Annotated in this window: 100 protein-coding genes, 1 tRNA gene and 19 pseudogenes (2 of these 120 cut by a window edge); 56 read left to right on the top strand and 64 right to left on the bottom strand. The window is 37.6% G+C overall.

The genetic code is table 11. The features are described 5' to 3' along the window. From glmS to OWR28_RS08190, 8 genes and pseudogenes are all read left to right on the top strand, one after another. On the top strand, positions 1–1,428 hold the 3' portion of the coding sequence (glmS, locus tag OWR28_RS08225; protein ID WP_332386215.1) for a glutamine--fructose-6-phosphate transaminase (isomerizing). Its footprint begins 426 nt before the window's first position; 1,428 of the gene's 1,854 nt are visible here — the last part of the coding sequence; its start codon lies beyond the left edge, outside the window; the stop codon is at positions 1,426–1,428. A gap of 107 nt (positions 1,429–1,535) precedes the next feature. After that, positions 1,536–2,956 (top strand): annotated as a pseudogene (gene porK / locus OWR28_RS08220) (T9SS ring complex lipoprotein PorK/GldK). A gap of 52 nt (positions 2,957–3,008) precedes the next feature. After that, positions 3,009–3,701 carry a type IX secretion system motor protein PorL/GldL gene (gene porL, locus OWR28_RS08215; RefSeq protein WP_002984713.1) on the top strand — a complete coding sequence of 231 codons (693 nt, stop codon included), beginning with the start codon at positions 3,009–3,011 and terminating at the stop codon, positions 3,699–3,701. Between the two features lie 52 nt (positions 3,702–3,753). Then, positions 3,754–5,346 carry a type IX secretion system motor protein PorM/GldM gene (gene porM, locus OWR28_RS08210; protein WP_332386214.1) on the top strand — a complete coding sequence of 531 codons (1,593 nt, stop codon included), beginning with the start codon at positions 3,754–3,756 and terminating at the stop codon, positions 5,344–5,346. 22 nt (positions 5,347–5,368) lie between these two features. Further along, the gene (locus OWR28_RS08205; RefSeq protein ID WP_332386213.1) at positions 5,369–5,515 is read left to right on the top strand and encodes a hypothetical protein; all 147 of its coding nucleotides are present in this window, start codon (positions 5,369–5,371) and stop codon (positions 5,513–5,515) included. Beyond that, complete coding sequence (gene porN, locus OWR28_RS08200) at positions 5,505–6,308, top strand: type IX secretion system ring subunit PorN/GldN (protein ID WP_332386358.1); 804 nt, start codon at positions 5,505–5,507, stop codon at positions 6,306–6,308. The genes OWR28_RS08205 and porN overlap by 11 nt, the downstream gene beginning before the upstream one ends. Positions 6,309–6,447: 139 nt before the next feature. Further along, positions 6,448–7,481 (top strand): annotated as a pseudogene (locus OWR28_RS08195) (NAD(P)/FAD-dependent oxidoreductase). Between the two features lie 34 nt (positions 7,482–7,515). Further along, on the top strand, positions 7,516–7,779 hold the full coding sequence (locus OWR28_RS08190) for a SemiSWEET transporter (RefSeq protein ID WP_332386212.1): 264 nt from the start codon (positions 7,516–7,518) through the stop codon (positions 7,777–7,779). Positions 7,780–7,835: 56 nt separating this feature from the next. Here OWR28_RS08190 and OWR28_RS08185 read toward each other — a convergent pair whose 3' ends face one another. The 3 genes from OWR28_RS08185 to OWR28_RS08175 are packed head-to-tail and all read right to left on the bottom strand — an operon-like array spanning position 7,836 to position 8,702. After that, positions 7,836–8,084 (bottom strand): META domain-containing protein, encoded by a 249-nt coding sequence (locus OWR28_RS08185; RefSeq protein ID WP_332386211.1) that lies wholly within the window; start codon positions 8,082–8,084, stop codon positions 7,836–7,838. A gap of 1 nt (position 8,085) precedes the next feature. Then, positions 8,086–8,271, bottom strand: coding sequence for a hypothetical protein (locus OWR28_RS08180; protein WP_332386210.1), 186 nt, complete (start codon positions 8,269–8,271; stop codon positions 8,086–8,088). A gap of 38 nt (positions 8,272–8,309) precedes the next feature. Next, positions 8,310–8,702: a multicopper oxidase domain-containing protein gene (locus tag OWR28_RS08175; RefSeq protein ID WP_332386209.1), complete on the bottom strand. Its 393-nt coding sequence runs from the start codon at positions 8,700–8,702 to the stop codon at positions 8,310–8,312. A 657-nt stretch (positions 8,703–9,359) separates the two neighbouring features. On the opposite strand from OWR28_RS08175, the gene OWR28_RS08170 reads away from it, so the two are divergent. The 24 genes and pseudogenes from OWR28_RS08170 to OWR28_RS08055 all read left to right on the top strand — a co-directional run bounded on the left by OWR28_RS08170 (position 9,360) and on the right by OWR28_RS08055 (position 34,188). Further along, positions 9,360–9,746, top strand: a complete 387-nt coding sequence (locus tag OWR28_RS08170) for a hypothetical protein (RefSeq protein ID WP_332386208.1) — start codon at positions 9,360–9,362, stop codon at positions 9,744–9,746. 146 nt (positions 9,747–9,892) lie between these two features. Then, positions 9,893–10,974 (top strand): annotated as a pseudogene (locus tag OWR28_RS08165) (efflux RND transporter periplasmic adaptor subunit). Positions 10,975–10,995: 21 nt separating this feature from the next. Next, positions 10,996–14,187 carry an efflux RND transporter permease subunit gene (locus tag OWR28_RS08160; RefSeq protein ID WP_332386206.1) on the top strand — a complete coding sequence of 1,064 codons (3,192 nt, stop codon included), beginning with the start codon at positions 10,996–10,998 and terminating at the stop codon, positions 14,185–14,187. Beyond that, on the top strand, positions 14,159–15,616 hold the full coding sequence (locus tag OWR28_RS08155; protein WP_332386205.1) for a TolC family protein: 1,458 nt from the start codon (positions 14,159–14,161) through the stop codon (positions 15,614–15,616). The genes OWR28_RS08160 and OWR28_RS08155 overlap by 29 nt, the downstream gene beginning before the upstream one ends. A gap of 666 nt (positions 15,617–16,282) precedes the next feature. Beyond that, positions 16,283–17,869, top strand: coding sequence for a T9SS type A sorting domain-containing protein (locus tag OWR28_RS08150; RefSeq protein ID WP_332386204.1), 1,587 nt, complete (start codon positions 16,283–16,285; stop codon positions 17,867–17,869). A gap of 8 nt (positions 17,870–17,877) precedes the next feature. After that, positions 17,878–20,658 (top strand): hypothetical protein, encoded by a 2,781-nt coding sequence (locus OWR28_RS08145; RefSeq protein WP_332386203.1) that lies wholly within the window; start codon positions 17,878–17,880, stop codon positions 20,656–20,658. Between the two features lie 8 nt (positions 20,659–20,666). Beyond that, positions 20,667–21,743 carry a DUF6443 domain-containing protein gene (locus OWR28_RS08140; protein WP_332386202.1) on the top strand — a complete coding sequence of 359 codons (1,077 nt, stop codon included), beginning with the start codon at positions 20,667–20,669 and terminating at the stop codon, positions 21,741–21,743. Continuing rightward, positions 21,653–24,349, top strand: a complete 2,697-nt coding sequence (locus OWR28_RS08135) for an RHS repeat-associated core domain-containing protein (RefSeq protein ID WP_332386201.1) — start codon at positions 21,653–21,655, stop codon at positions 24,347–24,349. Before OWR28_RS08140 ends, OWR28_RS08135 begins: the two co-directional genes overlap by 91 nt. Before the next feature lie 8 nt (positions 24,350–24,357). Further along, the gene (locus tag OWR28_RS08130) at positions 24,358–24,723 is read left to right on the top strand and encodes a hypothetical protein (protein WP_332386200.1); all 366 of its coding nucleotides are present in this window, start codon (positions 24,358–24,360) and stop codon (positions 24,721–24,723) included. Between the two features lie 80 nt (positions 24,724–24,803). Next, positions 24,804–25,808 carry an RHS repeat-associated core domain-containing protein gene (locus OWR28_RS08125; protein WP_332386357.1) on the top strand — a complete coding sequence of 335 codons (1,005 nt, stop codon included), beginning with the start codon at positions 24,804–24,806 and terminating at the stop codon, positions 25,806–25,808. Between the two features lie 205 nt (positions 25,809–26,013). Continuing rightward, on the top strand, positions 26,014–26,247 hold the full coding sequence (locus OWR28_RS08120; protein ID WP_332386199.1) for a hypothetical protein: 234 nt from the start codon (positions 26,014–26,016) through the stop codon (positions 26,245–26,247). A 108-nt stretch (positions 26,248–26,355) separates the two neighbouring features. Further along, positions 26,356–27,441 carry an RHS repeat-associated core domain-containing protein gene (locus OWR28_RS08115; protein WP_332386356.1) on the top strand — a complete coding sequence of 362 codons (1,086 nt, stop codon included), beginning with the start codon at positions 26,356–26,358 and terminating at the stop codon, positions 27,439–27,441. An 11-nt stretch (positions 27,442–27,452) separates the two neighbouring features. Further along, positions 27,453–27,836, top strand: a complete 384-nt coding sequence (locus tag OWR28_RS08110; RefSeq protein ID WP_332386198.1) for a hypothetical protein — start codon at positions 27,453–27,455, stop codon at positions 27,834–27,836. Between the two features lie 11 nt (positions 27,837–27,847). After that, entirely contained in the window at positions 27,848–27,988 is a 141-nt protein-coding gene (locus tag OWR28_RS08105; protein WP_332386197.1) for a hypothetical protein, read from the top strand. Positions 27,989–28,166: 178 nt separating this feature from the next. After that, positions 28,167–28,517, top strand: a complete 351-nt coding sequence (locus tag OWR28_RS08100) for a hypothetical protein (RefSeq protein WP_332386196.1) — start codon at positions 28,167–28,169, stop codon at positions 28,515–28,517. Between the two features lie 94 nt (positions 28,518–28,611). Next, positions 28,612–28,941: a hypothetical protein gene (locus OWR28_RS08095; protein ID WP_332386195.1), complete on the top strand. Its 330-nt coding sequence runs from the start codon at positions 28,612–28,614 to the stop codon at positions 28,939–28,941. Between the two features lie 92 nt (positions 28,942–29,033). Then, positions 29,034–29,426: a hypothetical protein gene (locus tag OWR28_RS08090; RefSeq protein WP_332386194.1), complete on the top strand. Its 393-nt coding sequence runs from the start codon at positions 29,034–29,036 to the stop codon at positions 29,424–29,426. A gap of 335 nt (positions 29,427–29,761) precedes the next feature. Then, on the top strand, positions 29,762–30,226 hold the full coding sequence (locus tag OWR28_RS08085) for a CPCC family cysteine-rich protein (protein ID WP_332386193.1): 465 nt from the start codon (positions 29,762–29,764) through the stop codon (positions 30,224–30,226). A 319-nt stretch (positions 30,227–30,545) separates the two neighbouring features. Next, positions 30,546–30,965, top strand: a complete 420-nt coding sequence (locus tag OWR28_RS08080) for an RHS repeat-associated core domain-containing protein (RefSeq protein WP_332386192.1) — start codon at positions 30,546–30,548, stop codon at positions 30,963–30,965. A gap of 186 nt (positions 30,966–31,151) precedes the next feature. Next, positions 31,152–31,484 carry a hypothetical protein gene (locus tag OWR28_RS08075; protein ID WP_332386191.1) on the top strand — a complete coding sequence of 111 codons (333 nt, stop codon included), beginning with the start codon at positions 31,152–31,154 and terminating at the stop codon, positions 31,482–31,484. A 782-nt stretch (positions 31,485–32,266) separates the two neighbouring features. Then, positions 32,267–32,635, top strand: a complete 369-nt coding sequence (locus OWR28_RS08070) for an RHS repeat-associated core domain-containing protein (protein WP_332386190.1) — start codon at positions 32,267–32,269, stop codon at positions 32,633–32,635. Between the two features lie 184 nt (positions 32,636–32,819). Next, a complete protein-coding gene (locus OWR28_RS08065; protein ID WP_332386189.1) occupies positions 32,820–33,086 on the top strand; it encodes an enoyl-CoA hydratase in 267 nt (88 codons plus the stop codon). A gap of 180 nt (positions 33,087–33,266) precedes the next feature. Next, a complete protein-coding gene (locus tag OWR28_RS08060; protein WP_332386188.1) occupies positions 33,267–33,617 on the top strand; it encodes a hypothetical protein in 351 nt (116 codons plus the stop codon). A 262-nt stretch (positions 33,618–33,879) separates the two neighbouring features. Next, a complete protein-coding gene (locus OWR28_RS08055) occupies positions 33,880–34,188 on the top strand; it encodes a hypothetical protein (RefSeq protein ID WP_332386187.1) in 309 nt (102 codons plus the stop codon). Positions 34,189–34,408: 220 nt separating this feature from the next. On the opposite strand, the pseudogene OWR28_RS08050 reads toward OWR28_RS08055, so the two are convergent. Beyond that, positions 34,409–34,812, bottom strand: a pseudogene (locus OWR28_RS08050) (helix-turn-helix domain-containing protein). 418 nt (positions 34,813–35,230) lie between these two features. On the opposite strand from OWR28_RS08050, the gene map reads away from it, so the two are divergent. Continuing rightward, positions 35,231–35,995: a type I methionyl aminopeptidase gene (gene map, locus OWR28_RS08045; RefSeq protein ID WP_332386186.1), complete on the top strand. Its 765-nt coding sequence runs from the start codon at positions 35,231–35,233 to the stop codon at positions 35,993–35,995. Between the two features lie 298 nt (positions 35,996–36,293). Here the strand turns inward: map and OWR28_RS08040 are convergent, their stop codons facing one another. Next, a complete protein-coding gene (locus OWR28_RS08040; RefSeq protein WP_332386185.1) occupies positions 36,294–36,806 on the bottom strand; it encodes an NAD(P)H-dependent oxidoreductase in 513 nt (170 codons plus the stop codon). Between the two features lie 172 nt (positions 36,807–36,978). Between OWR28_RS08040 and OWR28_RS08035 the strand changes: the two genes are divergently transcribed. Next, positions 36,979–38,511 carry a M20/M25/M40 family metallo-hydrolase gene (locus OWR28_RS08035; protein ID WP_332386184.1) on the top strand — a complete coding sequence of 511 codons (1,533 nt, stop codon included), beginning with the start codon at positions 36,979–36,981 and terminating at the stop codon, positions 38,509–38,511. A 216-nt stretch (positions 38,512–38,727) separates the two neighbouring features. After that, on the top strand, positions 38,728–39,423 hold the full coding sequence (locus tag OWR28_RS08030) for a hypothetical protein (protein WP_332386183.1): 696 nt from the start codon (positions 38,728–38,730) through the stop codon (positions 39,421–39,423). 110 nt (positions 39,424–39,533) lie between these two features. On the opposite strand, the gene OWR28_RS08025 is transcribed toward OWR28_RS08030, so the two are convergent. Continuing rightward, the gene (locus OWR28_RS08025) at positions 39,534–40,325 is read right to left on the bottom strand and encodes a DUF2490 domain-containing protein (RefSeq protein ID WP_332386182.1); all 792 of its coding nucleotides are present in this window, start codon (positions 40,323–40,325) and stop codon (positions 39,534–39,536) included. 485 nt (positions 40,326–40,810) lie between these two features. Here OWR28_RS08025 and OWR28_RS08020 point away from each other — a divergent pair, with 485 nt between their 5' ends. Both OWR28_RS08020 and OWR28_RS08015 read left to right on the top strand, forming a co-directional pair. Beyond that, positions 40,811–41,290 carry a carboxypeptidase-like regulatory domain-containing protein gene (locus OWR28_RS08020; protein ID WP_332386181.1) on the top strand — a complete coding sequence of 160 codons (480 nt, stop codon included), beginning with the start codon at positions 40,811–40,813 and terminating at the stop codon, positions 41,288–41,290. A gap of 11 nt (positions 41,291–41,301) precedes the next feature. Next, on the top strand, positions 41,302–43,278 hold the full coding sequence (locus OWR28_RS08015; protein WP_332386180.1) for a TonB-dependent receptor: 1,977 nt from the start codon (positions 41,302–41,304) through the stop codon (positions 43,276–43,278). Between the two features lie 132 nt (positions 43,279–43,410). On the opposite strand, the gene OWR28_RS08010 is transcribed toward OWR28_RS08015, so the two are convergent. From OWR28_RS08010 to OWR28_RS08000, 3 genes are all read right to left on the bottom strand, one after another. Continuing rightward, positions 43,411–43,827: a hypothetical protein gene (locus OWR28_RS08010; RefSeq protein ID WP_332386179.1), complete on the bottom strand. Its 417-nt coding sequence runs from the start codon at positions 43,825–43,827 to the stop codon at positions 43,411–43,413. A 188-nt stretch (positions 43,828–44,015) separates the two neighbouring features. Continuing rightward, positions 44,016–44,102 (bottom strand) — tRNA-Ser (locus OWR28_RS08005). A 55-nt stretch (positions 44,103–44,157) separates the two neighbouring features. Continuing rightward, positions 44,158–45,174, bottom strand: a complete 1,017-nt coding sequence (locus OWR28_RS08000) for an asparaginase (protein ID WP_332386178.1) — start codon at positions 45,172–45,174, stop codon at positions 44,158–44,160. Between the two features lie 161 nt (positions 45,175–45,335). Here OWR28_RS08000 and OWR28_RS07995 point away from each other — a divergent pair. After that, a pseudogene (locus OWR28_RS07995) lies at positions 45,336–46,015 on the top strand (TrmH family RNA methyltransferase). 47 nt (positions 46,016–46,062) lie between these two features. Here the strand turns inward: OWR28_RS07995 and OWR28_RS07990 are convergent. The 3 genes from OWR28_RS07990 to tsaD form a co-directional block, all read right to left on the bottom strand. After that, positions 46,063–46,758 carry an RsmE family RNA methyltransferase gene (locus OWR28_RS07990; RefSeq protein WP_332386177.1) on the bottom strand — a complete coding sequence of 232 codons (696 nt, stop codon included), beginning with the start codon at positions 46,756–46,758 and terminating at the stop codon, positions 46,063–46,065. Between the two features lie 102 nt (positions 46,759–46,860). After that, complete coding sequence (gene tnpA / locus OWR28_RS07985) at positions 46,861–47,313, bottom strand: IS200/IS605 family transposase (protein WP_332386176.1); 453 nt, start codon at positions 47,311–47,313, stop codon at positions 46,861–46,863. Between the two features lie 98 nt (positions 47,314–47,411). Next, complete coding sequence (gene tsaD / locus OWR28_RS07980) at positions 47,412–48,428, bottom strand: tRNA (adenosine(37)-N6)-threonylcarbamoyltransferase complex transferase subunit TsaD (protein ID WP_332386175.1); 1,017 nt, start codon at positions 48,426–48,428, stop codon at positions 47,412–47,414. Between the two features lie 4 nt (positions 48,429–48,432). Here tsaD and OWR28_RS07975 point away from each other — a divergent pair, with 4 nt between their 5' ends. The 4 genes from OWR28_RS07975 (at position 48,433) to OWR28_RS07960 (ending at position 54,273) form a co-directional block, all read left to right on the top strand. After that, on the top strand, positions 48,433–48,732 hold the full coding sequence (locus tag OWR28_RS07975) for a hypothetical protein (protein ID WP_332386174.1): 300 nt from the start codon (positions 48,433–48,435) through the stop codon (positions 48,730–48,732). Further along, on the top strand, positions 48,705–53,189 hold the full coding sequence (locus OWR28_RS07970) for a translocation/assembly module TamB (protein ID WP_332386173.1): 4,485 nt from the start codon (positions 48,705–48,707) through the stop codon (positions 53,187–53,189). The genes OWR28_RS07975 and OWR28_RS07970 overlap by 28 nt, the downstream gene beginning before the upstream one ends. 166 nt (positions 53,190–53,355) lie before the next feature. Next, on the top strand, positions 53,356–53,826 hold the full coding sequence (locus OWR28_RS07965) for an Lrp/AsnC family transcriptional regulator (protein ID WP_002984446.1): 471 nt from the start codon (positions 53,356–53,358) through the stop codon (positions 53,824–53,826). Between the two features lie 69 nt (positions 53,827–53,895). Further along, a complete protein-coding gene (locus tag OWR28_RS07960; protein ID WP_332386172.1) occupies positions 53,896–54,273 on the top strand; it encodes a hypothetical protein in 378 nt (125 codons plus the stop codon). An 81-nt stretch (positions 54,274–54,354) separates the two neighbouring features. Here OWR28_RS07960 and gwsS read toward each other — a convergent pair whose 3' ends face one another. The 10 genes and pseudogenes from gwsS to OWR28_RS07910 form a co-directional block, all read right to left on the bottom strand. Continuing rightward, positions 54,355–55,425: a grasp-with-spasm system SPASM domain peptide maturase gene (gene gwsS / locus OWR28_RS07955; protein WP_332386171.1), complete on the bottom strand. Its 1,071-nt coding sequence runs from the start codon at positions 55,423–55,425 to the stop codon at positions 54,355–54,357. A 25-nt stretch (positions 55,426–55,450) separates the two neighbouring features. Beyond that, positions 55,451–55,831: a hypothetical protein gene (locus OWR28_RS07950; RefSeq protein ID WP_332386170.1), complete on the bottom strand. Its 381-nt coding sequence runs from the start codon at positions 55,829–55,831 to the stop codon at positions 55,451–55,453. Between the two features lie 792 nt (positions 55,832–56,623). After that, entirely contained in the window at positions 56,624–56,962 is a 339-nt protein-coding gene (locus OWR28_RS07945; protein ID WP_332386168.1) for a hypothetical protein, read from the bottom strand. Positions 56,963–57,057: 95 nt separating this feature from the next. Next, entirely contained in the window at positions 57,058–57,441 is a 384-nt protein-coding gene (locus tag OWR28_RS07940; protein WP_332386167.1) for an MvdC/MvdD family ATP grasp protein, read from the bottom strand. Between the two features lie 301 nt (positions 57,442–57,742). Next, on the bottom strand, positions 57,743–58,228 hold the full coding sequence (locus tag OWR28_RS07935) for a hypothetical protein (protein ID WP_332386166.1): 486 nt from the start codon (positions 58,226–58,228) through the stop codon (positions 57,743–57,745). Positions 58,229–58,367: 139 nt separating this feature from the next. Beyond that, positions 58,368–58,541: a hypothetical protein gene (locus OWR28_RS07930; protein ID WP_332386165.1), complete on the bottom strand. Its 174-nt coding sequence runs from the start codon at positions 58,539–58,541 to the stop codon at positions 58,368–58,370. Between the two features lie 836 nt (positions 58,542–59,377). Then, positions 59,378–60,325, bottom strand: a complete 948-nt coding sequence (locus OWR28_RS07925) for a transketolase family protein (RefSeq protein ID WP_332386164.1) — start codon at positions 60,323–60,325, stop codon at positions 59,378–59,380. Between the two features lie 30 nt (positions 60,326–60,355). Further along, positions 60,356–61,206: pseudogene (locus OWR28_RS07920) on the bottom strand (transketolase). A 102-nt stretch (positions 61,207–61,308) separates the two neighbouring features. Continuing rightward, entirely contained in the window at positions 61,309–61,560 is a 252-nt protein-coding gene (locus OWR28_RS07915) for a hypothetical protein (RefSeq protein ID WP_332386163.1), read from the bottom strand. A 55-nt stretch (positions 61,561–61,615) separates the two neighbouring features. Then, complete coding sequence (locus OWR28_RS07910; RefSeq protein ID WP_332386162.1) at positions 61,616–61,825, bottom strand: hypothetical protein; 210 nt, start codon at positions 61,823–61,825, stop codon at positions 61,616–61,618. 476 nt (positions 61,826–62,301) lie between these two features. Between OWR28_RS07910 and OWR28_RS07905 the strand changes: the two genes are divergently transcribed. After that, the gene (locus OWR28_RS07905; RefSeq protein WP_332386161.1) at positions 62,302–62,739 is read left to right on the top strand and encodes a hypothetical protein; all 438 of its coding nucleotides are present in this window, start codon (positions 62,302–62,304) and stop codon (positions 62,737–62,739) included. Next, positions 62,735–64,366 (top strand): reprolysin-like metallopeptidase, encoded by a 1,632-nt coding sequence (locus OWR28_RS07900; RefSeq protein ID WP_332386355.1) that lies wholly within the window; start codon positions 62,735–62,737, stop codon positions 64,364–64,366. Before OWR28_RS07905 ends, OWR28_RS07900 begins: the two co-directional genes overlap by 5 nt. 75 nt (positions 64,367–64,441) lie before the next feature. Here OWR28_RS07900 and OWR28_RS07895 read toward each other — a convergent pair whose 3' ends face one another. The 15 genes and pseudogenes from OWR28_RS07895 to OWR28_RS07825 all read right to left on the bottom strand — a co-directional run bounded on the left by OWR28_RS07895 (position 64,442) and on the right by OWR28_RS07825 (position 78,403). Beyond that, positions 64,442–66,001 (bottom strand): sodium:solute symporter, encoded by a 1,560-nt coding sequence (locus OWR28_RS07895; RefSeq protein WP_332386160.1) that lies wholly within the window; start codon positions 65,999–66,001, stop codon positions 64,442–64,444. 170 nt (positions 66,002–66,171) lie between these two features. Next, positions 66,172–66,458: pseudogene (locus OWR28_RS07890) on the bottom strand (GNAT family N-acetyltransferase). Between the two features lies 1 nt (position 66,459). After that, complete coding sequence (locus OWR28_RS07885; protein ID WP_332386159.1) at positions 66,460–66,855, bottom strand: OsmC family protein; 396 nt, start codon at positions 66,853–66,855, stop codon at positions 66,460–66,462. Next, positions 66,855–67,072, bottom strand: a pseudogene (locus tag OWR28_RS07880) ((4Fe-4S)-binding protein). Before OWR28_RS07880 ends, OWR28_RS07885 begins: the two are co-directional and overlap by 1 nt. Before the next feature lies 1 nt (position 67,073). Further along, a pseudogene (locus tag OWR28_RS26910) lies at positions 67,074–67,649 on the bottom strand (TMEM175 family protein). A gap of 3 nt (positions 67,650–67,652) precedes the next feature. Beyond that, positions 67,653–68,180, bottom strand: a pseudogene (locus OWR28_RS07870) (NADPH-dependent FMN reductase); the annotation flags it as partial. A 21-nt stretch (positions 68,181–68,201) separates the two neighbouring features. Beyond that, positions 68,202–69,101, bottom strand: a complete 900-nt coding sequence (locus OWR28_RS07865; protein WP_332386158.1) for a pirin family protein — start codon at positions 69,099–69,101, stop codon at positions 68,202–68,204. A 50-nt stretch (positions 69,102–69,151) separates the two neighbouring features. After that, entirely contained in the window at positions 69,152–69,463 is a 312-nt protein-coding gene (locus tag OWR28_RS07860; RefSeq protein ID WP_332386157.1) for a GNAT family N-acetyltransferase, read from the bottom strand. A 157-nt stretch (positions 69,464–69,620) separates the two neighbouring features. Beyond that, a pseudogene (locus OWR28_RS07855) lies at positions 69,621–70,494 on the bottom strand (pirin family protein). Positions 70,495–70,672: 178 nt separating this feature from the next. Next, entirely contained in the window at positions 70,673–70,948 is a 276-nt protein-coding gene (locus tag OWR28_RS07850) for a hypothetical protein (protein WP_332386156.1), read from the bottom strand. After that, entirely contained in the window at positions 70,945–72,198 is a 1,254-nt protein-coding gene (locus tag OWR28_RS07845) for an MFS transporter (protein ID WP_332386155.1), read from the bottom strand. The genes OWR28_RS07850 and OWR28_RS07845 overlap by 4 nt, the downstream gene beginning before the upstream one ends. Before the next feature lie 13 nt (positions 72,199–72,211). After that, positions 72,212–73,054 (bottom strand): hypothetical protein, encoded by an 843-nt coding sequence (locus OWR28_RS07840; protein WP_332386154.1) that lies wholly within the window; start codon positions 73,052–73,054, stop codon positions 72,212–72,214. Positions 73,055–73,353: 299 nt separating this feature from the next. Continuing rightward, complete coding sequence (gene asnB, locus OWR28_RS07835) at positions 73,354–75,021, bottom strand: asparagine synthase B (RefSeq protein WP_332386153.1); 1,668 nt, start codon at positions 75,019–75,021, stop codon at positions 73,354–73,356. 319 nt (positions 75,022–75,340) lie between these two features. Then, positions 75,341–77,008 carry a GLPGLI family protein gene (locus OWR28_RS07830; RefSeq protein ID WP_332386152.1) on the bottom strand — a complete coding sequence of 556 codons (1,668 nt, stop codon included), beginning with the start codon at positions 77,006–77,008 and terminating at the stop codon, positions 75,341–75,343. A 189-nt stretch (positions 77,009–77,197) separates the two neighbouring features. Further along, positions 77,198–78,403, bottom strand: a complete 1,206-nt coding sequence (locus OWR28_RS07825; protein ID WP_332386151.1) for an RsmB/NOP family class I SAM-dependent RNA methyltransferase — start codon at positions 78,401–78,403, stop codon at positions 77,198–77,200. Positions 78,404–78,833: 430 nt separating this feature from the next. Here OWR28_RS07825 and OWR28_RS07820 point away from each other — a divergent pair, with 430 nt between their 5' ends. Continuing rightward, positions 78,834–79,178, top strand: coding sequence for a zinc ribbon domain-containing protein YjdM (locus tag OWR28_RS07820; RefSeq protein ID WP_027373877.1), 345 nt, complete (start codon positions 78,834–78,836; stop codon positions 79,176–79,178). Between the two features lie 338 nt (positions 79,179–79,516). Here OWR28_RS07820 and OWR28_RS07815 read toward each other — a convergent pair. Beyond that, positions 79,517–80,450: pseudogene (locus OWR28_RS07815) on the bottom strand (ABC transporter ATP-binding protein). Positions 80,451–80,576: 126 nt separating this feature from the next. On the opposite strand from OWR28_RS07815, the gene OWR28_RS07810 reads away from it, so the two are divergent. Both OWR28_RS07810 and pheS read left to right on the top strand, forming a co-directional pair. Continuing rightward, the gene (locus OWR28_RS07810; protein ID WP_332386150.1) at positions 80,577–81,182 is read left to right on the top strand and encodes a YceI family protein; all 606 of its coding nucleotides are present in this window, start codon (positions 80,577–80,579) and stop codon (positions 81,180–81,182) included. Between the two features lie 126 nt (positions 81,183–81,308). After that, the gene (pheS, locus tag OWR28_RS07805) at positions 81,309–82,319 is read left to right on the top strand and encodes a phenylalanine--tRNA ligase subunit alpha (protein ID WP_332386148.1); all 1,011 of its coding nucleotides are present in this window, start codon (positions 81,309–81,311) and stop codon (positions 82,317–82,319) included. 258 nt (positions 82,320–82,577) lie between these two features. Here the strand turns inward: pheS and OWR28_RS07800 are convergent, their stop codons facing one another. After that, a complete protein-coding gene (locus tag OWR28_RS07800; protein WP_332386146.1) occupies positions 82,578–83,348 on the bottom strand; it encodes a DUF3108 domain-containing protein in 771 nt (256 codons plus the stop codon). A 153-nt stretch (positions 83,349–83,501) separates the two neighbouring features. Here OWR28_RS07800 and OWR28_RS07795 point away from each other — a divergent pair, with 153 nt between their 5' ends. Together OWR28_RS07795 and OWR28_RS07790 are read left to right on the top strand one after the other, a co-directional pair. Further along, positions 83,502–84,557 (top strand): NAD(P)/FAD-dependent oxidoreductase, encoded by a 1,056-nt coding sequence (locus OWR28_RS07795; protein ID WP_332386145.1) that lies wholly within the window; start codon positions 83,502–83,504, stop codon positions 84,555–84,557. A 12-nt stretch (positions 84,558–84,569) separates the two neighbouring features. Further along, a complete protein-coding gene (locus OWR28_RS07790) occupies positions 84,570–84,899 on the top strand; it encodes a 2Fe-2S iron-sulfur cluster-binding family protein (protein ID WP_047098450.1) in 330 nt (109 codons plus the stop codon). A 62-nt stretch (positions 84,900–84,961) separates the two neighbouring features. Here OWR28_RS07790 and OWR28_RS07785 read toward each other — a convergent pair whose 3' ends face one another. The 5 genes from OWR28_RS07785 to OWR28_RS07765 form a co-directional block, all read right to left on the bottom strand. Beyond that, the gene (locus tag OWR28_RS07785) at positions 84,962–85,330 is read right to left on the bottom strand and encodes a hypothetical protein (RefSeq protein ID WP_052186912.1); all 369 of its coding nucleotides are present in this window, start codon (positions 85,328–85,330) and stop codon (positions 84,962–84,964) included. An 18-nt stretch (positions 85,331–85,348) separates the two neighbouring features. Beyond that, positions 85,349–85,930, bottom strand: coding sequence for a TIGR00730 family Rossman fold protein (locus tag OWR28_RS07780; protein ID WP_332386144.1), 582 nt, complete (start codon positions 85,928–85,930; stop codon positions 85,349–85,351). A 214-nt stretch (positions 85,931–86,144) separates the two neighbouring features. Next, positions 86,145–87,587, bottom strand: a complete 1,443-nt coding sequence (locus OWR28_RS07775) for an aminoacyl-histidine dipeptidase (protein ID WP_332386143.1) — start codon at positions 87,585–87,587, stop codon at positions 86,145–86,147. 147 nt (positions 87,588–87,734) lie between these two features. Continuing rightward, a complete protein-coding gene (locus OWR28_RS07770) occupies positions 87,735–88,226 on the bottom strand; it encodes a hypothetical protein (RefSeq protein ID WP_332386142.1) in 492 nt (163 codons plus the stop codon). 23 nt (positions 88,227–88,249) lie between these two features. After that, entirely contained in the window at positions 88,250–88,855 is a 606-nt protein-coding gene (locus tag OWR28_RS07765) for an LURP-one-related/scramblase family protein (RefSeq protein ID WP_332386141.1), read from the bottom strand. A 235-nt stretch (positions 88,856–89,090) separates the two neighbouring features. Here OWR28_RS07765 and recR point away from each other — a divergent pair. The 3 genes and pseudogenes from recR to OWR28_RS07750 all read left to right on the top strand — a co-directional run bounded on the left by recR (position 89,091) and on the right by OWR28_RS07750 (position 90,534). After that, positions 89,091–89,700 (top strand): annotated as a pseudogene (gene recR, locus OWR28_RS07760) (recombination mediator RecR). A 1-nt stretch (position 89,701) separates the two neighbouring features. Further along, positions 89,702–90,178 carry a glycosyltransferase gene (locus tag OWR28_RS07755; protein ID WP_332386140.1) on the top strand — a complete coding sequence of 159 codons (477 nt, stop codon included), beginning with the start codon at positions 89,702–89,704 and terminating at the stop codon, positions 90,176–90,178. Next, positions 90,103–90,534 (top strand): hypothetical protein, encoded by a 432-nt coding sequence (locus OWR28_RS07750; protein WP_332386366.1) that lies wholly within the window; start codon positions 90,103–90,105, stop codon positions 90,532–90,534. The genes OWR28_RS07755 and OWR28_RS07750 overlap by 76 nt, the downstream gene beginning before the upstream one ends. A 53-nt stretch (positions 90,535–90,587) precedes the next feature. Here OWR28_RS07750 and secG read toward each other — a convergent pair whose 3' ends face one another. From secG to OWR28_RS07735, 3 genes and pseudogenes are all read right to left on the bottom strand, one after another. Continuing rightward, positions 90,588–90,938: a preprotein translocase subunit SecG gene (gene secG, locus OWR28_RS07745; protein WP_332386139.1), complete on the bottom strand. Its 351-nt coding sequence runs from the start codon at positions 90,936–90,938 to the stop codon at positions 90,588–90,590. Between the two features lie 133 nt (positions 90,939–91,071). Next, a pseudogene (locus OWR28_RS07740) lies at positions 91,072–93,116 on the bottom strand (M16 family metallopeptidase). A 53-nt stretch (positions 93,117–93,169) separates the two neighbouring features. Beyond that, positions 93,170–94,483: a M16 family metallopeptidase gene (locus OWR28_RS07735; RefSeq protein ID WP_332386138.1), complete on the bottom strand. Its 1,314-nt coding sequence runs from the start codon at positions 94,481–94,483 to the stop codon at positions 93,170–93,172. Positions 94,484–94,775: 292 nt separating this feature from the next. Here OWR28_RS07735 and OWR28_RS07720 point away from each other — a divergent pair. Together OWR28_RS07720 and OWR28_RS07710 are read left to right on the top strand one after the other, a co-directional pair. After that, positions 94,776–97,103 (top strand): annotated as a pseudogene (locus OWR28_RS07720) (ATP-dependent helicase). A 402-nt stretch (positions 97,104–97,505) separates the two neighbouring features. Beyond that, positions 97,506–100,283, top strand: a complete 2,778-nt coding sequence (locus OWR28_RS07710; RefSeq protein WP_332386134.1) for a TonB-dependent receptor domain-containing protein — start codon at positions 97,506–97,508, stop codon at positions 100,281–100,283. A gap of 191 nt (positions 100,284–100,474) precedes the next feature. On the opposite strand, the gene OWR28_RS07705 is transcribed toward OWR28_RS07710, so the two are convergent. The 6 genes from OWR28_RS07705 to OWR28_RS07685 all read right to left on the bottom strand — a co-directional run bounded on the left by OWR28_RS07705 (position 100,475) and on the right by OWR28_RS07685 (position 105,981). Then, positions 100,475–102,316 (bottom strand): carbon starvation protein A, encoded by a 1,842-nt coding sequence (locus tag OWR28_RS07705; protein WP_332386133.1) that lies wholly within the window; start codon positions 102,314–102,316, stop codon positions 100,475–100,477. Positions 102,317–102,509: 193 nt separating this feature from the next. Further along, entirely contained in the window at positions 102,510–103,544 is a 1,035-nt protein-coding gene (locus tag OWR28_RS07700; RefSeq protein ID WP_332386132.1) for an alpha/beta hydrolase, read from the bottom strand. Positions 103,545–103,566: 22 nt separating this feature from the next. Further along, positions 103,567–103,950 carry a DUF3037 domain-containing protein gene (locus tag OWR28_RS07695; RefSeq protein ID WP_332386131.1) on the bottom strand — a complete coding sequence of 128 codons (384 nt, stop codon included), beginning with the start codon at positions 103,948–103,950 and terminating at the stop codon, positions 103,567–103,569. Then, positions 103,937–104,710 (bottom strand): HipA family kinase, encoded by a 774-nt coding sequence (locus OWR28_RS07690; RefSeq protein ID WP_332386130.1) that lies wholly within the window; start codon positions 104,708–104,710, stop codon positions 103,937–103,939. Before OWR28_RS07690 ends, OWR28_RS07695 begins: the two co-directional genes overlap by 14 nt. Positions 104,711–104,725: 15 nt before the next feature. Next, a complete protein-coding gene (locus OWR28_RS26905; RefSeq protein ID WP_494168442.1) occupies positions 104,726–104,842 on the bottom strand; it encodes a T9SS type A sorting domain-containing protein in 117 nt (38 codons plus the stop codon). 32 nt (positions 104,843–104,874) lie between these two features. Further along, positions 104,875–105,981, bottom strand: coding sequence for a PKD domain-containing protein (locus OWR28_RS07685; RefSeq protein ID WP_332386129.1), 1,107 nt, complete (start codon positions 105,979–105,981; stop codon positions 104,875–104,877). A gap of 61 nt (positions 105,982–106,042) precedes the next feature. Between OWR28_RS07685 and OWR28_RS07680 the strand changes: the two genes are divergently transcribed. Further along, a complete protein-coding gene (locus tag OWR28_RS07680; protein WP_332386128.1) occupies positions 106,043–106,885 on the top strand; it encodes an alpha/beta fold hydrolase in 843 nt (280 codons plus the stop codon). 357 nt (positions 106,886–107,242) lie between these two features. Then, on the top strand, positions 107,243–107,443 hold the full coding sequence (locus OWR28_RS07675) for an Ivy family c-type lysozyme inhibitor (protein WP_332386127.1): 201 nt from the start codon (positions 107,243–107,245) through the stop codon (positions 107,441–107,443). Positions 107,444–107,503: 60 nt separating this feature from the next. On the opposite strand, the gene OWR28_RS07670 is transcribed toward OWR28_RS07675, so the two are convergent. The 11 genes and pseudogenes from OWR28_RS07670 to scpC form a co-directional block, all read right to left on the bottom strand. Then, on the bottom strand, positions 107,504–108,073 hold the full coding sequence (locus OWR28_RS07670; RefSeq protein ID WP_332386126.1) for a hypothetical protein: 570 nt from the start codon (positions 108,071–108,073) through the stop codon (positions 107,504–107,506). 34 nt (positions 108,074–108,107) lie between these two features. Beyond that, the gene (locus OWR28_RS07665; RefSeq protein ID WP_332386125.1) at positions 108,108–108,929 is read right to left on the bottom strand and encodes a flavin reductase family protein; all 822 of its coding nucleotides are present in this window, start codon (positions 108,927–108,929) and stop codon (positions 108,108–108,110) included. 60 nt (positions 108,930–108,989) lie between these two features. Then, positions 108,990–109,396 (bottom strand): annotated as a pseudogene (locus tag OWR28_RS07660) (GxxExxY protein). A 32-nt stretch (positions 109,397–109,428) separates the two neighbouring features. Next, a pseudogene (gene fahA, locus OWR28_RS07655) lies at positions 109,429–110,675 on the bottom strand (fumarylacetoacetase). A 52-nt stretch (positions 110,676–110,727) separates the two neighbouring features. Then, positions 110,728–110,868 carry a hypothetical protein gene (locus OWR28_RS07650; RefSeq protein WP_332386124.1) on the bottom strand — a complete coding sequence of 47 codons (141 nt, stop codon included), beginning with the start codon at positions 110,866–110,868 and terminating at the stop codon, positions 110,728–110,730. Positions 110,869–110,876: 8 nt separating this feature from the next. Beyond that, positions 110,877–111,188, bottom strand: coding sequence for a hypothetical protein (locus OWR28_RS07645; RefSeq protein WP_332386123.1), 312 nt, complete (start codon positions 111,186–111,188; stop codon positions 110,877–110,879). Positions 111,189–111,259: 71 nt separating this feature from the next. Beyond that, a pseudogene (gene hppD / locus OWR28_RS07640) lies at positions 111,260–112,389 on the bottom strand (4-hydroxyphenylpyruvate dioxygenase). Positions 112,390–112,624: 235 nt separating this feature from the next. Beyond that, positions 112,625–113,035 carry a hypothetical protein gene (locus OWR28_RS07635; protein ID WP_332386122.1) on the bottom strand — a complete coding sequence of 137 codons (411 nt, stop codon included), beginning with the start codon at positions 113,033–113,035 and terminating at the stop codon, positions 112,625–112,627. Between the two features lie 119 nt (positions 113,036–113,154). Continuing rightward, a complete protein-coding gene (locus OWR28_RS07630) occupies positions 113,155–113,415 on the bottom strand; it encodes a hypothetical protein (RefSeq protein ID WP_332386121.1) in 261 nt (86 codons plus the stop codon). Between the two features lie 140 nt (positions 113,416–113,555). Then, positions 113,556–114,830, bottom strand: a complete 1,275-nt coding sequence (locus tag OWR28_RS07625; protein WP_332386120.1) for an acetyl-CoA hydrolase/transferase C-terminal domain-containing protein — start codon at positions 114,828–114,830, stop codon at positions 113,556–113,558. Between the two features lie 220 nt (positions 114,831–115,050). Next, positions 115,051–115,343: pseudogene (gene scpC / locus OWR28_RS07620) on the bottom strand (succinyl-CoA:acetate CoA-transferase ScpC) (it continues 1,218 nt past the right edge of the window).

The raw sequence follows: 115,343 nt of genomic DNA, 5'->3' as shown, positions 1-115,343 counted from the left end.
GATATTGATTTCCCGACAGCAGTAAGATATGCTTTGAATGAAGTATACGGAGCTTATGCAATCACTGTACTTCACGAAGATTACCCGGGAGTATTGGTGGTAGGAAGATTAGGCTCTCCTTTAGCAATCGGAATCGGTGATAAAGAATACTTTATTGCATCTGATGCTTCTCCTTTCGTAGAGTTTACAAAAGAAGCTATTTATCTTGAAGAAGGTCATATGGCAACCATCTCTCTGGAAAACGGGGTAGACATCAGAACCATCAATGAAAACTCTAAAATTGAGCCGGAAATTCAGGAGCTTAAACTGAGCCTTGAGCAGATTGAAAAAGGAGGTTACGAGCATTTCATGCTTAAAGAAATCTTCGAACAGCCTAAATCTGTACACGATACCATGAGAGGTAGACTTCTTGTTGATGAGGGAATTATCAAAATGGCCGGTATCTGGGATCATGTGGAGAGATTCAAAAATGCAAACAGAATTATTATTATCGCGTGTGGTACTTCATGGCATGCAGGTCTTATCGGAGAATATCTGATTGAAGAATATGCAAGAATTCCAGTGGAGGTAGAGTATGCATCAGAATTCAGATACAGAAACCCGATTATTACCGATAAAGATGTGGTCATTGCCATTTCCCAGTCCGGAGAAACTGCTGACACAATGGCTGCCTTAAAACTTGCCAAAGAAAAAGGTGCATTTATATATGGTATATGTAATGTGGTAGATTCTTCCATTGCAAGAATTACAGATGCCGGTTCTTATACACACGCCGGTCCTGAGATTGGAGTTGCTTCTACAAAAGCATTTACAGCGCAGCTTACCATTCTTACTTTAATTGCATTTAAATTAGGAAAACACAACGGAAATTTAGGAAATGCCGAGTTCATGAGTTTAATTGCTGAGCTTGATGCTATGCCTAAGAAAATTGAAGAAGTGTTAAATACCACTCATGAGCTTACACAGGATATTGCGAAAGATTTTGTGAAAGCTACCAATTTCCTTTATTTAGGAAGAGGATACAACTATCCTGCAGCCTTAGAAGGAGCATTAAAATTAAAAGAAATTTCTTATATCCATGCAGAAGGATACCCGGCTGCAGAAATGAAGCACGGTCCGATTGCCCTGATCGATGAAAACATGCCGATTGTTATTATAGCACCAAGAAAAGGTCACTATGATAAAATTGTAAGTAATGTTCAGGAAATTAAAGCGAGAAAAGGAAAAATTATCGCTGTAGTTAATAAAGGAGACCGTCAGGTGAGCGAAATGGCAGATTATGTTATCGAAATCCCTGAAACTTCAGAATGTTTCTCTCCAATCGTTGCTTCCGTACCTCTGCAACTGCTTGCTTATTATATTGCAGTTTATAGAGGAGCCAACGTAGATCAGCCGAGAAACCTTGCAAAATCTGTTACCGTGGAATAAAAAGTTGTTGTAAATAAAATAAATTTAGATTTCTTCCGTTATTTCAAAAAAATCTTAAAAGTTTCTTAAAAAAATTATATATTTACGGCTTAATTATAAAAATTAACATGAAAAGGATATTTCTTTTATTATTGTCTGCGTCGGTAGCATCGGTATCTTGTTCAGGTGGTGGCAGCTCTTCTGTAGGGAAGCCAGGAACAAAAGGAGAATTGATACCAAGAGAAAAAACTAAATCATTTGTTGCGGAAAGACCATACGGAATGGTCGCAATTCCTGCAGGTTCGTTTGTTGCTGGTTTAGCAGACCAGGATCCGACAAATACACCTGAAAAAGCAGCATTGAAGACAGTTACTGTTTCTTCTTTCTTCATGGATGAAGCAGAAACCACCAATGCAGAATACAGAGTATTTATCAATTATGTAAGAGACTCTATCGCGAGAACTTTACTTGCTGAAGCTGCCGGAGAAGGTGGTGATGAAGGCGGACGTAAAGGGGCAAGCATAGGAGATTATGCATACCTTGCTAAAGAAGAAAATTTAACACCTTATCAAGAATATATGGAAGGCCAGGGGGCCGGGAAGACGGAGGCTATGATGCAAGCAAAAGATTAGATTGGAAAATTCCTTTACACTGGAGCACATCAAAATATCCGGATGTAGAATACGCAGAAGTTTTAGAATCTATGTATCTGCCTACTTCCTCAAGAATCGGAAACGAAAGAATTTTAGATGTAAGCAAGCTTAAATATACTTACCGTTGGGGAGATATGGATGCTGCAGTTGCTGATAACGAAAGAGGAGCTAATTACCTGAAAAGCGAAAGTATCGCGATCTATCCTGATACTACAGTTTGGGTGAAAGATTTCCACTTTGCTTACAATGAGCCATTGTTTGAACAGTATTTCTGGCACAAGGCTTACAAAGACTATCCTGTTGTTGGGGTTACCTGGGATCAGGCAAGGGCTTATTGTAACTTCAGATCTAAATTGAAAACAGATTACAACGAAAGTTTAAAAAGAAAAAAACAAAGACCATTAGAGTTCCGTCTTCCAACAGAAACTGAATGGGAATATGCCGCAAAAGGCGGAATGCAAAATGCTACTTACCCTTGGGGAGGTCCATATTTAATGGATGACAGAGGTTGCTACCTGGCTAACTTCAAGCCTAAGAGAGGTAACTACATGGAAGACGAGAAAAAAGGTACTTATACATATACAGCTCCAGTTAAGAAATTTAAGAAAAATGGATTTGGGTTATTTGATATGGCTGGAAACGTTTCTGAGTGGACATCATCTTCATACAACAACTCTTCAGCTGGATTTACTTCTACATTAAATCCTTCTACTAAAGATAAACTAGATACGAAGAAATCTGTAAGAGGTGGATCTTGGAAAGATATAGGATATGCGCTAATGACTGGTGCAAGAGATTGGGAAAGAAAAGATTCCGCAAGAAGCTATATCGGGTTCAGAACTGTACAGGATATTCCTGAAGCAGCTGTGAAGCCAAGAAGAATTAACAGAAATTAATCAGACAATTTTTCATAACAATTTTATTTAATATTAAAAAAACTAACTCAATATGTTTAAGACTAAAGATGCTTGGATGAATTTCTTTTATTCATTCGGTGCTGCAATTGTAATTCTTGGAGCTTGGCTTAAAATTACTCACATTACACTGGGACCAATTAACGGGAATATGGCTCTTACAGTAGGGCTTATTACTGAAGCGATTATCTTTATCATTTTCGCATTTGACCCGCCTAAAACTGAGGAGTCTTATGCCTGGGAAAATGTTTACCCTGAGTTATTGGATAAGCATGCCAACCCAAACCCTTTACACTCTAATGTAACCACTAAAAATACAAGTGCTCAGTTTGCTGAATTGGAAAACTCTCTTTCCAGCAAATTGGATAAAATGCTTGAAGACGCAAGATTAGACGTTCAGCTATTTGAAAGATTAAGAACAGGAATTGATAAATTCTCAAGCTCTGTTGATCAGATCAACCAAACTGTTGACGTATCTGCTTCTACTCATAAATATAACGAACAATTAAACAAAGCTGCCCAGCATATGGAAAGCATGAATGCTCTTTATGCAATGCAACTTGAAAGCGGTAAGAGACAATCTGAATTTGCTAACAAGTATGTTGCGGATATGCAGAAATCTGCAGAGCAGTCTGAGAAATTCAATCAAGAGCTACAAGGTTTAACAACTAATCTTAATAACTTAAATAGAGTTTATGGTGGTATGCTAACTGCTATGAAGTCTTAATTCCTAACCATTTCTAAATTTAACTACTTAATTAAAAAACAAAGAAAAGAGAATGGCACAAGGAAAACAGACCCCTCGTCAGAAGATGATCAACCTGATGTATTTGGTGTTCATCGCGATGATGGCCCTAAATATTGATGCAGAAATCATCAGATCATACTATGACTCTACCAGAGCATTGAATGAGACCAGAACTTTAACAGAAAGAAAGAACGAAAAGATCTTTGAAAGAACGCTGGAAGCCAAAGCTCAGCAGGTTCCGGATACCTACGCACAGCCTTGGGCTCAGTACAAAGTATTGAAAACCAAAATTGATGTGTTGGTAAAATCTGCTCAGGATGTTAAAGATTTGTTGAAGAAACAATCTGAGTTTCATGACAAAGATCCTCAAACAGGAAAAGATATCGATGTAAGTGAAAACTTTGCTGCACTAAACAATAACGAAGCAACAACTGAATACTTCTTTAAAGAGGGAGATGAAAATACCCCTTCAAAGAATGCATTAGATCTGAAAGCTAAAATTGATGACGTAAGAAACTACATCAATGCTACTTTTGGAAGCAATTCTCAGTTACAGGATTTAGTAGCGAGAGCTAACAAGTCTCTTATTGCGGAGTATCCTAAAGGAACATCTCCCAATGAAAAGACGTGGTTCCAGAATAAATTTTATCATCAGCCGTTAATTGCTGCAATATCTAATCTGGAAATTATCCAAAATGATGCCAGAAACGTTCAGTCTGATGCATTGGCACTATTACTTCAGGAAAAAGTAGATGCGAATATCAAATTCTCAAGCTATGAGCCTATTGTTTCAGGTCCGATTGATATTCAGGCAGGAAAACAGGCTGAAGTAAAAGTAATGTTGGGAACTTATTCTAACAGCAATAAGATCAGCATCTCTGGAGTAAGCAGAGTTGAAAACGGTAAAGGGATCATGCAGATTTCAGGTTCTGGAATTGGTGAACATAAATTAGGAGGTACTATTACATTAACAGATGCTTCAGGGAAACCTCAGTCTTTCCCTTGGACACATACTTATAATGTAATTGCAGGACCAAGAGAAGTAAAACTTGAAAAAGGTTTATTGCTTTCTGCTGATAAAATGAATGTAATGTATAGAGGACTTGAGAACCCTGTTTCAGGATCAATCTTAGGTGCTGACAATTCTAAGCTTTCATTATCTGCAGCAGGAGCTACTGTGAAGAGTACAGGTCAGGGTAAATGGAATGTTACTCCTACAACAGGAAATGTAGTGAAGTTAACATTATCAGGAACAGATCCATATGGTAAAACAGTTTCTCAGGTATTTGAATATAGAATTAAGAATATTCCTAGACCACAAGGTCAGATCAGAGGTAAAGCTGTAAACTTTATGCCGGCAGGTTCTATACCTAACCAGATTGTTACTGCTACGTTACCAGACTTTGATTTCCCTGTTTCATTCACTGTTAACAGCTTTATTATTAAGCTTCCAGGAAAAGCAGGTACTCTGATTCAGGGTAGCTCATTATCAGGAGCAGAAGGTATGCTTAGAAACCTTAGACCTGGTGATGTAGTTCAGATCTATGATATTCAGGCGACAGCTACAGGGCTTGGAAACCAAAGGCTTAAGGAAATTTCACCTGTAATTATTAATGTTCAATAAGGTTAATTTGTAAAATCATATTATGAAAAAATATATTAGCACCCTTTTCGTTTTAGTTTCGGGATTCGCGTTTTCCCAAACTATTCTGAATGCTGCTTCTCCTGAGGAATTCAGACAGATGAGAGCTGAATCAATGAGAAAAGCAAGGGGATACTGTTATCAGCAATAAAGTAAAGCCTCTTGAATATGGTTTCGTTGATGACAAGGATATTTACAAAAGTATGTTTGTTTGGGAAATCATTGATATGAATGATAAGATCAACCAGCCGTTCTATTATGATAATCCGGATGGTTTGCTTTCAAGTTCTACAAGATCTTTATATCAGTTATTACTTGATGGAGCCCTTAAAGGTGACATCAAAGAAGTTTATGATGACGAAAACTTTGTTACAAGACTTTCACCTGAGGCCATTCAGAAAAGATTGGAGAGTGTAAGACTTGACGAAGAAGCCATCGATATCCTTAACTCTGGAAGAACACTTACAGAAGACGAGAAGAAAAGACTTACAGATATCATCAGAACAACTACTGATAAAGTAAAAGTTCTTAAAATAATGGGTATGTGGTTTATCGATAAAAGAGATGGTCAGATGAAGTACAGACCGCTTGGTATCGCTGCTATGGGTCCGGATCCGACATCTGTCGGAAGAATTGGTCCTGATGGCCAGCCATTGGCCGGTGCTGATGAACTGATCGATTTATTCTGGATTTACTACCCAAGTGCCCGTGATATTTTAGCAAACAATTATGTTTTCAACAGAAAAAATTCGTCTGCTGATCTATCTTTTGATGATGTTATCAATGCAAGAAGATTTTCTTCTATTATCTATAAATCTTCAAGCGGGTTAGGAGATGGTACTATTAAGGACTATATTCCTAAAAATGCTGATGAGCAGCTGGAAGAGAGTGACAGAATCAAAGCACAGATTCTTGAAATGGAAAATGATATGTGGAATTACTAGATTTCACTTGATATTTATAGAAAACCTGAGTATTTTTACTCAGGTTTTTTTATTATGAAATCGCCCTTTGTTTACTACCGATCAATAATCAATGATACAGGCGATTACATATGACCTTTAAACAAATGAAATTTCTCATATGAAAAATGTAGATTATATTATTGTAGGAGACGGATATGCAGGACTTTTTCTGGCTCATCAGCTGATTCAAAATAACAAGTCCTTTGTGATCTTTTCCGAAGGAAAAAAAGTGCTTCTCAGGTTTCGGCAGGAATTATCAATCCTGTAGTCTTAAAAAAGTTTACTACTTTCTGGAAAGCACAGGAACAAATAGATTTTCTTAAAAAAAGTCTTCAGGAAATACAATCTTATACCGGAGAAAATTATCTGATCAATGCTCCTATCCACAGAATTTTTCACGATGAGAACGAACAGAATCTTTGGCTTAAAAAATCGGAAAATGAGGAGCTGTCCGATTTTCTTGATAAAAATTTCGACCGCTTAAATGTAGTAAAAAACGATTTTCTCACCGGAAAGGTGAATCAGTCTGCCAGGCTTAATGTTAATGGGTTTTTCGATGGTTTATTCACTTATTTTGAAAAAAACGGTCATTTAATTAAAGAAAAATTCGATTATGCGAAATTGAACCCATCCCAATCGGTCTGTAAAGATTTTAGTTTCAAAAATATAATCTTCTGCGAAGGAATGGGAGTGAAAGATAACCCGTACTTTTCTGAAATTACGGTAAATCCGAACAAAGGCCACCACATGAAAGTCAAACTTTCCCAACCGATTCCGGAAAATATCACGATTAAAAAGAAACACTTCCTGTTCCCAACCGGAAACGGGCTATATTTTTATGGAGGAACGTATGATAGAGAACAGCTTCACCACCATATTGATGAATCTGCAGTTGCACAGTTAGTCAGCGGGCTCTCGGAGTTTTATCCATATGATTTTGAAGTGGAAGAAGTGCATTTTGGATTCCGTCCCACCGTAAAAGACAGAAGGCCGATTATCGGCAGGCACCGGACATTCAGCAATCTGTATGTTTTTAACGGACTGGGTGCCCGTGGTATCCTGAATGGCTGTTATTTTTCCAGGGATTTATTCCGTTTTATTGAAGAAGGTATTCCGTTGCATGAAGAAGTATCGCTGAACAGATTTCAATAATGTATCTTAGTATGGATATACAATATTTATAATTATGAATGAAAACGTATTAGGTATAGTAGCGGGAATTCTTACTTCAGTATCAATGATTCCACAGCTTGTAAAAGTGATCAGAGAAAAGAACGTGGAAGATATCTCTTTGCTCATGCTTTTAGTCCTTATTTCAGGACTTTCGCTATGGGTATGGTACGGTTTTAAGAAAGAAGAGCTTCCCATTATTTTATCAAATTCATTTGCTGTTTTGGTGAATGTAAGCCTTTTGGTCTGTTATATCCTGTACAACAAGAAAAGTAAATAAATAAAAAGACGCCTGATGTATTTAGGCGTCTTTATATTTTATGTAATACTATACAATTACTGAAGAACAAACTTAGCTAAAGGAGCCATTCTTGCTTTGTTTAAGGTAAGAGTGTTTCCATTTACAGAATAATTATCTGCAGCAAGAATTGCTTTGGTAAACTGGTTTTCGATATCCAGGTCTTCACAGGCCATCATCGTAGACATTCCCTGGTTGAATTTAATTCTCATCACTTCAGGCTTGATTTCAAATGTTCCTCCCAAACCGTTGCATCCGGCATGTCCTTCATATCTCATTCCATCCATTTCAAGTTTGAAATAAGGATTGTTTTTTAGGATTCTTCAGTTCAATCGGCTTCCCGTTCAGCTCAGTAAGCTTCCAGGTTTTCCCTGTAATATCAGTAGTTGGTTTTTGTGCATTTTGTGTTGTGCAGGAAACAACTAAAAATGTAGCGATAACAAGTGCCGATAAATAATAATATAAACTTTTCATAATGCTTATTTTTTTTAATATGAATGCTATTCCCTATGCTAATACGATGCCATTTTTGCCGGACCAGACTCTTTTTTTGACTGTTTAAGATGGAACAGGACCATATCTACATTCTTTTTCAGGAAAGTTATATTGCCTTTAATATCAGAGTATTGATACTCCTCATTGGAGGCCGTATATTCGGGTAATGCATCACTTTTCTTAAGGTCAAAAGTTTTGCCGTTTAAATGTATTGTTGCAGTATTTTTAGTGTTGTTGATCGTAACTTCTATTTTTTCTCCATAGCTGTCAACATACACATTTTTTGTAATGTCATCTGTATTTTCAGGAGCAGCAGCAGTAATGGTTTCAGCTTCTTTTCCGGGATGTTTACACGCTGTTAGGGAAAGAATGGTCAATCCCAGAAGGATTGGAGTTAATAATTTTTTCATAGTGATAAGTGATTTTAAAGTGTTTCATGAATTATGATATTAATACTATATAAATTTACAAATATTTTTAATAAATATATGTTAATTTTACATAAAGTAACAGGAAATTTAAATTTGTAATCATTTAACTCACTGTTTTTTGAAACTTTATTCACGAAACAGAAAGTAGATAATTATTGTTGAATAGTAAGGAAGGTATTGTTAGTTCAGGATTTTCAAAGGACTTGTTCCAAGCAGGATAAAGTAGTTTTTCTTCATTTTTCATTTGTTGTGTAAATTTTCGGCAAAAATAATTCAAAAAGAAGAGAAGAACAATAAGTTAATGTTAATAATCTGAAATTATGATAAAGTTTAGGTTTAATATTTTTGATTTCAATTTCAAGAAAATATTTTTCGAAATAGCACTTAACAGCCTTTCTGAATGTTCAAAAAAGCAACAACTTTACAATTAAAATTTCCTTAAAATCAAAAATGTGGCTTACTATTTGACAATCCAAAGGTACCCAGGTGATATTCAGAATTGCCCGGATTATGCCTGAATAAAAGAAATGTTTCATTTTTTGCAAACTTTTAAATTCAGCTAATTTAAAGGAGAGTTAAATTTTGTTAATCTGCTATGATAATAGCATAAACTGGGTGTACATTTGCAACTTCAAAATGAGAAACTTTATAGTATACTTTTTAACCGGTCTTTTTCTGCTCTTTGTAGTGGAAAGCAGACTCAACGTTAAAACTCTCCGAAATGACTATAACGGTCATGTTTCTCATCATATGCCTAAAAGAGCCAACCGCCTGAACCAGACTTTTGAAAAACTTTCTGTTCAGCAGATGGCAGACAATGTAGACAATTCCACTTTAGAACTTACCGAAAATGATTTCCAGCTGTCTGACGTATGGCAGGCTATTGTTGTTTTTGCCGGGGTTTTCAGTCTGGTCTATATTTTTGGATTAAAAAGCTACAAACGGTTTAGACCCGATATTCATGGCTTTGTTCCTGGCTTTGCCACCAAAAGATTTATTCTGATCCGTTCCATTAGAATTTAAAATTCAAAGATCTGTTTTTTTCTGCCTGGTTATGGGTGGAAACACTTTACGTTGTGTATAAGTCGGTAATCAGCACACCGTACCCCTTTTATTACCGTTTATTTCTATTCAAAACATTAACGATTTATATAAACTCTAGAATTATGATAAAAAGAGTTGCTTCGGGAATTGCGCTGAGTGCCCTTCTGCTGGCGGTTGGCTGCAATAAGAAAAAGAAGAAAAAGAAGAAGTTACCGTATATCCGGTGACATCCCCTGTAGTAATGGATACTGTAATCAACAAAGAATACGTAGCCCAGATTCAATCTGTAAAAAACATTGAAGTAAGAGCGCAGGAAAAAGGTTTCCTGGAAAAAATCTTTGTAGATGAAGGTCAATACGTGCAGGCCGGACAGACATTGTTCCGCATCATGCCTAAATTATATCAGGCAGAATTATTAAAAGCAAAAGCGGAAGTAGAACAGGCTTCCATTGAGCTGAAAAACGCAAGCACACTGGCAGGAAACAACATCGTTTCCAAAAATGAAAGAGCAATGGCAAAAGCCAAGCTGGATGCTGCCAATGCAGAAATGAAGCTGGCTCAGATCCACCTTTCCTTTACCGATATCAGAGCACCGTTCTCAGGGATTATCAACAGAATTCCATTGAAATTGGGAAGCCTTGTGGATGAGGGTGATCTGCTGACTTCCTTATCAGATAACACAAGCATTTACACTTATTTCAATGTTTCCGAACCGGAATATTTAAGCTATCAGACCCATGCAGCAGACAGAGGCAGCAATCAGGTATCTCTGATCACTGCAAACGGAGAAACCTATACACAGAAAGGAGAAATCCAGACTATTGAAGGAGAATTTGATAACGAAACAGGAAATATTGCGTTCCGTGCCAAATTTCCTAATCCTGACAAACTTCTAAGAAACGGGGAAACAGGTAAAATACAGATGTCAATGCCTGTTCACAATGCGCTGATCATTCCACAGAAGGCAACTTATGAAATTCAGGACCAGAAATATGTATTTGTTGTTGATAAAAACGGAGTGGCAAAATCCAGAAATATCAAAGTAGCTTATGAGCTTCCGGATCTGTATGTGGTAGGCTCAGGAATCTCAAAAGGAGATCAGATCCTTCTGGAAGGAGTTCAGAAAGTAAAGGATGATCAAAAAGTGAAAACAAAATTCCAGGATCCTAAGAAAGTCCTTCAGTCATTGAAATTAAAAGCAGAGTAGTGGTCTCTAAAATGAAGCAGTATGTTTAAAAAATTCATTCGCAGACCAGTTCTGTCCATAGTAATCTCATTGATTATTGTATTTATGGGGATATTGTCATTGGTAAAACTTCCGGTGACACAGTTTCCATCCATTTCTCCACCCAAAGTAAATATTACCGCAGAATATCCCGGAGCAAACAACGAATTGTTGATTAAATCCGTTGTTATCCCTTTGGAAAGAGGGTTAAACGGGGTTCCCGGTATGAAATATATGACCTCAGATGCCGGAAATGACGGGGAAGCTTCTATCCAGATTGTATTTGATCTGGGAACCGATCCCAATGTAGCGGCAGTAAACGTTCAGAACCGTGTATCCTCGGTAGTCAATAAACTGCCGCCTCTTGTAGTACGTGAAGGGGTAAAGATCACGCGTGAAGAGCCTAACATGTTGATGTACATTAACCTGTACAGTGATGATCCCAAAGCTGACCAGAAATTCCTCTTCAACTACGCAGATATCAACGTAATGTCTGAATTGAGAAGGGTAAGCGGTGTCGGTTTTGCCGATATCCTGGGAACCCGTGAATATGCCATGCGTATCTGGCTTAAGCCGGACAGGTTAACGGCATACAACATTTCAGCTGATGAAGTAATGGAGTCGCTGAATGAGCAGAGTTTGGAGGCATCTCCCGGTAAAACAGGGGAAAGTTCAGGAAAACGCTCACAGTCTTTCGAATATGTATTGAAATATCCGGGCCGTTTCAACAATGAAAAAGATTACGGAAACATCATTTTAAAGGCAAAACCTAACGGAGAATCGGTAAGATTGAAAGATGTTGCTGATATAGAATTCGGAAGTTCCATGTATGATATTTATTCAACATTGAACGGGAAACCTTCTGCAGCGATCACCGTGAAACAGTCCTATGGCTCCAATGCAAGTGATGTAATCAAGAATGTGAAAGCCCTGATGAAGGATCTTGAAAAGAATAACTTCCCGAAAGGAATGCATTATGACATCAGTTATGACGTTTCAAGATTCCTGGATGCCTCTATGGAAAAGGTTATTCATACCTTGTTTGAAGCCTTTGTCCTGGTTGCTATTGTAGTATTCCTGTTTCTGGGCGACTGGCGTTCAACATTGATCCCTGCGCTGGCAGTTCCGGTTTCATTGGTAGGAACATTTGCAGTAATGTCCGCCTTCGGAATTACGCTGAATATGATCTCCCTCTTTGCTTTGGTAATGGCAATCGGGGTTGTGGTAGATGACGCAATCGTGGTGATTGAGGCCGTTCACGCGAAGATGGAAGAAAAGCATCTTTCTCCGTTAAAGGCAACAGAAGAAGCAATGCATGAAATCAGTGGAGCAATTATCGCCATCACATTGGTAATGGCATCCGTATTTATTCCGATTGCATTTATGTCCGGTCCTGTTGGGGTATTTTATCGTCAGTTCTCCATTACAATGGCTTCGTCCATTATTTTATCAGGGGTTGTGGCACTTACTTTAACACCGGCTTTATGTGCTTTGATCTTAAGAAATAATCATGGAAAAGCTAAGAAGAAAACTCCGGTTACTCTTTTCCTTGATAAATTCAATAACCTGTTTACAAAAGGAGCAGGGAGATATGAAAAGCTGTTGAACAAAACAGTAACGAAAAAAACAATAACATTACCGCTGTTATTAGCATTCTGTGCATGTACGTTCTTCCTGAGCAACTCTTTACCTTCCGGGTTTATTCCGGCTGAAGACCAGGGGATGATCTATGCCATTATTCAGACGCCTCCGGGATCTACGTTAGAAAGAACCAATCAGATTGCCAGAGAGCTTTTGAGGGAATCTGAGGACATTGACGGGGTACAGTCTGTTTCTTCTCTTGCAGGATATGAAATTTTGACGGAAGGTACCGGATCCAACTCAGGAACCTGTCTGATCAACCTTAAAAGCTGGGAGGAGCGTAAAGAATCTGCTGCCGAAATCATTGAAAAGCTTGAAGAAAAGGCCAAAAATATTCCGGGAGCCAATATTGAATTCTTCCAGCCGCCTTCCGTTCCGGGATATGGGGCTGCAGGAGGTTTTGAGCTTCGTTTGCTGGATAAAGCAGGAAGCGGAGACTATCACAAAATGGAGCAGGTGAGTAACGACTTTGTGAAAGAACTTAAAAAGCGTCCGGAACTTGGATCAGCATTTACGTTCTATTCTGCAAGTTTCCCGCAGTATATGCTTAGGATAGACAATGATCTTGCGGAGCAAAAAGGAGTAACCATTGAAAAAGCGATGGATAACCTCTCTACATTGATCGGTTCCAACTATGAAACGAGTTTCATCCGTTTTGACAGACCGTATAAGGTAATCGTTCAGGCCGGTCCTCAATACCGTGCCCTGCCGACTGACCTGCTGAAGCTGTATGTTAAAAATGATAAAGACCAGATGGTGCCGTACTCAGACTTTATGAGGCTTGAAAAAGTATACGGATTATCGGAGATTACCAGACATAATATGTATAACTCAGCAGAGGTGAGCGGAACTCCTGCCCCTGGATACAGTAGCGGGCAGGCGATCCAGGCGATCCAGGAAGTTGCAGATAAAACACTTCCGAGAGGCTTTGGTATCGACTGGGCCGGTATTTCCAAAGATGAAGTAAGCCGTGGAAATGAAGCGGTATTTATCTTCCTTGTGTGTTTAGGATTTGTTTATCTGATCCTTTCTGCACAGTATGAAAGCTTTATTCTTCCGTTACCGGTTATTTTATCACTGCCTACAGGTATTTTCGGAGCCTTCCTATGTTTAAAGCTTTTAGGACTGGAAAATAACATTTACGCACAGGTGGCAATGGTTATGCTGATCGGGCTTCTGGGTAAAAACGCGGTGTTGATTGTCGAATTTGCTGTACAGAAGAAAGCCGAAGAAGGAATTCCTGTGGCAAAAGCCGCTATTGAAGGAGCTGCCATCCGTTTCCGTCCGATCTTAATGACTTCATTTGCCTTCATTGCCGGATTGATTCCGCTGGTAGTTGCAACAGGGCCGGGAGCCGTTGGTAACAGAACGATTGGTACTGCAGCGGCAGGAGGTATGTTAATCGGAACCATTTTCGGACTGATGATTATCCCTGGATTGTATTATATCTTCGGAACAATTGCTGATAAATCGAGGCTGGCGAGATATGAAGAAGAAAATCCTTTAACAGAACAAACTGAACCTTATGAACATGATGGAAAATTCGAAGACTAAAAATATAATCACAGCCATTGCCTTATCGCTTGTACTCGCGAGCTGTAAGGCGCCGATGGCGACTGTCATAAAAGATGAGGTAAAAGAAAATATTCCTCAGAACTTTAATCAGGAAGAGCAGCAGGATGCCGGTAACAATAGCGGAACAACTCCCTGGAGGCAGTTCTTTACGGATCCTAACCTTGTAACCCTGATTGAAACAGCTTTAAAAAATAATCAGGAGCTGCTGATCACTCTTCAGGAGATTGAGATCGCTAAAAGTGGTGTTTTAGCTAAAAAAGGAAGATTGAGCCCAACCGTTTCTGCGGGAGTAGGAGCAGGACTGAAAAAGTCCGGCCGCTATACCAGCGAAGGAGCCGGAGATGCTACCACAGAAATAGAGCCGGGCAAGGAAATGCCGGATCCGCTTGGGAATTTTGAAGCAGGCTTAAATGCGAGCTGGGAGATTGACATCTGGAAAAAACTCAGAACCGAAAAAGAATCTGCTGTAGCGCATTACCTTTCTACAGTAGAAGGTAAAAACTTTGTCCTGTCTAATCTTATTGAAGAAGTTGCGGATAACTATTATGAATTGCTGGCACTTGATAACCAGTTGGATATTATACAGCAGTATATCAAGCTTCAGCAAAGGGCATTGGAAATTTCCAAAATTCAGAAAGAAGCTGCTGCCGCAACAGAACTGGCGGTGAAGAAATTCGAGGCAGAGCTGGCAAAATCCAAGGCTGCAGAATATACCATCCGCCAGCAGATCACGGAGAAGGAAAATGAAATCAATGCTTTGCTGGGAAGATATCCACAACCGATCGTGAGAACGAAGGAAAACTTTATGTCTACCATTCCTCAAACGGTATATACCGGGATTCCGTCACAGCTGTTGGCCAACCGTCCGGATATCAAGCAGGCAGAGCTGGAATTAAAGGCCTCAAAGCTGGATGTGGAAGCAGCGAGAAAAGAATTTTATCCTTCCCTGGAAATTTCGGCTACATTAGGTCTGGAGGCATTCAAGCCTTCATACCTTGTTAAAATGCCGGAATCAATTGCTTACAATCTGGCTGGTGAACTGGCAGGACCGCTGATCAACAAAAGTGCGATAAAAGCCAATTTCCAGACAGCAGATGCAAAACAGATCCAGGCATTGTATGAATATGACAAAACCATTCTGAATGCTTATCTGGATGTTGCCAATCTGATGTCGAAGGTTAAAAATATAGACCAGTATTATCAGCTGAAGTCTCAGGAAACAAAAGCCCTGGATCAGTCTATTGATATTGCCAATCAGTTGTTCCGGAATTCCAGGGCAGACTATCTTGAGGTTCTGTTGAACCAGAGAGATGCACTGGATGCTAAAATGGAGCTTATTGAGGCCAAACAGAAACAGCTCAGCACTGTAGTCGACATCTATAAAAGTTTAGGTGGCGGCTGGAAATAAAACATCATAATTCTATCAATAAACAGTTAATGTTTTTTGGAAGGGTCAATTCTTTTGAGTTGGCCCTTTTTATTTTTAATGCGACAGGTTCTGTCGCTTCAGAGCAATATTTTTGTATTAAATCAATGTCATATTCGGACAGGTGTGTTAAAAAATGTTAAATTTGCAAAATTTTATAACCCGGCCCAATCATGCTTAAAAAACAATAACTATGAAATTTTTATTCAATTACATTCATTCGGAGGATATTCTTCAGTGGCTTTTAAAATATTCAAAACCAGTTTAATGTGTACACATTTTCATGCATATGAAATACAATATTTTATGCCCCCAGAAGAATGTTATTTTCAATAGTTTTGAAAAATTTATTATTAAAGTTTGTTTAAAATTTACAAAACCACAAAAGCCACAAAACACTTGAATGTGCTTAAGTAGGTTTAAAATGATACCACAGAAAAGTTCAGAAGAAAATCAAAGATTTTCAGAAAACTTACGTGTACTTATTATCCATAAGGTTGGGCTCTGAAAAAATTGAAGTGTTTAAAACTTTATGCCTTTTGTGGTTTAAATAATGATGATAAAAGTTTAAACAACCTCTTCATTAAAGAATTGGATGTATCCATGATCTATAAAAACAAAACAATATTAACTTAAAAAAACACGGGAATGAAAAAAATCTCTCTCAGTGCATTCATCTTATGTACAGCCCTGGGTATGCATGCCCAGGAAGTGGTATGGCAGAAAGATATCCAATCCTCTACCCAGGATTTCCTAAGCCAGGTTACCACTACCATTGATCAGCAATATCTGATCACAGGAAGTTCTATACAGTCAGGAAGCGGAAAGCCGGAGGCTGGAAATAAGCAGAACAACGGTTACGATTTTCACCTTATCAAACTGAACCAGCAGGGCGAAGAAGTCTGGGAAAAATATTTCTCAGGACAAAACCATGATTATCTCTCTGCAACGGTTACCACACAGGACGGTGGATTTCTTTTAGCTGGTACCAGCTATTCGGGAAAAGGGTTGGATAAAAAAGAGGATTCCAAAGGAGGCTCAGATATCTGGCTGGTCAGAATCAATGAATTTGGTGATGAATTATGGCAGAAAACACTAGGAAGTACTTCCGATGAAGAAGCCAGGGCAGTTATCCAGACTACCGATTTAGGATTCTTTGTTGCGGGTAACATACAGGGCTCTTCAAAAGGATATGGCTCCAAAGATGTTCTGATCACAAAACTGGACAAAGACGGAAAAGAACGCTCACAGGTAATTTTAGGGGGAAAAGGTCTGGATGAAGTAGAGAAAATGATTCCAACAAAAGACGGAGGAGCATTACTGGGTATTTATTCAAGGAGTTCTGAAGTAAAGGCGGGAAGCGGGAAGCTGGAAGCTGGAAGTGGCGTGAAGATCGACTCTTATTCCAAAGCCAGCAGCAACTTCGGCGAAGGCGATTACTGGATCGTAAAGCTTGACAAAAACGGAAAAGTGGAATGGGAAAAGAACTTCGGAGGAAAAGGTGATGATCATTTGAGAACATTGGCTTTAACTTCAACCGGCTTTATCATTGGCGGGGAATCCAGATCGGAAAGATCAGGAAATAAAACCGTAGGCCTTGAAGAAGGAACAGACCTTTGGCTGATTTCCTTGAATGAAAGAGGTGATGAGCAGTGGCAGAAGTCTTACAATTTTAAAAACCGGGATATTCTGATGGGTATGAGTGTAATAAGCGGGAAGTCTAAAGGCATTCTGCTGGGAGGTTATACCCAGGCGGAAGGAAGAATAGAAACGGATGATGAAACCTTCTGGATGCTGTATCTGGATCAGAATGGCAATGAGCAGTGGAGAAAACATGTTAAAGGAGAATCCAGAAAGAAGGAAGAAAGACTTTCTGATGTAAAACTCAACAGGGACGGTTCTATTGTTCTGGCCGGAACCAGCGCAGAAGAATTGGGGAAAGAAAACTGGAAGATTGTAAAGCTTGGAGACAAACAGGTTGATCAGCTGATTGAAAAATACGATATCAAAATCTATCCGAATCCTGTATCCGATTATGCTTACGTAGAAATTGGCTTTGACTTTAAGGATGCAGAGATTCTGTTGTATGATATGAGTGGAAGACAGCTTCAGAGTGTTAAAACCAAAAACAGAGTAACAAAAATCAATACCCAGGCTTTGGTTCAGGGAGCTTATCTGGTGACGATAAAAACGGATAACAACAAAACGGCGAATGCTAAACTGATTAAGAAATAAACTCAAATATGAAAAATATACTATACGCAGCACTATTATTAGGCAGCAGCCAGCTGTTTTTCGGACAATTACCCACGATAAAAGATAATTTTCTCTCGGCTCCCTCGGTATCATCGCTGCCCAGTTATGTGCAGTCTCCGGTATCTCCATCTTCAGGAATTCCGGATATCAGCATACCTTTCTTTTCTTTGCCTACCCATAACAGCAGTGTAGCAGCCAATTGCGGAATAAGCTACCATCCTGGGAATTCCGGACGTTACAATAAAGCATCCGATATTGGAAATGGCTGGTCTGTATTTGGATTAACAGCTTTAATTTACCAAAACATTGATCCGTACACAGGGTTCCCGGAGGGAGATACTTTCTACTATACCATTCCGGGAAGATCCGGTAAATTTTCAGCAAAAAAAGACCCTTTAGGCGTTCCGCAGGTGACCAAGATCTCTTATGATAAGCTGAATATTAATGCAACTGTTGCCAATGGTGAGTTTAATTTTACCATTACTGATGAAATGGGGAATACCTATTATTTTAATACACTGGATATTTCTTATGTCTATCAGGACGGACTTCCTAAAAACTTCACCACCTGCTATTATCTGTCAAAGGTAGTGGATGTCAACGGGCTGGAATTATTAAAATTCGAATACCAGGAGGATAATTATACCGTAAGCCCTCCTGAATTTCCCGGAGTACAGAAGCCTGTTAAAAGTCTTAAAATAAAAAAGGTAACCTCCGCTGATTTCGGGGAAATTAACCTTACTTATACATTTGATGCTGCCCGGAGGTCTTCCTATAATGATCCTTTTCAGCTGGAAAGTATTGAAATGAAAACGCTGGCAGGGAAAACGGTAAAAAAATTCGGGTTCCTGTATTCAACAGCCAATTTTACATTTCCTTACGGATATACGCCTGTACCACCCGATCCTTGCGGATATATTGAAGGGCAGGCAAAAAGAATTCTGGATAAGGTGGTGGAATATGACAACCGGGGATTGAACCCGCTCAGTACAGAGTTTACTTACAATTACAATAATTTTGATACATCACCTTGGATTGACGCTGTCAACCCCGCCATTCCATGTTTCGTGAATGAGGATAAAAATCCGAAATATCTGGGCAAAGGTCTGCTTACTGCAATAAAATTTCCCGCAGGAAGCACGGTAAAATATGAATATGAACCCAATCAGTACCGGGTAAATAAAAATACAGAAGAGTATTTGAAAACATATGCTCCTCCTCATGCGGTGCAGGACCGGGAAGCCCAGTATTACGAAGATGTGGTAACCACGGACTTTGATACCAATGTGAGTACCACCAAGTTCTTTAGCTTACCTGCAAACCCTGACAATACTGAAGGAGTAAGTTATTTAATCTACTGGATTGATGTAGAGCAATATTATGACAATCCCATCCTGGAGCCGGGACAACCGCCTTTTGTCAATGTAAATCTGGGAGGAGCCACTACAACACCGGAAGGCCAGCAGAAATATTTTCCCGGATTCAAAAGTCTTAATTTTACAGGAACCGGAGGAAGAGGGAAAGCATATGTCAAAAGGATCCGGTACAAATCAGTGCCGCTTCCTAATTATTCCACAGGAAAAGGGGTAAGGATTAAAAAGATTGAATATTATGATGGAGCCAATCTTATACCGGCACTGACCAGAAATTACTCCTACCAGAATTTCAGCAACAGTAACGAAACCAGCGGTTTTCTGAATGAATATGAAGAGACGGGAATTGTATACAAAAATGTAAAGGAAACTGTTGGGGAAAACAAGGGATATACCCGGTATTACTTTAAGGCATTGGATGATTACCCTGAAAACCTGAAACCAGACGGAAAAATGAGAACAGATACCCTGAATTACTATAACCTTCTGATGAATGGTATTGCAGACAAAACAGAAGTTTATAATAATGCCAATGCTTTGGTCAGCAGTGAATCCAACACTTATGAGTTTTATCAGACTGCTACTAACAAAGCCTTAAAACTGGCGATGATCCAAAAACAGACTGTTGCTGCAACAAACTATACAGCAAGTGGTGCTGTTACCGTTAATACAGAAATCATCCGCAGCCCGAGGGACTTCAACATCATTAACAGCAAAACCACCGGGGCAGACGGAACAGTCAGTGAAATCAGTACAACCTATCCATGGGGGATATTTTTTACAGATCCGAGATTATGGAATGCAGGTTTAAAAGCAGTTCCGCTTGTAGTGGAAAACAAAAGAAACGGTAAGACCATTTCCAGAAATGAAGTAAAATACGGCAACCTGTCTCATTATAATCCAACTTCACTGGTATCCACCAATCCTAATGACGGCAGTCTGAAAACTTCTGTACGGTATGATGCCTACGATGCCAAAGGAAATGTAACCCAGTATACGACAGTGAGTGATGAAGCCTCAGGAACCGGTATTCCTACCACGATGATCTGGGGATACAATGGCACTTATCCAATTGCTGCCATAGAAGGAGCTACCCTGAATGATATTGGTTCTTTGGCAGCTGATATCATAACCAAATCCGGCCAGGATGTTGATAATGCTTCAGAAAAAATACTGCTGCAGGCTTTGGATGCGTTCAGAACCCATGCTTCCCTGAAAAACTTCCGTATTACGACCTATACATACAACCCGCTGGTGGGGATTACTTCAACCACGCCTCCGTCAGGGATCCGGGAAGTATATCAATATGACGGAAGAAACAGACTGCAGTACATCATTGATGTGAATGGAAATATGATCAAAGATTTCCGCTATAATATAAAATCACAACCATAAGACAAATCATGAAAAAAATACTAACTTTTATAACATTTCTGACGGCTGTCCTGTTCTATTCGCAGAGTTTGACATCCTCAGAAAATTATGTATACAGCAGAACGTACCTGGAGCCTGTAACCGCAGATACGCCGGGAGCAAAGCAGGTACAGAGTGTGCAGTATTTTGACGGGCTGGGAAGAGCCGTACAGAGTATCGGGATCAAGGCGTCTCCCAACGGAAAAGATATGGTGGTCCCCTCCGTTTATGACAATGACGGAAGACAGACCCGTTCTTACCTTCCGCTGCCTGTAAATACCCAGAACGGTACTTTTATCACAGGAGCAACGGAAAGCGCGGTTAATTCCTATTACGGAGTGGCCAATGCCTATGCTGAACTGCAGGTTGAAAAATCCCCGTTGGCTAGAACTGAAAAATCAGCGGCCCCGGGAGCCGACTGGCAGATCAGCGGCAGCCATACCCGGAAAATCAATTATCTTTCCAATGCCGAAGGAGTGGTGAAAAGGTTTAAAGCTGTCACCACGTGGAACCCCTCTGCACAAATTAATGATGTTGCTGTTTCCCTGGCACCGGATGACCGCTATACCGCGGGCGGTTATTACAAGGCCAATACTTTACTGCTGACCGTATCTGCAGATGAGGACGGCAATGAAGTCTATTCCTATTCCAGCACCGGCGGGCAGAAGGTCCTGGTAAGGCAGGTCAACAAAAAACCGGAAGGCGGAACAGAAAACCTGGATACCTACTACGTATATGATGAATTTGGTAACCTGTCACTGATCATCCCTCCGAAAGCCTCAGCTGCTCCCAATCTGTCTGCTGTGCTGGACCCGCTGTGCTACCAGTATAAGTATGACAAATACAACAGGCTGGCAGAAAAAAGCTTCCGGGCAAGGATTGGGAATATATCGTATATGACAAGCAGAACAGGCCGGTTCTTTCACAGGATGGAAACCTCAGGACCACGGCCAATAACTTTGGGCAAAAGGGCTGGATGTTTACCAAATATGATACCTTCGGAAGAGTGGTATACTCAGGGTTCTTTGCCAGCACGGAGACAAGGGCATCCATACAGGCAGCCGTGAACGCGGTGTCCGCCAATGTCCTGAACAATGAGAACAGCAGTACCACTGCTTTTACACAGAACGGGCTGGATGTCTATTATACCAGAACTGCTTTCCCTACGGGAAGCGTGACTCTTCTTAGCGTTAATTATTATGATCAGTACCCTGCCGGGTCTCCGGCTCAGCCTGCCCAGATACAGAACCAGGCAACACTTGGAGCATCGCCTGTAACCATCACCTCCAACGGATGGTCTTCCGTAAGAAGTATTAAAACATACTCTACTGCAAGCTATACGAAGAATATAGAAAACGATAACTGGACCTCTTCTTTTATCTGGTATGATACACTGGGTAGAATGATAGGTGCTTTCGGTAAAAACCCGCTGGGTGGATTTACCAAAACAGAAAGTATTCTGGATTTTTCAGGAAAAGCACTGGAAACTTATACTTATCACTCCCGCAATACTTCTTCTGCTGAGGTGAGTGTTAAGGACAGGTACGTATACAATCCCCAGCATTACCTGTCTAAACATTATCAGCAGATTAATACCAATCCTGAAGAACTGCTTTCAGAATATACCTACAATGACCTGGGACAGGTGGCCAATAAAAAGGTGGGCAACAATCTGCAGAGTATGGACTATACTTACAATATCAGGGGATGGCTCACAGGCATCAACCCTAATGATTTTTCAGGAGTAAACAATAAGCTCTTTGCCTACAAACTCAAATACAATACGGTAGAAGGAGCCGAAAACCCCAACAATTCCTACCCAGGCCTTAAGGTAAAGCCAAAATACAACGGGGGAATTGCTGAAGTAGACTGGAAAACAGCCTATGGCGCCAATGAACCGCTAAGAAGATACGGCTATGTGTATGACGGAGCCGATCGTTTAAGAGCCGGGTTCTTCCAGATGGCCACCAATCCTTACTCCAAAGAGTACAGCGAGGTGATGGATTACGACCTTAACGGGAATATCAGTACCCTGAACAGAACGGGTGCCCTGGTAGGTGGAACCGCTGAAGTAATGGACGACCTTACCTATACGTATGACGGCAACCGCCTGTCCTATATGAAAGAAAGCGGAAAAGGAAATGCCTTAAGCGGCTATCCTTTAGGAACAGGACAGGGGCAAACGATCGGGTACGATGGAAACGGAAATATGACCAGCCATCTGGATAAAGGATTTACGGCCATCAGCTATAACTTCCTGAACCTTCCGTCAAAAATTACCCATACCAATACCGCCAACAGCCTTCAGTATGTATACGCTGCTAATGGAAGCAAGGTACAGATGATACAGGGAACTGAAACCACCTATTATTTAGGGAACTTCCAGTATACCCTTGCAGGAACAGCAGTTTCTTCACAGATTCTGGCTAATGAAGAAGGATATTATGATTTTGTCAACAGCCGTTATGTATACCAGTACAAAGACCACCTGGGGAATATAAGAATATCCTATACCAGAAATACAGGAGGAGGTACCACAATCCTGGAAGAAAATAATTATTATGCTTTTGGATTAAAGCATGGAGGTTATAATACGGGGGATACAACCAACAATAAATTTAAATATCTTTACAACGGCAAGGAATTGCAGAGCAATGGAAATTTAGACTACGGCTGGAGGCAGTATATGCCTGATCTGGGAAGATGGAACGGGATGGACGTCCTTTCAGAATCATATCAGTCTACCAGTCCTTATGCCTATGTGATGAATAATCCTGTATTGAAGATTGATCCTAATGGAATGCTTTCACAGGCTTTTATGGATGAGATCAGCAGTTCAGCATCGGGCACCACATGGACCAATAACAATAACGGAACCTTCACCAATAACTGGGGAGGGATGATGAATAGCAAGGGAAGAGCTTTAAATTACCGTTTATCCGCTATAAATTCTCTTAACAATGATGGAGGTGGTTCTGGGCCTAAACCTGGTTTTTGGACAAGAGTAAGCAATTGGTGGGATAGTTTGTTTGGCAGAAATAAAGGCGCTGATATTTTAACGCTTACAAGAGGAGCTGAGGTCTCCAGGGTAGTTGAAGTTGGAGAGCCAATACGAATTGCAGAATTTTTTTCAGCTGTAGAAGCAACTTCGGTAGCGGTTGGAGCAGCAACTTTAGGAGCTGTGTTAACACCTGTCATGATGAAAGACCCAGAATATAACTGGACAAGGGATTTACCTTTAACTGTACCTACTACAGTAGCAACAGATGTACCAGCTGATGAATCTGGAAATTTATATTTATACAGAAATATGAGAAATGTAAACGGTATGCCTATGGTTGGAGAAGGCTTAGATAAACTAGGCTTAAGAGATAGAGATGTTAATCTTCTTTCTAACTCTACGATGATAACACCTCTTTTCGCAAATGGTTTATCCGTTACTGTAGGCTACGGTGATGTAATACCACCTAATGTTCCTGATTTTAGCAGAGGAAAAGGAACAATTTTTAGAATATCAGCAAGTTCTTTAATGTCTTATGGTTTAGTAGGGGTACCAGTTCTGAATCCTGATGTTCCAAACTATGGACAGATTCGACCTGCAATACCTATGAATGTAGGAACATTTAGAGCATTGATTCAAAGTACTGCCCCAGCTTGGCAACCTGTAAAATAATTAAATATATGGAAGAAAGAGATATTGTCATAAGAAAAATTTTAGAAAAATTATATATTGAATTTAATCCAGAAAATCTCTCTAGACTCACTATAGATCAGTATAGAGATTTCTTCTTTTCAATATTTGAATACATAAATTTGTATAAAAATAAATACCATTTGACAGAAAAAGATTTTGTTGAATTTAGCAAGAATATACACCATAAATATAATTATGATTTATACGAAGATAACTGTTGGGAAAGAGTTGCTTTTTTTATGGACGAGCTAATATTTCGGTTTGCTACACCTCCACCTTATTTTTTTCATGCTAACTTTGAAGATTTTAAAAATAAATTAAAAAGAGATTTTACGAAAGGTAATGGGTTGTAGTAGAACTATTTGTACTTCTGGCAATGTTCCAAACATGTATTTTATAAAATTAGAGTGTTGATTTTCAATACTCTAATTTTATAAGATACAACGGCAAAGAACTTCAGGAAACCGGGATGTATGATTACGGCGCCAGGATGCTGATACCTGATCTGGGAAGATGGAATGGAATAGACCAGCTTGCAGAAGCCTATACCTCTACCAGTCCTTATGCTTATGTTGCCAATAATCCTACAATGTATATTGATCCTGACGGAAGATACACATCTCAGATACAGGGTCTTAAAGATTCCATGCCAAATATTTATTCTGGTTGGGAATATGTTGATGGTGTTAAATTGGGAGACTGGAACAAGTATCCACAGCAGTTTAATAGTATGATCAGGAGTTTATCAGTAAACGACACTCGTGGTGGGAATGGAAGTATATCAGGAAGTGGGAACAGTATTAAGTGGAGCCTTGGCGGTTACTATTATCTTAATCATTGGTCTGGTGGTTCCGAAGGTCCAGGATATACGGATTTAGGAACAGGATATTGGAAGTTTGTAAGTGAAAATTTTCCATCAAATAAAGAAATAACTCCTTGGGAGCTGGGTGTAGAATGGATTTCAGGAAAAGGGCCGCGACATAGAGATTTTACAAATGGAGATTTAATGACCGAAATGTTGAAGAAGCACTCACATGTACAGAACACGAGAGATGTAATCTTGGCTAAAATAGCTGATGGGGAAACTACTTTAGAAGGTTCAAATCCATATAAATTAGGAGGAATTAAGGGAGTCGGACTTTACTTAAAAGATTATTCAACACTATTAACAGGTGGTTTGACAGGAAATTTAACCGTGACATACTTAGGTTCTTACAATTTAAAATATATAGCAGCAGCATATAATAATACCGTAGTGGTATCATTTAATGTTGAAAATTCCTCTACAATGCAATCAGCATCTCGACCTCCTATACTTGGATATCTTCCAATTTGGCAGCAAACAGCAGGAAACCTTATTAATGAAAAATTTAAAACAGGTTGGGGCTCGAAAACTACTCAATCATTTAATTGGCAAGAAATATTATATATAAAATGAAAACAAAATTAAATTATTTATTAATTATAATGGGATTAATTCTATTATACAGTTGTAATGAGGTTAAACCAAAACAAAATGATTTTATAGGTACATGGAAGTCTTCTGATAATGCTTTCATTAATCTAAATGCAAATGGAACTTGCACCCTGAAGAGCATTGATTATTATAAAATTAGCAGTTTTCCAAAAATAAAAATAAAGAATTGAATGCAGAAGGGACTTGGATATTTTTAGAAAATGCAGAAAGTGGTATTATTGATAATATAGATAATGGAATTAAAATAACATATAATTTGCCAAAAGAAAATATAAAAGGTGAAATTATATTATATATTTCAGGACAGGGTATTAAGGGAAATAATCCTCCTTGGAATCTTTTTTTATGGGATGGTGACCCTGATGAAATGCTTAAATATGAGTTCATAAAAATTAAATAAATAATGCGTAACATTTTAGCTTCATTGACACAAATTCCAACTGTCATTTGCATCTGGTAATAGAATAATGTTCTCAATATGTTGGTAAAAAACAGATTATTTTAGGTTATAACCAAATCCTTACAATATAATGAATACACCAAGGAATTGCAGAGCAATGGAAATTTAGACTACGGCTGGAGGCAGTATATGCATGATCTGGGAAGATGGAACGGGATGGACGTCCTTTCAGAATCATATCAGTCTACCAGTCCTTATGCCTATGTGATGAATAATCCTGTATTGAAGATTGATCCTAATGGAATGCTTTCACAGGCTTTTATGGATGAGATCAGCAGTTCAGCATCGGGCACCACATGGACCAATAACAATAACGGAACCTTCACCAATAACTGGGGAGGGATGATGAATAGCAAGGGAAGAGCTTTAAATTACCGTTTATCCGCTATAAATTCTCTTAACAATGATGGAGGTGGTTCTGGGCCTAAACCTGGTTTTTGGGGAAGTGCAGGTATTTTTCTTAGAAAATTATTTAGCAGAGATAAAGGAGCAGGAATTAGTACAATTGTACCTGGGGCTGCCATTTCCAGAATTCCTGCTTTGGAAATAGGAAATGTAACATTTAGAGGAATACTTTCTTCAGCAAGCATAGATGCTGTTATATTAGGTATTACAAGAGCAGGTGTATGGAGTTTACCTTTAATGCTTAATGGAGACAGTGGCTTTTCTGCAAATTCTAAACCGATTACGGGTGCCATTGATATTCCTGTTACAACAACGGCTGATGAATCAGAGCCAGAATTTGAATATTTTTATAGAGCAATGTCTTCTAAAGAATATCTAAGTACTGGAGGTTTTTTACAACAGAAAAGCGACCAAAGTGGAAATTATAGAGGAGAAGGTCCATTTGTTACAGATCGCTTGGAGTATGCAGAAAGAGCATTAAACGGTTTTAGCAAAAAAGATAAATATGATTTGATAGTCCAATACACCATGCAACCAGGTACAACCAATCTTCTTAACTCTATCTCTTTACCACATGGTCCAGGGGTAACTGGAGCCTATTCCGAAAAGTTAGGTTTACCTATAAAGAAAGTTGAACTTGGAGGAACAAATTATGGATTTTATGGATCTAATGTTAATATTTTCAATATTAGATTAATGGGACCTCCTATACCTATAAGATACAAATAATAAAAATAAATATGTTAAAAGAATTATTAAAAAAGACTGATGATGATTTGGTTAGTATCAGTGAGCAATATAGAAAATATTACAATTCCAATCTTGAAACTTTTAAAATTGAATATGAAAATTATGCTAATACAACAAAAAAGGAATTACCATTATTAGTTTTAGATTTTATCAAGATTTATCAGTTGTTTGGATATAATCAGGATGAAATATCATTCTTTATACGCAAAAAACTAGTTTCTTTTTATTTGCATAATATATCTGATTTTATAAAAAAAGAGGATGGGTTTGTCATATATTCATTTATTGACATTTTTTATTGTGATCCTTTGTTTTTTGAAGATAAAGAAACTTTAACGACTTTTTTGAAGCTACTTATCCAATATTATTATTGAAAACTGAGGATATGTCTTCATTTATTGCTATAGCCTGCATGAGATATATTGCTATATTGGGTTCTGAAAAAGAAGGAAAAATATTTTTAGAAAAATACTTGCAAGAGAACAAAAATGGTATTTATATAGAAGATGTAAAAGAAGAGCTATAAAGTATAGAGAATTATTCCCTAAACTGGTGCGATCGTCTCGCTCGTGTCTTAAATAAATTAAAACCATTGCTTTTGCAGTGGTTTTATGATCTGAAAATTATAAAGTAGTGGCAAATATGAACAAGAAATGTTGATTCCTGGAATAGTAATAGGAGGAACACCAATAGTCGTAAAATAAATGGAAACAAGCAATTTTCAAAAAATATTAAATTTATTTAAAAAGCAAAGTGATAATTATTTATATACAACCATATATAATTATTTAAAGTCTATAGATAAACTTGAATATATTCTTATTGATAAAAATAAAGCAAATTCTATATATACAGTAAGAAATGAAATCAATAATACTGTAAATGAAAGTCTAAAAATTCAAGGCTATGATGAGTTATTAAATAATCTTAATCAATTTAATAGTAAAAAAGTAATTATTAGCAACTTTGATTATAACAAAAAGGATTTCACCATATTTATCAATGACAAAGAGACCCAAATATTAGGAATATTATGGCGGGATATCAATCAATAAAATAATATCCTTTGTTAATGAAGAGCGTACTTGCGTCTTTAAGTATAATATGCTATCCTATAGCTGGACAACAAAATAAATTGTTAGTAGAGAAATGAAAGAATTAATCTATTCTAAAATAAAAGAATATGATCCTCAATTAGATGATTTTGAAATCTCATATTCAAACCATCCTTTATTGTTGGATGATGTAATTATGTCCTATAAAGGAAGAAATAAATTAGCTAAAAGCGAAAGTATAAAAGAATTAACGTATGAGATTTTAAATAATCTTCTTTTAGTTAAAAACGAATCTATTGAATATGTAAAATTTATTGTTGTAAGATACAATATTACGAGTAGGCTGTTTGTTTTTGCAGAAGATTATTCAAAAGTCTTTTTTGATTTTACATTTCCAACACAAAACAATTCAGAATCCAATTAGAAATTAAAGAAAATAAGCATATTTGTTTCAAACATATTGCTAATAAATCAGAGTGTTGATTTTAATACTCTGATTTTTAATATGAAAACTTTATGAATAAAATTATAAATGCATATTTGTACGCTTATTATGAGTGTTATTTGCAAACGCATATTTATTATAAAACACATAAAAATAAAAATTTTTATTCAATACTATCTTTAGGTTTTCCTTTATGGTTATTATTAGAATTTCCAATATTAATGATAGTAGATAAAACTATTGGACTTCCTTCAAAAGTGTTCTTGTATCCACTGATAATAGGAATTGCCTATGGATATATTTTTGCAACTTCCAAGTTAATAGGTGACGATGATTTGGCAGAAAAGATCAATACCTTTTATGCAAATAAAGATACTGTAAAAGAATCAAGAAAGATTGCATTAATTTTTGTATTCCTATGCATAATATTTTGGGTATTTGCAATAAGATATGATTATTATTAATTGTAAGTAATCTTATAGATAATAAATCAGAGTATTGATTTTTCAATACTCTAATTTTAAAAATATTAGTAAAATGTAAAGTTGAGTTATTATTGTGGACAGCCAAAATCAATATTTAAAACTATCGAAAAATTTTGCTGATGAAACCAGTGAACATATTCAGGAACAAGCTGTGGATAAATTTTCAGTTAAATTTAACAGCAATACACAGAAATTCTTGTTGGAAGAGTGGACTTAAGAGAGATTAGGACGTTCTATAGAGCAAACCCTAATATAAGTACGACTCCTTTCCAGGATGTTCTTGATTTAGCGGCTGGTCTAGCAAAATAGAAAGTATGATAAAAATAGAATTGAATACGGTAATAAACATACTGTCATTACATGAACTTTCAGGAATGACGGAGAAAGAACGAGAAGAATTCATTGAAAATGAAGGGATTGAGAAAGAAGAAATCTTTGAATATTTAAAAGAAAAATATACTGGAGTAAAAGTTTCTTATACTGAAGAAAAAATTAAAACTTTATATCAATTACCTATTACTGTTGTTGGAGTTGCAGAAAAACTAAATCCATGCCCTTGTTGTAATTTCAGGACAATTTTTGAAAAAGGGAATTATCAAATTTGTCCAGTTTGCTTTTGGGAAGACGATGGAAATACGAATGATATGAAAACTAGCTCTGCTAACCATATGACATTAAAAGAGGCAAGAGATAATTTTAAGACAAAAGGTGCCATCTCAGATCAATTTTTGAAATTTGTAGATAAAGAAGCTGTACTTAAGTATTATAAAGATATTTAGTTTAAATCCTTTCTCAAGCTGGGTGGGGATGTTCCAAATGTGTTGATAATAAATTAGGGTATTGATTTTCAATACTCTAATTTTAATAATATGAATAGAACCTCAATTTAGGTAATGTGCCAAACGTGTTGGTAATAAATTAGAGTATTGGTTTTCAATACCTCAATTTAAAATGATATTGTGGATAGCTGATACAGAAAAAGAGAAAACAGGCTGTCTAAAATATTGAAAATTATATCAGGTATTTCGGAGCTATTAGTGAAAAGCAAACTATTTTCACATCATAACCAATCCTTAAAATAGGTCATATAGCAAGGAATTGCAGAGCAATGGAAATTTAGACTACGGCTGGAGGCAGTATATGCCGGATCTGGGAAGATGGAATGGAATAGACCAGCTTGCAGAAGCCTATACCTCTACCAGTCCTTATGCTTATGTTGCCAATAATCCTGTTTCTAATACAGATCCGGATGGAAGATGGATTAATGAAGATGGAAGTATACGCCCTTCTACAACGTTTGATTATATGCCAGGTTCATACAAACCTATGTATTCATTCAGTACCTCAAATGGATTTCAGGATAATAGCGGCGGAGGTAGTGGAGATGGATATAATTTCAGTGGAAATCAAGCAGTATCTGTTTTTAATTACTTTAAAAATGGGGATCTATGTCTGGACTTAGCTTCGGTGATACTGAATAACATGGTATACGGGTACTGCTACCCAGGATGCTTATAGAATGGGTGACGACATCTATTCAGACATAAAACTTGGATTAATCCATAAAGCAAGGATTTCTACTCATAAACCAAATTTTTTGAAAATTTTATTGAAGGTGCTATACATGCAGATAAAACTAATTTCAATGCTGTATCCGCTTGGACAGGATATGCAGGGTTTTATACATTAAAATATGAGAAATTAATGCATTATACTGCAAAAATTTCATCAAATTGGGCTAATAAGGCAAGTGCATTAAGAGGAGCCAAAGGATTTGCAGTGGCAGGAAAAGGATTAGGAGTTTTAGGTGTAGGATTTAGTGCACTTGAAGATTATCAACAAAATGGAAAGCTTGGAGTAGGAACTGCCGTCAAGGTTGGAATAGGCTTGGCAACTACTTTTGCAGCAGGTGCACTAGCTCCTTGGGCATTAGGGTATGTTATTGCAGACTTGACTGTAGGTATTGTAACAGGTACAACAATAACAGACAGGATAGCTGCCGGTGTTGAAAATACAATAATTGGAACGATTAAATAATTAAATATGTTAAGATTTTTTGACATGATGTACTACCATCTTGCAACATTTTATCAACGATTTCATAAAAAATCAAGAGGATGGCAGTTACAAGCATCATTCATAGTAAGTATAACACAAGCTATGCTAATATTAGACTTATGGATGATAATAATTTCTATTTTTGATATTCAAAAAAGCAGGAGTATATGAAAAAATTATCTTTTGTATTATTGGATTATGTTTAATTTTTTATAATATGAAAAGATATGAGAAAAAATACCAATATTATAAATCTATATGGGGAGTTTATAGTGGAAATCAAAAAAAATACAAGTTTTTTGACTTTTTTTACGGCTGTTTTTGCTTGGGTTTTTGTATTCATTCTAGGATTTATTTTCAATAAATACAAGTAATCATTATTTAATAATCCAACAGGATAGCCAAGACTGGTTATATCAGTTTCTCCCGCTGCCGCAAGCGTCTCGCTCTTGTTCATAAGTAAAAGGGTAATGTTCCAAACATGTTGGTAATAAATTAGGGTATTGATTTTCAATACTCTAATTTTAATAATATGAATAGAACCTCAATTTAGGTAATGTGCCAAACGTGTTGGTAATAAATTAGAGTATTGGTTTTCAATACCTCAATTTAAAATGATATTGTGGATAGCTGATACAGAAAAAGAGAAAACAGGCTGTCTAAAATATTGAAAATTATATCAGGTATTTCGGAGCTATTAGTGAAAAGCAAACTATTTTCACATCATAACCAATCCTTAAAATAGGTCATATAGCAAGGAATTGCAGAGCAATGGAAATTTAGACTACGGCTGGAGGCAGTATATGCCGGATCTGGGAAGATGGAATGGAATAGACCAGCTGGCAGAAGCCTATACTTCTACCAGTCCTTACGCATATGTTGCCAACAACCCGGTTTTACGGTTTGATGTAGATGGCAAATGGTTTAACCAGGACGGTTCAATTGACACTTCAGGAAGAACTCCAGGTTTTACCAACGGCAGGCAGATGTACCAACAGTTCTGGGCCAAACACACGCTGGAAGTGATAATTATTCTGTTTTTACATCTTGGACAACAAGTAAATCAACTGCCAGAGATTTTGCAACAGCTATGGGAAAAGCACCAGGAGTCATTTTATCTAAACGTTTAATGCTATTCCTAATGTTTCAGAGACAGGAAAAAGAATGCAAGAAAACGAATGGTTAATTTTTGGACCAGTAATAAGAGCTAATGTAGAACATATAAAGCCATAAAATGAAAACAGAAGAAGAGATTTTTAATTTAATAAAAAAAGTATCAATATAAAAGGAGAATTTAAGAATTATCATATAAAATTGAGTAATGGAAGATTTGACAGGGAGAATATGATTGGGGTATATAGTATTAGAGAAGGGATAGCTATCAATCAAAAAAACTATAAGCTTGCAGAACAAATACGTAAATTACTTATTGGATTAAAAAATAATTCTGGAATTGTATTAAAGGGTGTAACTATTCAAGGTGAAAATTATTCTGGAATGTATTATCTAAGTGCCAACTATGAAAAAGTGATTGGGTATTTAGAGAGTGAATTTGATGAAAATGGTAACTTAATAAATTGAATCGATTGATGGTAATAATCTTCCCTAAACTGGTGCGATCGTCTCGCTCGCATCTTAAATTAATTAAAACCACTGTTTTTAGTGGTTTTATAATCTGAAAATTAAAGTAGTGGCAAATATGAACAAGGAATGTTGATTCCTGGAATAGTAATAGGAGGAACACCAATAGTCGTAAAATAAATGGAAACAAGCAATTTTCAAAAAATATTAAATTTATTTAAAAAGCAAAGTGATAATTATTTATATACAACCATATATAATTATTTAAAGTCCATAGATAAACTTGAATATATTCTTATTGATAAAAATAAGGCAAATTCTATATATACAGTAAGAAATGAAATCAATAATACTGTAAATGAAAGTCTAAAAATTCAAGGCTATGATGAGTTATTAAATAATCTTAATCAATTTAATAGTAAAAAAGTAATTATTAGCAACTTTGATTATAACAAAAAGAATTTCACCATATTTATCAATGGCAAAGAGACCCAAATATTAGGAATATTATGGCGGGATATCAATGAATAAAAATAATGTCCTTTGTTAATGAAGAGCGTATTACTTGCGTCTTTAAGTATAATATGCTATCCTATAGCTGGACAACAAAATAAATTGTTAGTAGAGGAATGGAAGAATTAATTTATTCTAAAACTCATTTAAATGAAAATAATATTTTTTTATAATTGTTTTACTGGCCAACAATAGTTGCTCCGCACAAAATAATATTGATTTTTATTATCAAGATAAAACGAAAGCAACAGAAACAGATAGGATAGCATATAAATCTTATTTGGAAAATATTCCAAAAGAATTTCTTAGAAAAGATGACGAAGTTTTATTATCTTTTAATAATGCTGCTTTTATTGACGATGTTATTACTATAAATGGTAAAAGTTATAATTTTCAAAATTATACATGTGGATATACACAGATTAGAGTTCTTAGAAGGGATGAAAAGATTAAAATTACATCTAAGAAAAAAGGAGAGATGAATTTTAAGCTAAAAAAAGGAATTGATTACATTATTATTAATGGAGGATTTGATAATAAATGGAGTGTTACATTTTCAGAATATTTTCCTACAATGGAATGCTTATAGAATTATAAGTACAAAGCGAAGGAGCTGCAGGAGACAGGTATGTATGACTATGGTGCAAATGTACATGGCCGATATTGGAAGATGGGGTGTTGTTGATTCGCTAGCAGAAAAATATTTTAGTATAATTCCTGTTGTACAAGCTTCTCATTCGTCACCCAAACAAAACAAAACCACTGCATCCGCAGTGGTTTTTATTTATTTAAAAATATTTTTGAATCTCTTACTTATCAAGCAGCTTCTCCAGTCTGCTCATCATTTCATCCTTTTCCTTCAGCATTCTTTCGTAAAGCGCAATTTTTTCTTCGTGAAGCTGAACAATTTTATCAATAGGATTAATATTTTGAACTTCGATTCTATTATTAAACATTGCATTATCTGAAAATGTACAGGAAATTAGGTTCACAGCCTGTTCCTCATCAAAATTCTGAAAAGCTTCTACGGGAATTTTCAGTACTTCGGATATTTTTTCCAGCAGCTGGTTTTCAATGGTTTCTTTCTGTTCAAGTAAAGAGATCTTTTTTGGTTCCAGTCGTCGCCCAGATCAAGCGCCAATGCTTCCTGCTTTATGCCCAGCATTTCTCTGAAACGCTTTACATTTCTTCCCTGATGTATTTTGTAGTCCATTCTTTAATCAATTTGTGAAGATTCAAAGATAATACATTCTGTAAAGTAAAGGTGAAAAAATGTCCGGTAAAATATCCGCATTGCTGTTATACAACTATCACGAGCCACTTCATAACTGCCTCCAGCCCCTTATAAAGCCCCTCCAGCCCCTATGGTAAGTCTCTTCAGCCCCTTCAATAACGGTCTCCAGCCCCTTTGATAAGTGGGTACAGGGACTTACAGAACGGTCTGGAGACCGTTACTGAACACCCTTCAGCCCCTTATGTAACCGGGTATATCCCCTTCCCCAAGGGGTAGAGGGGGTTGGTGAAGGGGGTAACCTTATTTTCAATAACTGCATTTGGGTAAATGGAAACAGTTCATCCCCGGAACATTTTAATTTCCTAACTTTGTAGTTCTCAACAATAAACAAACAAATATGTCAATCACCAACGAAGATCAGATGCTCGGAATGCAAAAAGTAAGTGAAGCTGTTGCCTGTACTTTGAAAAAGATGATAGCGTATGCTGAACCCGGCATGACCACAAAAGATCTTGATGAATACGGAGCCGGAATACTGGAAAGTTTCGGGGCAAAATCAGCGCCTTACCTGACGTACGGATTTCCGGGCTGGACGTGCATCAGCGTAGATAACGAATTCTGCCATGGTATTCCCACAGATCAAAGGGTTCTGAAAGAAGGTGACCTGATCAATATTGATGTTTCTGCAGAGCTGGATGGATATTGGGCAGATAACGGCGGATCTTTTGTCATTGGAAAAGATATTCACGGGCATCAGAAACTGGTGGAGGCATCCAAAGACATTCTGAGAAAGGCTATCAGCAATATAAAAGGCGGCGTAAAAATAGCAGACATAGGACATTTGATGGAAACCGAAGCGAAGAAAAGAGGTCTTAAAGTTATCAAGAATCTTGCAGGCCACGGAGTAGGAAGAAGCTTACACGAGCAGCCTGATGAATTGCTTAACTACAGAAACCGTTTTGATTCCAGACGTTTTAAGAAAAACTCTGTGGTGGCTATTGAAACATTTATCTCCACAGATTCGAGCATTGCTGTGGAATTAAAAGACGGATGGACTATGGCAGGCAATAAAGGCGGTTACATGGCCCAGCATGAGCACACCATTGTAATTACCGACGGAAAACCTATCATTTTAACTGAAATGAACGGAATCCTGAATTAAATTAAGGATATTGACTCATAGTTGATAAACCGCAAAGACGCAATTATATAATAAAAGCTGTTTTGAAGGCGCCAGAATTTTATCAGGGATAAAGTTTCTCAAATCAAATGATACCATCATTTCCCTGCTGAAAATCTTCAATTTTCTTGCGCCTTATCTTCAGAGATCAGCAATGTAAAACTTTGCGTTTACAATAAAACCTGCTAAGAAATGTCATTGACAGGATTAAAATCTTTCAGCACACTTTCATAATCCGCTGTAAATCCGTTTTCCATAGTTCCCTCAATGTGATAGGTTTCTACCTCCGTAATTCCTGCATAACTTCTGAAAACATCCCTGAGATAAGCCGAAATATAATCCGGCGCACCTTCAGTACGTCTGCCGCCGGAAGCAACAGCAAGATATACTTTTTCCCTGTAAACCGGCCCACACGATTCCCTTGTTCGTCAAAGACATAAGTAATTCCTGCCCGGATCAGCTGGTCAAGCCAGGCTTTCAGAGGTGTGGAAATGCCGAGGTTGAAAACCGGTGTTCCAATGATAATAATATCTGCTTTACGCACTTCATCCACAATCAGATTGGCATATGAAAGAAGCTGCCTGCTTTGTTCATCGTATAATTCCGGATGTTTATAAAACTCATGAATGGACATTTCATCCGCATACGGTGGTGCATCCTTCACCAGGTCCCGTACAGTGACCGTATTGATATTACCCTGTTGTAATAGTTTTTCCAGAATGGCTGAGCTTAGCTGGCTGCTATAAGACTGTTCTCCTCTTGCGCTGGAAATAATGTGCAGAATATTCTTCATACTTTTTATTCTGATGACGATCTTAGTGTCATTAAGGGGACATATATCCGTTTATTTTTATCTGATGACTGTATTTAACAGATCCTCTGTTCGAAAAGCCCGGTTTTAAATTGCCAGACACCCGATACTTTACTATATTTATGGAATCAAACCACCTCACAAACTATCTGCTATGAAAAAATTTCTTTTAATCCTTCTGGGAATCATTGTCGTTCTGGCTGCTGTTGTATTGATTAAAACCTATACTTATCCGTTTAAGAAAAATAATACCGGTGCAGGAGAAGGTTGGAAACCCGTAAAAAATGACTCTGCGGTAATGAGACTGTCAGGAGGAATAAAAGTTCCCACAGTTTCCACAGGCAGCCTGGGTGAATTCGACTATGCACCGTTTGATCAGTTCAAAACCTATTTAAAAGCCTCTTATCCGTTAGTTTATCAGAATACGGAAAATGTTGAGGTGAATCAGTATGGATTGGTGTTCAGGCTTAAAGGAAGCAATCCTGCTCTGGAGCCTGTTTTATTCCTTTCCCATATGGATGTTGTTCCTCCCGGAGATGCAGATATTAAAAATAATGAAGAAAATGTATTCCGGCCGGATGACAAACCGCTTGAGCCTGTTTCAAAAGTAGCGGAAGACTGGGATTTTGCCCCTTTTTCAGGAGCGGTAGCCAATGGAAGAATCTACGGAAGAGGAGCGATAGATATGAAAGGAATGCTTTTCTCTTTAATGGAATCTGTGAATTCTATGATTAAAAACAAACAGATTCCCCAGCGGGATATTTATCTGGCTTTCGGTTTTGATGAAGAGGTTGGCGGACAAAAAGGAGCGGTTCAGATCGCAGATTATTTTAAAAAGAAAGGATTGAAATTCGATGCTGTCTATGACGAAGGAGGATTGATTATGAGAAAAGGAAATGTAGCAGGGATTGATACTGATGTGGCTGTGGTGGGATGCGCTGAAAAAGGCTTTCTGTCCGCAAAGATAAAAGTTAAAGGGCTTGGCGGGCACTCCTCTATGCCGCCTATGGAAAGTGCTATCGGGAAGGCTGCTGTCATCATGCAGCGTCTGGAAGATGATCAGATGAAACCCATGATCACGCCTTTAATCAAAGAGTTCTTTAATAATATTGGTGGTGAAATGCCTTTTACCACAAGAATGGCGCTGGCCAACCAATGGCTTTTAAAGCCGGTATTGATCTCACAGCTCACCAAGAACAATACCACCAATGCATTGGTAAGAACGACTACAGCATTAACGATGATGAAAGGAAGCGACGGAACCAATGTGCTTTCTCCTGAAGTGGAATTTGTGGTTAATTTCAGATTGCTTCCCGGAAATTCAGTGAAAGATGTAAAAAATCATATTGCCAAAGCCACTGAAGGTTTTGATGTGGAGGTAGAGGAAATTGACAATACCAGAGAAGCATCTGCCATTTCTCCAACCAATACAAAAGCTTTTAAAATAATAGAAGCAGCCGTTAAGGAAATTCATCCCGGAGCAATTGTTACGCCTTATCTTACCATGGCAGGAACGGATGCCGGTAAATACGAAATCGTAAGTAAAAACGTCTACCGGTTCATGCCAATCAAAATCAATAGTGCCGAACAGCAGAGCATTCACAGTACCAACGAATATCTCAGCATTGAAAACTATCTGAAAATGATCCGTTACTTTGAGTACATCATGAAGAATTATGATAAATAAATGTCAATGGAGGACAGTCGGTTCGCTGCGCTTGTGAACTTTTAATCGGGGTCCGGGTCGTGGATATCTGGTGTTTTTTATCTGTAGATAATGTATTTTCCCTATGGGTTTGCGAAGCAAAATTGACCCCTGACCAAAAATCTTTCACAAAAAATATATTGCGTCAAGTTTTGTCGCATTACACCTATAGCTTTGTCATATCAAAATTACAGAGCTATGGAATTGCCATTTTACTTAAACTTTAATGACTTTGAAAGTAATTATTATGACAACCTTGAAAAATGGTTTGAAGAATATCATAATACCAGCGAAACAGACTATCTGAATGCGCTTGCTGAACTTTACAGTCCGTATGTCTATTACAATTTTGCAGATGACAGGTTAAAGCCGGATGCCTCCATTGAAGTAAAAGACTGCTTTTTCCCTTATCATGAAAAAATAGGGATTTCTTTCTGTATTGATTGCGAAAACGAAACCTCACCAGCCAACAGGATGAGTCAGGTTTTTGAATTTAAAAATATTTCCATGATGGAGTATGCCCAGCATATTCTGGATAAGATCAATAAGTTTTGTTCAAAAAATCCTCAGGCTCTGGATGGTAACAAAAACATTCAGGATTATCTCAATAACTATGCTATTGTTACCTCAGTAGACGGTGTAGGATATTGCATCAGCTATAACCGCCATCAGAAAGCAATACCCTTTTTAAAAGCGTACCTTCCGTACTATGGCCAGACAGTTAATATGGCAGTGTACAGGGATTTTCTGTTCTCTGTGGTACAGATTGCAGAATTTATTGATCAGAAACTGAAAACAGTACATGCTTTTAAGCATACGATTTATGCCCGCTCCAAAGCGGACGCTAAATTTAATGTACAGATGAGCCGCGAATTCCTGAAGCTTTGCAACTAAAATATACACCAAACATTCATACTTAATTATATTGCAGAGAAACTTATGTTTCAACAAAAATCCCGGTCAGTGATGATCGGGATTTTGTTTATAAAAATACAGTTTTTTTGTCATTTTTTTCTGTAAGGTATATTCCAGATCAGGTCTGCAGCAAGGTAATGAACACCTCCATGATGAATGCTCCTGCTGTCTCGGATCAGATCATCCATATAGCCAATATCTACTGTAAAAGGTGAATCAGGAATGGTAAACATATAGTATGCTGCAATCCGCATTTCACGATACCCGAAGGAGTTCCATTCAGAATCCGGTTCATTAAGGTGGCTTATGGAAAAAAGCGCTTCTGCACTTAATGCCAGCTTTTGATTATTCTTTGGAGATAAACTATAGGTTAACTGACTCTTGATACGGGTTCTGATCTGAAAATCTTCCTCTGCTTTATGAAAGTCTGCATCAAAAAACTTCCTGAATTCCTGCCGTACTGTATTTTTCAGCTTCCACCTTCTTCCCAGATCAAAAGTGTATGCATATCTTCCGTACATCCTGAATTCCTGTTCCGTATTTTCTTTTTCATAAGGGGCGTTGCTTTCATAGTGGGGCTGTCTGCGGTAGCTGAGGGCATAGCTGTACTGCTGATGCGGGGCAAAAGAATGGTATATCTCATGATTCAGGACAATGATAGCCTGCTTTGACAATAAATTATGGTTATCCGGCCTGCTTTTTCTCCCAATGGCAGCATAGCTCAAAGTATGCTTTTTCCCTAAAGAATCCAGCTGCTGTTTAACTCCGAAGGCACCCCAGAATGCATTGTTGGCATCTCCCAGCCCCGGCGGACTGATCTGTGCCTTGATAGTGGTTCCGATACATCCCAATAAAAATATACCTGCAAAAATTTTCTTCATACCCAATATAATGGATTGTTGTTTTACTGTTAATTTTAAATGGCTGCGAAACCATAAGATAGAAGATAATACCGCAGTTACGCAGAGAGAATACTTTATTGCTGCAAAATTATAAGCCTGGTTCATAGAATGTTTATTCAAAATCTTTCAATACTGTTTAAAAACAAGACAAAATAAACACCTGATTTAGGATAGAATTAGGAATGGGAGTTTTCAAAAATCTTTTCATAGCAATAATGAATTGTGGATAACATGTGGATAACGTATTAGCATCTTGTGGAAAAGTTGATTTCTATCTATTGTTTAAAGCTTAACTAATCTCTTAAACACCCTTATTTATTGAATGTTTCTATAAATTTACATTAGGTTGGAAGCTGTACTTTTTTAAATTTTATTTAGAATAATTCAAATTAATATTGTGAGGAAGCCTGCGTTTCCGTTATTTTGCACCTTTATTTATAATCACTTTAAATAAGGCTGAAAAAATGATACAAACTAATGAATGTATGCTTCCCGGGAGGCATATGCCTCATTCCGTAGAAACAAGACAGAATGATATTTCAACCAAGAAACAGCAATGGATAAAACCATTTCTTATTTTTTTATTCTTTCTAATTGGTTTAACAGCAACACACGCCCAGAATCTGCAGGGTGGCATCTCGGGAAAAGTAAATATGGTGGACGGACAGCCGTTGAGGGCAATATCTGTCTCGTTGCCGGAAGCGGATCGCCAGACCCTTACGGATGACGAAGGAAATTATCATTTTGCAAACCTTAATGCAGGTTCTTATACTGTGAAGTTGCAGATTCTGGGTGCTAAAGAAGTACGCCTTCCGGCAGAGGTAAAAGCAGGTGAAACAACCATACTGGATTATCAGCTTACCCGGGAAAATATCCAGGCTATACAGGAAGTGGTTATAATGAAAAATACAAACCGTTTTTCGAAAAAGAAAGCGGGTTTGTAGCCAGATTGCCTTTGAAAAATTTAGAAAACCCTCAGGTCTATAATACGGTTACCAAAGAATTATTCCAGGAGCAGGTAGCTGTGGATCTGGGAAGCATTTCCAAAAACGTACCGGGAGCAGGAGTTCCTATGATTGCGAACCAGGGAAGAGTGACATTCCGCTCAAGAGGATTTGAAACAGAACCCAATGCCAGGAATGGAGTCGCAGGAGCTGCATTTTCAGTCATTGATCCCGTAAACCTTGAACGTATAGAAGCCATTAAAGGACCTTCAGCGACTTTATTCGGGAAAAGTGTGGCCAGCAGCTATGGAGGAGTATACAACAGGGTGACGAAAAAGCCTTACAATGATTTTGGCGGTGAAGTAGGATATGTAGGAGGAAGCTGGAATTATAACCGGCTGACAGTGGATGTTAATACACCGGTAAATAAGGACAGAACAGCTCTTTTCCGCCTTAATGCGGCAGGAACTACAGAAAAGAGCTTTCAGGATATCGGGTTTACCAACTCATTGGCTATTGCTCCCAGTTTTTCTTATCAGATCAATGACCGTATGTCGCTCCTGCTGGATGTAGAGTTCAATCAGGCAAAAGGAACATCGGTTGTACGGTTTAATCCTTATACCGGGAGTAACAAAATTCAGTCTGTTGCAGATATGAAGTTCCCGTATTATAAGAACTTCCTGAGTGATGACCTGGCCTACGAAACACAGATGCTGAACATCTTTGCCCAGCTGAATTATAAAGTTTCGGAAAACTGGACATCTCAAACGATACTGTCCCGCGCAAGATCTACCATTAACGGATATATTTCTGCCATCAACGGGAAAACAGATTCTACAGCAAGCGCTCAGGTGATGGTGGGAACCACTTCATTTATTGCCACCAATATTCAGCAGAACTTCATCGGGGATTTCCGTATCGGACGTTTCAGAAACAGGATGGTTGTCGGTTTGGACTTTTATAACAATTCCAATCATTTTGACCGTTACCATACCAATACCAAAGTATTTAATTTTGTTCATCCTTCGGCCGACTTCAGAGTGAACAGCAATACCATAGACGCGCTTACAGCTACTTCAGCCTTCAGAAGGGAAAATAACAGTGACAATACCTATGCTGCTTATATCTCAGATGTTTTTAATATTACGGATCAGCTGATGGTAATGGCCAGTGTAAGGGTAGACCGGTTTCAGTTTAAAGGAGTGTATGATATAACCACAGGAGAAATAAAAGGCGGCCTGAGCAGCAGCGGAGCGCAATCGGGGCCTTATGGGCAGACCGCTTTTTCACCTAAAATGGGAATCGTCTATGAAGTATTGAAAAATAAACTTTCTCTGTTTGGAAACTATATGAATGGCTTTAATAATGTGAGCGGAACGGATATCAACGGGAATACTTTCAAACCTGAATATGCCAATCAGCTGGAATTGGGGGTAAAAGCAGATGTTTTTAACCACAGACTTGTAGGTACGTTAAGCTATTACAATATCCGTGTGGATAATATTTTAAGAACAAATCCTGATGATATCAACTATTCCATACAGGATGGGACGCAGGTAAGTAAAGGATTTGAAGCTGAGCTGACGGCTAATCCTTTTGATGGATTCAATGTTGTTGCAGGATATGCTTATAATGACAGTAAATTTACGAATGCCAATCCTTCGGTAAATGGTTTAAGGCCTGCATTGTCCGGACCTGCCAATATGTTCAACTTCTGGATCAGCTACCGTATTCCTGAAGGAAAATTAAAAGGCCTGGGAATAGGCGGTGGCGTAAATATGGGATCCTCTTCCTATCAGACCAATACACAAACAGCTAAAGTGATTATTCCGTCTTACAAAATGTTTGATATAGGCATTTTCTACGATCAGCCAAAATACAGAGTAGGGCTGAAATTTGATAATATTACCAATGAAAAAGCATGGTCTGTACGTTTGACACCACAGGCTCCGTCACGATTTCTTGGAAGTGTTTCTTTAAAGTTTTAAATAAAGTCAGTTACACAGCCCGGATTAAAGGTCCGGGCTGTATATTTTAAATATTCATCCGCCGGATTGAAATTAAATTGCCACAATATTCTAGATACTGTGGCAATTTGTTTTTACGGACTGTTTATTTTATCAGTTCTGTCTTACTCCGCACATAGCATCCCATGTTGTCCAGAAATGGGCATTGATGGCTCCGATAGGAGGGTTGGTGCTGTCAGCAACAATGCCTACCATAGAGGCACAGTTGGAATTACAGCCTATTTCATTGTGACTTCCTGATTGTGGCGGAATCTGACGCCATGTGCCGGTAGATCCGCTTAATAATTCTACTCTGATATCAAAAATCCCTGAAAGATTAGGGGTTTGAATTTGTTTGGTAGGATTCTCACTTGAGATAAAGTCACTCCAGTCTCCCTGTGAAAATGTTACACGCCATGTAGAAATCATTCTGGAAGTATCATTTTGTGGTGAAAGATACACCCAGAATTGTGCTCCGTTTCCAAGTACTAACTGACCTGAAGAATTTGCATTTACACTTGTTGATGTCATAATTAAGTTGGTTTTTGGTGATTAGATTGTTCTTCAAAGTAACGGACAACAAAGGAAATGGTGTAGCGTAAAAATTACCAATTAGTAAATTGAGTAGAAATACTTAGAAACTGAATAAGTATAAACGATCAGATAAATTATGATGATAAAAAAAGCCTGTGCTAATTCAGCACAGGCTTTTTAATCTGCAGAAAGGAAGGGATTCGAACCCTCGATACAGTTACCCGTATACTACCTTTCCAGGGTAGCTCCTTCAACCACTCGGACACCTTTCTTTTTGAGATTGCAAAAATAGTGTATTTTCTGGAATATCCAAATTATTCTTACAAATTAATCTGTAATTTCGCCGCAAAGGCTTCTGGTGAAGTTATCTGCGAAGCTTCCGGAGTAGCTTGGATTGTCAATAAGGTGCATTGCTTTTGTAATCGCTGTTTCTGCAGTCATATCTCTTCCGCTGATGGCTCCGATTCTTGAGAAAATATTGCTGTTCTCATACTTTCCGAATGAGATACCTCCTGAAATACACTGGCTTACCACTACAATTTCAGTTCCGTTATTCCTGATTTCCTGAAGGGTTTCCTGCGTTTTGGCACTGCTGAAAATCGTTCCCGAACCGAAAACCTGAAGAATCAGTACCTTCATTTTAGGGATTTCCCTGAAATGGCTCAGATGCATACCCGGGAAAATTCTCCAGAATAAAATATCTTCAGAAATATGTTCATCCACATGAAATTCTACAGCAGGATCACAGCGGAACAAGTTGTCTTTAATAATATTCAGATGAACTCCGGACTGCCCAAGAATCGGGTAATTCGGACTTGCATACGCATCAAAATATTCTGCAGAATATTTCAATGTTCTGTTTCCTCTTAATAATTTATACTCAAAGTAAATGGCCACCTCCTGAATAACTGCTTCATCATTTTCATATAGACTGGCATAGTAAAGGCTGGTCAGAAGATTTTCCTTGGCATCCGTTCTCAGATCACCAATCGGAAGCTGGGAACCTGTCATAATCACCGGTTTTTTTAATCCTTTCAGCATGAAACTCAGTGCTGAAGCGGTGTAGGACATCGTGTCTGTACCATGAAGGATCAGAAAGCCGTCATAATCATTATAGTTTTTGTGGATATAATTGGCAATCACTCTCCATTCTTCAGGTCCCATATCCGAAGAGTCCAGCGGTTTGGCAAAAGGATGAACAAAAACTTCGCATTCCATAAGCCTCATTTCAGGCATCTTTTCGAATATATTTCCAAAATCAAAGGCACGGAGACTTCCGGTTTCGTAATCTTTTTCCATTCCGATGGTTCCACCGGTATAGATGAGCAGGACTTTTCGCTTCATGTATCAATTTAATTAAGAATTGGGCCCCGATTAGGGTTCATAGGCCAAAATTACGTTAATTTGCAAAGATTTGAAAATGAATGAAACGCTTATCATGAAATTTTATAAAAATAAAATGAAAATTGTAGTGGTTTCATAGGGCTATTGAAAAAAATAACTAAATGCAGATGAATGATTTATCGCAAACTTATGAATATTTAAAGCAGTTTTTAACAGAAGAAAGACTGGCGAAAATTGAACATTTCTCACAGGAAAGTTCAGATTTTGTTCTTCCGGTTGTAGAAGATGTCTATCAGTTCAGAAATGCAGCTGCAATCGTACGTTCTGTGGAGGCCTGTGGTTTCCATAAAGTAGTGGCTTTGCAGGAAGAATACAGTTTTGAACCCAATCTTCGGGTAACAAAAGGGGCAGACACATGGGTTGAGGTAGAAAAACTTCCCGGAATATGGAGTCTTTTCAGAATATTAAAGACAGAGGATATAAAATTGTGGCTGTTTCACTGGAAAACAATGCTAAAATGCTGCCTGAATATGAAGTAACTGAACCTATTGCTTTAGTTTTCGGAACTGAAATGGAGGGTGTTTCCCAGGAAATTTTAGATTTTGCCGACGAGACACTGGCTATTCCCATGTATGGCTTTACAAGAAGTTTCAACGTTTCTGTGGCAGCTTCAATCTGTATGTATGAATTGAAACAGAAGCTTATAAAATCTGATATTGATTATAAATTAAATGAAGAAAAGCTTTTAAGGATGAAAATCCTTTGGACTGTCAATTCAATCAGAAGCGGACAGCAGATTTTCGAAAAATATCTGAGAGAAAATAATATTGACTGGAAATAGTCAATCTGAAATAAAAAAGAGAAGGCTGGGCAACCTTCTCTTCATATTTATATCATCTTATAATAATTCCATGCTGCTACGAAAACGCCTGCTGTCTCCGTTCTTAGTCGTTGGTTTCCGAGGGATACGGCTCTTACCTTATTTTCTGCTAAAAATGCAATCTCCTTTTCAGAAAAATCGCCTTCAGGACCTATTAAAAATGTAAGCTGTTCCAGCTGAGGGATATCTTTAAGACCCATTCTTTCTAAATTTTCATGGCAGTGTGCTACAAATGTATGCTCCGGATCAATGTTTTTGAGAAAATCCTGAATTTTAGTTAAATCATTGATAACCGGAAAATGAAATCTCAAACTTTGCTTTGATGCGGCAACAGCCTGTTTCCTGATTTTATCAATATTGACGTTTTTACGTTCTGTTTTCTCAGTCTGCAGAATTGTAATCTCAGAAATACCCATTTCCACAGCTTTTTCCACAAAAAATTCAATCCTGTCAATGTTCTTGGTGGGGGCAATGGCAATATGAAGCCCGGGATTGAATTCAGGCAGATTTTCTTTGATCTCAGAAATTTCAATACCAGCTTTCTTCCCTTCTATAATGAGCTTTCCGGAAGCTAATTTTCCCTTGCCATCTGTCACATGAATGTCTTCTCCATCTTTCATTCGAAGAACTTTCACGATATGCTGCTGCTCTTCATCGTTGATTGTTACTTTATTTCCGTTGATTTCTCCGTAGAATAGTTTCATCTTATTTTTTTAAGAGCCACGAAGTGGCGCAATACTTAGCAAAGACAGCAGGTCTTTGTTTTGAATTAATGTTGTTTACCTGAGCTCTGAAAGAGCGGAATATTAATCCCAGACATATCTTTCATCAAATTCCATTTCATAATTTCTGAGAAATATTAAAAACTCTTCCTTAAAATTTTTAATTGTATGATGTTCCTTTTGATTGCTGATGTATTCAGTTACAGTGCCTATTTCTTTTGGATTAACTGAAAAACTCCCATAGCCATTCTGCCAATAAAAATGCGAATATTTTTTGTCTTTAGTTTTAATCCATTTTGAAGAATGAGATTTCAAACTTTCCAAAAGCTTTATGAGAGTCACTTTTTTTGATAAAAGACAAAGGATGTGAACATGGTCTTTATAGCCTCCGATTTTTACGGGATTACACTCCATATTTTTACAGATCCCTGCCAGATATGAAAATAATTCTTCCTGTATTTCTTCATCAATGATTGGTTCTCTGTTTTTAGTAGAGAATACAATATGAATATAATTTTTAACAAGAGACTGTCCCATTTTTATCTCGCTACTTCGTAGCTATTTACTATTAGCCTATTTATCTCAAAGGTTTAAACCTTTGCTTTTTTACGTCACCACTTCGTGGCTCCGCATTCTTATAAATCATATTTTGCCGTTGCCGTTGTTCTGAGATCTGTAAACTCTCCTCTTTCAAATTTCAGCTTTGCTACCATAGCAATCATGGCTGCATTATCTGTAGTATACTCAAACTTTGGAATATAGATATTCCAGTCCAGTTTTTCTCTGTTTATCTCCATAGCTTTTCTCAGGGCAGAATTGGCAGAAACACCTCCTGCGATGGCTACTTCATTCACATTAAGATCTTTGGCAGCTTTCTCAAGCTTATTCATCAGAATCTCAATAATGGATTTCTGAACGGAAGCACAGAGATCGTTAAGATTTTCCTTGATAAAATCAGGATTTTTTCTGACTTCTTTCTGGATGAAATATAACACGGAAGTTTTAATTCCGCTGAAAGAATAATCATAGTTCTCCAGTTTAGGTTTGTTGAATTTAAAAGCATCAGGATTTCCTTCCTTGGCCAATCTGTCAATGATAGGTCCGGCAGGGTAGTCAAGGTCAAAGATTTTTCCTATTTTATCAAAAGCTTCTCCTGCGGCATCATCAATGGTCTTTCCGATAATTTCCATATCGAAATAGTCTTTTACGAGCACAATCATAGTGTGTCCGCCACTTACCGTAAGACATAAAAAAGGAAAGGCAGGCGGCACAGGATTTGCATCTTCGATGAAATGGGCCAGAATGTGGGCTTGAAGGTGATTTACTTCAATTAACGGAACGTTAAGGCTCATAGCCAGAGACTTAGCAAATGATGTTCCTACCAGAAGAGATCCTAAAAGTCCGGGTCCGCGTGTAAATCCTATAGCTGAGATAGCATTTTGTTGTATATTTGCTTTGGAAAAAGATTTTTCAACAACGGGGATAATATTTTGCTGATGGGCCCGTGAAGCCAATTCAGGCACAACACCACCATATTCTTTGTGGATGGCCTGGTTCGCGGCAATGTTTGAAAGAATAGAATTTCCCTTGATGATAGCTGCTGAGGTGTCGTCGCAGGACGATTCAATACCTAAAATTATAGAGTCGCTCATAATAATGGCAAAGTTAGAGAATAATAACGAGAATGAGAATAAAAAATCAGTAGCTGAAAACCTAGGTAATCAGGTACAAAAAACTGTCGAAAATGTAGAGGAAAAAGTTCGGGAGACAGTGAAAGAAGCATCTGAACTGGCTTCAGATGCCATACACCATCCTGTGGAAACAGCTGAAGAATTTGGGAAGCAGGCTGTAAAAGATGTTACCAGCTATACCTGGTGGGCAAAACTTCTCTTGATTCTCTTCTGGCTCGGAATTGTGCTTGTTGGGGAGTGCTTATTGCCATTAATCTTCCCGTGACAAAGCAATGGGCAGCCGATCAGGCACTGAAGCTTGTTAATAACGATTTTAAATCTGATTTTTCTACGGAAAGTGTAGATGTAAATTACTTTGGAGACGTAACCATAAAAGGCTTAAAAGTAAAAGATTATAAAGGCTTTAATTTTATTACCGCCCGCGAGTTCCGTGCAGATTCAGACTGGATGTCTCTTGCAGTAAATGCTATTTCCGGAAACAGCAATTCCTTAAGTTTCAATTCTCTTGCTCTTGTTAATGCTGAAGTGAAGGTCATTACCTATAAAGGAGACAGCATCTCTAATTTTGTGAGGTTTGTTGAGCTTTTTGATAACGGGAAGAAAAGGGACCCGAAAAAACCTCCTTTTCAGCTGAATTCCAGAATACAGATTATTGATTCCAAAGTTTCTATTGTCAATCAAAATTCTCCCGGCGAACAGGGAAAATGGCTTACGGCAACACAATTCAATTTAAAAGCTCCCAATGTAAAAGTTAACGGCCCGAATGTTTCGGCACTGATCAATAATATGTCGTTTGTAACTTCAAGATGGGGGAAAGCTCATCTTGTAGATACGTTTTCAACAGAGCTGTCGTTAACGAAACAGTTTCTGTCACTAAAAGATCTTACCCTGAATACAGATCATACCTTGCTTCAGGGAGATATTAAATTCAATCTTCATGACGGTTCATGGGCCGATTTTGCCGATAAGGTACGATGGGATATGAATATCAAGCAGGGAAGCCAGTTAAGCGGTTATGACATCAGCTATTTTGTAACAAACTGGGATAATATCAAGCCGTTCAATCTTTCAGGAACAATGACCGGTCCTTTGAACAAGTTTCATCTGGAAAACTTCCTGATCAGAAATCCTGATGTGAATATTGCCACTAAAACAATGAAGGTTGATCATCTGCTGAAAGGGCATTTTGCTATCGAAACGAAAGACCTTTCCACAGATTTTACTTACAAGGATTTAAAAGCAATGATGCCTTCATTTATTTCCAAAAAGATGAAGAATTTTGCTGATGATTTCGGGAAATTAAAGTACAACGGAACAGCAAAAGTGAACCCGGATCAGATCTATGTGGATAACGGAAACCTGATGACGGGAATAGGGCAGGCGAAGATTTCCAAGCTTACTCTGACAGGTTACAGCACAGCTATGCCAAAATATTCCGGGTATCTTGATGTGAAAGATCTTAACACCTCTGTGATCACGAAGAATAAAACAGTGGGTTTGATTTCCGGTAAATTTGATCTTAACGGACAAAGCTTTGATGTCAATACCATGCGTCTGACTACAAAATCTCAGATTGCAAGTGTTGAAATTATGGATAAAACGATCAACAACCTTTATCTGGACGGGCTGTTGGATCATAAAAAATATAACGGATTAATCACCGTTAATGATGAGCAGGCAAAAGCTACAATCAAAGGATTGATAGACTTCAGTACTTCAAGAGTTGCCATGGATGTCAATGCTGATGTCACATACCTGAACATGAACTACTTTACCAATAAACCTGGTACTCAGGTGGTAAGCGGACAGGTTGAAGGTAAAATGGCTATGTCTTCCATTAATGACCTTACTTTGGATGTGAATGCCAATAATCTTCATTTTGCAACTGCTACCCAAAAATATAATATTCCGAATGCCAGGTTAAAAACCTTTATTGAAGCTGGATCCCGTGTAATAGATGTAGACGCTCCGGGAGCTGCTACAGGTAAAATTTCGGGGAGATACAGCCTGGCAGATCTTGCCGGAATGGTAGAAAACGGATTAGGAAAAATATTGGTAGGGCCGCCACCAAGGAAATTATACCGCGGACAGAATTTCGCCCTTAAGTTTGATGTTCAGCAAGGATTGGTCAATTACTTCCTGCCTGATCTCAGGCTTCCTCAGGGAGCTGTTGTAGAAGGGGAATATGATGGAAATTCCAATAATCTTATCCTGAATCTTGATGCAGCCTCTTTAAAATATATCATGACAAAGGAGGAAGAAATTACAGATGCTGATAAAGCGCTGGCAGCTTCCAACCCTGATTATAAAGTCAATGACAGGAAAAATATCAGCAGAGACAGTGCATTGGTGGATAGTGTTAAAGTGAGAATTAACACAGCAGACCTTAATCAGCAATTGTATGCCAAGATCAATAGAGTAGTCTATAATAAAAATGTAATCAGGGACTTTGAGCTTAAAGGAAATAATGAAAACGGAAATACGCTTCATTTAGCAACTGTATTCAAACATGGAAGTCCGGATGATGAACTGAATGAAAAGCTTAAAGAATATGCTATTAATGTGGATCAGTCTACAGATGCAGCGGGTGATTATGTGTTCAGGTTTGAGCCTACGGAAGTGAAATTCAATGAAGTTACATGGGCTATAGATACAAGTCCGGAACTGAATCATTCTATTACTTACAGAAGGAAAACCGGTGATTTTGATATCAGGAACCTGAGGGTATATTCCGATAAAAGTGCTTTGTTTATTAAAGAAGCACAGTTTAAATCAGCTAAAGATTTTTATGTAGATGCAGATATCAATGATTTTGCTGTAGAAAAACTGCTGGAAATGCAGTCCGGAGGGAATACGATGGATATCAAAGGTCTTGCCAACGGAAGTGTGAAGATCAAAATGGATAAAAGTACCCTTCAGCCGCTGGTAGACCTTAATATTGATGATATTAAGATGAATGGCAATGATATGGGAGATATCTCTATTTCTGCCACCAATGGCTTTTCATTGAATGTTTATGATATCGATGTGAAAGTTCACTCCGCAGGAGTACTTGGAAACAACAGCCTTAACCTGACAGGAACCGTTAATAATAATACATCTTCTCCGATTATTGATCTTACTGCAGAAATGCGTGATTTTGACCTTTCATTTACGCAGCAGTTTGTACAGACCGTTTTTGGAAACCTTCGTGGAAAGGCTACAGGGGATCTTAAAATCAATGGAAAACTTAATGACCTTGACTATAGCGGGGATATTGCTTTAAAAGATTTTGGATTAAAACTTTTGTTTACGGGAGTAGATTATTCATTTGATGATACTGTAATCCAGCTGTCCAGAGGACTTGCCATTCTCAACAATATTGAAGTGCATGATGGAAGAACCAATTCCAAAGGAAATGTTTCGGGGGCGATTCAGTTTGAAACCCTTTCTTCCATGGGGGTGTCACTCGTAATGAGGGCAGACAATCTGTTGATGCTGAATACGACACAGAAAGATTTTGACCTGTTCTGGGGAAGAGTTTACGGGCAGGGAGACCTGTACGTGGACGGCCCGGTTTCGGGATTAAGTATAACAACTCCTAATATGAAGGCACTTAACGGAAGTACCTTTACCTTTAATTCCAGTTCTACTTCCAATGTAGAAGAATTCAAAATGCTGCGCTTCCTTAAGGAAGGAAAAGATGGTCTGATTACCCTGGAAGAAAAGAAAAAAACAGGAGCCAATATGAATATTGATTTTAATCTGGCTGTTGATAAGGGAACCACTGTAAATGTACTGGTAGGAGATGATGTAGGGAATATTACCGTAAAAGGATCTGCAGATCCGTTGAGGTTCCACATGAACAGACAGGGAAATATTGCAATGAGCGGTACCTATAAAGTAGATAACGGAACATTTGTCTCTAAGGCTATCCTTAATAAAACATTCCAGATAGAAAGAAACAGCAGCATCAGATGGGATGGTGATGCGATGAAACCTACATTGGATATTAATGCCAATTACATAAGAATGGTTTCCAATGCCGGGGAATACCTGAGTATGGGAAAACTGCAGCCTATCAGTATATTGCTTCAGGCTCACATTACCCAGTCTTTGGTAGATCCTAAGATTGATCTGAATGTGACGGCCATGGACGTATCCAGCCAGGTAAGAGAAACCCTTGCAGCAAAAATGAGTCAGGAAGGAGAGAAAGTTCTTCAGTTCGGATCTGTATTGCTGTTGAGCACCTTTAACGTATCCAATACAGGTGGATTCGATGTGAATGTAGGAAATGTAGCGGAATCCTCAGGATATAACATGCTGCTGAAACAGTTGGGATCTGTACTTAATACGATGAGTAACGAATTCCAGATTGACCTTAATTATGTAAAAGGAGACCAGAATTCAAATTTCGGGGACAGAGCCAATGCCGGGGTAAGTGTAGCCGTTTCCCCAAGAGTCAATATCAAGACAGGGCTGGGGATTCCATTATCAAAAACAGATGGTGCACAAAACAATTATCTTTCCACGGAAGGGTCAGTAGAATATGATTTATCTAAAAAGAATGACGGATCACTGGTGATACGTGCGTATTCCAAGCCTACAAACATCGGAATGGTGAGTACAAACGGTTCTGCTAATCAGGCCTATGGAGGAGGGGTAGTGTGGAGTAAAAGCTTCAATTCTTTGTTTAAAAGAAGAAAAAAGACAAAAAAACTTCGGAGGCAAAAGGTGAAATAAAAACAGATTCTATAAAATCGCAAGGTAAATAATTAGAATATTTTAATGATTTTTATCATCTGTGTTAATTATTGTTAATATTTGATATATATTTTTTAGTTAAATTATTTTTCGTAAATTTGCAAAAAATACATAGATTTTTTAAAGAAATTGTAATTTAACTAATATGAACTATCAACTGGACGAAATAGACAAGAAGATTCTTGATTTCTTAGTAGAAAACACAAGAATGCCTTTTACTGAAATTGCAAAGCAGATGGATGTTTCTGCTGGAACAATTCACGTAAGAGTGAAAAAGATGGAAGATGCAGGTATTATTTTGGGATCATCTCTTAACATCGATTATGGTAAGCTGGATTATCACTTTACAGCTTTCATAGGTATCCTTTTGACAAAATCAAACCGTACTCAGGAAGTATTGAAAGAATTGTCAACTATTCCTAACGTAATCGAGGCTAGCGTTATTTCCGGAAAATATAATATTTTCTGTAAAGTAAGAGCTAAGAACACTGATGATGCTAAAAGAATTATTTACCAGATCGATGACATTCAGGATGTAATGAGAACTGAAAGTATGATCTCTATGGAGGAATTCTTAAGTGACAAAAACAGACTGATTAACGCAATCTCTGTGTAAGTCAAATTTTAAACGAATAATTATAAAAGAACTTATGAAATCTCTCATAAGTTCTTTATTTTTGTAGATATGGAAGAATACAGCTATTTTGACGAAGACCCGAAGAAAGGATGGGGATTCATACTGGCATTTGCCGCCTTGATGTTGTTTACCGTAATGGGGCTTGGAATAGATGTGGATGAATATCTGCAGCATGAATACCTGCAGATTCCTAGGTGGTACTTCTATGTGATCTTTTCTATTGATGTACTGATGATGATCGGGCTGGTGCTGATGTTCTTTTACAGGAAGATTGGGATCTTTATGTTCCCGGCTTTACTGGTGCTGCATTTCTTTATGCACAATTATTATCTGTCTACATTCCTGTATACGGATGTTACCAATCTTTTCCTGTTCACAGGATTCGGAATGCTTGCCATTATCCCGAAATGGAAGTTTTTTAAATAAGACTTAATCAATTGCAATAAAATAATAAACCGCTTTTAAATAACTTTTAAAAGCGGTTTTTAAAAGTAAAAAAGGGAAATATTATCTGAGTTCCAGCGAATGAAAAATGTCTTGCTTTAAAGGATTCTTAGACCAGTCTTCCCATACTCCGGTATAAGGATTATAACCGCATTTCAGAGGTTTGGATATATCCAGGCCCTCCTTGTTTTTTTCAGTATTTTCAGTGTAGGCCCTGCAGTCTGTACAGACAAAACGGAATTCACAGTCCTTGCAGGTTTCTATATAATCTTTTGTAAGATTCCAGTATTTTTTGAAACCTGGCTGGTTCACTGTTTCTTCAAGGCTTTGGCTATTGATGTTTCCAAAGCTTTCATTCATGAGAGGGCAGTTTTTGAGGTTGCCGTTTTTGTCTATACCCATTTTTTTATACAGACACGAATTGTGGTTAACGGCTTCTAAGACTTTAGAAATATTGGTGTTGAAATACTTCAGTTCCACTTTTCCGCAGGCAGATATTTTCAGGTCATCTTTAAGGAAATGCAGCGAGAATCTGTATTCATTTTTAGCTTTGAAAGGAGGTTCCGAACAATTGTAGAAGATAAGACTGTATATTCTGACTGTATTTTTCTGAAGAGCCTGTATAAAAGACAGGTTGATCTTCTGATTGAATGGTGAGAAAATTTCTATTCCAGATAAAACTGAGGTTTTAAAAATGGTATCAATTTCAATAAAATCTTCCGGGGTTAAAGAGATCAAACTATAAATGACCAAATGCTTGATTCCGAGATTCTCTACTGATGGATATACTTTTTTCAATATTCCGATATCTTCCATTTCTATGAAAAGATTGGTTATTGTGCTGGGTTCATGATGTTTAAAAGAAAGAGGAGGAAAATTCCTGTCCCAGTCACTCTCTGTAATAAATCCATATTCCTTTTCCAGCAGGAGATCAATATATTCCTGAACAATCGCCCTGGATTCCTGATCATAATCTTTCAGCAACGTTTCAATAGAATGGGTTTTCAGCCCTGCTATAATCTCATACAATTCCAGAGGGTATAGTTCTGATACATTTCTCTGCAGATCCGAGATCAGAATTCTTGTGGAACCTTTGGTGATGAGGATATTGCTGAATAGGTTGAAATAGTTCATAGGAAGTTTTGGCAAATGACCGGTATTAATTTTTTTTTGAATTATTCTTTAAAAATTCTTTTGTTATTTTTCTCCTAACTTTGAGACTTTGCAGCCCGATAAGCTTTCTATTATAATTAATATTCACAGAATCTTTTATAATTTCTTCATCATTACTTTTTACACCATATACAGGTTTTAAATGATTAACCTGCACATGTCTTTCTACCATTTCTACATAATCTCTTGGTGGTAGATCACCGGATTTTACATAGTTCAATAGTTTGGTTTTGAAATACTCATAGTCTTCTATTTGTGCCATATGATTTAAATAAATAAACATGGGCATAAAAACACCATCATCTGTTTCAAGTCCTATTTTTTGCATTGATGGGTAGCCATAGTTTGTTAATGTCCACTTTAACAATGCTGCATTTTCTAAAATTATTTAATGATTGCTGACCAGTTATTGAATCCTTCGACTGATCTCTGATAAATGCGATCCTAAAAGAATCAATAAGTTGCTTGTTTAACGAATTTTTCCATTTCACTACCTTCTGCTCTATTGTAATACTATCAATGCCATATTTTTTATATAGTTTAAAAAAATCTGTATCTTTTCGTTTGAACTTCCAATATGGAGCAACTAAGGGTATAAGTTTATATAGGCTTTTTTTCCTCCAAAATTTTTATTGTATTTATCTGAAAACTTAATATAGTTTTCGTATTCTTCCATTCTTTCATTATTTCGTAGCTCAAAATTTCGGAATACTCTTTTAAATTTTTTTATAGCAGTAAGGGTATCATTCTTCATTCTGTAGATACTGTCAATTTCATTTACCTTATTATAATATAAAATGTAATTTCGATTTTTGCAGGCACAAAGAAATAAGCAAAGAATAAGACAAGTGATGTACGTTAAGCCAATGTCTTTATTTTGTGTTTTTATATTACAGTATTTCATAATAATCTTACAATTGACTTTGTAGGTTTTAGTCTCATTAAAAAATCAGTTTGATATTCTGTTGAGAAAACATAATCAACTTTATAGTTATTCTGTGTTTCTGCTGAAGTGTCTCTAAATTTTTCAATATACTTCAGAGTAAGAGGCAATTTATTTTTCTTTAAATTTCTTTTTCATAAGTATTCTGCTATTTCTTTTTCAAGTAAGTAATTGCAAATTGCAGATAATCTAAAAACTGACCAACAGGGTTTATTTCTAAAAGTAAAAATCATTTTTGTTTTTTATAAAATCGAGTGAGCCACAATTTATATCCAGTTGCAGCATAAGGATATGTATTTTTTCTTCAATATCTTTTGAAAGATTATACCTAACATTCCGATTGGGCGTCTCATGATTATATTTTCTATGATCAAGTTGGGTTTTCTTATCATTTTGAGAAAAAATAGCAGTAGACCATATTTTACCATTAAGATAAAAGGCTCGTACTTCAAAATCCTTTTCAACCATTTCCTGAAAAAAGGTAATAAAGAAATTTTTCTTTTCTTTTTCTGTGACAAGAGAGGTATACAAAATACCTTCAGGAAAGTCACCCACTGATTTTAATATTATATTTTCAGCAATAGATTTGGTAATCGTTTTATTAACAATTAGCTGCTCTGTGTTTTCTGCCAGATAATATTCTGGAACTTTCAGTCCTGCTTTTTTGCTTGGTCAAGTACGAAAAGTTTATTCAAATGATTGTTGCTTTGCTTATTAATATGTTTTTTAGCTTCAAGTAATTTTATAACATAATCTTCAAGCCAATATTGAGTTTCATTCATATAAGCATTAATTGAAGGATTATTATATTCTTTCCTTATAAATTGTAACCCTCCTCTGCGATACCAAACGCTCGTAATATCTTCAATAAAAAAGTTATTTCTTTGACTTTGCAAAACGATTCTGTTTTCACATACTTTTATCTCAAAAATTTCATCTTCCTGGATACGGATAAAAGCTTTGCCTAGTGCTTTTAACCATTTAATAACTTCATTTGTTGTTGTTTCCTGATTGGTAGAAAGAATAAGAATCATTTTTTCTTAAATTTATCTTTTCTGATTTTAGATGCATGTTTTATACTGGGAAGTCCTATACTTTTTCGATTGCGGTTAATCCGGACAGAATCCTGATTATTATTTCGTAAGCTGTATCGTACAGCAGTATTTCTATAGTAATCATAGGTATCGGACATTAAGGCATATTCTTGAGGAGAACAATGGCCTGATTTTACATATTCGAATAATTTTCTTCTGAATTCAGGATATTTTTTTGAAGCAATCATATGGCTTAGTAATGTAGGCATAGCGATGAAAACGTCATTGTTTCCGAACTTACCTATTTTTTGTCCATCAGGAAACCCATAGTGCTTGAATGTCCAGAAAAAAGATCTGCATTTTTTTCAATGTTTTTATTTACAAGGGCTATATTTTCAGGCCTTCCTTCCTGGTCACGGATCATAGCAATAGTAAAGGAATCTACGAGTCTTTTATTCAGGTTCTTTTTCCAGTCGGCTACTTTTTGGTTGACTTCCAGACTGTCTATTCCATATTTCTTGCACAGCGGGTAAAGTTTTTTATAGGTATTACGATAAGGAGCGACCAATGCAATAAGTTTGTACAGGCTCTCTTTTCCACCAAAGTTTTTATGATAATGATCTGCAAGCTCAATATATGTTTTATATTCTTCATTAAGCTCTTGGTTTCTAGGTTCATACTTTTGAAACAGTTTTTTGAATTTTTTTATAGCTTTTTCAGGTTTATTAGCCATTCTATAAATACTGTCAATTTTGTTTGCTTTGTAGTAATAAGTAATGTAATTCACTTCGCGATTTTTACATGATAAGACAGAAATCAAAATAAATATTATGATATTGTAATAAGTGTATTGTTTCATAAGCTTATAAAGAAGTTATTTTAGAGTTAGCTTGAAGAGTGAAAAAGGAGGCAAGGCCCTCCATACATTAGCTTGCTGCCTCTTCTCTTGGATTACATACAGTAATCCTACCTATATATGTGCCGTTCGGTCCTGTATAGGTATCATATTCATCACAGTCTTCTCCAACGGGAACGTTGGATTTTACATTATAGCTGCCTCCTTGAATTGTTTTAAGATCTTTCAGCTTTTTGTTTTCCAAAGAAGAAGTCTCTCTTCATTCCATTTAATTTTTTCATTTTTGATAGGATTTTTGTGTTATGTAAATTATTTGTGTCATATAAACCCTGACATTTGGGTGAATGATTTCTCTTGTTTCTCATGTACTGTACACATACAATCTAAAAATGGAAATGCATTCCGTCAACGTTGATGTTTTCAAATCTATAAATATTCAGTTCACGTCAATGAGATAAAATATGTAAGTGATTTGTTTATTTTTTGTACACACATGCACATGCGAATTCTGAATATATCAGAATGTTGGGTGAAATAGTTCAAATATTGAAAAGTATAAAGTGAAGTCAGATAGTGTAAAGAAAATCATGAAATATAACAGAATGGGTATAGAAATATATTCTATTGTACAATACCGTAAAACAAGTAAAATCAAACATTGAAAAAGTGGTTATTTACAGCCTGTTTTGAAAGGAACTTGCATGTTTGCATCAGTTGTTTGTAAAAAATCAGCGATTTCTGACTGAAAAACAGCATAATTGCCTGATGAAATTTTATAAGAAAACGGATTTTTTTATATTTTAAATTGAAAGATGACGCTTTCTGATAAGATACTTTTCTTTTTTATTATTTGAAAAAATGTGCCGGTATTTAGAAAAGTTAGAAAACTCTTTGAAAAATAGATCGGATATCAACTATGACCATGATACGTATAACCATTCCCCTCCTCCGGAGGGGTGGCGAAAATTCAAAGAATTTTTGACGGGGTGGTCATGAATAGAACAACAATCAACATTTTATAACCTAAACAAAAACCCCGGCTGGTTCAGAGAACCAGCCGGGGTATTATAATTACTGATCTTAGTTCGCTAAAATTCTCTTTACAGCTTCTTTTACTGCTGCTGCATCAATATTATACTTCTTCATCAGTTCTGCAGGTGTTGCAGACTCTCCGAAGGTATCGTTCACTGCTACAAACTCCTGTCTTGTAGGTCTTCTTCTTGCCAGCATACCTGCAACAGATTCTCCTAAACCGCCAAGGTAGTTGTGTTCTTCAGCCGTTACAATTTTACCTGTTTTTTCAACAGACTTTAAAATGATCTCCTCATCAAGAGGCTTGATGGTGTGAATGTTGATAACCTCACAGGAAATACCTTCTTTCTCAAGCTCATCAGCTGCCACAAGGGATTCCCATACAAGATGTCCGGTTGCAACAATGGTTACGTCAGTACCTTCCTGAAGCATAATTCCTTTTCCGATTTCGAAAGGCATATCTTCCGGGATGAATACAGGAACTACCGGTCTTCCGAATCTTAAATATACAGGACCTTCAAAATCTGCAATCGCCAATGTAGCTGCTTTAGTCTGGTTGTAATCACAAGTGTTGATCACTGTCATTCCCGGAAGCATTTTCATCATACCGATATCTTCAAGAACCTGGTGTGTAGCTCCGTCTTCCCCTAAAGTAAGACCTGCATGAGATGCACAGATTTTTACATTTTTGTCAGAATAAGCGATTGACTGACGGATCTGGTCATATACCCTTGAAGTAGAGAAGTTGGCAAAAGTTCCTGTGAAAGGAATCTTTCCTGTAATGCTGAGACCTGCAGCAATTCCCATCATGTTGGCTTCAGCAATTCCTATCTGAAAGAATCTTTCAGGGGCCTTCTCAATGAATTTCTCCATTTTCAAAGAGCCGATAAGGTCTGCGCAAAGTGCTACTACATTAGGATTTTTGTCAACGAGTTCTGCTAATCCTGCTCCGAATCCTGAACGAGTGTCCTTTTTTTCTGTATATGTATATTTCATTTTTATTGTATTAATCGAGATGTTAAGATATTAGTAATCAGCCGGAGCTTCCAGGTACAATTGCTTGAATGCTGTGTCTAACTGCTCATCATTAGGAGCTTTACCATGCCATGCATGAGATCCCATCATATAATCTACTCCATAACCCATTTCTGTATGAAGAAGGATGGCTACGGGCTTTCCTTTTCCGGTTTCTGTTTTTGCTTTCTCAAGGATTGCAATGACCGCTTCAAGATCATTACCATTCTTTTCTTCAAGAACAACCCATCCGAATGCTTCAAGTTTTGCATGAAGATCTCCCAGGCTTAATACATCATCTGTATCTCCGTCAATCTGACGTCCGTTATAATCAATAGTAGAAATAATATTATCTACTTTTTAGCGGAAGCATACATCAATGCCTCCCAGATCTGACCTTCCTGAAGCTCACCATCTCCGTGAAGAGAGTAAACAAGAGACTGATCACCATCTAATTTTTTACCCTGTGCTACTCCAAGCGCTACAGAAAGTCCCTGTCCAAGTGAACCTGAAGCAATTCTAACTCCCGGAAGTCCTTCATGGGTAGTAGGGTGTCCCTGTAATCTAGAATCTAATTTTCTGAAAGTACTCAGTTCTTCGACAGGGAAGAAACCGAATCTTGCCAAAGTAGAGTAGAATACCGGAGAAATGTGTCCGTTTGATAGATAAAAATGATCCTCATTTTTGCCTTCCATGGTGAAAGGAAGTTTATAGTTCATGACCTTTCCGTAAAGGGCTGTGAAGAACTCTGTACAACCTAGGCTTCCACCCGGGTGCCCTGAATTTACAGCGTGAACCATTCTTAAAATGTCTCTTCTGATCTGCGTAGTAAGAGTTTTTAACTCTTCAATACTTTTACTCATTATATCTGATTTATTTGTATGCGAATTTACAATTTTTTACCGGAAATGCCGGTCTCCGGATATAAAAACCCGGATTTGTATGATTTATTTAATACTCCTCTTTTAACAGCCCTCATTGAGGTAAACGGAAATTTCAGTAACAATATTATTAACAAATTTAAAGCTTAATAGGGTTCCTGCCTGGCTGTCTTCAATATTGAAATAACCGGAATCCTTAACAGGCTTGTCGTTTTTATCCCAATCCGGACGTACACTGAAGTTAGGGTAATTTCTATAAGCGTTAATGAGGTCATCTCTTGTGCTTCCGACTCCGATCCCGCTTTTGGTTTTAAATTTTTTACTTGTTGTCGTCATATACGTGATGGAAGGAACACTTGGATTAGCCTCATTGATATAATTATCAAAAAGATCAATCTGAATGGTTTCTCCACCATACCTGACAATATTTTTTCTCTCCGTTTGAATCAGTCAGTTTTGTTCCTGCGATTTTCTCAGCTTCAACCTTTGGCATGAAGACCTTAAATGGACCGATTCTTAATGTCGATACTTCAAAATTTTCCTGAGCATTCATAAAGCTCAATGTTAATAGAAATGTGAAAATTGTAATAATTTTTTTCATGGTTTTTTAATTTCGGTTTTTTTATTTTAATGAATTGTCACATTTATTTTATTCAATTCAAAGATATTGAAATACGCCGAGTAACTATTTATTAAAAAGAAAAAAATAAACTATTCTTTTTGAGTTTAATGCTTTATGCATCAGTATTTTTATTGTTTTTGTAAGTTTATATTAATTTTTTTAAGTTTTATTATGTGACAATCAGATTAATTTGATTAATTTTATAATTCAAGAATATTTGATTTATTTTCTTTTATTGAATATTTTCATCCTTTATGACTGAATGAATAAAAATTACATACCATTATATATGAAAATTAAACAATTATTTTATTTGGGGATATTCATTATATCCGTTTCCCTGGGGAAAGCCCAGGATTTTTACGGTAATCAGTGAGAGATCTATTAAAGCAGATCCTAAAAACAGAACCGTACAACCGGAAAAGTCACTGACCTATACATTGGATGTGGCCGGAATGAAGAATTATTTTAATACTGTTCCGGAATTGAAAGACAGTGACCGTAAGGATAACGCACCTGTTATTGTACTGCCAATGCCTGATGGTACAAAAGCGAAATTCAGGATCTGGAAATCTTCAGTGATGGCTCCGGAATTAGCCGGTCAGTTTCCTCAGATTGTTACTTTTACAGGGCAGGGAATTGACGATAAGTATGCTACAATTAAACTTGATTTTACAGAATTAGGGTTCCATGCGCAGATAAAATCTGCAGTAGCAGGGGACACTTATATTGATCCTTATGCGAAACAGGATATTAACAATTATATCATTTATAAAAAGAGTGATTTAATTGATAAAAATCCAAGAACTTGCGGCGTAAAAGATGAGGACGATACTCCGTTAGGAAAAAAACGCTCAGAAAACCGTAAGCCCAAGCGTAGGAACTCAAATTAGAGTTTTCAGATTTGCTGTGGCTTGTACCCATCAGTATGCAATTGCTGCAACCGGAACAGCAACACCTACTGTTGCGCAGACACTTTCGGCAATTGTAACCTCCGTAAACAGAGTAAATGGGGTATATGAGCAGGAAGTAGCTTCAAGATTGATATTGGTAGCTACCGAAGCGAATGTTATCTTTACAAATGCTGCTACAGATCCTTTTACAGGAAATGATAATGCCGGAACATTAATTAATGAAAGCCAGACTCAGATTGATTTACTGATAGGAAATGCCAATTATGATATCGGCCATACTTTCAGTACCGGAGGTGGCGGATTGGCAGGATTAGGTGTAATCTGTAACAGTACCAATAAGGGAAGAGGAATCACCGGTTCGCCAAATCCAGTGGGCGATCCTTATGATATTGATTATGTGGCCCATGAAGTAGGGCATCAGTTTGGAGGCCCTCATACCTTTAATGCAACTACAGGCAGCTGTAGTGGTAACCGTAGTGCGGCCAATGCTGTAGAGCCGGGAAGCGGAATTACGATTATGGCTTATGCCGGAATTTGTGGAAGTACAAATAACTTAGCGGCCAACAGTATTCCTACTTTCCATACAAAATCATTCCAGTCCATCACGGCAAAAGTTCAGTCAACAACTTGCCAGGTTACCCTTCCGGTTAACAATTTCGCCCCTACTGTTAATGCAGGTGGTGATTATACAATTCCTAAAGATACACCGTTCAGATTGGAAGGATCAGCTTCAGATATTGATAACAATCCACTTACTTACAGTTGGGAACAGAATGATGTAGGACCTGCAGGTGACTGGAATGCCCCTACAGGAAATGCTCCACTATTCAGATCATACGTACCGGTAACGGTTCCTTACAGATATTTTCCAAAACTTACAGATGTAATCAATGGTACTGTTTCCAAAGGGGAAGTTAAGCCATCTTATGCAAGAACAATGGAATTCAGACTGACTGTAAGAGATAACAATGCAGGTTGTGCAGGGGTTTCAAACGATGATGCTATTATTACTGTAGATGGTAACTCAGGGCCGTTTACTGTAACAGCACCTACCACAGCTGTAAACTGGGCAGGGAATTCTACCCAAACCATAACATGGAATGTTGCCAATACAACTGCATTCCCGGTAAATGCCGCTACTGTAAATATTTACCTCTCAACAGACGGAGGTCTTACTTATCCTACATTGATTTTAGGTTCTACTCCGAACGACGGTTCCGAAACGGTTACTATTCCTAACGTGAATACTACACAGGCCAGAATTATGGTAGCTGCAGAAACGAATGTTTTCTATAATATTAACCCGATTAACTTTACTATTACCCAGACATTGGGAGTGAATGAAGCATCTGCAAATAAGGATGTATTCGTAGTATATCCTAATCCAAGCAAAGGACTGCTGAATGTTCAGTTTGCCAGTTCAAATGAAGTATATGATATTACGATCTACGACGTAAGCGGAAAACTGGTATTCAGCAAGGCAAATAACAGGCTGAATCATGATAAAACAGGTACTTTCGACTTGTCTTACCTGGTTAAAGGAGATTACCTGATTAAAGTTAAATCTAAGAATATAGATAAAACAGTCAAGTGGATTAAAGAATAACCCGTCCGGGTTATGATATAAAAGACGGCTGTTTTCAATTGAAGAAAACAGCCGTTTTATTTTTTACGATTAAATTTAAACTACTCTTAAATGTTGTCTGTCTTTTACCATCCATAGGCCGATAAAAGTTAGTAATCCGTTCAGAACGATCAGCTCTACGCCAATTCTGTAATCTGTATAAGTAGTAACAGCCAGATTGATCAGATAAGTCAGTACAGGAGCTAAGATCGTTACGGTAAGAATAGAGTATTTTCTTGAAATCTGAAATTTGGTGAAGATTCCGAAAGCGAAAAGTCCTAAAAGCGGTCCGTAAGTATATCCTGCAATTTCCATGATCAGGTAAACAATAGACTTGTCATTCATGGCCTTGAAGACCATAATCAGGATAAAGAAAACAACGGTGAAAGTTAGATGTACTTTCATACGAAGGCGTTTCTTTTCTTTTTCAGTTTTGGTTTTATCCTCATTAAGGTTTAATAGATCTACGCAATATGAACTTGTTACAGCTGTCAGAGCGCCGTCAGCTGAAGGAAATAATGCGGAAATCAATCCGATAATAAAAATAACGGAAATAGCCATCGGAAAATATCCCTGAAGGGACAGCGCCGGGAAAAGATCGTCTCCCATTATGTTTTTGATGTTTCCTGCGGTATCTTTAAATCCGAAAATATTCGTTACTGTTTCCCCGTTTATCGTTCCATATTCTGCTCCATGCTGCAGTGCAAAAAGGTATAATAATCCTCCCAGGAATAAGAAGGCAAGGTTTACCAGAAGAAGTGTTCCTGCAAAGGTAAGCATGTTTTTCTTGGAGTTCTTAAGATTATCCACAGAGATATTTTTCTGCATCATTTCCTGATCAAGCCCCGTCATGGCAATCGTGATAAAAATTCCTCCCAGAATTGTTTTCAGGAAAAAAGTTTTGGAATTAGGATCAAAATTGATGAAATGAGTATAATTTTTCTGCTCCAGAATGGTGTATGCTTCCCCAAAGGATAAGTTCAGGTTAGATAAAATGTAAGTGATACATGCTATAAGACTGATGATCATAAAGGAGGTTTGCAGCGTATCTGTAATCACAATCGTTTTTACGCCTCCTTCAAAAGTATACAGAAGTACCATCAGTAAAAGTACAAGTGAGGTTACCCAAAACGGAACTCCCAATCCTTCAAGCAGGAAAATCTGTAAAACGTTTACCACAAGATATAGCCTCGCCGTAGCACCAATTGCTCTTGAAATAATAAAAAAGATCGAGCCTATTTTATGAGCTTCCACATTGAATCTTTTTCCAAGATAAGTATAAATGGAAGTCAGATTCATTTTATAATAAAGCGGGAGTAATATTGCCGCAACAATAAAATATCCGATGAAAAACCCGATAACCATCATATAATACTCAAAACCTCCGTAAATATATTCGGAGCCGGTCATTTTTCCGACAGTTCCCGGAACTGAAATGAAAGTAACCCCGCTTAAGCTGGTACCAATCATCCCGAATGCTACGAGCCACCATTTGCTCTTTTTGTTACCGATAAAAAACGACTGGTTATCAGAATTCCGGCTGGTGAAATAAGAAATCACCAAAAGACCGATAAAATAGACGAAAACAAATAGCAAAAGGATAGTTCCTGGATTCATGCCTGATTTTTAAATTTTAGCAAATATATAAAAAAGATCAGTCGTGAATCGTGAATTTAGTTCAGACACAATTTTTAAGGAAAAAACTGGTATTGAAAATAAAAATAACGGCATAAAAAACCTTCCGGAATAAGTCCGGAAGGTTTGTATTGTAAGGGTGGAAACAGTGGTTAATTCACCAAAACATCCTGAAGTTCCTCGCTTTTCTGGAAACTTGCCTTAGCGAAAGGGCAGAGGGGGATAATCTTTTCCCGTTTTTTCTGGCGAAATCTACTGCTGCCAGAAGCATTTCCTTACCTACACCTTTTCCGTTGTAGGCTTCTTCCACCTCGGTGTGGTCTATAATAAATCTTTCTTCTCCCGCCCAGGTATAGGTCATCATTCCTGCGCGTCTTCCATCTATGAAAGCTTCAAAACTTCCGTGTTTTTCGTCGTTGTTTTGTTTTACTTCGATCATACTATGAGAATTTGGTTAATATTTCTATGTCGTTGGTTAATATTTTATGAACAGGACATGCATCGGCAATGGTGTGCAGTCTTTTTCTCTGTTCATCATCCAGAACACCTTCAAAGCTGATATCTCTTTTGAAGACTGCTCTTTTTGTTAACGGGAAATTTTCAAGTTCTACCTCCACATTGATGTTTTCCACATCCCATTCCTTTCTTTCAATATACATTCTCAATGTAGCAGCTGTACAGCTTGCCAGTGACGTTGCCAGAATTTCAAAAGGATTGAAGCCCTTATTCTGTCCGCCTTTATCAACCGGCTCGTCAGTAATGATCTGATTATCGCCGGCTGTTACTTCTGTATAATATTTTGTTTTTCCTAAACTTGCTTTTACTGTTACCGCCATTATTTTTCTGTATTGAATTTGTAACTTAATGCACCGGAAGGGCATTGGTCTATCTGTTTTTAAGTTCTTCAGGAGCTGCATTTTCCGCTTTTATCCAGGGTCTTTCTTTTGGATTATAGACTTTGGGAAGCAGTTTTACACATACAGCCGAGTGGATACATTTTTGGGGCTGCCAGATGACAGTAATGTCGCCGTTGGTATATTCGTGTGTTTCCATATTAATTTTCTTTTAATGATTTTTCGATTCTTCTGTCCGGAATCAGCCATATGAGAGCCACGATATAATAAAAACCTATGGCAATATAAGGATAAAAAATGAAGTAGCGATTCCCAGAATATAAAATACGATGGAGATATATTCTTTATATTTTGAGTGAATGGCCTCTTTCAGTTTTGAATCTTCCCTTCGCAGCGGATGATCACATTTTCCAGAATCGTATAAGCAATTGCCGGCATAATGAGCCCGATACCATAGGCCGCTACAGGGTTTTTGCAAAACCTGTATTCCCGATCCATTCTGTAGCAGCAGGCATCAGAGAGAGCCAGAACAACAAATGAAGATTGGCCCAAAGAATACTGCCGTTTACTTTTTTTACGGTCTGAAATAAATGATGATGATTGTTCCAGTAGATTCCTACATAGATAAAACTGAAAATATAGGCCAAAAACTTAGGGAGAAGAGGTTTAAGACTGGCCCAGTTATTTCCTTCCGGTACTTTCAGCTCAAGTACCATAATGGTGATAATGATAGCCAGAACACCATCACTGAAAGCCTCCAGTCTTCCCTTAGTCATTTGTTTTAACCTGATTTTAAAATTCTGTATTTTATTGTTCAGGTCATTTAGCATTTCCGGATTAATGACCCCGCTTGCAAGATCAAAATTTTCATAAAATTTAGGTAATGAAAATGTATCCTTGATATCTGCTGCAAACTGTGGGAAAAATGTTTTTGCTGTATTCATCACATTTCCGCCGCCATAACCTCCTGGAGACGTACTCATCAGAAGCATCGGCTTGTTCTGAAATACTTTTACATTGATCCTTGAAGCCCAGTCAAAAACATTTTTAAAAGCAGCGCTGTAAGAACGGTTGTGCTCTGCAAGAGAGCAGATGATGACATCACATTCCTCAATAGCTTTTAAAAACTGATGAGCCTGATCAGGAAAGCCCTTCTTTTCAAGGTCTACAGAGAAAACAGGCATAGTGAAATCGTTGAGGTCAATCAGATTGATTTCTTCATCCTGAAAATCTTTCAGAACAAATTTAACCAGTTCCCTGTTGATAGACGTGGAAGATGTACTTCCTGCAAATGCTAATATTTTCATGATTAATCAATCGGACTGAAGTTATTTTCTGTTTAAAATAGCCTTAGGAAGCGGAACATATTCGTTTTCGTCACCCGGTACCAGAGGAAATGCCTCGTGATTCTGGTCATTCCAGTTTACTTTTGCCTGCTCAATTACTTCTTTGTCAGAGTTGACGAAATTCCAGAATATAAAACGCTCTTCATCAAAGGGCTCACCACCGAAAAGATAAACAGTTCCGTTCTCACTCATGTCAAACTCACAAAGCTTGGTGTCTTTAGCGATCATCAGCTGTTTTGAACCATAAGAGTTTCCGTCTGTAGTTACAGTTCCATCCAGAACGTACATTGCCGCCTCTCCGTAAAGATCCTTTCCGATGCTGATTTTCTTAGCTTCCCTGGTTTTGATTTCAAGGAAAAATAACCTGCTGTGTACCGGAACCGGAGAGGTCCTGCCAAATGCTTCACCGGCAATTAATTTATACTGGATGCCGTCTTCCTCCCAAACCGGAATTTCATCCGCTTCGATATGATGGAAGGTAGGCTCCGACTGCTCAAGATGCTTTGGAAGTCCTACCCAGATCTGGAATCCGTGAAGTCTTTTATCACTGTGCCTTAAATATTCAGGAGTTCTTTCAGAATGTACCACTCCTTTTCCGGCAGTCATCCAGTTTACGGCACCCGGTTTTATTTCAATAGCGCTTCCGATGCTGTCTCTGTGGAAAATAGAGCCTTCCAGCAGGTACGTTAATGTAGATAAACCGATATGAGGATGTGGCGGAACATCAAGATTCTGATAATCTTTTAATTCTGATGGTCCCATATGATCAATAAAAACAAAAGGTCCGACAGCTCTTTTTTCACGGAAAGGAAGAAGTCTTCCTACCAGGAAATTACCGATATCCGCTGCTTTTTCTTCAATGATAAGTCCAATATTTGACATAATGATGTGATACTTTTTTAAATGTTAATTAATTAGATTGATGAAAGTGTTCAGAGTTTGTCATATCCTTCAAATCTCTCATCCACGATACGCTTCCATTCAGGATGCTTCCTGATAAAGGCAAAAACATAAGGACAGAACGGAAGAAGTTTTTTCCCGCTCTCTTCAATATAATGGAGTGTTTTTTCCACTACAGCTGCGGTTGCACCTGTTCCTGCCAGTTCAGCATCTGCTTCAGTATGAATTAAAGAGATCTGGTGCATGGTCTCACGATAATCAATAAATGCGTGGTGCCCGTTGACTTCTATTTCAAATCTTTTTTCTGCTTTTACAAGAGGTATATTTTCAAATTCAGGTTTCATAATTTTTGCATTAAAGGTGTTTGTTTTTCAAATAGAATAAACAACACGTATTCATAATAACAGCTAAACCTTACAGGTTTCTGAAACCTGTAAGGTTTGCCATCATATAAAGTTAATAAAAAAGGAATAATTAAAGATTACGATAAATTTAATTCTTTTAATCTTCCAGATATCCGAATTTCCCGGTATTGAAATCCTCGAAAGCCTGCATGATTTCCTCCTCGAATTCATAACAAAAGGGCCATGAGGATAAATCGGTTCGTTGATAGGCTCACCACTGATGATCAAAACAACAGCGTCTTCTTTGGCTTCAATGCTGAATGTTTCACCTTCATTCTTAAAAAGAACGAAATGATCCTGTTTAACCGTTTCTTCGCCATTAATAATAACACTTCCTTCAATAACCAAAGCAGCTGTATTGAAATGGGCAGGGAAATTAAAATCAGCTTTTCCTCCTGATGTAAGTTTGGCATTCATCATGTGAACCGGTGTGAATGTACTGGCTGGCCCTTTGTGACCGTCATATTCTCCGGCAATCACCTCTATAAAACCATTGTCACCAAGATCAACTCTTTCCATCTTAGCGTTTTCAATAGCCTGGTATTTTGGACAACTCATTTTGTCTTTCGCTGGAAGATTCACCCAAAGCTGAACCATCTGAAAAATTCCTCCTTCTTTTGCCCATTCGGTTTCATGATATTCTTTATGAAGAACTCCTTTAGCTGCAGTCATCCACTGAACATCCCTTCTCCGATAACACCGCCGCCACCGGCGCTGTCATGGTGTTCTACTTTTCCGCTGTATGCTATTGTTACGGTTTCAAAACCCCTGTGCGGATGAACGCCAACTCCTCTTGGCCTGTCTGATCCGTTGAAGTGAAATTTTGAATTGTAATCCAGCATAATGAACGGATCCATTTTTTTCATATCCAATCCAGGCACTCCCGGAATGAAATTATGAACCCTGAATCCATCACCTACAAAATGTGCAGGTCTTGGAGATACTACGATTTCTATTATTTTAGTTGCCATCACATTGTTGATTTATGTAAACAAAATTACCATAGTTACCTGTGAAAAGCATTGATCTGTGTTAAGTTCGTGAGAATGGGGAATGAAAGGCGGAAATGCAAAACCGCTCTGTATTAGATTTCGCTATTTTGCCTTTTTGCTGTTTTACGATTCTACCTTTTTATTATTTCCCTTACAATTATTCCTCCTTCGACTTCATATTTTTTCCATCCGAAATATGCAGTCTCCTGAATACAAAACCTGATAAAATCGTTAATATGCCTACTGTAAGAAAAGTTAACCGGAATGCATTATGGATTTCTCCCTTAATGAGATCTGTATTTTCATACAGCTTTAAAACAATCAGTCCGAAAGCTATTCCGAAACCTATTGCCAGCTGTTGATTGACAGAGAGTAAAGAGTTTCCGCTGCTGGTCTGAAAGTTCCGGAGATCGGCAATAGAAATAGTGTTCATGGAAGTGAACTGTATAGAGTTGAAAAACCTAATATCGCGATGATCGGAACAAACCAGTACAGAGAAGTATGGATGTCAGGAATAGCAAGCAGGCAAATCAGAGTTCCGATGATGAACGTATTGATCATTAAAGTCTGGCGGTAGCCATATTTATCTAAAATTTTAATCACATATGATTTCCCGAAGATAGCGGTTAAGGCCATAGGGGCAATGATCCAGCCTGAAGTTACTGCAGACTGTTTATAGGCAATCTGGATCATCAATGGCAGCAATAACGGAACAGAGCTGATTCCTAATCGGGTGGCAAGGTTTCCTACAATACCTACCCGGAAAGTTCTTACCTGAAACAGATTCAGAGGAAAGATAGGGTTTCCTCCTCTTTTGGCATGTTTGTAATAATAATACAGGAAAAGAAATCCCATAATAAATACAAGTAAAACAGGAGTAATATTCTGTATGTCTCCAAAAAGTTCCAATGAAACGGAAAGCAGGAGAGAGGCTGCTGCAAAGATTAAGAAGCCTTTTAAATCAAAATCTACATCATCAGATTTATAATCAGGCATGAATTTTAATCCCAAAAGAATTCCCAGAAGGCCAATCGGGATATTGATAAGAAATATCCAGTGCCATGAAAGATAATCTACCATATAACCTCCTACCAAAGGGCCAAGCACAGGCCCGATAAGCGCAGGAATAATGGCGAAATTCATTGCCTTAAGCAATTCGTTTTTATCAAATGTTTTGATAAGTGCAAGTTTTCCTACAGGGGTCATCAAACTTCCTCCAACTCCCTGGATAACTCTTGAAATTACCAAATGAGTAAGATTCTGAGACATGGAACAGAACAAAGAACCCAGACTGAATAATATCAAAGAAAATATAAACACTTTTTTTGTTCCAAACCTGTCCGCAAGAAAACCGCTGGCCGGCATAAAGACCGCCAGGGTCAGAACGTAACTGATGATGGCATTCTGCATATTGAGTGGCGACTCATTCAGGTCTTTTGCAATGGCGGGCAGGGAAGTATTGAGGATCGTGGAATCCAGCATTTGCATAAAAATAGCAGTGGCCAGAATTAAGGGAAGTATTTTTTTACGGATGTCTGTGGTGTATTTGCTTCTGTCATTTCGTACCGGCTGGGTCATAAAAACTCCCAGGCTTATTTGATTTGAAGAACCGCTTGCTTTAAGCGGTTTGATCCTTAGATAAAGAAATCCATATAAAATTAAAAAAGTCCTGTGAAATTTCACAGGACTTTTTTAATTATTTTCTAGGTTTTTCTACTCCTTTCCATTCGTCACCGGCTTTTCTGTACTGGCTTAAAGTGAAAGTTTTAAAATCTTTTGTTTTGTATTCAATATTGTCTGTATTCTGCTCAAACGGCATGATGTAATAGTATTCAATGTCCGTTTTATCAGATTTGTTCCCTTTTTTTACAGTGGGAACGTACTTTGAAAATTTATAATTGGGAAGATATTGTCTTAATCTGGTATAAAAAGCTTTGTCCTCTTTTTCGTTAGGAATGATATCTACAATGTTCAGATCGTCTTTTTTCTTGTCAATCCAAAGATAATATGTTTTTTCCTCTCCGATGTTTCTGTTGTAAGAATTGAAAGCAAACAATTCTTTAGGTACGAGTTCCTTGATTTTTTCCGGATCAACCTTAGTGTAATACTGGCCTTTTGAAGGATCTACATACGTCTCAAGGTTGTACATTAAAACAGAATTGTTTTCAAATTTTTTATTTTTAAAATACTGATTTAAAGATAATTCTGCTGTTGCTCTAAGCTCTTTTCCTCTGTCATCAAGTTTTTTTGTCGGATTCTGAGGGTTAACATATTTTACGAATTCGTATAAAACAACAGGTTTTATATCTTTAAGGTGAGGATACGTTTTCAGCTGCTCTGCCTTTACAAGCCAGTAATATTGTTGATAGTAGTCATCTTTATCCTGGTCTTTCACACTCTTGTAAGCCAAAGCAAGCTTCTTTGAATTCAGATATTTGCCATATTTTCCTTGTCCAAAAGCGAAACTTATGGCTAATAAGGCAAATAAAACAGTAAGGTTTCTTCTCATTTTTTTATAATTGATATTTTCGTTTTCCAAATATAATTATTTATTAGATATTATTTTGGATTGTGAGTTAAATTATGCCATATTGTTATTGTTAATTCAAGAAAAATCCTGTATTGCTACAGGATTGATAAATTATAACTGAGAGAGTTATAGGTTTAGAGTCATGAAATGAAATAGCAATGGTGAATTTTTGCTTCGCAAAATGAATGCGTAACCGCAGACTAAAAATACTTTCGTGCTGATGGTTCTTAATCCGATCCCGCAACCCCGATCCCGCAGTAATTCACATGTGCAGCGAATTAATCATTGCCGATTCATCAACCGGTTTTCTAGTATGACGTCTCATGTACCTTCACCGCTCTTCCGCTTGGGTCATTCATTTTTTTGAAGGCTTCATCCCATTCCAAAGCAATAGGAGTGGAGCAGGCTACTGAAGGAACAGACGGAACTGTAGCGGCGGCTGTTTCACTTGGGAAATGTTCTTCAAAAATAGTTCTGTATCTGTACTCTTCTTTGTTCTGAGGAGTGTTCAATGGAAATCTGAATCTTGCATTAGCCATCATTTCATCCGTTACTTCTTTTTCGGCTACCTCTTTTAAAGTATCGATCCATGAATATCCTACGCCATCAGAGAACTGTTCTTTCTGTCTCCAGACAATAGAATCAGGAAGAATATCTTCGAAAGCTTTTCTTAATACCCACTTTTCAATTTTTCCTTCTGCGGCGCTGATCATTTTATCTTTTGGATTAAGCGTCATTGCAATATCCATGAATTCTTTATCAAGGAAAGGAACCCTTCCTTCAATTCCCCAGCTCATTAATGCTTTGTTGGCTCTCAGACAATCATAAAGGTGAAGTTTTCCCAGTTTTCTCACTGTTTCATCATGAAATTCCCTTGCATCAGGAGCTTTGTGGAAATACAAATAGCCACCGAAAAGTTCATCGGAACCTTCTCCTGAAAGAACCATTTTAATTCCCATAGACTTGATCACTCTTGCCAGAAGATACATCGGAGTGGATGCTCTGATGGTTGTTACATCATACGTTTCAAGGTGGTAAATGACGTCACGTACAGCATCTAATCCTTCCTGTACGGTAAAGTTAACTTCATGATGTACAGATCCGATGTGCTCTGCTGCTTTCTGAGCCGCTGCCAGATCGGGAGAACCTACAAGTCCCACCGCAAAACTGTGAAGTCTTGGGTACCAGGCTTCCTGGGTATCACCGCTTTCAATTCTCTGGCGTGCAAACTTTGCTGTGATGGCTGAAATGACAGATGAATCCAAACCTCCGGAAAGAAGTACTCCGTAAGGAACATCACTCATCAGTTGTCTGTGTACGGCATCTTCAAGGCCTTTTCTTAATTTTGCAATATCCGTTTCGTTTTCTTTTACATGATCAAAACTTTCCCAGTCTCTTTTGTACCACTGCTGAAGCTCAGCGCCGTCTTTGCTGTACACAAAATGTCCCGGTAAGAATGTTTCGATTTTTTTACAAACTCCTTCAAGAGCTTTCAGTTCAGAAGCGACATAATAGTTCCCGTTTTTGTCCCAGCCCTGATAAAGCGGACAGATTCCCATATGGTCACGGGCAATCAGGTAAACATCGTTTTCAGTATCATATAAGGCGAAAGCGAAAATTCCGTTCAGTTTTTCAACGAAATTTTTTCCGTATTTTCTATAAAGAGCCAGGATTACCTCACAGTCAGACTGAGTCTGAAACTCATAATCAGGAAACTCTTCTTTTAATTCTCTATGGTTGTAGATTTCACCGTTTACAGCTAATACTACTTTTCCGTCCTTGGTAAATAAAGGTTGTTTTCCGGATGTTGGATCTACAATGGCAAGTCTTTCATGAGAGAAAACTACTTTTTCGTCCTGAAAAACTCCACTCCAATCCGGCCCTCTGTGACGGATTTTTTTTGACATTTCCAAAACCTGGGGTCTTAATACATCAGTTTTCTGTTTGGCGTCAAATAAACATACAATTCCACACATAATTTTTATTATTTATGGGACAAAAGTAGAAGTGATGTTTATAAATAACAATGAAAAAAGTTTAAATGTGAAAATTTTTAATCAATTAATATTTTAAAGTTAAAAATTTTAACTATTTATTGAAATTGACATGTTTTTGATTAATTTTTTTCGCTGAGGCAAATTATTGTCATCTCTATACGAAATAAAAATGACATATTTATTAATCTATGGTAATTAATTATATGAATTTTACCCCTTACTTTGTGGCTCGAAATAATTTTTTTTCATCATTTGTGTTTTTACCTTCTTGCAATTCTCATGCAAGAAGGTTTTGTTTTTATTGGATCCCAAGTAATGTTCCCGAAACATTCCATGAGCTGAAGCTTGTTCCTTCGGTTGGTCCCTGTGGAATCTTTACCTGTATTGTATGTTTTCCTGCTTTCAGATCTCCAAGGTGGATGAATTCAGGATTGGTAACCGTTCCCGGACACCAGTTTGATCTGCTGAGGTCTGATGACGAAAGACCATCCTGGAAATTTCCGGAGGCCGGATTGTATAAACGATATGAACCACAGTCTGTTCTCCAAGGTACAAATGAAAATATCAGATTTCCATCCACAAAGATAGAATTGGTTTTAGGGACGAATTCGTCTCCGTTTTCCCAGCCGCCATGGCCCGTTGTGGTATATCTTAGCTGAGCGTTTTTCAGATCTTTATCCAAAGTGAAACTGACAAGAAGGCCTTTATCCTGACTGAACATGGTAGAATAGTCCTGTCCGGCCATTTCCATAATGTTTAAAGTGTTGAATAACGGGATGGCTATATTATTTTTATTAACGTTTTGATCGCTTTTGTGAATCGTAATATCAAGACTTACTTTGTGTCCTCCTTTATCATAATTTCCAATAAAAGTTCCTATCCAAAGTTCTTTTCCGGATAAAGCAGGTTTTAATTCCGTAATATCCTGCCGGTAAGGGCTGATGGTGTGCCAGTCTTTTCCCTTAAGCTGAATATGATTAAACTTCTGAATGCCAAAAGCGGTAAAGAACCGCATCATTTCCATGGCAGGGCTGTAGCTGCTGGTAGCTGTTACTCCGTAATATTGTTTTCCGTTTCCGTTTTCGTAGACTGGAAGTGTTTTTACTCCTTTTTCCAGTCCATCAAAAAACGATTTTTCTTTGTCCTGCGGAATAAAAAATACAGTTCCTGTTCGGTCATAGGCATCTCCGTCAGATTGCTGCTTTAACTCTATAAAAACGTTTTCACCTTCTGTAATAGCAGGAAATTTTATTTTTTTAAGAATAACAGTTCCGTTGGCATATCTTTTTATCTGGCTGTCAGATTTTGAGGCATCAGAGAAATTGATAGTTTCATTTTCAAAAACATTCAGTATGGTAAATCTGCTTTTCCAAAGAAGATCTTTATATCCTAACTGATCTGTTGTCTGAATATTTCCTTTGATGATACTTTCAATTCCGGTACTTCTGGTCTTTTTGATTGAACTGGCTGTCATTAAAGAATTTTTATTTCTCTCCACTTCCAGAACCAGTCCCAGATTTTGTCCCAAAACAGAAGGTCCGCCTTTTAGTTTCAGATCATTGGTGTACCATACTTCAATGGTATTGGAATTGACTTTTGTGACCGCTTTTTTGCAGTTGTATCCCAGAATTTTTTTCGTTTCATTGGTCAGTTCGAAATCCTGTTTTCCTACAGATTCAGCATCTGACGTCGTGATGATTGTTCCGGGTTTTAAAAAAGCATAAGAGACAATAGTATTGGATGGCTTTTCTACCTTAGTGATCTCATAAGGATAGCTGCTTTTTTGTTCCTTGATCGTATTGTTGAGAATAAAATTTTCCTTTTCATTAACCCATACAATGGTAGAAGGCGGGTCAGTTAATATTTTTCCGTTATAAGAGCTGGTATACTGAATTTCATATGTCTGTGCAGAAAACAGACAGTATAAAAAAACAGCCAGAAAATTGAAAACAATTCTTGTATGCATAAATAAATGAGTTTGCTGCAAAGTTATTCTAAACTTTCTACAGCGTCAAAAAACGGATTAAATCTATACAGTTAGTAGGTAACCTTTACTAAATGTTACAAAAATTGTTACATTTTTTATAAAGATTTTAAATAAAAAAACTACTCCAAAAAATAGAGTAGTTTTTATGTATTGTTTATTGGGTTTAGACTAAGAAACTCTCTCAATCAAAGCCATATAGAATCCGTCATACCCTTCGCTAGGCATTACTTTTTCATCTTTAATCATTTTGAATCCAGGGTTGTTTTTGATGAATTCTTCTACCTGCAGATTATTTTCAGAAGGAAGGATAGAACACGTTGCGTAGACCATTTTTCCTCCTTTTTTAAGCATTTTAGAATAATCCTGAAGAATTTGTTGCTGTTCCTTTTTAATTCTGTCAATAAAATCCTGATCAATCTTCCACTTACTGTCCGGGTTTCTTTTTAAAACTCCAAGACCTGAACATGGGGCATCAATCAGAAGCCTGTCTGCTTTTTCATGAAGACGCTTGATCACTTTGTTGTCGGAGATCATACGGGTTTCGATGTTGTGGGCTCCGGCTCTCTTTGCACGGCGCTTCAACTCCGCAAGCTTCCAGTCGAAGATATCTAATGCTATAATCTGTCCTTTGTTTTTCATTAATGCTGCCAGATGAAGCGTTTTTCCTCCCGCGCCGGCACATGCATCCACCACTCTTTGTCCCTCCTTTACATCAAGGAAATACCCGATCTTCTGGGAAGAAGCATCCTGAACTTCAAATAATCCTTCTTTGAAAGCTGTGGTAAGGAAAACATTCTTCTTTTCCTCCAGCTGAACAGCATCAGGATAACCGTTAACAGGAAAAGAGACAACACCTTCATCCGAAAGATCAGAAATAAGTTCTTTGGTTGTTGTTCTTAAAGAGTTAGCTCTTAAAACAGTAGGGGCCTGCTCATTTAAGGCAGTCATTTCTTTTTCCCAGTTGGCACCCAGTTCTTTTTCAAGTGTTTCAGCAAGCCAGTCGGGAATAGAATGTTCTATTGCTTTTGTAGGAACGGTGTTCTTTTTAAGTTTGGTAAGAATATCGGCGATTTTGATTCCGTCAAATTCTTCAAATTTTTTATAATTGGTTTTGCTCCAAAGCAGATACGCAATGATCAGCTTGTAGATATTGTTGGGTTTCACCCCTTCACCCATATAGTATTCAAGGCGTTTTTTCCAACGGATAATATTGTAGAAAATTTCAGAAACAACAGCTCTGTCCTGGCTTCCCCATTTTTTGTTTGCTTTCAAAAGTCTTTCAATAACTTTATCGGCATATTTGTTTTTCTCAAAAAATGTCTCCTGTAAGGCATCGTGAATTCCGATTGCCAAGTTTCTGTGAATAAGTTCCATAAATTTGCTTCGCTGTTTGAATCTGCAAAAATACGACTTTTAATTGAGAGTTTGGAATTTGGGGTGGGAGAGTTGATAAAGGATGGTGAATTGTGAATGGTCAATCCGCTTTGCTGGTGAATTTTTATACAGCAAATCAATTTTTATGCTGAATTTGTAACTATTTTACGAATATTTATATTTTTTTATTTGCTTACAATAGCCTTTTATTCTAAGATGAATAAACCTGTATTTTTGCTTAATGAAAAATATTTGTTAACAAAATATACACTGTTCATTATTATACTTTATTTTCTTTGCGACAGGTTTATTTAATTTGCATTAATTCACTTAATGGTGTGAAATTAATATATGCTTATTGTCTACTATACTGAGCTTTACCTCTTGACTTCAACCTTTAAAAAGCCCTACCTTTGCAAAAAATTAAAATATGAGTGATACAGTACTTTGTCCGAAATGCAGCTCTGAATTTACTTACCCAAGTGATAACATGATGGTATGTTCTCAGTGTTTTTACGAATGGAATCCTGAAGAAGCTGCTTCTGAAGCTGCAAATGAAGGAAAAATATTGGACTCTAACGGAAATGAGCTTCAGGATGGTGATTCTGTAGTAGTCGTAAAAGACCTTCCCGTAAAAGGAGCGCCAAAGCCGGTAAAAGCAGGAACTAAAGTGAAAAATATCCGTTTAAGACCGGGAAGCGATCATAATATCGACTGTAAAATTGATGGTTTCGGAGCGATGGCTCTTAAGTCAGAATTTGTAAAGAAAGCGTAAGAGAATTCTTCTTTTATACCCTGAAAAATAAGAAAAGGAAAAAATTGGACAGTGTAATCTTTCAAGAGACTTAATTGCAGTACTGCTAATGTCCGTCCGGAAGGCAGAAAGAGAATTAACCAAAAATTTCCTTATGCTGTGGAAATACAAATGTAAGAAAAAGTTTTATAACAGCTTCTTATATTTGTATTTTTTTATTGGGTAAGTATAAGAAAATGTAGGAGTTAAGTGGAGTGGCAACATGGCAAAACCGTGAAATAGCAAAATTGCTTATTAGTCAGCCAGATGATCTGTTTTACGATTTTTCCTGTTCGTCTTTTGCGATTTAGCATTTTCTTTTACATAAACGAAATACATATTGATCCGGATATTTTATCATCAGTATAAACTACCAGTTCTTTACCTTTTGCTCTTAGTTTATTCCAATAATAATTTCCTGCAAATCTGCTTTCCAGAACTTCAGCTTCAAAACCTGCTTCGGTGATTTTTATTTCTTTCGGATAATAAGAAAATTTTGAAAGCTGGAAATCTTCGGCTTCAGTTTCAGAAAAAATATTCACTTCTCCGAATAGTCTGGCAACATAAGAATTGTAAGGATGTCTGTAGGTTTCTTCAGGACTGTCATTCTGAATCAGTCTTCCGTCCTGCAGAATAACAATCTGGTCCAGCCATGGCATAATATCCTGGAGCTCATGGGTGGAAATAATTAAGGAAACCCCGTGCTGCTTTACATATCTGAAAAGTCTTTCCCGGATTTCAATTTTTCTTGGGAAATCAAGATTACTGAACGGTTCGTCTAAAATCAGAAGCTTTGGAAGTACGGATAATGCTCTGGCAATAGCCACTCTCTGCTGCTGTCCGCCACTTAAATATTTGGGGAGTACGTTGGCAAATTCCTGAAGTCCTACGACCTCAAGAAGTTCCGTTACGGTTTCTTTTTTGTTTTAAATTGATATTTGAAATAAATTTTCCTACGTTTTCGGCAACAGTAGCGTAAGGCATAAGATCAAAATTCTGTGCTACGAATTTCATTTCAGGTTCTCCGGGAACAAGATTTCCTTTTGGTCCTGAAAGCTTTGTTCCGTTAAAAATAATTTCTCCGCTCTCCCAATCAAGAAGGCCATAGATCAGGCTGAGAAGGGTAGATTTTCCACATCCGCTTTCACCGGCAAGAGCTATAATTCTGTTTTCCTCAAACCTTAGATTAAGGTTCTGAAACAGGGGATTTTCTTTATTGTGAGAGAAAAATAAATTGTTTATTTCTAATAGCATATTACAAATGTAAGGTTTTTATGAAAACATATTTTTTTATTATATTAGCAGAACTAATAAAAATAAATCAAAAATGAGAAAAAACTGTTTTCGTTAGCTATTCCTGCATTATTTATTACTGCTGTAATGGTTTCTTGTAAAAAAGATAAACCGCTTACCAGTGAAAGTAATGAGGTGACGACTACTAAAGAAGGTAGCCAGTTCACTTTGGATACGCTAAACAGTAAAGTTGAATGGAAAGGATACAAAGTATTTAAATCTGAAAATACGAGTCATTTCGGAACAATCAGGTTTGAAAGCGGAGATGTGACAGTGAAGGACGGAAAACTGGAAAGCGGAAAATTCGTTGCTGATATGAATTCTTTAACTTCTGTGGATCTTAAAGACAGCCCGGAAGATTTAGGAAAATTAAACGGCCACCTGAAGAGCGGGGATTTCTTTGAAGTGGAAAAATTTCCTACAGCTTCTTATGAGATTACAAAGGTAACTCCGGCTACAGAAGGTGATTATAATACTCTTTTGGACGGTAATTTAACAATTAAGGGAATTACAAAACCTGTTCAGTTTAAAGCTAATGTTTCTGTGAAGAATGGAGAAGTGAGTGTCGCTACTGAGCCGAAAGATATCAAGAGAGAAGAGTTTGGGGTGAAGTTCCAGGCTCCTGCTGAAAACGGTGTCATCAAAGATGAGGTAACTCTTCAGATCAGCGTTAAAGCATTAGAAAAGAAATAATTTTTTTATTTAAGTGAAATAAGTGATTGAAGTCTGCCTCCCGAAAAAGAGGCAGATTTTTTTATGACGGACTTATTATTCAACTTAAAATCGTATTTTTGCAAAACATTTTGAAAGGGTAAAACAATGATAGAAAAGATAGAAGAACTACTGATCGAAGTAAACGGCTTCAATGCTACCTCTAAGGAAGAGATCGAAAACTTCCGAATCAAGTACAATGGTAAAAAAGGAGTTCTGAATGATTTTTTTGAAAAATTTAAAGAAGTTCCTAATGACCAGAAGAAAGAATTCGGGCAGAAGATCAATACTTTGAAGCAGGCGGTAGCTGTAAAACTGGAGGATTTGAAAAATGCTTCAGCGTCTTCTGTTATAGTGGAAAAAGAAGATCTTACAAGACCTGCTTTTCCATTGGATCTGGGTTCCAGACATCCGATCAATCTGGTTAAAAACAGGATTATTGAAATCTTCAAATCTATCGGTTTTGCAGTAGCAGACGGTCCTGAAATTGAAGATGACTGGCATAACTTTACAGCGCTTAATCTTCCGGAATATCACCCGGCAAGAGATATGCAGGATACGTTCTTCATTGAGCAGAATCCGGATATTCTTTTAAGAACGCATACTTCTTCTGTACAAACCCGTTATATGGAAGAAAACCAGCCTCCGATCAGAATTTTATCTCCGGGAAGAGTATTCAGAAATGAAGCAATTTCTTCACGTTCTCACTGTATTTTCCACCAGATTGAAGGATTGTATATTGATGAGAATGTAAGCTTTGCAGACCTGAAGCAAACCATTCAGTTCTTTACTACTGAGCTTTTCGGAAAGTCTAAAATCAGAATGAGACCGTCTTTCTTCCCGTTCACAGAGCCTAGTGCTGAAATTGATGTGTATTGGGGATTAAACTCTGAAACTGATTACAGAATTACGAAGGGAACAGGATGGCTGGAAATCATGGGATGCGGAATGGTAGATCCTGCCGTGCTGAAAAATGTAAATATCGATGCTGAGAAATATTCAGGATATGCATTCGGAATGGGAATTGAAAGAATTACGATGCTTCTTTACCAGATGAGTGATATCAGAATGTTTTTTGAAAATGATATCAGAACACTTGAACAATTCAAAACACTATAAAAAATCAAACCTCCGGAGCTCCGGAGGTTTTTGTTTTTAATTACTGACCTAAGAAACAAAACGTAACTAAAAACTGATCTTATTGAAAAATTTACACGTGTCTGTTTCTTATGTCCATACTTAGGATGATCCCTCAGTATTGACATGCTGCAGCTCTTTGACTGCCTCTATAATTAAGACAATCAATGTTTAGAATATATTACATTACAAATAAAAAAGCCTGCAAAATTACAGGCTTTATATTGAAACGAATGATTATTATTTGCTGAACTTTAAAGGATACTTCACATTTTTATAATCATCAATGCTGGCTTTCAGTGCTCCTACGGCAAGTTCCGCTTTCAGCAGCATAGGAATATGGTTAGCATCGTTGGAGACCCACATGGTAACTCCTTCTTTTTCCTTAAATACTCTTCCGCTTTTTACAGATGGGATAATTTTCAGACAATTGATAGTCCCGAACTTTGTCTTTAAGTTTTCTGTTCCAATCACTTTTAGCTGGAAAGGAAACATTTCATCATCAATCCATACGTTCATATTGATCACAGTTCCTACTTTCAGTTCATCCGGGCTTTTACTTCTCAAATAATAAAAGCATGAAAGCATATCCTGTACCCCTTTCACTGATTTTAAAACTTTAGACCCATTGGCCGGTGTCTTTTTATCTGTTAGAATCAAAGTGTTATTATCGTGATTGAAAGCGGTCTCAAAATGTTGGCGGTAGCTTCCCTCACGTACATTTCTTACATAAAAGCTTGGTAATCCTGTCTGTGTATTGATGAAGCTTTCATATAAATCTTCTACCTTGAAGAATGCTTTTACAGCACCGGTTGTCTGCCCTGTTCCTTTTACATAGAGATGAGGAACCCCTTTGTAGTTGGTCTTTTTTGTAGTAAGATTCGCAGTTCCTGCATTCAGGAAACCGTAGTGAATTCTAAGAGTAATAGACTCGCCGTCTGCGATGTTATCAATTTGGGCCGAGCCTAAAAAGAATAGTAATACTGCAAAAAAGGTTAATATTTTCTTCATAACAAGACATTTACAAAAACATTGCCAAATTTAAAATCTTAATTGATAGATATTTGACAAATCTCAGGTTTTTATTTAGAATCAATTAAATATGCTTCGCATTAAAATTAGTAAATTTGCAGTTACATGTATAATTAAATTATCTTAAAGATTATGATAACCACTGATATATTGATCATAGGTGCGGGACCTACAGGACTATTTGCAGTTTTTGAAGCTGGTTTATTAAAAATGAAGTGCCATATTATTGATGCACTTCCACAGCCGGGAGGGCAATTGGCGGAACTTTATCCCAAGAAACCTATCTTCGATATCCCAGGTTATCCTTCAGTAAATGCCGGAGAATTGGTAGATAATTTGATGGAGCAGATCAAGCAGTTTCAGCCTGGATTTACTCTGGGAGAGACCGCTGTTTCTTATACAAAGATTGATGATGAGTGGTTTGAGGTGATTACCAACAAAGGTACTGTTCACAGATGTAAAGCTATTGCTATTGCAGGAGGACTGGGAACTTTTGAACCGAGAAAGCCTACTTTCGAAAATATCGCTGATTATGAAGAAAAAGGTCTTGAATATTTCGTTAAAGAACCTGAGCATTTCAGAAACAAAAAAGTAGTTATTGCCGGAGGAGGTGATTCTGCCCTTGACTGGAGTATCTTCCTTTCTAATGTAGCCAGCGAAGTCACTTTGATCCACAGAAGAAATGAGTTCAGGGGTGCTTTGGATTCTGTAGAGAAAGTTCAGGATCTTAAAAACCAGGGGAAAATCAAATTAATTACTCCTGCAGAAGTTACCGGTATTAAAGGCGACGGGAAAGTGGAAGCGATCACCGTAGAAGTGGAAGGCCAGGAAGCTTACGATATTAAAACAGATTATTTTATTCCTTTATTCGGATTGACACCAAAATTAGGAGAGATCGGGAACTGGGGATTAAATATCGAGAAAAATGCAATCGTTGTAAACAATGCTCTTGATTATCAGACCAATATTGATGGTATTTATGCTATTGGAGATATCAACACTTATCCTGGAAAGCTGAAGCTGATCCTTTGCGGTTTCCACGAGGCTACTTTAATGTGTCAGAGTGTTTATAACAGGCTGAATCCGGGTAAAAAATTCGTTTTAAAGTATACAACGGTAAGTGGAGTAGACGGATTCGACGGAAGCCGTAAAGAAGCTGAGAAGGCTGTTGTGAAAAAAATTGACTAATTTTGCAGAATTATGTCAGATATTAATATTAAAATCACAGACAGAGAAGGGGTAACCCACGATGTCGTAGCTCCTACGGATATGTCCATGAACCTAATGGAAATTATCCGTTCCTATGAATTGGCAGAAGAAGGTACTATTGGTGTATGCGGAGGAATGGCGATGTGTGCTTCGTGCCAGGTTTATGTAATCAATGATCCTGGTCTGGAACCAATGGGAGATGAAGAAGATGCCATGCTGGCTGAAGCTTTTCATGTGAAAGACAACAGCAGATTAGGATGCCAGCTGCATATTGTGGATGAAATGGAAGGACTTGAAGTGGAAATTGCTCCTTATCCTTAGAAAATATTTTTTAATCTTAATAAGAAACCCGTCCGAGTTTTTCGGACGGGTTTTGTTTTATTTTATTTCTGAGAGCATATATACTCGTGTCTGATTAGAGTGTCTTCTTTAATGATTTCTAAGTAACTTTCACCTTCATTCTTTATAAAGTAATCTCCCGGTTCTATTTCATCTTTATAGGAAACCCACCATTGGCCGTTGTCATAACATTCACAAGGCTGAATGCTTTCAGGAATAGTTCCCTTTAATTTAAGAGATTTTATACCTTCAATACTTTCAACTCTAATTTTACATTTTTGCTTCTTAACTCTTTCCATCGCAGTCTTACAATCTTCCATAAAATAGGAAGAAAGAGCAGGAACAATAACGAATATAGTTACAAATACTGTGGCAACTCCGAGCATTTCTTTATTAACGTTGTAGTTATTCATGTGAAAGACTATAAAACTTTAAATTTCTTCCTTAGAAATCCATTTCCCAACCGTTGGTGCCTGATAATTTCTCATCTTTTCCAACAGTTCATCAATAGTATCGCTGATCAGCAGCATATCTCTGTTTACCTGCTTTAAAAATCCTTTATCCACCATAGTCTGAACCAGATTGATCAGATCATCGTAAAAGCCGTCAATATTCAGCACTCCGATGGGTTTTTTGTGAAGTCCCAGCTGCGCCCAGGTGATCATTTCGAAAAACTCTTCCAGTGTTCCATAGCCGCCCGGAAGAACGATAACACCATCACACAGTTCATTCATTTTGGTTTTTCTTTCATGCATGGTTTCTACGATAATCAGTTCGGTCAGATTTTTATGAGCAATTTCTTTGGATTGCAGGAAATAGGGAAGGACTCCAATTACCTTGCCTTTTTCGCTCAGCGCTCCATCAGCAATTGTTCCCATCAGGCCTACGTCTGCACCGCCGTAGATGAGTTGTATATCTTGTTTAGCCAGAGTTTGTCCAAGCAGGAATGCCTGTTCTTTATAAATGTCGTGCGAACCAAAACTTGAGCCGCAGAATACGGTGATACTTTTCATTGTTTTTAATTTTTTTGAACCATTAAGGCTTTTAGGTGATTAAGAAGTGTTAAGGAAATATCTATTGCTATTTTTTAAGTGATAGGCTTCATTAATCCGCTTACGGATATTCTTAACTATCTTTTACTTCTTAAATAACTCTTCATGGTTTAAGTTTAAATAAAATATCCAAAATCATAAGACCTTGGATATTCAATATAGTAATTTTAATGTTTTATTTCTGAGGAATATTGGCTAAAATATCTTTCAGGAAACTCCAGAATTTCTGAGCTGAAGGAATATTGGCTCTTTCATCAGGAGAGTGTGCCCCTCTGATAGTAGGTCCAAAGCTTACCATTTCCATCTCAGGGTAGTTTGCACCGATGATCCCACATTCAAGGCCTGCGTGGCAGGCTACTACATGAGGCTTCTCATTGAACTTTTCTGTGTAAAGTTTCTCCATCAGCTGTACAATTTCTGAACCTGGTTTTGGCTTCCATCCCGGGTATGAACCGCTGAACTCAACGTTCATCCCTGCCAGTTCTGCTACAGATTTTAATTGTTCTGCTACTGAATATTTTGAAGAGTCTACAGAAGATCTCGTAAGGTTTAAGATCTTAAGTTCTCCACCTTTCAGTTCTACTCTTGCCACATTGTTGGAAGCTTCCACAAGATCTTTCACATCCGGGCTCATTCTGTATACTCCATTGTGAAGCGCTTTTAAAGTAAGGATCACTTTTCTGGAATCTTCTTCAGAAATAGCCTTGTCAGAAGATGTAGAGCTCTCAATATTAATCTGAATTCCAGGTTCTACTGTTGCGAATTCTTCTAAAATATCTTTCTTAAGAACCGTTACATTTTCGATAAACTCCTGAGCATTTCTCACCGAAATAACGGCAACACCTTCTCTTGGAATCGCATTTCTCAAGCCACCGCTGTCGATAGAAACCAGTTCAATGTTCTGGTTTTCCAATCCGCTGTAAAGAAGCCTGCCAAGAATAATATTGGCATTTCCGAACCCTTTGTGGATGTCCATTCCGGAGTGTCCTCCCTGAAGACCTTTTACTTCAATTCTTACAATTTGACCCTTTGAAGCTTCTGCAGTGTAAGTTTGAGTGATTGTTACATCAACACCACCGGCACATCCTATATCAATTTCATCATCTTCTTCAGTGTCAAGATTCAATAGAATATCACCTGTTAACTGCCCTGGTTTTAATCCCAAAGCACCTGTCATTCCTGTCTCTTCATCAATGGTGAAAAGCGCTTCCAATGCAGGGTGAGGAATATCTGAACTTTCAAGAATAGACATAATAGTTGCTACTCCCAAGCCATTATCAGCTCCTAAAGTTGTTCCTTTTGCTTTTACCCAATCACCGTCAATTTCCATTTTGATTCCTTCTGTTTCAAAATCGAAATTAACATCATTGTTTTTCTGGCAAACCATATCAAGGTGAGATTGAAGCACAACAGATTTACGGTTTTCCATTCCTGCAGTGGCAGGTTTTTTAATAATAACGTTTCCTACTTCATCTACCGTAGTTTCCAGTCCTAAACTCTCACCAAATCCTTTGATGAAAGCAATTACTTTTTCTTCTTTTTTCGAAGGTCTTGGAACAGCATTTAATCTGGAGAAGTTTTTCCAGATAATCTGCGGCTCTATATTAGATAATTCCATTGAAATTTATTTTTCTCAAATTTACAAAATAAAAAATGCTTCTGTGGGATACAGAAGCACTTTTGTATGATTTATAAGGGTAAAATTATAAACAGTAAATATGCTGATCTGCTTTTTTACCTTTTGCCTTTTTGCGATTTCGTCCTGTTAACATCCACACTCTCCATAAATAGGAGTCGTGAAAGTGGTGCCGTCTGGTTTCTCAATAGTCAGACTACCTTCAAACAGCAGCGCTTCTTCGCCTTTTATTTTTTTACCTTTTACAGAAATCTTATAATCATCATTTTCTATTTCTTTGGTAAGCAATTCATCTACTTCCATATCGCTTGATGAGATCAGATTCATGGCCAGTCTTTTACCGTCCAGCATCATATAAGCGGTCTTTCCGGCGTCATCTGCGTAGATGTATCTTTCATTTTCAAAATCAGTTTTGCTTACAGCAAAATAGCAGGAACATTCTTTGATTTCTTTTGGAAACGGAATTGTCCCCACCAGGATATTTCCGGAAGAAGGACCCGTGGAAGCAGAATCTTTAGTAATATGTAAAGAATCAGCAGGAGCAGAACCTGAAACAGTTTCTTTTTCCTTTTTACAGGCTACCAGCAGAAATGCAGAAAATAAAATGATTAAATATTTCATGTGTTTGTGGTTTTATAATTGGTTTATCCTCTTGCTCTTTCAAGAAGTGTCATCATTAGTAAAGAAAGGATTACCAGGCTTTCTTCCTCATCATCAATGTCTATCAGTCTGTCCAGTTGAAATCTTCTTCCAAAGAATGAAGGCATTTTTTTAAGCTTAAAATAAGCCTTACCATCAATACCTGTTACTGTATAGGATGGATTAAGGAAATAGCCGGTGAACATTCCGATGATAGGGATTTCTCCTACAAAGCTGTCCCAGAATCTTACCCATGCGCTGTCTTCCTGAATCTTAAACCTAGGCTGATCATGTGCATCAAGGATATCATAACTGGCTTTCCAGAGAGAACGCATCCCTTTTCTTGCCAGTCTGCCGTAGTTTTTGTTATCAATAAGATCATTCAGAGAATACGAAGCGTTGAAATCAATCCATTGATTTGCTTTGATCCTGAAAAGCTCTTTAGACTTGCTTTCATCATTAAAAACAATAACATCTTCTTTCAGCTTAAACATTTTCTGACGAACATACGCTACATAATTTCCGTTTTTGTCAGTAATGTTGAAGTCACTTGCTAAAGTAGTGATTTTGAATTTGAAATCCAGTGGATAATTAAGATTGTTAAGTACCATGTCAGTTTATTTTTTTCATATTTAATTTAAGCCGCAAATATAAAGGTTTTTTTAGAGTTCTCAGTCAGGAGAGAAATATAAAATATCATAATGGGACATTAGTCAGTGGGCAATGGTCAATTTTTGCTGTGCAAAGTCAATCGTTAATAGTCATTTTATATAAATTCAAAGGCAAAGCGGATTGACGATCATGATCCTCTATCAATTATCAACTTTAATCCTTATTTTTGTACTTATGGATTACCCTAGTAAAGTATTGGCAAAGGCGGTGGATGAGATTTCCGGACTGCCTGGAATTGGTAGAAAAACAGCTTTAAGATTAGCATTGCATTTGTTGAAGCAGCCCAGTTCCAGAGCCGTAAGTCTTGGCAACTCCCTGATCAATCTCGTTAACGAAATCAAATACTGCAAAGAATGTCATAATTTTTCAGATTTTGACGTTTGTGAAATATGCAGCAATGAAAAAGAAATGGCGAACTGATCTGTATTGTTGAAGATGTGCGTGATGTAATTGCTATTGAAAATACAGGGAAATACGCCGGTAAATACTTGATCCTTGGCGGAAAGATTTCTCCAATGGAAGGAGTAGGACCAGGCCAGTTGAACATCCCGAGCATTGAAAAAAGCTGAATGAAGGAAAGGTAAAGGAATTTATTTTTGCATTGAGTGCTACGATGGAAGGAGATACGACAGCTTATTATATTTATAAGAAATTTAAAAACTTCAATGTCAGTTTTTCAAGCATTGCAAGAGGAATTTCAGTAGGAGACGAACTGGAATATGCCGATGAAATTTCTTTAGGAAGATCTATTATCAACAGATTGCCATACAACGAGAAAGATTAATATGAAGCTGTCTGTCATTATTGTTAATTACAATGTCACCCAACTGCTCAGAAGGTGTCTCCTGTCACTTCAAAAATATATCCGGGAAGTAGAATATGAAATCATTGTCATTGATAATGCTTCTACAGACCCTTCATGGCAAGAGCTTATTACTGAGTTTCCAGATATACATTTTATCTCTTCTGAAACAAATGGCGGTTTTTCAAAAGCTAATAATCAGGCAATACAGACCGCAAAAGGAGAATATATTTTACTTTTAAATCCTGATACCGAGTTTGAAGGGTTTTATATGAAAGAATTGTTGGATTTTGCAGATGCGCAGCCTTCTTTCGGATGTCTTGGAGTGAGGATGCATGATGCTGAAGGAAATTTTTGCCTGAAAGTAAGCGCTCAGTTCCGGATATGTTCAATTCGTTTGAAAAACTGTTTACCAATTTTAAAAAGAACAATTCAAAATCCTATTACAGAAACGATATAGAGGAAAATAAGGTTGCGGAAGTTGATGTGGTCACAGGAGCCTTTTTATTGGCTAAAAAAGCAGTATATGAAGAAATAGGCGGGCTGGATGAAGCTTATTTTATGTATGGAGAAGATATAGATCTTTGCTATACTTTTTTAAGAAACGGATATAAAAACTTCTATTACGGAAAGGTTTCAATCCTGCATCACAAAGGAGAAAGCACGATTAAAGATGAAGTATATCTCAACAGATTTTATGGAGCGATGCAGATCTTTATTGATAAGTATTACAAGGAATCGAAACCTGTACAATATTCATTTTTGAAAGCAGGATTGAAGCTCCGGCATCAGATTGAAAAGATCAGGTTAAAATAAAAAAGCAACTCAATCTGAGTTGCTTTTGTTTTTTATGTAAGATAATATTCTTCTTATTTTACCGGTGCAGGAGTCTGTGCCGGAGTCGTTGTAGAAGAAGCAGGAGCTGACTGTTTTGCAGGAGCTTCTTTCTTCGCTGGCTGTTGCTGTGCAGGAAGTGCCTGAGACGGCTTGCCTGTAATAACAACGCTTAAAAGGATAAGAACGATGATAGTTCCGCCCAGAGTCCATGTTGCTTTTTCCATGAAATCATTGGTTCTCTGTACGCCGAACTGTGCAGATGATGCACCTCCGAATGTACTGGAAAGGCCTCCTCCTTTTGGATTTTGCGCCATAACGATAATTACCAATAAAACACTGGCAATCATAACAAGAACCATCAATAGTGTAAATATAGTATCCATTAATTCTGATATCTTTTTGAATGGGCAAATTTAATCTTTTTTTACTGAATGGCAAAAAAAGATGTCGCCAAATGTTGATAAAAATAAAAACGGCAACAATTGTTACCGTTTTTTTTATAAAAATAAGGTGTTTTTATTTGAAATCAGCATCCGTTGCCTTATTGATTTCATAAGACTTTACCGTCATGGTCATATCCATTCCCATCTGGCTTACAGAGATGGTGTAAGGCATTTTTACCCCTTCTACATCTTTGTAATTGGAGAATGTTGTTGGGATGGTCATTTCCTGACCCTTAGCTTTTACTTTTTAGTTTCTCCGGTTTTTAATCCTGTTGCAACACTGTAGTAATACGTTGTATCTCCACCTTTAATTGCATAAGAATCTTCGCTTCCGATTTTCTCAATTCCGCCTAATTTATAATCAGCAGATTTTGCGAATCCTAGTTCTTCGAAAAGCTCAGGGTTCTTTTGTTTTTCGGCAATTTCTTCCGGTGTGATGGCAACTTTTTGTCCCATTTGCTCAGAATAGCCTGTTTTTCCGTCAAATACCTGCTTCTGCACCACCTGTCCCATTGCTGTTACAGTGGTCAGCTCTTTTCCGCCTTGTGCCTTAATGATTTTAAAATCGATGTTTTGCCCCTGCATAGACATTGAAGCATTTGTGGTGTAAGAAGTAATTTTCGCCAGATTAGCTTTTCCTCCGATGGCATTGATGTATTTATCAACAACAGATGCAACAGTTACACCGGCATCCACTTTCTGTACCGTTGGTTTTGCTACAGGATTGGCATCTTTATCGAAATATTTTACAGGATACCCCAGCTTTTCCAATCCTTCAGAAATATCAGAGGCTTTACCTGCGATGAAAATTCTGCTCTGGTTGGGTAAGATGGTAGCTTTTACAGCATTGGCAACATCTGCAGCAGTTACTTTATCAATAGATTTTAAGTAATTGGTGTAGAAATCAGCAGGCAGATCCTGAACCTTTTGATTCAAGGCAAATCTTGCGATCGTTGCAGGCTGCTCTAAAGACATAATGAAAGCTCCTTTCAGTTTTGCTTTTGCATTGGCCAGTTCTTCCGGTTTTACTGTAGAAATAGCATTAAGTTCATTCATGAATTCCTTAACTGCTTTGTCTGTAACTTCATTTCTTACGCTTGCACTTGCAGAGAACTGTGGTGAATACTTACTTGCAACCATGCTTGAATAAGCACCATAAGTGAATCCGTTTTTCTCACGAAGATTCATGAAAAGCCTGGCTTCACCACCACCTCCAAGAATGTAGTTGGCAATTGTTGCAGGGAAGTAGTTGGCATCCTTCATCTTCAGGGTATTCAGGTTGTTTAAGGAAACAACAGACTGTACTGCGGAAGGAACATCCACTATGTTGATTTCTGTTTTAGTAACATTAGAAGCCGGTTCTAATGGAGTAACAGGTGTATTTGCCTTTTTCCAGCTGCTGAAAGCTTTCTCGATCAGCGGTTTTACCTGGTCAAACTTTACATCTCCTACGATGACTAAATAAGCATTGTCCGGAGCGTAGTATTTTTTGTATATATTCTGTACGTCAGCAAGCTGGATTTTGTTGATAGATTCTACCGTTTCAAACTCACCTCTTGAAGTATTTTTTCCATACATCAAAGCGTTGGAAACTCTTGCAGCGATGGAAGATGCATTTTTTTCGTCGGATTTTAATCCTTCGATAGCTCTTTCCTTAGAACTTTGAATTTCTTCTGCAGAGAATTTTGGATTGATGATGGCATCAGCCATTAAGTTTAATACTTCAGGGAAGTATTTGGAAAGTGAATTGGCAGAAGCACCTCCTGAAGAGAAATTAAGGTTAGCCCCAAGATAATCCACTTTTTTGTTGAAATCATCTTTGCTGATGTTGGTTGTACCGTTTTCGAACTGTTCAGCCATAATTTCGCTTACCCCGGTTACAGCGCCTTCGTTGTATGGAGGTCTGTCCATAGAAAGGCTTGCGCTTACTCTTGGCAGCTTGTTGTTCTCAACCACCATTACTGTAAGGCCGTTGTTTAGCTGGAATGTTTTTGGTTTGGCAATGTTGATCGCTGGAGTAGGCCCTGGCTTTGGCATTGCATTAAGATCTATTTTTTGTGCTGAAACCATTCCTGTAAAGAAAAATGCCGCAGCTATATATGTTAATTGCTTTTTCATTTGTAAAAATTTAATTTTTAATAATCATAGGTTAACCTGAAAAGTTGGAATGATTACTTTTTCTCCGGTACGTAGTTGATGATTATTCTTTGGTTGGAATTAAGATACTTTTTAGCCGCATTCTGAAGATCCTGTCTTGTGATGGATCTGTAAATGTCAATTTCTTTGTTGATCAGATTCGTGTCACCCATCAATACATGGTTGGTTGCCAGTGAAGCAGCAATGCCCTGAATGCTTGAGTTGGCATTTACAAACTGATTTTCATACTGGTTTTGAAGCTTTTGATAATCTTCTTCTGAAATTAAAGTAGTCTGAAGCTTTTTGATTTCAGCATCAATATCTGCCTGTAGAACCTGTTTGGTAGTCTGTCCCATCGGAATAGCGAAGAATGCGAAGATACTGTAATCCTCAAGACCCTGATTGAAAGCAGCTACCTGGAGTGCTTTTTTATCCTGGTCAACCAATTTTTTATATAAAACGGAAGATTTACCATTACTTAAATAAGAAGAAAGCATATCTAAAACATAAGCATCTTTCTCTTTGTTAGCCGGAGTTCTGTATGCGAAAATATAAGCCGGAAGCTGGATATTCGGGTCAGTAGCAGTAACTTCTTTTTCCTGAGTGATAGGAGTTTCTTTCGGGAAATCTTTCGGATATACTGTTCCTTTTGGAATTCCTCCGTAATACGTTTCAATCCATTTTTTTGTCTGCTCAGGTTTGATGTCTCCTGCAACAACCAAAGTAGCATTGTTCGGAACGTAATATTTTTTATAAAACGCCTGGAATTCTTCTAATTTTGCAGAATTCAGATCTTCCATAGAACCGATTGTCGGCCAGTTGTACGGGTGATTGGTAAATAAATTTTTCTGAATGGTTGTGAAAAGATTTCCATAAGGCTGGTTATCCATTCTTAATCTTTTTTCTTCTTTTACCACCTCTCTCTGCGTATCCACACCAATCTGGTTGATGACGGCGTGACGCATTCTTTCAGCTTCCATCCAAAGTCCAAGCTGTTCATTGTTGGAAGGGAATGTTTCATAATAATAGGTTCTGTCATTGGTGGTGTTGGCGTTGTTTTGCCCTCCGTTTGAAGAAACGATTTTGAACCATTCTCCTCTTTTGATATTAGGAGTTCCTTCGAATAAAAGGTGTTCGAAGAAATGAGCAAAACCTGTTCTGCCTTTTACTTCATCTTTTGCACCTACATGGTACATTACACCCGTTGTCACCACCGGTGCGGAGTTATCCTGATGAAGAATTACATGAAGACCATTAGGAAGGTCATATTCTTCGAATTTAATTTGCTGTGCATTAAGCATTAGTCCGAAGAAAGCTACGGCAGCAGCAGAAAGAAGTCGCTTTTTCATAAAATTTAGAAATTGTTTACCAATTAGTATGAAAAGTGAATTAAATGTTACAGAATGTGTAGAAATAGATAGGTAAATGTGAATAGTGAATGGTGAATTCGCTCCATTTGTCAATTTGTTATGCGATTCGGGTTGCGGAATTTGAGGCTATGAATAATCATTCACGATTCACTTGTGAAGCAAAATTGCCCATTGACAAACACGATCAATACAATCTTAATCCCAACTTCTCTATGAGAGTTTGAATTCTCCTCCGAATACCTTAATTTTGTGTTCCCAAATTTTTTGCTGTATGGACTATTTGAAAGGACTCAACGAATCACAATATGAAGCCGTTACCTCTTTACAGGGGCCTCTGATGGTGCTTGCCGGAGCTGGTTCCGGTAAAACGCGTGTACTTACTATGCGTATTGCCCATTTAATACACAACGGAATAGACCCTTTCAATATCCTTGCGCTCACCTTTACCAATAAAGCGGCACGTGAAATGAAAGACCGTATCGCAAAAGTTGTGGGGAAAGCAATGCAAGAAGTCTCTGGATGGGAACCTTTCACTCGGTTTTTGCAAGGATTTTAAGAATTGAAGCCCATTACCTTGGATATCCATCCAACTTTACGATTTATGATCAGCAGGATGCTTTGAACGTGATCAAAAGGTTCTGAAGGATATGAATATTGATGCAGACCTTTATAAACCTAAAAAAGTTCAGGCAAGAATATCAACCTACAAGAATAATCTGATTACGGTAAAAGCTTATTTTAATAATCCGGAACTGATGGAGGCTGATGAAAAAGCAAATATGAAGTTCATCGGGCAGATTTATCAGCGATATGTTGAGCAGTGTTTCAGAAACGGATCTATGGATTTTGATGATCTTCTGCTAAAGACCAATGAATTATTGACCCGTTTTCCGGAAGTACTGGCAAAGTACCAGGACAGATTCAGATACATTATGGTTGATGAGTATCAGGATACGAACCACTCTCAATACCTTATTGTAAAAGCATTGGCTTCAAAATTTGAAAATATCTGCGTGGTAGGGGATGATGCACAGTCTATCTACTCTTTCCGTGGAGCCAATATCTACAATATCTTAAACTTTAAAAAAGATTATCCGGATGCTAAAACGGTATCGCTGGAGCAGAATTACCGTTCTACACAGAATATTGTAAATGCCGCCAATGTAGTCATCGCAAAAAACCTGCAGCAATTCAAGAAGAATGTTTTCAGTGATAATGAAGAAGGGGATAAGATCAAAATATACAGATCTCTTTCCGATGCCGATGAAGCCAATTTTGTCGCAGGAAATATCTGGGAGCTTCGTAACCGTGACCAGAGAAAGTACAGCGATTTTGCCATTTTATACAGAACCAATTCTCAGACGCGTGCCTTTGAAGATGCACTGAGGCGTAAAAATATTCCTTACAAAGTTTACGGGGGACTTTCATTCTACCAAAGAAAAGAAGTAAAAGACCTTATCGGGTACCTTCGTCTCCTGATCAATGAGAACGATTCTGAAGCATTGATGAGGATTATCAATTATCCGGCAAGAGGAATCGGGGAAACAACACAGAATAAGCTGATTGTTTTTGCAGATGCTCACAATATTGCGGTTTCAAAGGTATTGGATAATCTTCCGATGTATGCCCCACAGCTAGGGCTTAACAATGGAGTTTTAAACAAACTGAATGACTTCTGGTCCATGATCAAGGCCTTCCAGGTACTATTGAAAACAGAAACAGCCTACAGTGTTGCTATGGAAGTGGCAAAACGAAGCGGTTTAATCAAATTCCTGAAAGATGATCAGACTCCTGAAGGAATTTCCAGAGTAGAAAACGTTCAGGAATTGATGAACTCTATGCAGGGATTCATTGAAGAACAGATGCAGCTTGAAGACGGTGATCCGAGTCTTTCCAATTTCCTTGAAAATATTGCCCTTTCTGCAGATACTCAGGATAAAGAACTGGAAGATGATATGGTTTCACTGATGACCATTCACCTTTCAAAAGGACTGGAATTCCCGGTGGTTCACTTAGTGGGCCTTGAAGAAAACCTTTTCCCCAGCTTTATGAGTTCTGCCACCAGAGAAGATCTGGAAGAAGAGAGAAGATTGTTCTATGTAGCATTGACAAGAGCTGAAAAGCAGGCCTTCTTCTCCTATGCTGTTTCCCGTTTCCAGTGGGGAAAAATCACCGATGCTGAACCTTCAAGATTCTTAAGTGAAATTGATGATGAGTATATTGAGTTTCTTAATCCAGCCATGGAAAAGAGGTTCATCAATAATTCAGGGGTAAAGTCCAATATTTTTGATGAGCATCCTTCAGAAATGAGATCTTTCAAAAAGGTTGAAAAAAGACAATCGACAGAGGGGAGACTTCAAAACCGGCACCGGAAGTTAGAAAACTGAAACCTGTAAGCACAGCTAAAATTATCAATCCAAGCGGAGCCTCATCTCAGGATATTGAAGTAGGGGACAAAGTAAGACATGACCGTTTCGGAATAGGAGAAGTTACTTTTCTGGACGGAACAGATCCACAGAATATCAAAGCAAAAGTAGTTTTCATGCATGAAGGAGAGAAAAACCTGATCCTGAAATACGCGAAACTGACTAAGATTTAATTTTATCATAAAATATAAAGAAAACGGATTCAATTTTGGATCCGTTTTTTTATTTAATGCGAAGTTCACAGAGTTTCTATTTGAACTCTTTCATTTTTTCGTCCGCAAAGCGTTTCCACCAGCTAAGAGAAGTCCTATGCTTAACGAAGTGCCATTGCGAACGAAAGACTAATCAGCCAAGGATGTCTTTGCGTTCGTAGCATTTTTATAAAATTCATTTAACCTGCTATAAAACAATGTTTTTTATGAATGTTTCCTTAATTTATCTTAACTTTAAGTGAGGAATAGAAAGAAACGATAACTATTTTTTATAAAAACAAAGTCTAGTTGTTTTGTAGACTAATAAATAAATTTTACATTTGCACCCTGTAAAAACATAAATGTTATCAAATTCTAAACTATATGAGAAATAAAAAAACTATTCTTTCGGCCTCTGTTTTATTTTTCCTTGGTGTATTTACTTACGGACAGGAAAAAGACAGCATAAAAACAAACAAAGACAGTATAAAAACGAATAATGTAGAAGAAGTAGTCATATTGGGTTCAAGGGCCGGTGCCAGGTCAAAGATAGAAAGTGCGGTTCCTGTAGATGTCTTCAATGTAAAAGAATCTTCAATTATTCTTCCGCAGACGAATATAGGGCAGATCCTTAACGCCGTAGCACCTTCATTTACTTCCACCATTCAGACTAATTCTGATGGTACAGATCACCTGGATCCAGCACAGCTCAGAGGGTTGGGACCAGATCAGGTTTTGGTTCTGGTGAATGGAAAAAGAAGACATACTTCAGCATTGGTGAATGTAAACGGAACGCCGGGAAGAGGTACCGTTGGAACCGATTTGAATGCCATTCCGTCTTTCGCTTTAAACAGAATTGAAGTACTAAGAGACGGCGCTGCCGCACAATACGGATCCGATGCTATTGCAGGAGTTATCAACCTTGATCTGAAAAGAGATACAGGGAAGCTGGCAGGTCAGATCAGCTACGGAGGAAATTTAACACCAACTGCTAATGACCATACCGGAGATTTTGACGGACAGAATATTCAGCTGGACTTGAACTATGGAAATAAAATCGGAACCAAAGGAGGATTCTTTAATATTACCTGGTCTTCACAGTTCAGAAATCCAACGTACAGGGCAGGAACAGAAAGCGGAAAAATTTATAACGCTTATAATGCCATAGAGCAACGTGCGTTAAATGACGGCGTGAACCTTTCTTCTTTGTTTACCAATATAAATAATACGCCCAATTCACAGCAAATTATTAATTATGTACATCAGTATGCTCAGGGGGTAAACTACTTTAGTGCCACTCAACTCTCAGATATACAAAATGCAAATACATTTAAAGATATCACGGACGCTTCAGGCAATGTTGTTCAGAAAGGACTTTGGTCTTTACTCAGTGCTGATGTGACAGATCAGGAGCTTGCTTACAGAGGTCAGACCAGAAAAGATTTTAACATGCAGGTAGGACAGTCTAAACTGAATAACCATCAGCTTTTTGTGAATGCTGAAATCCCTGTCAGTGACAACTGGAAAGTATACACTTTTGGAGGATACAGCTTAAGGCACGGAACTTCCGGAGGATTTTACAGAAGACCAAGAGAGAGCAGAACATTTACTGGTTTATATCCGAATGGTTATCTCCCACAGATCAGAACAGATATTCAGGATATTTCATTAGCTGCAGGAATTAAAGGGAAATGGGACGGATGGAATATTGATTTCAGTAATACTTTCGGACAAAATTCTTTTACATATAACATCGGAAATACAGGAAACACCTCAATGCGTTTTGCTTCACCCAATGAATTCGATGCAGGTGGTTTAAGGTTTTCTCAAAATACCATCAATTTAGATTTCTCTAAAAAATATGATGTATGGGAAGGTATCAATGTAGCCTTTGGAGGTGAGCACCGTTATGAAAATTTTAAAATTACCCAGGGAGAGGAAGCTTCTTATGCAACATATGACATTTCAGGAAATGTTTGGAACGGAAATTCTGTAAGACCTACAGATTTTTTCGGAGCATTGCTTCCGGGAGGTTCCCAGGTATTCAACGGATTTAAGCCTGGTAATGCGGTAGATAAAAACAGACAGTCTGTTGCTGCCTATGCGGATGTGGAATTTAACTTTACCAATTGGTTATTGGTAGATGCAGCGGCGAGATATGAAAACTATTCAGATTTCGGATCGACATTCAATTATAAATTTGCATCAAGAATCAAGGTTGCTCCGGATTTCAATGTGAGATTTGCGGGTTCTACAGGATTCAGAGCTCCGTCTATCCACCAGATTTACTATAATGTAACCTCTACATTGTTTACGAATAATCAGCTTTTGGAAGTAGGAACTTTCAGTAATGATTCTCAGCTCGCAGGGCTTTTGGACATGCCAAAGCTGAAACAGGAAACTTCCAAGTCAGCAAGTGTAGGGTTTACTTACAGAATTCCTTCGGCGGGGCTTAGCTTTACAGCAGACGGGTATTTCACGAGAATTGATAACCGTATTATTCTTACAGACCAGTTCTTAAGAGCAAGCGTTCCACAGAAAGCACAGGAAGCTTATGACCAATTAGGAATCAATGCTGCACAATTCTTTACCAATGCCATCGATACAGAAACAAAAGGTGTAGATGTTGTGATTTCACATAATGCAAGATTTTCAGGATTTAAACTGGATAACAACTTTGCGATTAACCTGAACCAGACCAAACAGGTTGGAGAAATTCATTCGGCCGGGCTGCTGCAGTCTCCTTCCCTTGAAAAGATTTATTTTTCTGAAAAATCAAGAGTGTATCTTGAAGAAGCTGTGCCAAGAGTGAAAGCCAGCCTTTCGCATACCCTTTCATGGAAAAATGCCAGCTTCTACCTGAGAAATACCTACTTCGGAAAAGTAACAGGTGCGGATGTTATTGATGTGAATGGAGACGGAATCATTGATTTTAATGAACATCAGCAGATCGGAGATAAAATCATTACCGATATCTCTGCTGCCTATCAGTTTACCAAAAATGTAGGGCTTACTTTGGGGGTCAATAACCTATTTGATATTTATCCAACGAAAAACCTTCCTGCTTCTACAAATAATGATCAGTTCGTTTACTCACGGTCAACATCACAGTTTGGACAGAACGGAAGATATGTTTTTACAAGACTTAATTTCAACTTTTAATATAATAACAGATAATGCTTATAAAAAAACAGTTCAGAAATTCTGAACTGTTTTTTTCTGAACTTTTATTTTTAAACCATTAAGATGTAATAAGAGTTTAAGAGTATTAAGATAAGCTTAAAAATCAGAATCATTCATCTTAGCTATCCTTTAAATCCTTCTTAATGGTTTTAAATTTATAGAATATGGATCTATCTTTCTACAAGTTCCTTCACAGGTTCCCCATAATGATCAATCTCTGTTTTATTGATCTGAAGCAGCTGATACCATTTCCTGAAAGCTCCGATAAACACAACAAGCATCAGAACCATTGCCGTTACCGCTAAAGCTGCCAGCAAATATTGTCCTTTGGGGATGTAAATGGCGGTTACCTGTATATAACCGGCCCAAAAAGTAATTCCAGCCATGAAAACTCCGGGAACTGCAGAACATAAGGCATATTTACCCCGGTTCATCCTGATCAGCATAGTTGTACAGACAATGAGCCCACAGGCAGCCAACAGTTGGTTACTGATCCCGAATAACGGCCATATGCTGTTTACATTTCCTGTGTATACCAGATAGCCCCAGGCAAACGTGAAAAGAAGACTGCTGATAATGATTCCGGGAATCCAGTTTTTATCATTGAATTTCGGAACAACAGAACCCAGCATTTCCTGTAAAAAGAAGCGTCCTACCCTTGTTCCTGCATCAATGGCAGTCAGAATAAATACGGCTTCAAACATGATCGCGAAATTATACCAATACGCGGTAAGCTGATCCATATATGGAATTTTATTGAAGATATGAGCCATTCCTACAGCGAGAGATACGGCACCTCCTGTCCTGCCGTAGAGGTCAATACCTATTTTCTGCGAATAATAATCAATATCTACTCCATGAAGAGAAGGGTGCGCAGCAAGGAATGAGTCATAAGCTTCTTTAGGGGTATTGATCGCAAAATAATCGCCCGGCATCAATGTGCAGGCTGCAATAAGTGCCATTAATGCAACAAATCCTTCTACCAGCATGGCTCCGTATCCTACAAAAAGAATCTCCCTTTCTTTATTAAGCATTTTTGGAGTCGTTCCCGTAGCAATCACCGCATGGAATCCGGAAATCGCACCACAGGCAATCACAATAAAAATAAAAGGAAGTACAGGTCCGCCTATAATAGGACCTCCGCCATTAATGAAAGCTGTGATAGCCGGCATCTGTATGGTAGGGTGAATAACGATTACGCCGATGGCCAGCATGATAATAGTTCCGATCTTTAAATAGGTCGACAGATAATCCCTTGGAACCAAAAGAAGCCATACCGGAAGTACAGAAGCAATAAAGCCATACAGAGGAATCGCTATAGAGATCGTTTTAATGTCCCATGAAAATAAATTATTCATCGTAGGATTCTGCATGAGGCTGTGCCCTCCGATAATTCCTGCAACTAAAAGAATACCTCCCAAAATACTTGCAAACAGGACACTGTTCTTTTTGTATCGCATGATGAGACCCATAATGATTGCAATGGGCATAGTAATGACTACCGTAAACAGAGACCATGAAGCTTCGTGCATTGCATTGATACAAGCTAATGATAATCCTGCCAGTGTAAGGATAAGAATGAAAAGAATGGCAAATCCTGCAACGGTTCCCGTTGCTTTGCCGATTTCTTTGGAAGCAATGGTGGCAAGGCTCTGGCCTTTATGCCTTACGGAAGCAAAAAGTACGATCATATCATGCACTCCTCCTCCCAGAACACACCCAATAAGGATCCATAATGCTCCGGGAAGATATCCGAACTGTGCTGCAAGAACAGGTCCTACCAACGGCCCGGCGGCAGCAATAGCGGCAAAATGATGCCCGAAAAGCACATTTTTATTGGTAGCAACATAATCTTTACCATCTGCAAATTCGACGGCCGGGGTTATATTCTGATCGTTTAAACGGAGCACTTTGTTTGCAATAAAAATACCATAGAACCGGTAAGCGATCGCGAAAATAAGAACAGATGCAAATATGAGGGTAAGCGCATTGATATTGTTTAGTGAATCCATATTGCTTATTTTTATTGATGAATGATTAAATTATTGTTGTTTTTATTATAAATAATTTAATCATTAGCCAAGGTAATTAATTCCCGAATAAAAAATACCAATATGTATATCAATCTAGCATATTTGTGGTTTATTATGGTTTATTGTATTGATTTTAAGTATTTTAAATATAAGACAGATAGGCGTATGTATATTATTTTTTCTGTGAAAGAATAAAGTCTACCATCCCATCTGTTATTTTATCAAGATAGTCTTTATCTGTGGTACCAAAACCATGGACTCCGCCATCAACGATGATGAGAGTGTTCTCTATTTTGGCTCTGTTTAATTTTCTGTGAAGCTTTTTAGATTGGCTTAAGGGAACAATTTTATCATTATTTCCCTGGACAATTAAAGTAGGAACACCATCTGAAACAAAATGAACCGGGGATATCGTCTTAAGATAATCTATCGCGCTGTCCTGATCTTTCCTGATATCATATCCGGAAATCCCTTTCACCAGATTTTCCTGTAAGCCGACAATTTTTTTGGACATTAATCCGATCATTCCCACCGGGATCGTCCCTAATCTTGTGTGGAAAAGTTTGTTGAGGTCTGCAGGGCCATAGTGATCAATTACATAATTTACCTTAGCAGAATACGATGAAAGTTCAGGATTACCCAGATAGGTATTGTCTGGTGTATAAGCTGCCATCAGGGAAAGATGAGCCCCCGCTGAGGCCCCGAAAAGACCGATGTTGCTGGTGTCAAAATGATATTTTTCTGCATTTTTTCTGACCCATCTTACTGCATCTTTGGTATCTTCCAAAGGCAGCGGGAAATGAATACTGTCACTTAGCAGCGTATAGTTGATACTGATGACCGCATATTGTTTGGCCACTAGCTTTTTAATGGTCGTTTCAAGATAATTCCCGGCATTTACCACTTTGTCACCTTCTACCCATCCGCCTCCATGAACGTAGATCAATACCGGAAGTTTTTCTGTGGTGCTGTTCTTAGGAGTATAGAGATCGAGATCGAGAGGTTTGCCTTTTCTGTCGGTTTTGTAAACAATATCCTCGGAAACTGTTGCTATTTCAGGAAGTAATGTGCTTTTTACAGCAGGAGCTTTGGCTGGTCTTAATGGAAGGTCTTGTGAAAAAGATAAATTGGAAAAACTTAAAAATGAAATAAAAAACAGGTTTTTGAAAAACCTGTAGATTGATATGTTGTTTATCGATAAATTCATATTAAATTTTTTAAGGGTGTAGTTATTTTACTAACTCCTCAAAAAGCTTACCAAAAGTGGCATTCAGATCTTTTGATTTTCCCGGATGGGGCCGGGAGGTTTGAACGACAGCACTTCTTACGGCTGTCAGCCATCGGAAACGTTCCGGGATATCAAGCACTGCAATAGGGCCGCCGTCTTTATCACCATTGGCAATTTTCTGAAAGCTCTCCAGATTATGGATGATATCTTCGTAATCCAGCTTGCTGTGCATCAGCTTAAACTTGTCGGGGCACAAATAAAATTCTACCCTGATGAATTTTTCCTTTTTTGAAAACATCACCAGTCCGATATTGAAAAATTCCTCTCTTTCAACTTTAGGTACAAGGCGTATTACCGCATATTCATATATTTTATCCTCTTGCATTTTTGGCTTCGTTTACAAAGATTTGAGAATTTTCTAATCTGGTTTTCAAAAACTGAAAATAGATTTCACGGATTTCTTCAGGAGTTTCATCAGCATCATTCCAATGTAACCAGTCTTCAGGAATCATATTGACAATTTCCCTGAATAGTGTTTCGTTCAGAACTTCATGGGCAAACCTGTCTGCTTCATCAAGCATTTTTGCTTTTGGAAGAAGCACATGATCTTTTACGTATTTGAACGGTGTTTTGGCAGCTGTATCAAAATTCTGCCATGAGTGGTGGAAGTAGAACGAGGCGCCATTATCAATGATCCAGAGTTCTTTATGCCACATCAGCATATTCGTATTTTTAAAAGTACGGTCAATATTGGTGATGAATGCGTCCAGCCATACAATTTTCGAAGCCAGAAGCGGATCCACACTTACTCCGGGATCATAAGTGATAGAGCCGGAAAGATAATGCAGTCCAAGGTTCAGACCTTCGGAAAACTTCAGCAGATCCTGTATTTCCTCATCGGCTTCCGTTCTTCCGAAATCAGCATCAAGATTGACAAAAACAAGCTCAGGAATTTTAAGTCCCAATGCTTCGGTAATCTTTCCGCCCAACAGTTCGGAGATCAGCATTTTTACTCCATGGCCTGCACCACGGAATTTTAATACATATTTGAAATCATCATCAGCTTCTGCCAGAGCCGGAAGAGATCCTCCTTCTCTCAGTGGCAGAATGTAACGCATCACGGTTACAGTTCTTAAATTCTGCATACAGCAAAAATAAGCTTATTTTTTAATAATTTTTTTAGTGAATTCCTTTTCACCTGTTTTATATTTCAGGAAGTAAACTCCGCTCGTCAAATGTTGAAATGAAATACTGTAGCTATTCTCCGTTTTATTCAAATGATAAGGAATGATTTTTCCAGATGCTTCTGTCAGTGAAACGACTTCAAATTTCTTTTAGAAATAATGTTAATAAGGTTTTGAACCGGATTTGGATATATTTGAATTCCGTTTTCTATAGTTGTTTCAGCAGTATTTAATGTATTTATAACCACCAGTTTTGTTTTGTTAGTTGTTGCTCCACAGGCATCAGTTGTCAGTTTAACATTATAATTTCCTCCTGCAGTATAAGTATGCGTCGGATTTTCCAAAGTAGATGTTGTACCATCACCAAAATCCCATAAATAAGAAGCTGCATTCTGGGTTGTGTTGGTAAACTGAACCGTTCCTGTTCCGGTAAGCTGATACGTGAATCTGCTGTGAACATCATTGTTGGTTACATACCATTTACCAGGCTGGTTATATACTTCTGTTTTCACTATTTCTTTGATCAGCTGAGCCTGTGCAGGAGTAAGATTCCCATTAAAAGGAATCTGGGTAGGATCTTTCTTGAATATAATCGTATAAAATGTATACGCAGCCGCCATAGAACCTATATAACTGGGATGTGATTCATCCTGATCATACAATTCAATGGCTGGATTTTGCTCTCTGATCGTTCTCCAGACTTTGCCTACCGGAGAGACAATACCTTCATTGTTCATTGCCATTTCCATGTAACGGTTATAAATTTGAGTATCCATTCCCTGATAGGTACAGACAGTAGGAAGCCCGGGACAGTTCGTAGCATCTCCGTTTTTACGGCCCCAGGTCATATAAAAAATAACATTTCCACAGGGATTTGATGTTTTAATTAAATTAGAAAGCTGAAGTGCATAAGGATACACCTGGTTTTGAACCTGTGAATCCGGGAATGACGGAAGCTGGCTCTGTTCCTGTAATACTACATAATCCCAGTTTCCCTGATTGATGTCTGAAATGACATTCGGGTTATTGGAGTGATTCTGAAGTGTAGCACCTCCCGGAGTTTGGCTGTGATGCTCGAATACATCGCCATTAGCTGTAGCAATACTTTGAATAAGACCAGGTAAATTATTAACGTAAGTATAGCTGTTCCCGATGAAGAAGACTCTTTTGGTCGTCTGACAGACCACTAAAGAAAAAGTAATTAAAAATAAAAAAAGTAGAGTTTTTTTCATAAATTTCAGTTTGAATTGATCCCATAAATATAAATAATATTGAATAAAACCCGTTTATTTTATGAATTTGATTGTCAAAAAGAATATATATTTAGAGAATAAAGAAACAAGAGGTTTTCTTGCCGATGCTTTTTACCAAAACACAGAACAAAAACTTCCCTTAGTCATATTTGTTCACGGATATAAAGGTTATAAAGATTGGGGAGCCTGGAACCTGATGGCTGAAAAATTTGCCGAAGCCGGGTTTTTCTTTGTCAAATTTAATTTTTCACATAACGGAACGACAACGGATGATCCGTTCAGTTTTGGAGATCTTGAAGCTTTCGGACATAATAATTATTCCAGGGAACTTTCTGACCTTGGAGTAGTAATTGACCACTTCAGTAAAAACCCTCATGTGGATGACGAAAAGATTGTTCTGATGGGACACAGCAGGGGAGGAGGTATTTCTATTATTAAAACTTTTGAAGATGAAAGAATCAATGGGTTGATAACATTGGCCAGTGTTGATACTCTGGACCGGTTTCCAAAAGGAGAGGCTTTTGAAAACTGGAAAAATAATGGAGTGTATTATGCGGTTAACGGACGTACCAAACAGGAAATGCCGCATTATTACCAGTTTTATGAGGACTATGAACAGAATATTCACCGTTTTGATGTGGAAAGAGCTACAGAAATGGCAAAAGCACATATGCTCATTATTCATGGAACAGAAGATGAGGCTGTAGAAGTAAAACAGGCAGAGCATCTTCATATTCTCCACCCGAATTCCGAACTGTTTCTGATTGAAAATGCCAATCATACTTTCGGGGCAAAAGAACCATGGACGGAAACAGATTTACCTAAAGATCTGAATACTGTAACCGAAAAATGTATTGATTTTATCAAAGAAAAATTGAAATAAAGATTTTAAAATTACGTTAACATATTAATCACCATATCAATATCACTATGAAAAAGTTATTGCGGGCGCATTCGCGCTGTCATTATTTGTTGTTTCATGTAAAAAAGAAACTAAAACAGAATCTTCTGCAAGCAGCACGGATACTCTTACTACGGCGATGCCTCAGGACACTGTCTCAACTCCAAAAAACGATTCTGTTGCATCACCATCACCTTCTGCTCCGGCTCCTGATAATATGATCACCAGGAATGTAGGTAAATATCCACATGATATTAAATTCTTTGAAGATAAAGGTATATCAGAAAGACTGAAAAAACTGGCAGGATCCCAATACGATGAAATGGTAAAAATTTCAACGTGGAAAGTCCCATCGCATCAGAGAATGGGATTTATAAACTGACAGGCTGTAAGCAGCACGACTGTCCGGGGTATTCTACAAGTATTTACTATGATGCCAAAAATGACAACCTGAATGTTACCATTGATAAAAACGGTAAGGTAACAGATTTTGCTGAAAAAGGAAAAATTACTGTTTCAGAATCGCTTAAATCCAAATAATAAAAAAGGAGTGAAACTTTCACTCCTTTTTTATTGATTGTCAATAGATATTTTCAGTTTTTAACAGCGTTCTTTTACAGCCTTTAAAAGACTCCTGAAGTTTTTCATGGTCATCATTTCAGTTGTAGGAGTGAAAATGGTTGCTTTCTGATCTTTACCTACAGAAACTTCCGAATATGCTTTTAAAGAATATATCTTTTTGATGGTTGTCATATCATAAACATCCATCATTGCAAAAGTTTCATTTTTTTCATATTCATACCGGATCCCAATGGAATTGTCTAAACCGTTACGCATATTCATGGTGTAGATGTTTACCAGAAAATTAAAATCAGAATTATTTTTCAGTGTTTCAAGATCTTCACTTTCCGGCTCAAATGGAATATTATGTTGAATAAGGTTCTCCGCTTTTGCCATTTTTAAATCATACGCATGACCATTGCTTAAATTTTGAAATAACTGAAGAGTTTCTTTACCCATCATTTCTCTGTGGTGCGAATCTACCCCTGTTCTGATATCATTAATCAACCATTTTTTGTCTTTAGAAAACACTAATGTTTTACTGTACATGCCATAATCTTTCCTTACCGGATAATAGCATGACTGTAAAACTATGAATAGAAAAAACATAAAGAAAATATATTTTTTCATGAATGCAGCTCAATTATTTGATTAATAATTTCCAGGCCTCTTCAATTTTACTTTCCAGAAGTAACTTCTGGGCCTCAAGATGAATATTTTCATCGGAATGGAAGTCATCGGCAGGTAATACTTCAGTGTTGGCAAGCATTCCAAGGTCGTTTCCTGTAAATACTTTGCTGTATTTAATAGAATCCGGCAGCAGATCAAAACCGATTCCTTTTGTTACCAGGGGCTTTGGTACTTCAAAAAGGCTGTTTTCATTGCTTCTGGAATACCAGTTGCTTCCCAGGCGCGCTACCATATCCAGTTTTTTCTGATCCAGATTTCCGTCTTCATTCAGATATTCTTCTCTGATGTGGATTTTCTGAACTTCACAGATTACCAGATTTCCTGCGCCGCCCTGATCACCCAATGGTTTTATCTCTAATACTTTACATTCAAAATTGACGGGGCATTCTTCAATCAGTTTAGGTTGTACAAGATCTGCATCTTTCATTGTAAGACCGGATTTGATAAACTCATTGACTCCGGTTTCATATTCTGTGGAAGCTAAAGAAATCTGTTGTACTATCGGAAAATTGACGGTTCCGATTACCACTTCCGGTACTTCAAGAATATTTTCCAGGGTATGCTTGGTGGTATTGTCACGTACTCTCCTCGAAGGTGAAAAAATCAGAATCGGAGGAACCGTACTGAACATATTAAAAAAACTGAATGGAGATAAGTTATTATGACCGTCTTTGTCCACAGTGGAAGCCAATGCAATCGGGCGCGGTGAAACAGCTGTCTGCATAATGGTCTGCAGCTGTACGGAGGTTATCTCGGAGGGGATTACTGTTTTCATATTCTATTTAACCACAAAAGGCACAAAAGTTTTAAGTGAAATAGCTCTAATCTTTAAAGTTTAAAAAAGCATATCGTAATATTGATTCACAAAAGTTTGCTGTCCTTCGTGATATAAATTTTTTACGTTAAAATTGATTAAAATACCTTTAGGTTTCTTCATTAAATTAATATAGTTAAGAAGTTGAGCTCTATGAATATCATTAAGCTTCATAACTGACTTTAATTCTAACACAATTAAGTCTTCAATTAAAAGTCACAAAAGAAATCACAATTAATTTCTTTTCCTTTATAGTGTACTGGAACCTTCAATTCAGATTTAAAATTAATATTTCTTAATCTGAATTCTTCTTCCAGACATTTATGGTATACGCTTTCCAATAAGCCCGGCCCTAAAATTTTGTGAACTTCTATACAAGCACCATTTATTTTATAGGTAAGATCTGTTAAATATGACTGCGTAATCATCAATTCTTTTGTGACTTTTGTGGTAAAAGAAATTAAAGTGTTGGAATAATTTTACCGGAAACTTCTCCGAAGCCTACTCTCACACCATCTTTTTCAGCCCATGCTTTCATGGTAACCGTATCATTGTCTTCGATGAATTTCCTCTCTTCTCCGTTGCTTAATGATAAAGGATTTTGCCCTCTCCATGTAAGCTCAAGCATAGAACCGAAAGATTTCGGGTCACTTCCTGAAATGGTTCCGCTCGCATACATATCACCTACTTCTACATTGCATCCGTTTACGGTGTGGTGTGCCAGCTGCTGGGTCATATTCCAGTACATGTGTTTGTAGTTGCTTTCGCAGATCAGGTTTTGTTCACCGTTTTCAGGCTGGATGTATACTTCAAGGTTGATATCGTAGTTTTTATCACCTTCAAATTTTAAATAATCCAAGACTTCAGGATCCTGTACCGGAGAAGCGGTTCTGAATGGTTCCAGCGCTTCAAGGGTAACGACCCATGGAGAAATGGATGAACCGAAGTTTTTGCAAGGAATGGTCCCAGCGGAACATATTCCCATGACTGAATATCTCTTGCAGACCAGTCGTTGAAAATAACCATACCGAAGATGGCATCTTCCGCGTCTTTGGTAGAAATACTTTCTCCCATCTCAGTATTTTTATTGATGATGAAAGCCATTTCCAGTTCAAAGTCCAGCTGCTTGCATGGACCGAAAACAGGCTTATCTGCATCTGCAGGTTTCATCTGACCTTTCGGACGGTTGATTTCTGTACCTGAAACAACAATTGAGGAGGCCCTTCCGTGGTAACCCACTGGCAAATGTTTCCAGTTGGGTAATAAAGCGTTTGCCGGATCGCGGAACATTTTTCCAACGTTGGTAGCGTGCTCAATACTGCTGTAGAAATCCGTATAATTCGGAATGTGAACAGGCATCATGATTTTTACCTTATCCAGATCATAAAATGCTTCTTCAATGGTTTTCTGATCTTTTGATAAAATGGACCCTTCCTGCAATAAAGTCTGGATTCTGGTACGAACAGCATTGGTAACAGGTTTTCCAAGTTCAATAAATTCGTTGATGGTATAGGCTTCAAAAACATTGTCGTCCAACCCTTCAATATCTTCAAAATAACCGAGGTCATACAAAGTGGCAAGATCAATTACCTGGTCTCCGATTCTTGTACAGCATCCGATATATTCTTTGTTAAAAACTGCGACTCCGAAAGGAATATTATGTATAGAAAAATCCGAATTTGAGGAATAGTCTACAAATGATTTCATAAGTTTAGATTTTAGTTAGATTAAATATCATCCGGAGAATTCCCCGGAACATTTATTGGGTCTTTTTTGAATAAGAGGCTTCATCTATCCATCTGTCTCTGGTATTGACATCGATGAGGTAGAGGATATTATCCTGCTGGGTCAGCAATAAAGTTTTGGTGACCGGCATTGGGATTTTTTTATTTTCAAGCATATCTGCTCTTAAGGAAATAATATTTTTTTCCTGATGACATCACCGGTGAAAACATTGGAACTGCTTTCTCCTGTTGCTTTATCATCAAAAACTTCTACATAGGTGGCATTATTTCCTTTAATGATAATAAAGTCCCGTTCCGTATGATCGGCCTCATCTTTAATAAAAATGAACTTCTTATTGTCAATATTTACATTCTCAAGATGCTGATTGATGCCTTTTCTTTGTTCAAGCCGGTTAAGGATTTCGTTCAGAGTTCCATATTGAGCCTTAAGTCCCAATGTTCCCAAAAGAAAAATCCCGATTAAAAATTTTCTCATATACTGTGTTTTATAAAAAAGTTTTGCCAGAATACAGTATCCTGACAAAACTTATATTTTCTAATGTAAAATTAAAGATTACCTCTTCTTTCCTGTTCTCTCTCCAATGCCTCGAACAAAGCCTTGAAATTCCCGGCGCCAAAACTCTGTGCACCGTGTCTTTCAATAATTTCGAAGAATAGAGTAGGACGGTCTTCTACAGGCTTCGTAAAGATCTGTAATAAGTATCCTTCTTCATCATGATCAATAAGTATACCTAACTCCTGAAGTTTCTTAAGATCTTCATCAATATGGCCCACTCTTTCAGGAACCATATCATAATAAGCTTCAGGCGGAGCAGATAAAAACTCTACACCACGCTTTTTAAGCTCAGTTACAGTGTGGATAATGTCTTTTGTAGCCACAGCAATGTGCTGTACACCTTCTCCTTCATAGAAATCAAGATATTCTTCTACCTGAGATTTCTTTTTACCTTCTGCAGGTTCGTTGATAGGGAATTTTGCATATCCGTTTCCATTGGACATTACTTTAGACATCAGTGCAGAATATTCTGTATTGATCTGCTTGTCGTCAAAAGAAAGGATGTTTACAAATCCCATTACTTTTTCATACCATTCTACTGTAGGGATCATTCTGTTCCAGTCAACATTCCCTACACAGTGGTCTACATATAATAAACCAGTTTCTTCAGGATTATAATCACTTTCCCACTTTTCATATCCAGGCATGAAAGCTCCGTTATAATTTTTTCTTTCCACAAACATGTGAACGGTTTCTCCATAGGTGTAGATACCGGACATTCTTACTTCACCATGCTCATCAGTTAACGTTACAGGCTCTAAATATGGCTTTCCGCCTCTTTTAGTTGTTTCTTCGAAAGCTGCATAAGCGTCATCTACCCAAAGTGCCAAAATTTTTACTCCGTCACCATGTTTTTTTACGTGTTCGTTGATAGGAGAATCAGACTTAAGTCCTGTTGTTAATACCAATCTGATTTTCCCTGTTGAAGTACATAAGATGCACGGTCTCTTACTCCTGTTTCAGGACCCGCGTAAGCTACAGACTGAAAACCGAAAGCGGTTTTGTAATAATGGGCAGCCTGTTTTGCATTTCCTACATAAAACTCAATGTAATCCGTACCGTTAATCGGCAGGAAATTTTCTGCTTGAGCTATTTTCTCGGCAAATGTAAGTGTTGACATATTTTCTCTTTTACTTTTATTTTATTGGTATGCAAATTACAAAAAACTTGGACATTGCGAAAATATTCCCGCGGATTCATTGAATATATTTAACATAACATTAAAGAAGAGTTTACTTAAGTATATTTAAGTTTAATAAGTTTAAAATCGTCTGACTACATTTGTTATACAAAATACAAGTGAAAAAATATTTCGAAACATGAAAGCCGTAGAGAGTATCTACGGCTTTCTTATTTTAGATGGTTTCAATTTTTCTGTTCAGCATCCCGGCATCCGGATTGTAATTATCCCATATCTTCCAGGTATCATTTATTTTCCGGATAAAGTAGATCTGGGTACTCAGCTGATTCACAAAATGTTCTTCACCGGTTTCTCCTACCTTGAACAGCAGATTCCAGAATTCCTGGGATTCCAGGATTTTCTTGTCCGGCTCATCGGTAACGATATGAATATCAAAAACTTCATAATTGGACCGGTTGTTTTTTGTTACCAGGTGAAAATCTTTATCGCACAGCTCTTTGCTGAATTGTGATGCTCTTTCGAGGAAAGGGGAATCATCGAAAACGAGGCCTTTTAAAAGTTCGGTATTGTGAGACGGAAACTGCTTATAGAATTCAAAAGCTGCGGCACAATAATCGTACACCATCTGTGTAAGATGGGACTGATCATTATTTTCCTCTTCGTTCTGTTTTCTGTATCTGATTGCATGGATATAATCGTTAAGATCTTTGTATCCTAAGAAAATACAGATTTTATCAAGGGTTTTCAGAAATCTGAGATCACTGTGGGTTTTATCCTGGTAATCATTCTCAAAGAACCGCTGGAGGGTAACATGGGAAATGGTATTTCCGATTTCAAATTTTTTCCTCCTTTCAGTTCCTCAGCTCCGGAAAGTTCGTCTTTAATAATTTCAGAAAGAATAATGTAATGGCTTCTTTTCCATTCATTCACATTCCCTAAAACAGAATTCCTCACTTTGGGATGCTTTATAACTTCTTCCCGTATCGAATTATATATAGTTTTCAATTTCCTTGTTTTTGAATGAATTTTATCAAATATACTGCCAAAATATTAATGTTTTTTTGTGTTTTAGGGATGTTGATTTCAAAATTTGTTTTAAGTAATCAGTTTTGAAAATAGTTTTTGTGTGCTTTATGATTTGATTATCAGTGTTTAAATCTTTCAAAAGCCGCTCTCTCCAGCATCTCTCTGTCATCAGGATGGGCAATGCTGATCAGCTCCTGTGCTCTCTGGCGAAGATTTTTTCCATACAGATAAGCAGTACCGTATTCAGTAACGACGTAGTGAATGTGACCTCTTGTTGTTACCACTCCGGCTCCCTGTTTAAGGAAAGGAACAATTCTTGAAACTCCCTTTTTGGTTCTGGCCGTAATGGCAATGATAGGTTTTCCGTCATCACTTAAAGCCGCGCCACGCATAAAATCCATTTGTCCTCCGATCCCGCTGTACTGAAGAGTTCCGATAGAGTCGGCACATACCTGTCCTGTAAGGTCTATTTCAATGGCAGAGTTGATGGCGACCATTTTTTTGTTTCTCATGATATTGATCGGGAAATTGACTTCACTTACATCTCTGAAAGCAAACACGGTGTTATCATCTACATAATCATAGAGTTTTCTGGTTCCGAAGCAGAAGCTTGTAATGGTTTTATTGTCGTTGTACCCTTTATATTTGTTATTGATCACATCATTCTGAATTAGATCGATAACACCGTCACTCAGCATTTCTGTATGAATTCCGAGGTCTTTATGATTGGTAAGGCATTTCAAAACCGCATCAGGAATGGTTCCGATACCCATCTGAAGGGTAGATTTGTCTTCGATAAGTTCAGCCACATTTTTCCCAACGAGCATTTCTTCAGGACCTACTTTTGAACCGTAATCTACCGTTGGAAGTTCCTCTTCATGCCATACCAGTTTGTGGATTCTGCTGATGTGGATCATACCGTCACCATGGGTTCTCGGCATTCTTGGATTAACGATGGCCACAATGATTTTTGCCGTATCTACTGCTGCTCTGGCAATATCTACAGAAGTTCCCAGTGTGCAGAAGCCATGTCTGTCCGGAGGTGAAACAGTGACCAGGGCTACATCCAGAGGTAAGATATTTTTTCTGAACAGAATAGGAATTTCACTTAAGAATACCGGAACGAAGTCACCTCTGTCGGAATTTACAGCATCACGCACAGGGGTGGAAACAAATAAAGAGTTGATGAAAAAGCTGTCTTTGTATTGAGGCTTTGCAATTTCCACATTTCCCTGCTGGGTAATGGAAACCATTTCCACATTTTGTAACCTGCCGGACTGTCTTGCCAGCTCATAAATCAGATAATTCGGGGTACATGCACTGCCGTGAAAGAATACACGGTTTCCACTTTTTATTGTATATATTGCTTCTTCCGCACTGATGTAATTATTCATATTTTGTCTTTTAAAAGGGTGTTCAACGTATTTTTACATCTCATAAAAATACCGCTCTTCTTTCAAAGATAATCTTTATAATTTTATATTCATATAAATATTTTAAGGATATGGTACAGACTTTTGTCATATGAATCAACCGGATATGAATGTAACAGAAAAAAGGACCAAATGCATTGGCATTCAGTCCTTTTTCTTATTTATTTCTTGGTGAAAATATTTAATTAGCGGCTTCTGCAGCTGTTTTCTGCTTCATGCTTCTGGTTTCTGCAAATCGCAAATGCCAGCTGAAGGCTTCCTGTAATAAATGAGGAGTATGTCCCCCTTTTTCACAGGCCCTGTCGAAGTAAGATTGTAATTCTTCTTTATAATCCGGGTGGACACAATTGTCTATGATCTTCTGTGCTCTTTCTCTTGGAGCTAAACCTCTTAAATCAGCCAATCCAACATCTGTTACCAGAATATCTACATCATGTTCAGTATGATCAGTATGCGAAACCATTGGAAGGACGT

This window comes from Chryseobacterium sp. 1B4, assembly GCF_036631475.1.
Classification (GTDB): domain Bacteria; phylum Bacteroidota; class Bacteroidia; order Flavobacteriales; family Weeksellaceae; genus Chryseobacterium.
The sequence above is the reverse complement of the archived record's forward strand: the minus strand, read 5'-3'. Positions and strand labels throughout refer to the sequence as shown.

Bases quoted from the DNA above. Each gene is read 5' to 3' on its own strand.
- porL (WP_002984713.1), top strand. From the start codon at position 3,009: ATGTTTAAGACTAAAGATGCTTGGATGAATTTCTTTTATTCATTCGGT.
- porM (WP_332386214.1), top strand. From the start codon at position 3,754: ATGGCACAAGGAAAACAGACCCCTCGTCAGAAGATGATCAACCTGATG.
- OWR28_RS08205 (WP_332386213.1), top strand. From the start codon at position 5,369: ATGAAAAAATATATTAGCACCCTTTTCGTTTTAGTTTCGGGATTCGCG.
- OWR28_RS08190 (WP_332386212.1), top strand. From the start codon at position 7,516: ATGAATGAAAACGTATTAGGTATAGTAGCGGGAATTCTTACTTCAGTA.
- OWR28_RS08185 (WP_332386211.1), bottom strand. From the start codon at position 8,084: ATGGATGGAATGAGATATGAAGGACATGCCGGATGCAACGGTTTGGGA.
- OWR28_RS08180 (WP_332386210.1), bottom strand. From the start codon at position 8,271: ATGAAAAGTTTATATTATTATTTATCGGCACTTGTTATCGCTACATTT.
- OWR28_RS08175 (WP_332386209.1), bottom strand. From the start codon at position 8,702: ATGAAAAAATTATTAACTCCAATCCTTCTGGGATTGACCATTCTTTCC.
- OWR28_RS08170 (WP_332386208.1), top strand. From the start codon at position 9,360: ATGAGAAACTTTATAGTATACTTTTTAACCGGTCTTTTTCTGCTCTTT.
- OWR28_RS08160 (WP_332386206.1), top strand. From the start codon at position 10,996: ATGTTTAAAAAATTCATTCGCAGACCAGTTCTGTCCATAGTAATCTCA.
- OWR28_RS08155 (WP_332386205.1), top strand. From the start codon at position 14,159: ATGAACATGATGGAAAATTCGAAGACTAAAAATATAATCACAGCCATT.
- OWR28_RS08150 (WP_332386204.1), top strand. From the start codon at position 16,283: ATGAAAAAAATCTCTCTCAGTGCATTCATCTTATGTACAGCCCTGGGT.
- OWR28_RS08145 (WP_332386203.1), top strand. From the start codon at position 17,878: ATGAAAAATATACTATACGCAGCACTATTATTAGGCAGCAGCCAGCTG.
- OWR28_RS08140 (WP_332386202.1), top strand. From the start codon at position 20,667: ATGAAAAAAATACTAACTTTTATAACATTTCTGACGGCTGTCCTGTTC.
- OWR28_RS08135 (WP_332386201.1), top strand. From the start codon at position 21,653: ATGTTTACCAAATATGATACCTTCGGAAGAGTGGTATACTCAGGGTTC.
- OWR28_RS08130 (WP_332386200.1), top strand. From the start codon at position 24,358: ATGGAAGAAAGAGATATTGTCATAAGAAAAATTTTAGAAAAATTATAT.
- OWR28_RS08110 (WP_332386198.1), top strand. From the start codon at position 27,453: ATGTTAAAAGAATTATTAAAAAAGACTGATGATGATTTGGTTAGTATC.
- OWR28_RS08105 (WP_332386197.1), top strand. From the start codon at position 27,848: ATGTCTTCATTTATTGCTATAGCCTGCATGAGATATATTGCTATATTG.
- OWR28_RS08100 (WP_332386196.1), top strand. From the start codon at position 28,167: ATGGAAACAAGCAATTTTCAAAAAATATTAAATTTATTTAAAAAGCAA.
- OWR28_RS08095 (WP_332386195.1), top strand. From the start codon at position 28,612: ATGAAAGAATTAATCTATTCTAAAATAAAAGAATATGATCCTCAATTA.
- OWR28_RS08090 (WP_332386194.1), top strand. From the start codon at position 29,034: ATGAATAAAATTATAAATGCATATTTGTACGCTTATTATGAGTGTTAT.
- OWR28_RS08085 (WP_332386193.1), top strand. From the start codon at position 29,762: ATGATAAAAATAGAATTGAATACGGTAATAAACATACTGTCATTACAT.
- OWR28_RS08075 (WP_332386191.1), top strand. From the start codon at position 31,152: ATGCATTATACTGCAAAAATTTCATCAAATTGGGCTAATAAGGCAAGT.
- OWR28_RS08060 (WP_332386188.1), top strand. From the start codon at position 33,267: ATGGAAACAAGCAATTTTCAAAAAATATTAAATTTATTTAAAAAGCAA.
- map (WP_332386186.1), top strand. From the start codon at position 35,231: ATGTCAATCACCAACGAAGATCAGATGCTCGGAATGCAAAAAGTAAGT.
- OWR28_RS08040 (WP_332386185.1), bottom strand. From the start codon at position 36,806: ATGAAGAATATTCTGCACATTATTTCCAGCGCAAGAGGAGAACAGTCT.
- OWR28_RS08035 (WP_332386184.1), top strand. From the start codon at position 36,979: ATGAAAAAATTTCTTTTAATCCTTCTGGGAATCATTGTCGTTCTGGCT.
- OWR28_RS08030 (WP_332386183.1), top strand. From the start codon at position 38,728: ATGGAATTGCCATTTTACTTAAACTTTAATGACTTTGAAAGTAATTAT.
- OWR28_RS08025 (WP_332386182.1), bottom strand. From the start codon at position 40,325: ATGAAGAAAATTTTTGCAGGTATATTTTTATTGGGATGTATCGGAACC.
- OWR28_RS08020 (WP_332386181.1), top strand. From the start codon at position 40,811: ATGATACAAACTAATGAATGTATGCTTCCCGGGAGGCATATGCCTCAT.
- OWR28_RS08010 (WP_332386179.1), bottom strand. From the start codon at position 43,827: ATGACATCAACAAGTGTAAATGCAAATTCTTCAGGTCAGTTAGTACTT.
- OWR28_RS08000 (WP_332386178.1), bottom strand. From the start codon at position 45,174: ATGAAGCGAAAAGTCCTGCTCATCTATACCGGTGGAACCATCGGAATG.
- OWR28_RS07990 (WP_332386177.1), bottom strand. From the start codon at position 46,758: ATGAAACTATTCTACGGAGAAATCAACGGAAATAAAGTAACAATCAAC.
- tnpA (WP_332386176.1), bottom strand. From the start codon at position 47,313: ATGGGACAGTCTCTTGTTAAAAATTATATTCATATTGTATTCTCTACT.
- tsaD (WP_332386175.1), bottom strand. From the start codon at position 48,428: ATGAGCGACTCTATAATTTTAGGTATTGAATCGTCCTGCGACGACACC.
- OWR28_RS07975 (WP_332386174.1), top strand. From the start codon at position 48,433: ATGGCAAAGTTAGAGAATAATAACGAGAATGAGAATAAAAAATCAGTA.
- OWR28_RS07965 (WP_002984446.1), top strand. From the start codon at position 53,356: ATGAACTATCAACTGGACGAAATAGACAAGAAGATTCTTGATTTCTTA.
- OWR28_RS07960 (WP_332386172.1), top strand. From the start codon at position 53,896: ATGGAAGAATACAGCTATTTTGACGAAGACCCGAAGAAAGGATGGGGA.
- gwsS (WP_332386171.1), bottom strand. From the start codon at position 55,425: ATGAACTATTTCAACCTATTCAGCAATATCCTCATCACCAAAGGTTCC.
- OWR28_RS07940 (WP_332386167.1), bottom strand. From the start codon at position 57,441: ATGATTCTTATTCTTTCTACCAATCAGGAAACAACAACAAATGAAGTT.
- OWR28_RS07925 (WP_332386164.1), bottom strand. From the start codon at position 60,325: ATGAAATATACATATACAGAAAAAAAGGACACTCGTTCAGGATTCGGA.
- OWR28_RS07915 (WP_332386163.1), bottom strand. From the start codon at position 61,560: ATGACGACAACAAGTAAAAAATTTAAAACCAAAAGCGGGATCGGAGTC.
- OWR28_RS07910 (WP_332386162.1), bottom strand. From the start codon at position 61,825: ATGAAAAAAATTATTACAATTTTCACATTTCTATTAACATTGAGCTTT.
- OWR28_RS07905 (WP_332386161.1), top strand. From the start codon at position 62,302: ATGAAGAATTATTTTAATACTGTTCCGGAATTGAAAGACAGTGACCGT.
- OWR28_RS07895 (WP_332386160.1), bottom strand. From the start codon at position 66,001: ATGAATCCAGGAACTATCCTTTTGCTATTTGTTTTCGTCTATTTTATC.
- OWR28_RS07885 (WP_332386159.1), bottom strand. From the start codon at position 66,855: ATGGCGGTAACAGTAAAAGCAAGTTTAGGAAAAACAAAATATTATACA.
- OWR28_RS07865 (WP_332386158.1), bottom strand. From the start codon at position 69,101: ATGTCAAATATTGGACTTATCATTGAAGAAAAAGCAGCGGATATCGGT.
- OWR28_RS07860 (WP_332386157.1), bottom strand. From the start codon at position 69,463: ATGAAACCTGAATTTGAAAATATACCTCTTGTAAAAGCAGAAAAAAGA.
- OWR28_RS07850 (WP_332386156.1), bottom strand. From the start codon at position 70,948: ATGAACACTATTTCTATTGCCGATCTCCGGAACTTTCAGACCAGCAGC.
- asnB (WP_332386153.1), bottom strand. From the start codon at position 75,021: ATGTGTGGAATTGTATGTTTATTTGACGCCAAACAGAAAACTGATGTA.
- OWR28_RS07830 (WP_332386152.1), bottom strand. From the start codon at position 77,008: ATGCATACAAGAATTGTTTTCAATTTTCTGGCTGTTTTTTTATACTGT.
- OWR28_RS07825 (WP_332386151.1), bottom strand. From the start codon at position 78,403: ATGGAACTTATTCACAGAAACTTGGCAATCGGAATTCACGATGCCTTA.
- OWR28_RS07820 (WP_027373877.1), top strand. From the start codon at position 78,834: ATGAGTGATACAGTACTTTGTCCGAAATGCAGCTCTGAATTTACTTAC.
- OWR28_RS07810 (WP_332386150.1), top strand. From the start codon at position 80,577: ATGGTTTCTTGTAAAAAAGATAAACCGCTTACCAGTGAAAGTAATGAG.
- pheS (WP_332386148.1), top strand. From the start codon at position 81,309: ATGATAGAAAAGATAGAAGAACTACTGATCGAAGTAAACGGCTTCAAT.
- OWR28_RS07800 (WP_332386146.1), bottom strand. From the start codon at position 83,348: ATGAAGAAAATATTAACCTTTTTTGCAGTATTACTATTCTTTTTAGGC.
- OWR28_RS07795 (WP_332386145.1), top strand. From the start codon at position 83,502: ATGATAACCACTGATATATTGATCATAGGTGCGGGACCTACAGGACTA.
- OWR28_RS07790 (WP_047098450.1), top strand. From the start codon at position 84,570: ATGTCAGATATTAATATTAAAATCACAGACAGAGAAGGGGTAACCCAC.
- OWR28_RS07785 (WP_052186912.1), bottom strand. From the start codon at position 85,330: ATGAATAACTACAACGTTAATAAAGAAATGCTCGGAGTTGCCACAGTA.
- OWR28_RS07780 (WP_332386144.1), bottom strand. From the start codon at position 85,930: ATGAAAAGTATCACCGTATTCTGCGGCTCAAGTTTTGGTTCGCACGAC.
- OWR28_RS07775 (WP_332386143.1), bottom strand. From the start codon at position 87,587: ATGGAATTATCTAATATAGAGCCGCAGATTATCTGGAAAAACTTCTCC.
- OWR28_RS07770 (WP_332386142.1), bottom strand. From the start codon at position 88,226: ATGAAATATTTAATCATTTTATTTTCTGCATTTCTGCTGGTAGCCTGT.
- OWR28_RS07765 (WP_332386141.1), bottom strand. From the start codon at position 88,855: ATGGTACTTAACAATCTTAATTATCCACTGGATTTCAAATTCAAAATC.
- OWR28_RS07755 (WP_332386140.1), top strand. From the start codon at position 89,702: ATGAAGCTGTCTGTCATTATTGTTAATTACAATGTCACCCAACTGCTC.
- OWR28_RS07750 (WP_332386366.1), top strand. From the start codon at position 90,103: ATGTTCAATTCGTTTGAAAAACTGTTTACCAATTTTAAAAAGAACAAT.
- secG (WP_332386139.1), bottom strand. From the start codon at position 90,938: ATGGATACTATATTTACACTATTGATGGTTCTTGTTATGATTGCCAGT.
- OWR28_RS07735 (WP_332386138.1), bottom strand. From the start codon at position 94,483: ATGAAAAAGCGACTTCTTTCTGCTGCTGCCGTAGCTTTCTTCGGACTA.
- OWR28_RS07710 (WP_332386134.1), top strand. From the start codon at position 97,506: ATGAGAAATAAAAAAACTATTCTTTCGGCCTCTGTTTTATTTTTCCTT.
- OWR28_RS07705 (WP_332386133.1), bottom strand. From the start codon at position 102,316: ATGGATTCACTAAACAATATCAATGCGCTTACCCTCATATTTGCATCT.
- OWR28_RS07700 (WP_332386132.1), bottom strand. From the start codon at position 103,544: ATGAATTTATCGATAAACAACATATCAATCTACAGGTTTTTCAAAAAC.
- OWR28_RS07695 (WP_332386131.1), bottom strand. From the start codon at position 103,950: ATGCAAGAGGATAAAATATATGAATATGCGGTAATACGCCTTGTACCT.
- OWR28_RS07690 (WP_332386130.1), bottom strand. From the start codon at position 104,710: ATGCAGAATTTAAGAACTGTAACCGTGATGCGTTACATTCTGCCACTG.
- OWR28_RS07685 (WP_332386129.1), bottom strand. From the start codon at position 105,981: ATGAAAAAAACTCTACTTTTTTTATTTTTAATTACTTTTTCTTTAGTG.
- OWR28_RS07680 (WP_332386128.1), top strand. From the start codon at position 106,043: ATGAATTTGATTGTCAAAAAGAATATATATTTAGAGAATAAAGAAACA.
- OWR28_RS07670 (WP_332386126.1), bottom strand. From the start codon at position 108,073: ATGTTTTTTCTATTCATAGTTTTACAGTCATGCTATTATCCGGTAAGG.
- OWR28_RS07665 (WP_332386125.1), bottom strand. From the start codon at position 108,929: ATGAAAACAGTAATCCCCTCCGAGATAACCTCCGTACAGCTGCAGACC.
- OWR28_RS07650 (WP_332386124.1), bottom strand. From the start codon at position 110,868: ATGCTTGAAAATAAAAAAATCCCAATGCCGGTCACCAAAACTTTATTG.
- OWR28_RS07645 (WP_332386123.1), bottom strand. From the start codon at position 111,188: ATGAGAAAATTTTTAATCGGGATTTTTCTTTTGGGAACATTGGGACTT.
- OWR28_RS07635 (WP_332386122.1), bottom strand. From the start codon at position 113,035: ATGGTGTACGATTATTGTGCCGCAGCTTTTGAATTCTATAAGCAGTTT.
- OWR28_RS07625 (WP_332386120.1), bottom strand. From the start codon at position 114,830: ATGAATAATTACATCAGTGCGGAAGAAGCAATATATACAATAAAAAGT.